General features: G+C 70.3%; 103 protein-coding genes and 2 pseudogenes (2 of these 105 running past the window's edge). 50 read left to right on the plus strand and 55 right to left on the minus strand.

The window, feature by feature from the left end; all coding sequences use genetic code 11:
- The 3 genes from FE633_RS02115 to xylB all read right to left on the minus strand — a co-directional run.
- On the minus strand, nt 1–325 hold the 5' end (the start) of the coding sequence (locus tag FE633_RS02115; protein ID WP_138043271.1) for an acetamidase/formamidase family protein. It extends 689 nt beyond the left edge of the window; only the first 325 of its 1014 coding nucleotides appear in the window; the start codon lies at nt 323–325; its stop codon lies beyond the left edge, outside the window.
- A 368-nt stretch (nt 326–693) separates the two neighbouring features.
- Nucleotides 694–1902: an ROK family transcriptional regulator gene (locus FE633_RS02120; RefSeq protein ID WP_138043272.1), complete on the minus strand. Its 1209-nt coding sequence runs from the start codon at nt 1900–1902 to the stop codon at nt 694–696.
- Between the two features lie 81 nt (nt 1903–1983).
- Nucleotides 1984–3432 carry a xylulokinase gene (gene xylB / locus FE633_RS02125; protein WP_138043273.1) on the minus strand — a complete coding sequence of 483 codons (1449 nt, stop codon included), beginning with the start codon at nt 3430–3432 and terminating at the stop codon, nt 1984–1986.
- A 176-nt stretch (nt 3433–3608) separates the two neighbouring features.
- On the opposite strand from xylB, the gene xylA reads away from it, so the two are divergent.
- Both xylA and FE633_RS47700 read left to right on the plus strand, forming a co-directional pair.
- On the plus strand, nt 3609–4775 hold the full coding sequence (gene xylA / locus FE633_RS02130; protein WP_138043275.1) for a xylose isomerase: 1167 nt from the start codon (nt 3609–3611) through the stop codon (nt 4773–4775).
- Between the two features lie 129 nt (nt 4776–4904).
- Nucleotides 4905–5720, plus strand: a complete 816-nt coding sequence (locus FE633_RS47700) for a hypothetical protein (RefSeq protein ID WP_212747147.1) — start codon at nt 4905–4907, stop codon at nt 5718–5720.
- A 109-nt stretch (nt 5721–5829) separates the two neighbouring features.
- Here the strand turns inward: FE633_RS47700 and FE633_RS02140 are convergent, their stop codons facing one another.
- Both FE633_RS02140 and FE633_RS02145 read right to left on the minus strand, forming a co-directional pair.
- On the minus strand, nt 5830–7098 hold the full coding sequence (locus FE633_RS02140; protein WP_138043276.1) for an SWIM zinc finger family protein: 1269 nt from the start codon (nt 7096–7098) through the stop codon (nt 5830–5832).
- Complete coding sequence (locus tag FE633_RS02145; RefSeq protein ID WP_425473135.1) at nt 7095–9944, minus strand: DEAD/DEAH box helicase; 2850 nt, start codon at nt 9942–9944, stop codon at nt 7095–7097. Before FE633_RS02145 ends, FE633_RS02140 begins: the two co-directional genes overlap by 4 nt.
- Nucleotides 9945–10205: 261 nt before the next feature.
- On the opposite strand from FE633_RS02145, the gene FE633_RS02150 reads away from it, so the two are divergent.
- Nucleotides 10206–11249, plus strand: a complete 1044-nt coding sequence (locus tag FE633_RS02150) for an acyl-CoA desaturase (protein WP_138043280.1) — start codon at nt 10206–10208, stop codon at nt 11247–11249.
- Nucleotides 11250–11355: 106 nt separating this feature from the next.
- The gene (locus FE633_RS02155; protein ID WP_119105388.1) at nt 11356–11538 is read left to right on the plus strand and encodes a hypothetical protein; all 183 of its coding nucleotides are present in this window, start codon (nt 11356–11358) and stop codon (nt 11536–11538) included.
- Between the two features lie 142 nt (nt 11539–11680).
- On the opposite strand, the gene FE633_RS02160 is transcribed toward FE633_RS02155, so the two are convergent.
- From FE633_RS02160 to FE633_RS02170, 3 genes are all read right to left on the minus strand, one after another.
- Complete coding sequence (locus FE633_RS02160) at nt 11681–12541, minus strand: hypothetical protein (protein WP_138043282.1); 861 nt, start codon at nt 12539–12541, stop codon at nt 11681–11683.
- A gap of 192 nt (nt 12542–12733) precedes the next feature.
- The gene (locus FE633_RS02165) at nt 12734–13036 is read right to left on the minus strand and encodes a hypothetical protein (protein ID WP_138043284.1); all 303 of its coding nucleotides are present in this window, start codon (nt 13034–13036) and stop codon (nt 12734–12736) included.
- A gap of 177 nt (nt 13037–13213) precedes the next feature.
- Nucleotides 13214–13747 carry a PadR family transcriptional regulator gene (locus tag FE633_RS02170; protein WP_138043286.1) on the minus strand — a complete coding sequence of 178 codons (534 nt, stop codon included), beginning with the start codon at nt 13745–13747 and terminating at the stop codon, nt 13214–13216.
- Between the two features lie 99 nt (nt 13748–13846).
- Between FE633_RS02170 and FE633_RS02175 the strand changes: the two genes are divergently transcribed.
- Nucleotides 13847–14602, plus strand: a complete 756-nt coding sequence (locus FE633_RS02175) for an alpha/beta fold hydrolase (protein WP_138043441.1) — start codon at nt 13847–13849, stop codon at nt 14600–14602.
- 81 nt (nt 14603–14683) lie between these two features.
- Here FE633_RS02175 and FE633_RS02180 read toward each other — a convergent pair whose 3' ends face one another.
- Nucleotides 14684–15283, minus strand: a complete 600-nt coding sequence (locus FE633_RS02180) for a class I SAM-dependent methyltransferase (RefSeq protein WP_138043288.1) — start codon at nt 15281–15283, stop codon at nt 14684–14686.
- A gap of 33 nt (nt 15284–15316) precedes the next feature.
- Between FE633_RS02180 and FE633_RS49125 the strand changes: the two genes are divergently transcribed.
- From FE633_RS49125 to FE633_RS02205, 6 genes are all read left to right on the plus strand, one after another.
- Nucleotides 15317–15448: a hypothetical protein gene (locus FE633_RS49125; RefSeq protein ID WP_281291096.1), complete on the plus strand. Its 132-nt coding sequence runs from the start codon at nt 15317–15319 to the stop codon at nt 15446–15448.
- 12 nt (nt 15449–15460) lie between these two features.
- On the plus strand, nt 15461–16234 hold the full coding sequence (locus FE633_RS02185) for an MHYT domain-containing protein (RefSeq protein ID WP_138043290.1): 774 nt from the start codon (nt 15461–15463) through the stop codon (nt 16232–16234).
- A gap of 60 nt (nt 16235–16294) precedes the next feature.
- Nucleotides 16295–18835 carry a sensor histidine kinase gene (locus tag FE633_RS02190; RefSeq protein ID WP_138043292.1) on the plus strand — a complete coding sequence of 847 codons (2541 nt, stop codon included), beginning with the start codon at nt 16295–16297 and terminating at the stop codon, nt 18833–18835.
- Entirely contained in the window at nt 18832–19269 is a 438-nt protein-coding gene (locus FE633_RS02195; RefSeq protein ID WP_138043294.1) for a roadblock/LC7 domain-containing protein, read from the plus strand. The genes FE633_RS02190 and FE633_RS02195 overlap by 4 nt, the downstream gene beginning before the upstream one ends.
- A 19-nt stretch (nt 19270–19288) precedes the next feature.
- On the plus strand, nt 19289–19702 hold the full coding sequence (locus tag FE633_RS02200) for a DUF742 domain-containing protein (RefSeq protein ID WP_138043296.1): 414 nt from the start codon (nt 19289–19291) through the stop codon (nt 19700–19702).
- A gap of 194 nt (nt 19703–19896) precedes the next feature.
- Nucleotides 19897–20502: a GTP-binding protein gene (locus FE633_RS02205; protein WP_138043298.1), complete on the plus strand. Its 606-nt coding sequence runs from the start codon at nt 19897–19899 to the stop codon at nt 20500–20502.
- A 12-nt stretch (nt 20503–20514) separates the two neighbouring features.
- Here the strand turns inward: FE633_RS02205 and FE633_RS02210 are convergent, their stop codons facing one another.
- Nucleotides 20515–20943 carry a PPOX class F420-dependent oxidoreductase gene (locus FE633_RS02210; protein ID WP_138043300.1) on the minus strand — a complete coding sequence of 143 codons (429 nt, stop codon included), beginning with the start codon at nt 20941–20943 and terminating at the stop codon, nt 20515–20517.
- A gap of 93 nt (nt 20944–21036) precedes the next feature.
- On the opposite strand from FE633_RS02210, the gene FE633_RS02215 reads away from it, so the two are divergent.
- Both FE633_RS02215 and FE633_RS02220 read left to right on the plus strand, forming a co-directional pair.
- Nucleotides 21037–21450 (plus strand): roadblock/LC7 domain-containing protein, encoded by a 414-nt coding sequence (locus FE633_RS02215; RefSeq protein WP_138043302.1) that lies wholly within the window; start codon nt 21037–21039, stop codon nt 21448–21450.
- Nucleotides 21451–21604: 154 nt separating this feature from the next.
- Nucleotides 21605–22483, plus strand: a complete 879-nt coding sequence (locus FE633_RS02220; protein WP_138043304.1) for a DUF6397 family protein — start codon at nt 21605–21607, stop codon at nt 22481–22483.
- Nucleotides 22484–22487: 4 nt separating this feature from the next.
- Here FE633_RS02220 and FE633_RS02225 read toward each other — a convergent pair whose 3' ends face one another.
- Both FE633_RS02225 and FE633_RS02230 read right to left on the minus strand, forming a co-directional pair.
- Nucleotides 22488–23360 carry an acyl-CoA thioesterase gene (locus FE633_RS02225; protein WP_138043306.1) on the minus strand — a complete coding sequence of 291 codons (873 nt, stop codon included), beginning with the start codon at nt 23358–23360 and terminating at the stop codon, nt 22488–22490.
- Nucleotides 23361–23379: 19 nt separating this feature from the next.
- Nucleotides 23380–25893, minus strand: coding sequence for a DEAD/DEAH box helicase (locus FE633_RS02230; RefSeq protein ID WP_138043308.1), 2514 nt, complete (start codon nt 25891–25893; stop codon nt 23380–23382).
- Nucleotides 25894–26038: 145 nt separating this feature from the next.
- On the opposite strand from FE633_RS02230, the gene FE633_RS02235 reads away from it, so the two are divergent.
- A complete protein-coding gene (locus FE633_RS02235; RefSeq protein ID WP_138043310.1) occupies nt 26039–26833 on the plus strand; it encodes a metal-dependent hydrolase in 795 nt (264 codons plus the stop codon).
- 281 nt (nt 26834–27114) lie between these two features.
- Here the strand turns inward: FE633_RS02235 and FE633_RS02240 are convergent, their stop codons facing one another.
- The 3 genes from FE633_RS02240 to FE633_RS02250 form a co-directional block, all read right to left on the minus strand.
- The gene (locus FE633_RS02240) at nt 27115–27585 is read right to left on the minus strand and encodes a DUF5709 domain-containing protein (protein ID WP_138043312.1); all 471 of its coding nucleotides are present in this window, start codon (nt 27583–27585) and stop codon (nt 27115–27117) included.
- 294 nt (nt 27586–27879) lie between these two features.
- Entirely contained in the window at nt 27880–29670 is a 1791-nt protein-coding gene (locus FE633_RS02245; RefSeq protein ID WP_138043314.1) for an ABC transporter ATP-binding protein, read from the minus strand.
- Nucleotides 29667–31484 (minus strand): ABC transporter transmembrane domain-containing protein, encoded by a 1818-nt coding sequence (locus FE633_RS02250; protein WP_138043316.1) that lies wholly within the window; start codon nt 31482–31484, stop codon nt 29667–29669. The genes FE633_RS02245 and FE633_RS02250 overlap by 4 nt, the downstream gene beginning before the upstream one ends.
- Nucleotides 31485–31672: 188 nt before the next feature.
- Between FE633_RS02250 and FE633_RS02255 the strand changes: the two genes are divergently transcribed.
- The 3 genes from FE633_RS02255 to FE633_RS02265 all read left to right on the plus strand — a co-directional run bounded on the left by FE633_RS02255 (nt 31673) and on the right by FE633_RS02265 (nt 35689).
- The gene (locus tag FE633_RS02255; RefSeq protein ID WP_171059771.1) at nt 31673–32416 is read left to right on the plus strand and encodes a hypothetical protein; all 744 of its coding nucleotides are present in this window, start codon (nt 31673–31675) and stop codon (nt 32414–32416) included.
- A gap of 42 nt (nt 32417–32458) precedes the next feature.
- A complete protein-coding gene (locus FE633_RS02260) occupies nt 32459–34099 on the plus strand; it encodes a peptide-N4-asparagine amidase (protein WP_138043318.1) in 1641 nt (546 codons plus the stop codon).
- Nucleotides 34100–34285: 186 nt separating this feature from the next.
- On the plus strand, nt 34286–35689 hold the full coding sequence (locus tag FE633_RS02265; protein WP_138043443.1) for a cation:dicarboxylate symporter family transporter: 1404 nt from the start codon (nt 34286–34288) through the stop codon (nt 35687–35689).
- A 46-nt stretch (nt 35690–35735) separates the two neighbouring features.
- On the opposite strand, the pseudogene FE633_RS02270 reads toward FE633_RS02265, so the two are convergent.
- Nucleotides 35736–36464: pseudogene (locus FE633_RS02270) on the minus strand (gfo/Idh/MocA family oxidoreductase); the annotation flags it as partial.
- Nucleotides 36465–36547: 83 nt separating this feature from the next.
- On the minus strand, nt 36548–37012 hold the full coding sequence (locus tag FE633_RS02275; RefSeq protein ID WP_138043320.1) for a MarR family winged helix-turn-helix transcriptional regulator: 465 nt from the start codon (nt 37010–37012) through the stop codon (nt 36548–36550).
- Nucleotides 37013–37139: 127 nt separating this feature from the next.
- Between FE633_RS02275 and FE633_RS02280 the strand changes: the two genes are divergently transcribed.
- A complete protein-coding gene (locus FE633_RS02280; protein WP_138043322.1) occupies nt 37140–38939 on the plus strand; it encodes an ABC transporter ATP-binding protein in 1800 nt (599 codons plus the stop codon).
- 43 nt (nt 38940–38982) lie between these two features.
- Nucleotides 38983–39822, plus strand: a complete 840-nt coding sequence (mltG, locus tag FE633_RS02285) for an endolytic transglycosylase MltG (protein WP_138043324.1) — start codon at nt 38983–38985, stop codon at nt 39820–39822.
- A gap of 105 nt (nt 39823–39927) precedes the next feature.
- Here the strand turns inward: mltG and FE633_RS02290 are convergent, their stop codons facing one another.
- Nucleotides 39928–41022, minus strand: a complete 1095-nt coding sequence (locus FE633_RS02290) for an NAD(P)-binding domain-containing protein (protein ID WP_171059764.1) — start codon at nt 41020–41022, stop codon at nt 39928–39930.
- 113 nt (nt 41023–41135) lie between these two features.
- Between FE633_RS02290 and FE633_RS02295 the strand changes: the two genes are divergently transcribed.
- Entirely contained in the window at nt 41136–41564 is a 429-nt protein-coding gene (locus FE633_RS02295) for a secondary thiamine-phosphate synthase enzyme YjbQ (protein WP_138043326.1), read from the plus strand.
- A 25-nt stretch (nt 41565–41589) separates the two neighbouring features.
- Here FE633_RS02295 and FE633_RS02300 read toward each other — a convergent pair whose 3' ends face one another.
- Entirely contained in the window at nt 41590–41994 is a 405-nt protein-coding gene (locus tag FE633_RS02300) for a DUF5997 family protein (RefSeq protein ID WP_138043328.1), read from the minus strand.
- 58 nt (nt 41995–42052) lie between these two features.
- Here FE633_RS02300 and FE633_RS02305 point away from each other — a divergent pair, with 58 nt between their 5' ends.
- Nucleotides 42053–42814, plus strand: a complete 762-nt coding sequence (locus FE633_RS02305; protein WP_138043330.1) for a LysR family substrate-binding domain-containing protein — start codon at nt 42053–42055, stop codon at nt 42812–42814.
- Between the two features lie 60 nt (nt 42815–42874).
- Here the strand turns inward: FE633_RS02305 and FE633_RS02310 are convergent, their stop codons facing one another.
- From FE633_RS02310 to FE633_RS02325, 4 genes are read right to left on the minus strand one after another with little or no spacing between them, the layout of a single operon-like run.
- On the minus strand, nt 42875–44032 hold the full coding sequence (locus tag FE633_RS02310; RefSeq protein WP_138043332.1) for an XdhC family protein: 1158 nt from the start codon (nt 44030–44032) through the stop codon (nt 42875–42877).
- Complete coding sequence (locus tag FE633_RS02315) at nt 44025–46169, minus strand: xanthine dehydrogenase family protein molybdopterin-binding subunit (RefSeq protein ID WP_138043334.1); 2145 nt, start codon at nt 46167–46169, stop codon at nt 44025–44027. Before FE633_RS02315 ends, FE633_RS02310 begins: the two co-directional genes overlap by 8 nt.
- Nucleotides 46166–47158 carry an FAD binding domain-containing protein gene (locus tag FE633_RS02320; protein WP_138043336.1) on the minus strand — a complete coding sequence of 331 codons (993 nt, stop codon included), beginning with the start codon at nt 47156–47158 and terminating at the stop codon, nt 46166–46168. The genes FE633_RS02315 and FE633_RS02320 overlap by 4 nt, the downstream gene beginning before the upstream one ends.
- The gene (locus tag FE633_RS02325) at nt 47155–47778 is read right to left on the minus strand and encodes a (2Fe-2S)-binding protein (protein ID WP_138043338.1); all 624 of its coding nucleotides are present in this window, start codon (nt 47776–47778) and stop codon (nt 47155–47157) included. Before FE633_RS02325 ends, FE633_RS02320 begins: the two co-directional genes overlap by 4 nt.
- A 282-nt stretch (nt 47779–48060) precedes the next feature.
- Between FE633_RS02325 and FE633_RS02330 the strand changes: the two genes are divergently transcribed.
- The gene (locus FE633_RS02330; protein WP_138043340.1) at nt 48061–48648 is read left to right on the plus strand and encodes a TetR/AcrR family transcriptional regulator; all 588 of its coding nucleotides are present in this window, start codon (nt 48061–48063) and stop codon (nt 48646–48648) included.
- Here the strand turns inward: FE633_RS02330 and FE633_RS02335 are convergent.
- The 5 genes from FE633_RS02335 to FE633_RS02355 form a co-directional block, all read right to left on the minus strand.
- Entirely contained in the window at nt 48611–50617 is a 2007-nt protein-coding gene (locus FE633_RS02335; protein WP_138043342.1) for a DUF2264 domain-containing protein, read from the minus strand. The genes FE633_RS02330 and FE633_RS02335 overlap by 38 nt on opposite strands.
- Before the next feature lie 22 nt (nt 50618–50639).
- Nucleotides 50640–51698 (minus strand): LacI family DNA-binding transcriptional regulator, encoded by a 1059-nt coding sequence (locus FE633_RS02340; protein WP_138043345.1) that lies wholly within the window; start codon nt 51696–51698, stop codon nt 50640–50642.
- Nucleotides 51699–51765: 67 nt separating this feature from the next.
- On the minus strand, nt 51766–53415 hold the full coding sequence (locus tag FE633_RS02345; protein ID WP_138043347.1) for a type 2 periplasmic-binding domain-containing protein: 1650 nt from the start codon (nt 53413–53415) through the stop codon (nt 51766–51768).
- Between the two features lie 39 nt (nt 53416–53454).
- Nucleotides 53455–54342, minus strand: coding sequence for a carbohydrate ABC transporter permease (locus FE633_RS02350; RefSeq protein ID WP_138043349.1), 888 nt, complete (start codon nt 54340–54342; stop codon nt 53455–53457).
- Nucleotides 54339–55193, minus strand: a complete 855-nt coding sequence (locus FE633_RS02355) for an ABC transporter permease (RefSeq protein ID WP_138043351.1) — start codon at nt 55191–55193, stop codon at nt 54339–54341. The genes FE633_RS02350 and FE633_RS02355 overlap by 4 nt, the downstream gene beginning before the upstream one ends.
- Before the next feature lie 388 nt (nt 55194–55581).
- On the opposite strand from FE633_RS02355, the gene FE633_RS02360 reads away from it, so the two are divergent.
- Nucleotides 55582–56508 carry a radical SAM protein gene (locus FE633_RS02360; RefSeq protein ID WP_171059765.1) on the plus strand — a complete coding sequence of 309 codons (927 nt, stop codon included), beginning with the start codon at nt 55582–55584 and terminating at the stop codon, nt 56506–56508.
- Here the strand turns inward: FE633_RS02360 and FE633_RS02365 are convergent.
- The 3 genes from FE633_RS02365 to FE633_RS02375 form a co-directional block, all read right to left on the minus strand.
- The gene (locus FE633_RS02365) at nt 56444–58165 is read right to left on the minus strand and encodes a hypothetical protein (protein WP_138043355.1); all 1722 of its coding nucleotides are present in this window, start codon (nt 58163–58165) and stop codon (nt 56444–56446) included. The two genes, FE633_RS02360 and FE633_RS02365, sit on opposite strands and share 65 nt — an antisense overlap.
- Entirely contained in the window at nt 58146–58847 is a 702-nt protein-coding gene (locus tag FE633_RS02370) for a hypothetical protein (RefSeq protein ID WP_138043357.1), read from the minus strand. The genes FE633_RS02365 and FE633_RS02370 overlap by 20 nt, the downstream gene beginning before the upstream one ends.
- Before the next feature lie 183 nt (nt 58848–59030).
- Entirely contained in the window at nt 59031–59312 is a 282-nt protein-coding gene (locus tag FE633_RS02375) for a CU044_2847 family protein (protein WP_246113369.1), read from the minus strand.
- 324 nt (nt 59313–59636) lie between these two features.
- Between FE633_RS02375 and FE633_RS02380 the strand changes: the two genes are divergently transcribed.
- The 3 genes from FE633_RS02380 to FE633_RS02395 all read left to right on the plus strand — a co-directional run bounded on the left by FE633_RS02380 (nt 59637) and on the right by FE633_RS02395 (nt 62439).
- On the plus strand, nt 59637–60185 hold the full coding sequence (locus tag FE633_RS02380) for a hypothetical protein (protein ID WP_246113370.1): 549 nt from the start codon (nt 59637–59639) through the stop codon (nt 60183–60185).
- A 317-nt stretch (nt 60186–60502) separates the two neighbouring features.
- Nucleotides 60503–61279 carry an alpha/beta fold hydrolase gene (locus tag FE633_RS02390; RefSeq protein ID WP_138043363.1) on the plus strand — a complete coding sequence of 259 codons (777 nt, stop codon included), beginning with the start codon at nt 60503–60505 and terminating at the stop codon, nt 61277–61279.
- 122 nt (nt 61280–61401) lie between these two features.
- Complete coding sequence (locus FE633_RS02395) at nt 61402–62439, plus strand: LacI family DNA-binding transcriptional regulator (RefSeq protein ID WP_246113371.1); 1038 nt, start codon at nt 61402–61404, stop codon at nt 62437–62439.
- A gap of 604 nt (nt 62440–63043) precedes the next feature.
- Here the strand turns inward: FE633_RS02395 and FE633_RS02400 are convergent.
- The 3 genes from FE633_RS02400 to FE633_RS49665 form a co-directional block, all read right to left on the minus strand.
- The gene (locus FE633_RS02400) at nt 63044–64336 is read right to left on the minus strand and encodes an MFS transporter (protein WP_138043365.1); all 1293 of its coding nucleotides are present in this window, start codon (nt 64334–64336) and stop codon (nt 63044–63046) included.
- Nucleotides 64333–65013: a YcaO-like family protein gene (locus FE633_RS02405; RefSeq protein ID WP_171059766.1), complete on the minus strand. Its 681-nt coding sequence runs from the start codon at nt 65011–65013 to the stop codon at nt 64333–64335. The genes FE633_RS02400 and FE633_RS02405 overlap by 4 nt, the downstream gene beginning before the upstream one ends.
- Before the next feature lie 486 nt (nt 65014–65499).
- Nucleotides 65500–65814, minus strand: a complete 315-nt coding sequence (locus FE633_RS49665) for a TfuA-like protein (protein ID WP_425473137.1) — start codon at nt 65812–65814, stop codon at nt 65500–65502.
- A 107-nt stretch (nt 65815–65921) separates the two neighbouring features.
- Between FE633_RS49665 and FE633_RS02415 the strand changes: the two genes are divergently transcribed.
- On the plus strand, nt 65922–66899 hold the full coding sequence (locus FE633_RS02415) for an ATP-grasp domain-containing protein (RefSeq protein ID WP_171059767.1): 978 nt from the start codon (nt 65922–65924) through the stop codon (nt 66897–66899).
- 552 nt (nt 66900–67451) lie between these two features.
- On the opposite strand, the gene FE633_RS02425 is transcribed toward FE633_RS02415, so the two are convergent.
- The gene (locus tag FE633_RS02425; protein ID WP_171059768.1) at nt 67452–68723 is read right to left on the minus strand and encodes an ROK family protein; all 1272 of its coding nucleotides are present in this window, start codon (nt 68721–68723) and stop codon (nt 67452–67454) included.
- Between the two features lie 340 nt (nt 68724–69063).
- On the opposite strand from FE633_RS02425, the gene FE633_RS02430 reads away from it, so the two are divergent.
- From FE633_RS02430 to FE633_RS02470, 9 genes are all read left to right on the plus strand, one after another.
- Entirely contained in the window at nt 69064–70422 is a 1359-nt protein-coding gene (locus FE633_RS02430) for an ABC transporter substrate-binding protein (protein ID WP_138043373.1), read from the plus strand.
- Nucleotides 70419–71477, plus strand: a complete 1059-nt coding sequence (locus FE633_RS02435; protein ID WP_138043374.1) for a carbohydrate ABC transporter permease — start codon at nt 70419–70421, stop codon at nt 71475–71477. The genes FE633_RS02430 and FE633_RS02435 overlap by 4 nt, the downstream gene beginning before the upstream one ends.
- Nucleotides 71474–72301, plus strand: a complete 828-nt coding sequence (locus FE633_RS02440) for a carbohydrate ABC transporter permease (RefSeq protein ID WP_138043375.1) — start codon at nt 71474–71476, stop codon at nt 72299–72301. Before FE633_RS02435 ends, FE633_RS02440 begins: the two co-directional genes overlap by 4 nt.
- A gap of 15 nt (nt 72302–72316) precedes the next feature.
- Nucleotides 72317–73342 (plus strand): Gfo/Idh/MocA family protein, encoded by a 1026-nt coding sequence (locus FE633_RS02445; protein ID WP_138043376.1) that lies wholly within the window; start codon nt 72317–72319, stop codon nt 73340–73342.
- Complete coding sequence (locus FE633_RS02450; RefSeq protein WP_138043377.1) at nt 73339–74373, plus strand: Gfo/Idh/MocA family protein; 1035 nt, start codon at nt 73339–73341, stop codon at nt 74371–74373. Before FE633_RS02445 ends, FE633_RS02450 begins: the two co-directional genes overlap by 4 nt.
- 486 nt (nt 74374–74859) lie before the next feature.
- Complete coding sequence (locus tag FE633_RS02455; protein ID WP_138043378.1) at nt 74860–75528, plus strand: NUDIX domain-containing protein; 669 nt, start codon at nt 74860–74862, stop codon at nt 75526–75528.
- 93 nt (nt 75529–75621) lie between these two features.
- On the plus strand, nt 75622–76425 hold the full coding sequence (locus FE633_RS02460; protein WP_138043379.1) for a DUF427 domain-containing protein: 804 nt from the start codon (nt 75622–75624) through the stop codon (nt 76423–76425).
- Between the two features lie 155 nt (nt 76426–76580).
- On the plus strand, nt 76581–77606 hold the full coding sequence (locus FE633_RS02465) for an SDR family oxidoreductase (RefSeq protein WP_138043380.1): 1026 nt from the start codon (nt 76581–76583) through the stop codon (nt 77604–77606).
- 101 nt (nt 77607–77707) lie between these two features.
- Nucleotides 77708–78898 carry a zinc-dependent alcohol dehydrogenase gene (locus FE633_RS02470; protein WP_138043381.1) on the plus strand — a complete coding sequence of 397 codons (1191 nt, stop codon included), beginning with the start codon at nt 77708–77710 and terminating at the stop codon, nt 78896–78898.
- Between the two features lie 26 nt (nt 78899–78924).
- On the opposite strand, the gene FE633_RS02475 is transcribed toward FE633_RS02470, so the two are convergent.
- The 3 genes from FE633_RS02475 to FE633_RS02485 all read right to left on the minus strand — a co-directional run bounded on the left by FE633_RS02475 (nt 78925) and on the right by FE633_RS02485 (nt 83562).
- A complete protein-coding gene (locus FE633_RS02475; protein ID WP_138043382.1) occupies nt 78925–82152 on the minus strand; it encodes a carboxyl transferase domain-containing protein in 3228 nt (1075 codons plus the stop codon).
- A gap of 163 nt (nt 82153–82315) precedes the next feature.
- Complete coding sequence (locus FE633_RS02480) at nt 82316–83011, minus strand: HAD family hydrolase (protein ID WP_138043383.1); 696 nt, start codon at nt 83009–83011, stop codon at nt 82316–82318.
- A gap of 74 nt (nt 83012–83085) precedes the next feature.
- A complete protein-coding gene (locus FE633_RS02485) occupies nt 83086–83562 on the minus strand; it encodes an Lrp/AsnC family transcriptional regulator (protein WP_138043384.1) in 477 nt (158 codons plus the stop codon).
- 277 nt (nt 83563–83839) lie between these two features.
- On the opposite strand from FE633_RS02485, the gene FE633_RS02490 reads away from it, so the two are divergent.
- The gene (locus tag FE633_RS02490) at nt 83840–85327 is read left to right on the plus strand and encodes an FUSC family protein (protein WP_138043385.1); all 1488 of its coding nucleotides are present in this window, start codon (nt 83840–83842) and stop codon (nt 85325–85327) included.
- 104 nt (nt 85328–85431) lie between these two features.
- Nucleotides 85432–86472, plus strand: a complete 1041-nt coding sequence (locus FE633_RS02495) for a lactonase family protein (protein ID WP_138043386.1) — start codon at nt 85432–85434, stop codon at nt 86470–86472.
- Between the two features lie 124 nt (nt 86473–86596).
- Here the strand turns inward: FE633_RS02495 and FE633_RS02500 are convergent, their stop codons facing one another.
- The 3 genes and pseudogenes from FE633_RS02500 to FE633_RS02510 form a co-directional block, all read right to left on the minus strand.
- Nucleotides 86597–87520 carry a sirohydrochlorin chelatase gene (locus FE633_RS02500; RefSeq protein ID WP_138043387.1) on the minus strand — a complete coding sequence of 308 codons (924 nt, stop codon included), beginning with the start codon at nt 87518–87520 and terminating at the stop codon, nt 86597–86599.
- A gap of 118 nt (nt 87521–87638) precedes the next feature.
- The gene (locus tag FE633_RS02505) at nt 87639–88628 is read right to left on the minus strand and encodes an N-acetylglucosamine kinase (protein ID WP_138043388.1); all 990 of its coding nucleotides are present in this window, start codon (nt 88626–88628) and stop codon (nt 87639–87641) included.
- Nucleotides 88625–88816: pseudogene (locus FE633_RS02510) on the minus strand (uracil-DNA glycosylase); the annotation flags it as partial. The pseudogene FE633_RS02510 and the gene FE633_RS02505, both read right to left, overlap by 4 nt.
- 209 nt (nt 88817–89025) lie before the next feature.
- On the opposite strand from FE633_RS02510, the gene FE633_RS02515 reads away from it, so the two are divergent.
- A complete protein-coding gene (locus tag FE633_RS02515; RefSeq protein WP_138043389.1) occupies nt 89026–89703 on the plus strand; it encodes a uracil-DNA glycosylase in 678 nt (225 codons plus the stop codon).
- A 24-nt stretch (nt 89704–89727) separates the two neighbouring features.
- Here FE633_RS02515 and FE633_RS02520 read toward each other — a convergent pair whose 3' ends face one another.
- Both FE633_RS02520 and FE633_RS02525 read right to left on the minus strand, forming a co-directional pair.
- Entirely contained in the window at nt 89728–90084 is a 357-nt protein-coding gene (locus tag FE633_RS02520) for an aldehyde dehydrogenase family protein (RefSeq protein ID WP_281291099.1), read from the minus strand.
- A 163-nt stretch (nt 90085–90247) separates the two neighbouring features.
- A complete protein-coding gene (locus FE633_RS02525; RefSeq protein ID WP_246113372.1) occupies nt 90248–91333 on the minus strand; it encodes a WD40/YVTN/BNR-like repeat-containing protein in 1086 nt (361 codons plus the stop codon).
- Nucleotides 91334–91552: 219 nt separating this feature from the next.
- Between FE633_RS02525 and FE633_RS02530 the strand changes: the two genes are divergently transcribed.
- Entirely contained in the window at nt 91553–92134 is a 582-nt protein-coding gene (locus tag FE633_RS02530) for an Rv1733c family protein (protein ID WP_138043391.1), read from the plus strand.
- Between the two features lie 126 nt (nt 92135–92260).
- On the opposite strand, the gene FE633_RS02535 is transcribed toward FE633_RS02530, so the two are convergent.
- The gene (locus FE633_RS02535; RefSeq protein ID WP_138043392.1) at nt 92261–93340 is read right to left on the minus strand and encodes an NADH:flavin oxidoreductase/NADH oxidase; all 1080 of its coding nucleotides are present in this window, start codon (nt 93338–93340) and stop codon (nt 92261–92263) included.
- A 174-nt stretch (nt 93341–93514) separates the two neighbouring features.
- Between FE633_RS02535 and FE633_RS02540 the strand changes: the two genes are divergently transcribed.
- Nucleotides 93515–93874, plus strand: coding sequence for an ArsR/SmtB family transcription factor (locus FE633_RS02540; protein ID WP_246113373.1), 360 nt, complete (start codon nt 93515–93517; stop codon nt 93872–93874).
- Here FE633_RS02540 and FE633_RS02545 read toward each other — a convergent pair.
- Together FE633_RS02545 and FE633_RS02550 are read right to left on the minus strand one after the other, a co-directional pair.
- Entirely contained in the window at nt 93794–95224 is a 1431-nt protein-coding gene (locus tag FE633_RS02545; RefSeq protein WP_138043394.1) for a nucleobase:cation symporter-2 family protein, read from the minus strand. The two genes, FE633_RS02540 and FE633_RS02545, sit on opposite strands and share 81 nt — an antisense overlap.
- A gap of 115 nt (nt 95225–95339) precedes the next feature.
- Nucleotides 95340–96686: an FAD-dependent oxidoreductase gene (locus FE633_RS02550; RefSeq protein WP_138043395.1), complete on the minus strand. Its 1347-nt coding sequence runs from the start codon at nt 96684–96686 to the stop codon at nt 95340–95342.
- 276 nt (nt 96687–96962) lie between these two features.
- Between FE633_RS02550 and FE633_RS02555 the strand changes: the two genes are divergently transcribed.
- On the plus strand, nt 96963–97436 hold the full coding sequence (locus tag FE633_RS02555; protein WP_138043396.1) for a DUF6214 family protein: 474 nt from the start codon (nt 96963–96965) through the stop codon (nt 97434–97436).
- Nucleotides 97437–97469: 33 nt separating this feature from the next.
- Here the strand turns inward: FE633_RS02555 and FE633_RS02560 are convergent, their stop codons facing one another.
- Complete coding sequence (locus tag FE633_RS02560; protein WP_138043397.1) at nt 97470–98120, minus strand: DUF305 domain-containing protein; 651 nt, start codon at nt 98118–98120, stop codon at nt 97470–97472.
- A 193-nt stretch (nt 98121–98313) separates the two neighbouring features.
- On the opposite strand from FE633_RS02560, the gene FE633_RS02565 reads away from it, so the two are divergent.
- Nucleotides 98314–99816, plus strand: a complete 1503-nt coding sequence (locus FE633_RS02565) for an LVIVD repeat-containing protein (RefSeq protein ID WP_138043398.1) — start codon at nt 98314–98316, stop codon at nt 99814–99816.
- On the opposite strand, the gene FE633_RS02570 is transcribed toward FE633_RS02565, so the two are convergent.
- The 5 genes from FE633_RS02570 to FE633_RS02590 all read right to left on the minus strand — a co-directional run bounded on the left by FE633_RS02570 (nt 99804) and on the right by FE633_RS02590 (nt 103777).
- Nucleotides 99804–100487 (minus strand): TetR/AcrR family transcriptional regulator, encoded by a 684-nt coding sequence (locus FE633_RS02570; protein WP_138043399.1) that lies wholly within the window; start codon nt 100485–100487, stop codon nt 99804–99806. The genes FE633_RS02565 and FE633_RS02570 overlap by 13 nt on opposite strands.
- A 157-nt stretch (nt 100488–100644) precedes the next feature.
- On the minus strand, nt 100645–101337 hold the full coding sequence (locus tag FE633_RS02575) for an HAD family hydrolase (RefSeq protein WP_138043400.1): 693 nt from the start codon (nt 101335–101337) through the stop codon (nt 100645–100647).
- A 79-nt stretch (nt 101338–101416) separates the two neighbouring features.
- Nucleotides 101417–102097 (minus strand): phosphatase PAP2 family protein, encoded by a 681-nt coding sequence (locus FE633_RS02580; RefSeq protein ID WP_138043401.1) that lies wholly within the window; start codon nt 102095–102097, stop codon nt 101417–101419.
- Nucleotides 102098–102139: 42 nt separating this feature from the next.
- Nucleotides 102140–103075 (minus strand): M56 family metallopeptidase, encoded by a 936-nt coding sequence (locus tag FE633_RS02585; RefSeq protein ID WP_138043402.1) that lies wholly within the window; start codon nt 103073–103075, stop codon nt 102140–102142.
- Between the two features lie 165 nt (nt 103076–103240).
- Nucleotides 103241–103777, minus strand: coding sequence for a DUF5134 domain-containing protein (locus tag FE633_RS02590; protein WP_138043403.1), 537 nt, complete (start codon nt 103775–103777; stop codon nt 103241–103243).
- Between the two features lie 368 nt (nt 103778–104145).
- Between FE633_RS02590 and FE633_RS02595 the strand changes: the two genes are divergently transcribed.
- From FE633_RS02595 to FE633_RS02615, 5 genes are all read left to right on the plus strand, one after another.
- Complete coding sequence (locus tag FE633_RS02595) at nt 104146–105156, plus strand: LacI family DNA-binding transcriptional regulator (protein ID WP_246113376.1); 1011 nt, start codon at nt 104146–104148, stop codon at nt 105154–105156.
- Between the two features lie 24 nt (nt 105157–105180).
- Nucleotides 105181–106425, plus strand: a complete 1245-nt coding sequence (locus tag FE633_RS02600; RefSeq protein ID WP_138043404.1) for a sugar ABC transporter substrate-binding protein — start codon at nt 105181–105183, stop codon at nt 106423–106425.
- Between the two features lie 7 nt (nt 106426–106432).
- Nucleotides 106433–107395 (plus strand): carbohydrate ABC transporter permease, encoded by a 963-nt coding sequence (locus FE633_RS02605; protein ID WP_138043405.1) that lies wholly within the window; start codon nt 106433–106435, stop codon nt 107393–107395.
- Nucleotides 107392–108219: a carbohydrate ABC transporter permease gene (locus FE633_RS02610; RefSeq protein WP_119105467.1), complete on the plus strand. Its 828-nt coding sequence runs from the start codon at nt 107392–107394 to the stop codon at nt 108217–108219. Before FE633_RS02605 ends, FE633_RS02610 begins: the two co-directional genes overlap by 4 nt.
- A gap of 92 nt (nt 108220–108311) precedes the next feature.
- Nucleotides 108312–110336: a glycoside hydrolase family 31 protein gene (locus FE633_RS02615; RefSeq protein WP_138043406.1), complete on the plus strand. Its 2025-nt coding sequence runs from the start codon at nt 108312–108314 to the stop codon at nt 110334–110336.
- Here the strand turns inward: FE633_RS02615 and FE633_RS02620 are convergent.
- Together FE633_RS02620 and FE633_RS02625 are read right to left on the minus strand one after the other, a co-directional pair.
- Entirely contained in the window at nt 110308–110922 is a 615-nt protein-coding gene (locus FE633_RS02620) for a phosphoribosylanthranilate isomerase (RefSeq protein ID WP_138043407.1), read from the minus strand. The two genes, FE633_RS02615 and FE633_RS02620, sit on opposite strands and share 29 nt — an antisense overlap.
- A gap of 58 nt (nt 110923–110980) precedes the next feature.
- Nucleotides 110981–111412: a VOC family protein gene (locus tag FE633_RS02625; protein ID WP_138043408.1), complete on the minus strand. Its 432-nt coding sequence runs from the start codon at nt 111410–111412 to the stop codon at nt 110981–110983.
- 95 nt (nt 111413–111507) lie between these two features.
- On the opposite strand from FE633_RS02625, the gene FE633_RS02630 reads away from it, so the two are divergent.
- On the plus strand, nt 111508–112209 hold the full coding sequence (locus FE633_RS02630; RefSeq protein ID WP_138043447.1) for a GntR family transcriptional regulator: 702 nt from the start codon (nt 111508–111510) through the stop codon (nt 112207–112209).
- Nucleotides 112210–112245: 36 nt separating this feature from the next.
- Here the strand turns inward: FE633_RS02630 and FE633_RS02635 are convergent, their stop codons facing one another.
- On the minus strand, nt 112246–113010 hold the full coding sequence (locus FE633_RS02635) for a VOC family protein (RefSeq protein WP_138043409.1): 765 nt from the start codon (nt 113008–113010) through the stop codon (nt 112246–112248).
- 167 nt (nt 113011–113177) lie between these two features.
- On the opposite strand from FE633_RS02635, the gene FE633_RS02640 reads away from it, so the two are divergent.
- Nucleotides 113178–113294 carry the beginning of an N-acetyltransferase gene (locus FE633_RS02640; RefSeq protein ID WP_138043410.1) on the plus strand. It continues 837 nt past the right edge of the window, so the window shows 117 of its 954 coding nt (coding positions 1–117); the start codon lies at nt 113178–113180; its stop codon lies beyond the right edge, outside the window.

A 113294-nucleotide genomic window follows, 5' to 3' on the forward strand; every position in this document is an offset into this window, starting at 1 on the left:
TGGACGTGAGCGCCCCGAACAGCGGGACCGTCGTCGACGCCGCCCAGTCGCGCGCCGGTTCGATCGACACAAAGTGCACCGCGACCGTGTCGCCCGGCTCCGCGCCCTCCACATGGAACGGGCCTGTCTGCGGATTGAGGAAGGGGAACTCACACACCTCGGAGACCAAGTCCTTCTCGGACCGCACCCGACCCGCGAAGCAGTCCTCGGTATACAGGTCGAGGACGGTGCCCGGCGTGATCCGAGCCACCGGCGGTGCGCCGCCGAACGTCCATGCGTACTCGCCCGGTTCCGGGCGCACGGTCAGGATTCGCGGGTCGCTCACGGCTACACGGCTCCGTTCTGCCCAAGGCTGACGGTCACTGCGGTGGGCGCCATCGCCCTGATGCCCTGAAGCAGGACCTGGCGCAGGCTGACGGCCCCAAGCCGCAGTCCCCGGATTGTCTTCCGCGACATATGAATCCCCCGAATTCCCCGACTCTTGAACACATTGGCCCTTGGCGCGCCGCCGTCGGTCCGATGGCGGCGTCTCGCGTGAATTACGGTACGGCGCCCGCTGGTTGGGGAGGAAGAATGCCGCCCCGCTCCGTGGACAACGCCGGAACTGTGGACAACTCAGTCACCCGTAAGGGGGAGTGAGGGGCCGCGGAACGGCTACCGCCCCCACGTGCTCCGTGGAAGAGGGCCCAGGGCCTACGCTCCGCTTGCCACCGCAGCCGGATCATCGAGCACCGCCCGCACCACGGAGTGTGCCGCGCCCAGCAGCGGTCCCTCGGGGCCGAGCCGGGATACGGTCACCGGGCAGGCGGGGCCTGCCGCGCGTCGGGCCAACTCCCGCTCCAGCGACGGCAGCAGCCAGGGCGCGAGCTCGGACAGCGCCCCGCCCAGCACCACGGCTTCAGGGTCCAGCAGATTGACCGCGCCGGTCAGTGCGATGCCCAGCGCGGTCCCGGCGCCGCGCAGGGCGCGCCGTACGTCCTTGTCGTCCTGCGTGGCACGCTCCGCCAGTAGTCCGACCCGGTCCGAGCCCGGTTCCAGACCAGCCGCACGCAGCACGGCCTCCTCGCCCGCGTACTGCTCGAGACAGCCCCGCCCGCCGCACGCACACGTCGGCCCGTCGGGACGTACCGGAACATGCCCCAACTCGCCCGCGAAGCCGTGCCGGCCGCGCAGCAGGCGACCGTCCACGACCACCGCCCCACCGATGCCGATCTCCGCGGAGACATGGAGGAAGTCGCGCGGCGCGGTTTCGTTGAGCCAGAGCTCGGCGAGCCCGCCGAAGTTCGCCTCGTTGTCCACTGTCAGCGGGAGTTCGCCGGGCAGCAGCGCACCGAGGTCCGTGTCGTGCCAGTCCAGGTTGGGGGCGCGTACCACGGTCCGGGCGTCGCGGGCCACCAGACCGGGCACGGCGACGGCAAGGCCTGCGGGCCACAGGCCTTCCCGGTCCGCTTCGGCAACGACCTGGCGCACCAGCGCGGTCAGTTCTCGCAGCACCGGTTCGGGAGCGCGGCCTCGATTGGCGCCGTTCCGCACAACTCGTGCCCGCACCTTGCCGCGCAGATCCACCGCGCACACGGCGAGGTGGTCGACGCCTACTTCCGCGCCGATGCCGGCGGGGCCGCGTCCGCTGACGGCCAGTGCCGAGCCGGGCCGCCCCACCCGGCCGGGCCGCTCGGGGCCCAGCTCTTCGAGGAGCCCGGAGCGGATCAGCTCGTCCACGAGGGTCGAGACGGCCGCCCGGGTCAGCCCGATGCGCGAGGCGACGGCGGCACGGGACAGCGGCCCCTCGGCGTTGACGGTGTGCATCACACGGGAGAGATTGCGGCGGCGCATGCCCTGCTGGGTGTCGGGCAGTTTGCGGCCGGGGCTGCTGGGGTGGGCCTCGTGCAGCGGTGCGGTCATGCCTCCGTCAGTCCTCGTCGGTCGGTCTCGTCAGGGCCTGTCCTGGTCAGTGCGGGACTTGTTCCCGCGGGGGAGGCCTCGTCAGTGCGGGTCCTCCGGCTCGCGTTCCAGCAGCGGGGCCGCGTCGGAGAGTACCCCGGCGATTCGCGCGAGTGCCGCCTCGTCCCTCTCCACGGCCTCGAGTACCGGTCCGCGCGCGGTGTCCCACCTGCGGGCCACCGCCGCCGGGTCCTCGCCGGTCAGCACCCCCGCGGCCTGTGCGGCGGCGCCGAGCGCGACCAGTTCCTTGGCCTCGGGCACCTGAACGGGGCGTCCCGACAGGCGGCGCACGGTCTGTTGCCAGGCCGTTCCGCGCGCGCCACCGCCGATGAGCAGCAGCGGAGCCGACCGGTCCGCATCCGCGTCGAGCACCAGGTCGAGGGCACCGAGCAACGAGTGGACCGCACCGTCGTAGGCGGCCTGCAGCAACTGCCCGCGCGTCGTGTCGTGACGCAGTCCGTGCAGCAGCCCGGAGGCGTGCGGCAGATTCGGGGTGCGCTCGCCGTCCAGGTAGGGGAGCAGCGTCACGCCGGTGCCCGGTTCGACGGCCTCGCGGTCGATGTCCAGCAGCGTGGCTACGCGGTCCACGGCGAGCGTGCAGTTCAGGGTGCAGGCCAGCGGCAGCCAGTCGCCGCGCGCGTCGGCGAAACCGGCCACGGTCCCGGTCGGGTCGGCGGGCCGGCGCGTCGAGACGGTGTACACCGTGCCGGATGTGCCGAGACTGAGGACAGGAGTGCCCGGACGCAGTCCGAGCCCGAGTGCCGCGGCGGCGTTGTCCCCGGTGCCCGGAGCGACCAGGGTGCCCTTGGAGAAGGGCAGGTCTCCGCTGTGGCGTACGGTCCCGACCACCTCCCCGGGCTGGACGACGCGGGGGAGCAGTGCCGGGTCGAGTCCCACGTGTCCGAGGATCTCCTCGTCGTACGTCTCGGTCCCGGACGCCCACCAGCCCGTGCCGGAGACATCGCCCCGGTCGGTCGTGCCCAGTCCCGTGAGGCGCTCGGTCAGGTAGTCGTGGGGCAGACGTACGGCCGCTGTCGCGCGGACCGCCTCGGGCTCGTGCTCCGCGAGCCAAGCCCACTTGGTGATCGTGAAGGAGGGGCCCGGCACGCTGCCGGTGCGCTCGGCCCACGCCTTCGGGCCTCCCAGTTCCTCCACCAGGCGGCGGGCCTGCGGAGCCGACCGTACGTCGTTCCACAGCAGGGCCGGGCGCACCGGGGCGCCCCGCGCGTCGAGCGTGACGAGACCGTGCTGCTGACCGCCCACGGACACCGCCGCGGCCTCCCGCGCCGCGTCGCCGCACTGATGCAGCGCCTCGCACAGCGCGTCCCACCACTGCCGCGGATCGCTCTCGCGTCCCGCCCCGGAGGAGACGGTGTGCGGTGCCTGCCCGCTCGCCACCACCTCTCCGGTGGCCGCGTCCACGACCAGCGCTTTGGTGGACTGGGTGGATGTGTCCACGCCGACGACGAGCGGACCCTCGGCTGCTGACATCGAGCTCTCCCTCTTTCCGCGGCTCCGCGGGATACGGCCTGTTTCCGGGGCGCCCCGGACCGACACGGTCCGGGTTTCGCATCTCGTCTCTTCCCAGAGATGTCTCCGCATACTAATTTGTTAAGCGCCATGACGAAATGGTCGGAGCCAACCCGGAGCGAACAAGGAGCCGCGGCATGAACTACCAGCCCACCCCCGAGGACAGGTTCACCTTCGGACTGTGGACCGTCGGCTGGCAGGGAAGGGACCCGTTCGGCGATGCCACCCGGCGAGCCCTGGACCCGGTTGAGACGGTGCAGCGCCTGGCGGAACTGGGTGCCTACGGAGTGACCTTCCATGACGACGACCTGATCCCCTTCGGGTCCTCGGACGCCGAGCGCGAGTCGCACATCAAGCGCTTCCGGCAGGCGCTCGACACCACCGGTATGGCCGTGCCGATGGCCACCACGAACCTTTTCACGCACCCCGTCTTCAAGGACGGCGCGTTCACCGCCAACGACCGGGACGTGCGCCGCTACGCACTGCGCAAGACGATCCGCAACATCGACCTCGCGGTCGAGCTGGGCGCGCGGACCTACGTTGCCTGGGGTGGCCGGGAAGGCGCCGAGTCCGGCGGCGCCAAGGACGTGCGCGCCGCGCTCGACCGTATGAAGGAGGCGTTCGATCTCCTCGGCGAGTATGTGACCTCGCAGGGATACGACCTGCGCTTCGCGATCGAACCCAAGCCGAACGAGCCCCGTGGCGACATCCTCCTGCCGACGGTCGGCCACGCCCTGGCGTTCATCGAGCGCCTGGAACGGCCGGAGCTGTACGGCGTCAACCCCGAAGTGGGACACGAGCAGATGGCCGGGTTGAACTTCCCGCACGGCATCGCCCAGGCCCTGTGGGCGGGCAAGCTCTTCCACATCGACCTCAACGGCCAGTCCGGCATCAAGTACGACCAGGATCTGCGCTTCGGCGCGGGTGATCTGCGAGCGGCCTTCTGGCTGGTGGACCTCCTGGAAAGCGCCGGTTACGCGGGGCCGAAGCACTTCGACTTCAAGCCGCCGCGCACCGAGGACCTGGACGGAGTGTGGGCGTCGGCCACGGGCTGTATGCGCAACTACCTCATCCTGCGGGAGCGTTCAGCCGCTTTCCGAGCCGACCCGGAGGTCCAGGAGGCGCTGCGGGCCTCGCGTCTGGACGAACTGGCGCAGCCCACCGCCGCTGATGGTGTCCAGGCGCTGCTCGCCGACCGTGCGGCCTTCGAGGAGTTCGATGTGGAGGCGACCGCCGCGCGCGGGATGGCGTTCGAGCGTCTGGACCAGCTGGCCATGGACCATCTGCTGGGTGCCCGAGGCTGATCCCGCCTCAGTCGGTGAGGCCCTGCGCGGAATTCCCCGGAATCATGCGACCCGCGCCATGAGTCCGTATCAAGTTCCGCGCAGGGGTCGCTTTATGACCGGTTCGAGGCAACTCTTGACGGTATGGCCATGCCGCCTTTACCGCCCCAGCCCCCTCGGCCGCCGGATGACACACCGCCTCCGGGCAACGGCGGCTTCGGCCCGCCTCCCGGGGGTTACGGACCTCCTCCTGGAGGCAGTGGCCCGCCGTGGCAGGGCGGCGGCGGTTGGCAGCCACCGCCGCCGCCCGGCGCACCCGGCGGGCCGGGAGGGCGCCGCAACGCTCTCTTCGTCCTGCTTGCCATCATCGTGGCGGTCGGGGTCGTCGCCGCTGTGGTGCTGGTGGCCACCAGCGACAACGGCTCTTCGGGCGGGAAGTCGCCGGCTGAGAGCAGCGGGACGGCGGAGCGTACGCCCACACCGTCGCTGAGCATCCCCTCGGAGGTGCCCAGCCGACTGCCTTCCTTGCCGTCCCTGCCCTCCGACGTGCCGTCCGATCTGCTGCCGAGCGGCCCGTCGAGCGACTTGGAGTCGCTGTTGCCGTCTCCCGAGGGCGATGAAGTGCCGTACTACATGCTGAAGGCCGGTGACTGCTTCAACACCGACGACAGCAGGCCCGGCCAGGCCACGAAACGGTCGTGCCGTACGGCGCATGACGCGGAAGTCGTGAAGATGGCCGAGCTGGAGGGCACTTACAAGACCGATGCCGCCCTCAAAAAGGCGGCATCGGCGCTCTGCGAGAAGCCGCTGCAGGCCAAGGCGGTCAAGCAACCGGCCGGGACCGTGCGCGGCACCCTGGTGCAGTATCCGGATCCCACCGGCTTCGGCCTCGGCATAGACAGCGTCGCGTGCAGCCTGGCCGCGGACGTCGGCGGGAACCGCAAGCTCACCAAGCCGTTGGCGTGAGCCACGCGCGCGTGTTCTGGGGCACGCGCGCGTGCTCCAGGAAAAATGCGGGCACGGCCGGTAGATACACGCCCGGCGTCAACCACTCATATGGCGGGCGGTGTCGGGGTCATTCGTTGCCTTCCGCCAGGGCGAGTGCCGTGGCCGGGTCCTGGGCCGGCGGACCCGCCGGTGCCCATCGCCCCCGTTCCTTGCGATACGGCCACCAGCGGCCGTCGAGCCCCAGCCGCAATTGTGCCGATGCGCCGACGACGGTCCATCGGTTGCGGTACGCGCGCAGCGACGGCCGCTCGTCCTCCTCCCAGGCGGACTCGAGAGCGGCACGCGCGCGTGCGAGCGTTTCCGCCTCCACCACCCACTCGGTGTCGAGTACGTCGAGCGCGGCCACACCCCCGTACTCCCAGGCACGGACAGCGAGCGAAAGCGCCCCGAGGTCGCGGCCCGATCCTTCGGCGAGCCGAGTGGTCGCCTGATTCCCGGGGGCGCCCGCGGCCAGCCGTACGGCGTCCTGCGAGAGCGTCAACTCCTCCCCCACGGGACGCTGTTCGTGCCCGGGCAAGAGCGCCTCGGCAAGCAGACGGTGTGCCTCGCGGGCGGTCTGCGTCGCCAGGAACGTGAGCGCGCCCGGATCGATCCCGGGCCCGGGCCCTGCCTCCGTGTCCAGCGAAGGCGGCTGTCCCGGTTCTCCGGGCAGGGGAGGAGTCGCGGGCAACGGCGGCAGGATGTCCGCCGCCGCGTACGCCTCGGCGGCGTCCACCCCCTGGTGCGGCTCATCCGATACGGGGACCGTTTCGGGAAGGGGGACGCTGCGCACCTGCAATTCATCGAGCAGTTCGCGCTCGCCACGACCGCGCATCAGCAGCAGTACGAACGGGTCCTGGTCCAGCAGCCGCGCCACCTGGTAGCACAGCGCCGCGGTGTGGCCGCAGTGGTCCCACGCGCCGCAGTCGCACTCGGGCTCCAGATCCCCCAGGCCCGGCAGGAGTTCGACGCCGGCCGCCTCCGCGTCCTCGACCAGATGCGGCGGCATCTCGCGGTCGAGCAGCGCCGCGATGTGCCCGGCCTGTTCGACGGCCATGTCCAGGAACCGGTCCCACTGGTCCTCGGACAGTTGTTGGAGCAGGACATCCGCGCGGTGAGGCGTGCGGTCCCGGTCCTGGACCACCGCGGTGATCCGCCCGGGGCGCACCGAGACGGCTCCCACGGTTCCCCCGCGCGCGAGACTGCGGCCCGTCTTCACCTGTTCCGAGTCCAGTGCCGCGTCCTCCAGCGCCTTCAGCCAGGCCTGCCCCCACCACGTCTGCGCGAAGCCCCGCCCGCGCGCGGGCGGCAGCGCGTCGAAGGTGCGCTCCAGGTTGTCGTTGTGCGGGTCGCTCATCGGTCGCCTCCTCGCAGCTCCACCAGGTCGGCCAGTTCGGTGTCGGTCAGCTCGGTGAGCGCCGACTCCCCGGAGCCGAGCACCGAGTCCGCCAACTCCCGCTTGCGCAGCAGCATGTCCGCGATGCGGTCCTCGATCGTTCCCTCGGCGATCAGCCGGTGAACCTGCACGGGCCGCGTCTGGCCGATGCGGTGCGCGCGGTCGGTGGCCTGAGCCTCGACGGCCGGGTTCCACCAGCGGTCGTAGTGCACGACGTGCTCGGCCCGTGTCAGGTTCAGGCCCGTGCCCGCTGCCTTCAACGACAGTAAGAAGACCGGCACTTCGCCCTCCTGGAAGCGTCGCACCATGGCCTCCCGCTCGGCGACGGGGGTGCCGCCGTGCAGGAACTGGGACGCCATGCCCCGTGCCGCCAGATGGCGCTCGATCAGCCGCGCCATCCGCACATACTGGGTGAAGACCAGAACACCCGCTCCCTCGGAGAGGATGGTGTCGAGCAGTTCGTCGAGCAGCTCCAGCTTTCCGGAGCGACCCGCGATCTTCGGACTGTCCTCCTTGAGGAACTGCGCCGGGTGATTGCAGATCTGCTTCAACCCGGTCAGCAGCTTCACGATCAGGCCGCGCCGAGCCATGTTGTCGGCGCCCGAAATCTCCGCCAGAGTCTCGCGGACCACCGCCTCGTACAGACCCGCCTGCTCCTTGGTGAGCGACACCGCACGGTCGGTCTCCGTCTTCGGCGGCAGCTCGGGTGCGATGCCAGGGTCCGACTTGCGACGGCGCAGCAGGAACGGTCGTACGAGCTGGGCGAGCCGATCCGCCGCGGCCGGATCCTGACCACCCTCGACGGCCTGCGCGTACCGGGTGCGGAACGTGCCGAGCCTGCCCAGCAGTCCCGGGGTGGTCCAGTCGAGAATCGCCCACAACTCGGAGAGGTTGTTCTCCACCGGAGTTCCGGTGAGCGCCACGCGCGCGCGTGCGCCGATCGTCCGTAGCCGGCGTGCCGTGTCCGAGTACGGATTCTTCACATGCTGTGCCTCGTCCGCCACGACCATGCCCCATGACGCTCCGGCCAGCCGCTCTGCGTCGAGCCGCATCGTGCCGTACGTCGTGAGCACGAACTCATCGCCGGCCAGATCCTCCAGGCTTCGCCTGGGGCCGTGAAAACGGCGCACAGGGGTGCCCGGAGCGAACCGCTCGATCTCGCGCTGCCAGTTGCCCATCAGCGATGTCGGGCAGACGACGAGCGTGGGACCCGCTGCCGACTCGTCGGTCTGCCGGTGCAGATGCAGGGCGATCAGCGTGATCGTCTTGCCCAGACCCATGTCGTCGGCGAGACATCCGCCCAACCCCAACGACGTCATCCGGGCCAGCCAGTTGAGGCCCCGCAACTGGTAGTCCCGCAGCGTCGCGGCGAGCGCGGCGGGCTGTCCGACCGGGTCCTGAGCCTCCGGGTCCGAGAGCCGCTCACGCAGCGTCGCCAGCCACCCCGTGGGCTGAACGTCGACACTGTGGCCGTCGAGCTCCGTGGAACCCGTCAGAGCGGCGCTCAGCGCGTCGATGGGCGTGACCTTGCGATCCTGCTGTGCACGGGCGCGGCGCACCTCCTGCGAGTCGACGAGCACCCACTGGTCACGCAGGCGAACCACGGGGCGGCTCGCCTCGGCGAGCCGGTCCAGCTCCTGTCGCGTCAGCCGCTCATCACCCAGGGCGAACGACCAGTTGAATGCCAGCAGCGCGTCGGCCGACAGGAACGACGGTGTGTCCGACGACAGACTGCCCGTGACCTGTTGGTCGTCCGGCGGACCGATCACCGCGCGGGCCGTCAGTTTGCGCGCGAGCTCCTTGGGCCAGTGCACCTCGACACCCGCGGCCGTCAGCGTCCGCGCACCTTCGCCGAGAAGCTCGGTGACCTCCTCGTCGGCGAGTTCGATCGCGTCGGGCACGGCTGCCGACAACAGGGGCGAGAGCGGAGCCCAGGCTCGTGCGGCGCGACGCAGCGCGAGCAGGGCGTCCATTCGCGCGCGCGGCCCGAAGACAGGGCCCGGCGAGTCCGATCCCGCCCACACCTCGGCGGCGTCCGCGACCAGGGCCGGATCGTTCACGCTGTGCAGCTGGAGCACCGCACGGAAGGGCAGGCGTGTCTCGTCCGACACGGCTGAGGCGAGGCCCGGCACCTCGATGCGCAACGAGATCCGTACGCCCGCGTCATGCCCCGCAGCGACGTCGGCGGCCCATGCGCGCTGCTCGGGGATGTGCTGCGGTGGGGCCGCCGCGAAGGCCGGGCCGCCCGCTGCGAGCGTCGCCGCCGCGGAGCGGGGGAGCGCGTCGGCGACCGCGTCGAGGAACGCACGCACCAGCCGCTCCGGGTCGGGCAGACGCAGGGGCTCGGTCTCGTCGGCCGGGACCGCATGCGCCTGGGGCGGCATCGCGGCGGCCAGTTCGCGGATCCGCTCCACCTCGTCCGCCCGGAGCGGTCCGGCACGCCACGCGTCGTGGTCGCCGGCGCTGAGACCGGGCAACAGCAGTCCGCGCGCGGCGAATTGCAGCGCGAGCACGGTTGCCGCACCCCAGAAGGCGGTGGCTCTGTGCGCGTGCGCGGCGGCACGCGCGCGTGTGAGGACCGGCAGCGCCGCTCGCACCGGGAGCAGTACCGCCGGGACGGTCATCAGCTCGACCCCGTCGTCGCCGGGCACGACGACGGTCAGTTCCTCGACGGAGCCGGATGCGACGACAGGAGTGCCGTCGCCGTCGGGATGCCAGAAGGCGACCCTGCCGGTGCGGGCCGGTTCGGCGGGCACGAACACGGCACAGCAGCGGGCCAGTTCGGAGATCTCGGAGAGGGTTACCACGGGACTTCTCTGCACAGCGATAACTTATTCCTCAAATTTGACTACTTGACAGAATCGCCGAGGATACACCGCATCCGCGCTCTCGCAGGCATGGCGAAGCTGTGAGACGGGTCACCTTGCTTGGGGGTGTTGTCAGGTCCCCCCTGGGTGCGGGTGGGTTCCCCAGTATGGACACGGGTGGTGGCGCCATGGTCGCCCAGGGTCACCGATTCGTACGTTTCTTCACATCAACCCGTTCCCTGAGAGACCGGAGACCCCGCCATGCCCCAGACCGCCGCAACTCTCGCGGAAAGCCCTCCCGGGGCTTCCAAGGGCAGTGAGTTCGCGCCGCTCCTGCGCACCGTCAAGGGCCAAGGTCTCCTTGACCGCAGGCACGGCTGGTACGCGGTCGGCATCGTGGGCAACGCCCTGGCCCTGGCCGCTGTCGTCGTCGGTGTCGTCCTGATCGGCCACTCCTGGTGGGTGCTGCTCTTGGCGCCGCTACTCGCCGTCCTGTCCGCACGGACGGCGTTCATAGGCCACGACGCGGGCCACTCCCAGATCACCGGAAACCGGTCCATGAGTCACGCGATCGGACTCATTCACGGCAATCTGCTGCTCGGAATGAGCAATGCCTGGTGGAACGAGAAGCACAGCCGCCACCATGCCAACCCCAACCACATCGACAAGGACCCTGACGTCGCCGCCGACATCCTGGTCTTCACCAGCGAGCAGGCCCGAGGGCGTGCCGGCTTTCGCCGCTGGCTCACCCGCAACCAGGCGTGGCTGTTCTTCCCGCTCACCCTCCTCGAAGGCATCGCCCTGAAGGTCTACGGGTTCCAGGACCTGCGTCGGCAGCCTCCTCGTGAGCGCATGGTGGAGGGCTTCCTTCTGGTGACCCATGTCGCCGCCTACGCGACGTTGCTGCTCACTTCGATGTCCCTCGGGCAGGCCCTCGCCTTCGCCGCACTCCACCAGGCGCTCTTCGGCCTGCACCTGGGCATGGCCTTCGCGCCGAACCACAAGGGCATGGACATGCCCGACCCCGAGGGGGACCGCTGGGGACATCTGCGCCGCCAGGTGCTCACCTCCCGCAACATCCGGGGCGGCATCGTCACCGACTGGTTCCTCGGCGGTCTCAACTACCAGATAGAGCACCATCTGTTCCCGAGCATGCCGCGCCCCCATCTGCGACTGGTCCAGCCCCTGGTGCGCGCACACTGCCGAGAGTTGGGTATCCCTTACGTGGAGACGGGGCTCGTGGACTCCTACCGTCAGGCCCTGCGCCACATGTACGAGGTCGGAGCGCCCCTCAGGGGCGAGTAGGGGTCGCGCCTCAGGGTCCTATCAGGGTCGCGGTCCGGAACCGCCGAGGGCACGGACCCGTTCTCAAGGCAGAGAGCGGCAGTGGCCGCGAAGGAGGCGACACAAGATGTCGAAGAACGCGAAGATCGCCGCAGGAGGTGTGGCGGCCGGGCTCATCCTGCTCATCTGGCTGCCCTGGTGGGCCGCCCTGCTGATCGTTCTGGGAGTTCCCGCGGCAGCGTATCTGACGCTGGACCCCTCACAGCGGCGCAGGCTGCGCCGCGTCACTCGCAAGGAGATCGGCCGCTGAGGCACCCGCCGACCGCGCCAGCTCCCTCCGGAGCACAAGAGTTGACCACATCGCTGCTCGTGGGCCTGCCGTCGGCACGGTCCGCGGGCGGCTGTGTGTGCCCCGGAGTGCTGCGGATTGCGGGAAGGTCGTACGGCCGGGCTCAGCTCGGGCGCACGGCCATCTTGTCGAGTGCGTCCAGCAGGCCGGGCAGCTCCGGTCCGCGGCCCACGGGAAGGATTTCGCCGGGCTTCTCATCGAGAAGGACGAAGGCGATGTCGTCGGTTCTGGCCACCATCGACCAGCCCGGACCGTCGGCCCGAAGGGTCCGCGCGTCACCTGGCGCAAAGGACGAGCGCACGCGGCCGAGGGGCGGCGGCGTGTCCACATACGCCCGAGCCTCCGCCAGCACGCGCTGTATGCCGCTGCGCGGCCCGCTCCCGCTGTCGCCGCCCTCCGCCGGCTCGTCATCGCCCTGTGAGGGCTTCTCGGTCGCCGCATCGCCGTCCGGACGCCTGAACTCCTCGTCTTTGATCTGCTCCCGCCAGGCCGCCCACTGAAGCGCGATCTCGTCGGCGCCGAGCCTTCGCTGGGCCGGGCCCCAAATGGAGGTGTCCGGCGGCGACAGCGGCTGCTGCTCGGCGATTTCGGGCGCGGGGTCGTGCGGGGCGGGCACACCGGGTGCCGCGACGGCGACGGCCAGCGGCCACCCGGGCAGCGCCGCGACCATCGAGCGCTCGTCGGGCGACAGGTCGTACTCCATGCCACAGTCCCAGGACGCGATGGCGACGGCGACCAGCGAGACGTCGTCGATGACGACCGTCCACCGTGCCCCGTCCCCGTCCTGCCCGAGTACCAGGCCGTACCCGTCGGCGAGCGGAGCCATTCCGAGGGCCGCGCAGGCCTCCGGGTAGTCGTCGCCCAGCACACTGGGGAACTGCGCGGGCGTCAAGAGCACCGCCGTCAGCACATACAGCGCGTCATCGTCCTCTGCGGTGACGGTGTCGTCGTCCGGCCCGGCCATCCCAGTCTCCCCTTCGCTACGTCCGTCGGCGCACACTAATGCGATCCCTCGGCGCTTGTCACGGGCCATGAGTGCACGCGGAGCTGCAGTTATCCGGCCGGACAGGGGCGAAACGGCCGTCCTCCACGCCCGCCGGGTGGGCCGTCCGGCATGCTTCCGGTCCTCCGTCCTGAACAAGCAGCCCCGCCGACGTCAGACGGCGGGCAGGCCGAGGAGCGTTCGCGCGACGTCCCCGGGCGACTCGTCACGTTCCCGCGCGAGGGCGATGACAGCCCGGCACGCCAGCTCATTGACCCCGAACGACAGCGCCTCGGGTGATACCCAGGTCGCTGCCTCGTCGATCCGGTCCTGGTCGTCCTCGGCACACGCCGACACGTAGGCCGCGGCCGCCTCGAACAGGTTGTGAGTGCGCTTTTCCGGACGGCTGTCCTTCTCGGACCCGGCCGTTGCCCGGCGTGAGAACAGCCTGCGGAGTCCAGCCACTATGTCGGTCATTTCGGGCCACCTTCCCCCTGTGTGTGTGCCATCGCTGAGCGCTCATCTGTCGCTATTCAACGTAGAGTTGAAGCTCCGGCATCAGAAGGGGGGCGGTGCTGTGAAGAGCCACGGCACCGCGTCCAGCCGTTACCTGCTTCGCCGCGGCGGGGCGCCCTGCGTGTAACCGCGCGGACATCAGTTGGCACTCTCGTCGAGTGAGTCGATCGTGGACCGCAGCCAGGTGAGTTCGGCACGGCTCGTGGCTCGCGCGATGGTGAGGATGCCGCTCCGGAACGGATCGTCCAACTCCTCCGCCCGCAGCGGCCGGTCGCCTTCGTAGAAGAAGCTCGCGGGCTCCTCCAGGAACGCGAGTCGCCGCCGCAACACGGCCGCCTGAGCGGCGGCGTCATCGAGGTGCCGGAGAAAGGCGAGCACCGTGAACCAGCGGTTCTCGTCGGTGATGTCGCGTTGCACGGGGTCCCTGAGCCTGCGGCGCAGTTCCTGTCTGCCGTCCTCGGTGAGCGTCAGGACATGACGCGGAGCGGCTACGGCACCGGGTTCCGTCGCCCGGGCCAGTAGCCCGGCCTTCTCCAGCCGCTTGATCGCCGGATACAGCGTGCTCTCGGCGACGGGCCGTACGTGCCCTGTCAGCGCCGTGATGCGCTTGCGCAGCTCGTAGCCGTGCAGCGGGGCGTCATACAGGAAGCCGAGGATGGCGAGTTCCAGCATGCCTCCATTCTGCCCTGCCATCGTGGTACATCGCATCAGCTATACATCGGATCCGAGGTATCATCCCGGAGAGACGCGAGGTGGTGAGGGAGCGTGGCGATGCAGCAGGCCGAGTTCGACGGCAGGGGAAGCCTCATACGCTGGACGGAGACGACGGGCGACGAGCCCGCGCGCGTGTACGTGCACGGGCTGGGCGCGGCGTCGGCCGTCTACCACGCACACATCGCGGCCCGGCCCGAACTGGCCGGCCGCCGCTCGCTGTTCGTCGATCTGCCCGGGCACGGCATCAGTGACCGGCCCGAACACTTCGGCTACACGCTGGAGGATCATGCCGACGCGCTGGCGGCGGCTCTCGACGAGGCCCGTGTCGCGAGAGCGGAGCTGATCGCGCACAGCATGGGCGGCGCGGTAGCGATCGTGCTCGCCCGACGGCGGCCCGACCTTGTCTCAAGGCTCGTCCTCACGGAAGCCAACCTCGATCCGTACCCGCCGGACACCGCCGGCAAGAGCGGCATCGCCTCCTACGAGGAGGACGCCTACGTCGACGGCGGCCACGCGCGCGTGCTGGACAGGATCGGCCCTCTGTGGGCGGCGACCATGAGGCTCGCCGGGCCACGAGCCCTGCACCGGACGGCGACCGGACTCGCCCGGGGATCGTGCCCCACGATGCGCGACATCCTGGAAGACCTGCCGATCGACCGCGTCTACCTTCAGGGTGCCCTCAGTGGCGAAATCCCGGGAAGACAAGCCCTGGAGTCCGCGGGAGTGCGGGTGGTGACCGTTCCCGGTGCGGGGCACAACATCATGTTCGACAACCCGGACGCATTCGCTGCGGTGGTTGCCGGAGCGGCGTAGGACATGCCCCGAGCCGGGGTATGCGCCTGAGCCGGGTATATGCGCTGATCCGGCGGACGTCCCCAGCTCTGGCGGACGTCCTCAGCTCTGGCGCACGGCCAGTGCGAGGAACCGGGCGTCCTCGTCGACGTAGGAAGTCATACGCCAACCGGAGCCGGCCAGGAGCGGGCCGAGGTTGTCCTCGGCGCGCAGGTCGTCCGGTGTGATCTGCCGTCCCTGGCGCGCCGCGAGGGCGGCCCGGCCGATCGGGTGGAAGAGCGCCAGCATCCCGCCGGGCCGCACGACCCGTGCCAACTCCCGTAGATTTTCTGCGGGGTTCGGCAGGTGAGCGATGAGCCCTGCCGCGAAGACGGCGTCGAGTGACTCCGAACGGAACGGCAGCGCGGCCACATCGGTGAGCAGCAGCTGTCCCGCCCGGTCCCGCCCCGCCCGTACCGCGGCCTCCAGCATGGCAGGGGTCAGATCAGCGCCGACAACCACTCCGGAAGGCCCCACGGCTTCTCTCAGCGGCGGCAGTGCTCGTCCTGTGCCGCAGCCCGCGTCGAGCACGCGATTGCCCTTCCGCAGTCCGAGTTCGGCGACCGCCGCCGCGTACGCCGGACCGTCGTCGGGGAACCGGGCGTCCCATTCGGCCGCGCGGGCCGCGAAGAACTCCTGCACGTGTGTGTGGTCGTCGCTCATGCTTCGCATGATCTCGCACCCACACGGACCGGCATGATCGGCGCCGAGGCGAAACGCGACGCGGCGCACATGTTCGAGCAAGGCGCGATCGTTCCGGTGCAGCTCTGCGTCATATTCCAGCAGCTTTCGAAACGCGCCCCCTTTGCGCGCCCCGGTCGGGACTAGCGTCCCGGAGCCATGGGACACCTGGACCACGCCACCTTCGGCTGGCTGACGCCCGTACTGTCGTACGTGATGGCCTGCATAGGGGCCGCCCTCGGGCTGCGCTGCACGGTCCGCGCTCTCGGCGCGTCGGGACGGTCGCGCCGCAACTGGCTGCTCACCGCGGCTTCCGCGATCGGCACCGGCATCTGGACGATGCACTTCGTGGCGATGCTCGGCTTCGGTGTCAGCGGCACCGACATCCGCTACAACGTGCCACTGACCGTCCTCAGCCTGCTCGTCGCCATGATCGTCGTCGGTGCCGGCGTCTTCGCCGTCGGCTATGGCCGTCACCGTGGCCGGGCGCTCGTGCTCGGTGGCCTCACCACCGGTCTGGGTGTCGCGAGCATGCACTACCTGGGCATGGCCGCGCTGAGGCTGCACGGTGACGTGAACTACGACCCGGTGCTCGTGGGTACCTCCGTCGTGATCGCCGTGGTCGCGGCGACCGCGGCCCTGTGGGCGGCGCTGAACATCAAGTCGCCGATCGCGGTCGCCGTCGCCTCCCTCGTCATGGGAGGGGCGGTGAGCAGCATGCACTACACCGGGATGATCGCTGTAAGTGTGCGTGTCTCCCCCTCCGGGGTGGCCCTGCCCGGGGCCACGGCGATGCAGTTCATCTTCCCCCTCGCCGTCGGCCTCGGGTCCTACCTCTTTCTGACATCGGCGTTCGTCGCGCTCTCCCCGACGGCTGGGGAACGCGAGGCATCCGCATCGGCCCAGCGACCCGTCGAGAGCGTCGCCCCCTGACGGCGGGCCCGGCCTGGCGACCAGGCACGCGCCCCCCGAACCACTCCGAGCGAGGAGGCCATGCGTACACCCCGTAGGACCCCCACAGACGGCTCCCAGCCATCGTCCCCGACTCCGGTTCGGGGGCGCCGCGCGCACGCCGGCCCACCGGCAGACGAAGGCTCCGCCCCGCAAGAGCCCGACGGCACGGCGCTCACCGATACACCCACGCGCGCGGGGTTTTGGAGCCCTCGTCCCCGCACCGTACGGGCGAAGATCGTCTGCCTGTTGATGGTGCCTGTCGTCTCCTTGCTCGCACTTTGGGCGTACGCCACCGTCACCACCGCTCAGGACGTCTCACAATTGCGGCAGCTGCAACGGGTGGACTCCCAGGTGCGTGCCCCGGTGGCCGCCGCCGTGGCCGCCCTCCAGGCCGAGCGCACCGCCGCGGTGCGCCATGCGACCACCCCCGCCGCCGGGCGGGAGAGCGACCTCAGGGAACTGGCGTCGCGTACGGACCGGGCCGTGGCGAAGTTGCGGCTCGGGGACCGCAACACCGTCGCGGACAGCGAAGAGCTCCCCTCCGGGGTGGCGCAGCGCCTTGCTGTCTTCGTCACCCGGGCCGAACAACTGTCTTCCCTGCGATCCGCGGTGCTCGACCGGCGGACCGAGTGGAACGAGACATACGCCCAGTACACCGAGACCATTTCGACAGCCTTCGCAGTCGGCGGCGCGCTCACCGGAATTCAGGACGCGGATCTCGGCTCGGACGCGCGCGTGGTGCTCGAGTTCTCGCGCGCGGGGGAGGCGCTGGCACAGGAGGACGCGGTGCTCTCCGGCGCCCGGCTCGCCGGGACCCTCGAAGGAGAGCGGCTGCGGCTGTTCACCGGTGCCGTCGACACACGCCGGTTGCTCACCGAGTCCGCTGTCGCGGATCTGCGAGGGCCGGAGCGGGCCGCCTGGGACGACCTCGCGGAGGGCAGCGCGTATGCCGGCATACGCGCCGTAGAGGACAAGGTGCTCGTGACCCAGCCCGGCCACAGGGCCATTGATGCCACGCGGGAAGCGGCCTGGAATGGCGCCCACGCGCGCGTGCAGGACGACATGCGGACCATCGAGGCGGGTGCGGGTCATGGTGTCGCGGACCGGGCCGACCCACTCCGTCGCGGCCTGCTCTCACCGGCGGGTGCCGCGGTCCTCCTGGGCCTGGTCGCCGTGGCGGCGTCGCTCGTCATCTCCGTCCGTATCGGACGCGGCCTTGTCGTCGAGCTGGTGAGCCTGCGCAACGGCGCCTTGGAGATCGCCCGCCGCAAACTCCCGCACGCCATGCGCAGGCTGCGGGCGGGAGAGGAGATCGACGTCCGTGCCGAAACCCCGCCCGGACCGCCCGCGGAGGACGAGATCGGACAGGTCGCGGAGGCCCTGAGCACCGTGCACCGCGCAGCCCTGCACGCCGCGGTCGAACGGGCGGAGCTCGCCAGCGGCATCTCCGGAGTGTTCGTCAATCTCGCCCGCCGCAGCCAGGTTCTCGTGCACCGCCAGCTCAACCTGCTGGACAGCATGGAGCGCCGATCCGAGGACCCGAACGAGCTGGGCGACCTGTTCCGGCTCGACCACCTGACCACGCGGATGCGCCGTCATGCGGAAAGCCTGATCATCCTCTCCGGAGCCGCTCCCGGCCGGGCCTGGCGCATGCCGGTGTCGCTCACCAACGTGGTCCGTGCGGCCGTCTCCGAAGTCGAGGACTACGCGCGCGTGGAGGTACGGCAACTCCCGGAGACGTTGGTTGTCGGAGCCGCTGTCGCCGACCTCACACACCTCCTCGCCGAGATCGTCGAGAACGCCGCCCAGTTCTCACCGCCCCACACCAAAGTGCGGATCACCGGCGAGCCGGTCGGCAACGGCTACGCGGTGGAGATCGAGGACCGGGGCCTCGGCATGGGCAAGGAGACCCTCTTCGAGGCCAACCTCCGCATCGAGCGGTCCGAGGCGCTCGACCTGTTCGACAGCGACCGGCTGGGACTCTTCGTGGTGAGCAGGCTCGCCGCCCGGCACGACATCAAGGTGCACCTGCGGACCTCGCCCTATGGCGGCACCACCGCGGTCGTGCTTCTTCCCACACCCCTGCTGCACACCGCTGCGGCGGAACGTTCCGGTGCCGACCGGGCGGAGACCGCACAGCCCTCGGAACGTGAGCACGCGCGTGTGCCCGGCGCTGCCACGGAGCAGGACTCCGTGGAGGCCTTGGCCGAGCGACCCGCCCTGGTTGCCCCGGCGCACAACCCCATGCGAGCCCCGGCGGACGGACCGCATGAAGCCCCGCCGCCCGGCGTCACCACCCTGAGGTTGCACCGCCCGACTGACGAGCCCGAGCAGTCCGACGAGCTCCCGCGACGCGTACGACAAGCAAGTCTCGCACCGCAGTTGCGTGTGGAGCGACCTGACGAGGCGACGGAATCGGCGCCCCCTCAGGACGACCACGGACGCACCCCCGAACTGGTACGGGACCGTATGGCCGCCTATCGCGCCGGCTGGGCCCGCGGCGGCGGCCGTTCACCCGGCCTCGGCGCAACCTCCGGCCCCGTAGCGGGCGGCGACAGCAGCGAAGGAGACCCCGCATGATCCAGGACCCGGGCATGGCGACCGCACAGCGGGCCGGTGAACTCGACTGGCTGCTGGACGACTTGGTGCTGCGCGTCGGTGAAGTACGGCATGCCGTGGTGCTGTCGAACGACGGGCTCGCGGTGGGCGCGTCCAACGACCTCCGACGGGAGGACGCGGAGCACCTCGCCGCGGTCGCCTCGGGCTTCAACAGCCTGGCCAAGGGCGCCGGCCGACACTTCGGTGTGGGCGGCGTACGCCAGACCATGGTGGAGATGGACGACGGTTTCCTGTTCGTGGCGGCCGCCGGCGACGGCTCCTGCCTCGCCGTACTCAGCGCCGTGACGGCCGACATCGGGCTGGTCGCCTACGAGATGGCCCGTCTGGTCAAGCGTGTGGGCGAGCATCTCGACGCAGCGCCACGTGGCGCCGCGCGACCGCCCGTGTCCGGGTGAGCGAAGGGGGTCGGCGCACATGAGCGAGGACAGAGCGGGCCCTCCTGAGCAGCCGGGGAGTCAGTGGTACGACAACGAGGCCGGGCCGCTCGTCCGCCCGTACGCGATGACGGGCGGACGCACCAAGCCCGGTCCCACGGGCGTGCGCTTCGACCTGATCGCGCTCGTCACACTCGACGCGGGAGCCCCGGACGTCGGCGACGACAGCTCTCTCGGCCCGGAACACCTCGCCCTGATCGAACTCTGTCGTGTCGAGACACAGTCCGTCGCGGAGTTGGCCGCGGGCGCCGACCTGCCCGTGGGCGTGGTCCGGGTGCTTCTCGGCGACCTCCTGGAGTTGGGATGCGTCACGGTCAGCCGCCCGGTGCCGCCCGCACAGCTGCCCGACGAGCGCATCCTGCGCGAAGTCATCGAGGGACTGCGAGCGCTGTGATGACGAACCAGAACTCCCGACGACCGTTCCCACGCACTGGTGTGCACTCAACCGGGCACCGGATGTGCGCGAGACGGTCACAACGGTCAATTAGCGGTCCAACCACACGAAGTCGAGCCGCGGTTGTCATGATGCTGACTTCGCGCGGACGCACTGACGTCGACCGTTGCCGTTACTCCCGAGAGAAGTGATCGATGGTCTCCGAACACTCCGATGCCACGAACGCCGAGACGGCCGCCCTGGCGTTGAAGATTCTGGTCGCCGGCGGGTTCGGCGTGGGCAAGACCACGCTGGTGGGCGCGGTCAGCGAGATCAGGCCCCTGCGCACCGAGGAACTGCTGAGCGAGGCGGGTCAGTCGGTGGACGACACGGACGGCGTGGACGAGAAGGTCACGACGACCGTCGCCATGGACTTCGGGCGCATCACCATCAGGTCCGGCCTGTCGCTCTACCTGTTCGGCACGCCGGGACAGGACCGGTTCTGGTTCCTGTGGGACGAACTGTCACAGGGCGCGCTCGGCGCCGTCGTCCTCGCGGACACCCGGCGCCTCGAGGACTGCTTTCCCGCGGTGGACTACTTCGAGCACCGGCGCATCCCGTTCGTGGTCGCTGTCAACTGCTTCGTCGGCGCGCGTTCGTACGGCGGCGACGAGGTGTCACGCGCCCTCGACCTCGACCAGGGAACACCCGTGGTGCTCTGCGACGCCCGTGACCGCGACTCGGGAAAGGAGGTGCTGATACGTCTCGTCGAGTACGCCGGGCGGATGCACACCGCCCGGCTGCTCGACTCCGTCGGCTGACATGCGACTCGCTCAGTCCGCGACAGCTGCCTGAGCGAGGACCTTCTCGATCCTTACGCGTACGAGGAGTTCGCCGGGCACGCCATTGCGAGCACCGAACTCCTCGGCCCGCTCCTCACCCATGTAGCGCGCTCCGATCCGCCCTGCCCAAAGCCGTATCTCGGCCAAATCCTCCGAGATGCGGGCTCGTCCCTGCAGGACCACGAAGGCGTACGGAGGGCGGTCGTCGTCCACGCACAGGGCGATTCGCCCGTCCCGTGCCAGATTCCGCCCCTTGACGCTGCTCTTCCCGGTATTGAAGACCACGTCGTCCCCGTCGAGCAGAAACCAGATCGGTGTCAGATGCGGGCTTCCGTCGGCCCTGACGGTCGACAATTTGCCAGTGCGGGTGCCCTGCGAGACGAAGGCCCGCCATTCCTCATCGGTCATCTTCTGTGCCATGCCCCCATCCTGCTTGCTCGCGCGGCGGCTGTGGGGAAGGCTGGCTGGTCAGATCCCCCGGCCAGGGGGGATCACAACACGGGGAGACGGAACATGGCGCAGAAGCAGGGACTTGGCTGGCTGTTGGACGACCTGACCGAGCGTGTGGAACATGTGCGGCACGCGCTGGTGCTGTCCAACGACGGGCTGGTGACCGGCGCGAGCACGGGACTCAGGCGCGAGGACGCCGAGCACCTCGCCGCCGTCTCGTCGGGCCTGCACAGCCTGGCCAAGGGCTCGGGTCGGCACTTCGGCGCCGGCCAGGTACGCCAGACGATGATCGAGTTCGATGACGCGGTGCTCTTCGTCACGGCGGCGGGCGCCGGCAGCTGTCTGTGCGTACTCAGCGCGGCCGAGGCAGACATCGGCCAGGTCGCGTACGAGATGACGCTGCTCGTCAACCGCGTCGGCGAACACCTCCGCGTCGATGCGCGACAGCCGGAACGCGCACCCGCTGTAGACCTCTGACCTGCATGGACGTCGACGCGTTCAGAGTTATCCACAGGCTCGGCGCGAGACGTTGCGGACCGGCTACGGTTTTTCCCGAAGCAAGCGCACGCAAGTCGGGCGCAAGCAGGGCAAGGGCACGCAAGTGCACGTCGCTGTACGGGGGAGAACCACCATGTCCGGAAACACCATCACGCAGGCCCGCCCATCGCTCGTACAGAGCCGCGCCGCGCGAGAACTGGGGCTCAAGCGGGGCGAGTTCGACCTCGCCGTCCGCCTCGGACGCATCCGGACGGTGCCGGACGAAGGGGGCGGGGGCCGGCGCGTGGCCCGTGCGGAGATCGACCGGGTGCGATCCGAGGACGGCTTCCCCGACGCACTGCGGAAAAATGTCAAGGTCGTGGGCACTTCGCAGGGCGCGGCTCTCATGGACGTGACGGCGGCCCGATTCACACGGCTCGCGCGCCTGGGCTTGCTCGCTCCCGTGAAGTTCTACCTGAACCGCTACCGGGCAGTGGTCTGGCTGTATCTGGCCGAGGAGGTACGCCAGTTCGCCGCGAGCGAGGAGAACGCCCCACTGCTCAGCGGCCGTACGCCCGAAGGGCTGCGCGACCAGTTGGACGCGGGCCTGGATCTGCGGGCCCGCAACTGGCGGGGACGGCATGTCGGATTTCTGTTGCGGCAGACCGAAGACCCCTGGGCGCGGGCCGCGGCCGTGGCCTCCCTGCTCGACCCCGTGCAGATCGGGGAGATCATCGACGATCCGTACGAACGCGCGTATCTGAACCGCTACCGGCCGGAACAGCCACCCCACGGTGCACCCGGTTCGCCCGCCGCGCACATCGCCGCGCGGATCATGACGGCCGAGGACCCGGACGAGATCGACTGGCTTCGCAGCGACTTGGCGAACGCGATCGCGGAGGCCCGGGCGGAGCGTCCCGCGCCGCGTCCGACAGCGAGGCCCGCGCCTCCGGCCCCGCCACCACCGACGACCACCGGGCAACCGGAACGCTCGCGCGGCCTTCTCGGATGGCTGCGCCGCAGAAACCCCTGACCCCTCAGGCCTCGAGCTTGCGAAAAAGTCCTTCCTGGACGACCGAGACGAGCAGACGTCCTTCCCGGTCGTAGATGCGTCCGCGCGCCAGACCGCGGCCCCCCGTGGCGATCGGTGACTCCTGGTCGTACAGGAACCACTCGTCGGTGCGGAACGGCCGGTGGAACCACATGGCGTGGTCCAGCGAGGCCATGTCGAAGCCGCGCGGACCCCAGAGCGGTTCCACGGGGATGCGCACGGCATCCAGGAGGGTCATATCGCTCGCGTAGGTGAGCGCGCATGTGTGGACGAGCGGATCGTCGCCCAGCGGCCCGACGGCGCGCATCCATACGGCGCTGCGCGGTTCGGCACCCTCGACTTCCTCACGAGTCCAGCGCAGCCGGTCCACGTAGCGGATGTCGAAGGGCTGACGTCGGGCCATGCGCTCCAACGTCTCGGGGAGCACGCCCAGATGCTCCTTGATCTCCTGACTGACGGTCGGGAGCGACTCAGGATCGGGGACCTTGCGAGCCGGCGGCAGCTGGTGCTCGAAGCTCCCTTCCTCAGGCTTGTGAAAGGAGGCGGTCAGATTGAAGATCGTGCGGCCCTGCTGCACGGCGGTGACGCGGCGCGTGGTGAACGACCGCCCGTCGCGGACCCGCTCGACCTGGTACACGATCGGCACGCCCGGCCGACCCGGGCGCAGGAAGTACGCGTGCAGTGAGTGCACGGGCCGTTCCCCGTCCGTGGTTCGGCCGGCGGCGACCAGGGCCTGGCCCGCCACTTGCCCGCCGAAGACCCGCTGCAGGGACTCCTGCGGGCTGCGGCCACGGAAGATGTTGACCTCGATCTGTTCCAGGTCGAGCAGATCGACGAGTCGTTCGGCTGGGTTCGTCATCTGTCACGTTCTCCTGTGCTCACAACTGGCCGACGTCGGTGACCTTCACGACGGCACGTCCCTCGGCGTCGGAAGCCGACAGGTCGATCTCCGCGCTGATGCCCCAGTCATGGTCGCCGTTCGGATCGGCGAAGGTCTGCCGGACGCGCCACAGGCCGTTCTGCGGCTCCTCCTCGATGAGCAGCAGCTTGGGGCCGCGAGCGTCGGGACCGGTGCCGAGGTCGTCGTACTCGTCCCAGTACTTGTCCATGGCCTCGCCCCAGGCGTCGGCGTCCCAGCCGGACTCGGCGTCCAACTCGCCGAGTTCCTCGACGTGGTCGAGTGCGGCGAGCTCGACACGGCGGAACATGGCGTTGCGGACGAGGACCCGGAAGGCACGCGCGTTCGCGGTGACCGGCCTGACCTGGTCAGCCTTCTCCTGGGCCTCCTCCGCCGTCATCTCCTCCGGGTTGGCGAGCTGCTCCCACTCGTCGAGGAGACTGGAGTCGACCTGACGCACCATCTCGCCGAGCCAGGCGATCAGGTCTTCGAGGTCGTCGGACTTGAGATCGTCCGGGACCGTGTGGTCGAGAGCCTTGTACGCGCTCGCGAGGTAACGCAGCACGATGCCCTCGGTGCGGGCGAGTTCGTAGAAGGAGACGAACTCGGTGAAGGACAGGGCCCGTTCGTACATGTCACGGATGACGGACTTCGGCGACAGCGGATGGTCACCGACCCAAGGGTGGCTCTTGCGGTAGGTGTTGTACGCGTGGAAGAGGAGCTCTTCCAACGGCTTGGGGTACGACACGTCCTGGAGCCGCTCCATCCGCTCCTCGTACTCGACGCCGTCCGCCTTCATCGCCGCCACGGCTTCGCCGCGGGCCTTGTTCTGCTGAGCGGCGAGGATCTGCCGGGGGTCGTCCAGCGTGGACTCGACGACGGACACCATGTCCAGCGCGTAGGAGGGGGACTCAGGCTCCAGCAGTTCGAACGCGGCGAGAGCGAAGGTGGACAGCGGCTGGTTCAGCGCGAAGTCCTGCTGGAGATCGACCGTCAGACGCACGATGCGGCCCTGGGCGTCCGGTTCGTCGAGTTTCTCGACGATGCCGCCGTCAAGGAGCGAGCGGTAGATGGCGATCGCCCGGCGGATGTGCCGCAACTGCTGCTTGCGCGGCTCGTGGTTGTCCTCCAGGAGATGGCGCATCTCCTCGAAGGCGTTGCCGGGCCGGGCGATCACCGACAGGAGCATCGTGTGTGTGACCCGGAAGCGGGAGGTGAGAGGCTCCGGATCGGACGCGATGAGCTTGTCGAAGGTGTTCTCCGTCCAGCCGACGAATCCCTCGGGCGCCTTCTTCCGGACCACCTTGCGGCGTTTCTTCGGATCGTCTCCCGCCTTGGCGAGGGCCTTCTCGTTCTCGACGACATGCTCGGGTGCCTGGGCGACGACGAATCCCGCCGTGTCGAAGCCCGCCCGGCCGGCGCGGCCCGCGATCTGGTGGAACTCCCGCGCGCGCAGTGTGCGCACCCGGTTGCCGTCGTACTTCGCCAGAGCCGTGAACAGCACGGTGCGGATGGGGACGTTGACGCCGACACCGAGAGTGTCCGTGCCGCAGATGACCTTCAACAGACCGGCCTGGGCCAGCTTCTCCACCAGACGCCGGTACTTGGGCAGCATGCCGGCGTGGTGCACGCCGATGCCGTGCCGTACGTAGCGGGAGAGATTGCGTCCGAACTTGGTGGTGAATCGGAAGTTGCCGATCAGTTCGGCGATCTGGTCCTTCTCCGCACGCGAGCACATGTTGATGCTCATCAGTGCCTGTGCCCGCTCCACGGCCTGGGCCTGGGTGAAGTGGACGATGTAGACCGGAGCCTGCTTGGTTTCGAGGAGTTCGGTGAGCGTCTCCGTGAGCGGCGTCAGCCTGTACTCGTAGGACAGGGGCACGGGCCGGGTGGCCGAGCGGACGACCGCGGTGGGCCGGCCGGTCCGCCGGGTGAGATCCTTCTCGAACATCGAGACGTCGCCGAGCGTGGCCGACATCAGGATGAACTGGGCCTGAGGCAGTTCGAGGATCGGGATCTGCCAGGCCCAGCCGCGGTCGCCTTCGGCGTAGAAGTGGAACTCGTCCATGACGACCTGGCCGACGTCGGCGTTCCTGCCGTCGCGCAGCGCTATGGAGGCGAGCACCTCGGCAGTGCAGCAGATGACGGGCGCGTCGGCGTTGACAGAGGCGTCGCCGGTCAGCATGCCGACGTTCTCGGTGCCGAAGATCTTGCACAGCTCGAAGAACTTCTCCGAGACGAGCGCCTTGATCGGCGCCGTGTAGAACGTGACCTCGTCACGGGCCAGCGCCGCGAAGTGCGCACCGGCGGCGATCATGCTCTTGCCCGAGCCGGTGGGTGTCGACACGATCACGTTCGCACCCGAGACCACCTCGATCAGCGCCTCCTCCTGGTGGGGATAGAGCGTGAGACCACGTTCCCCGGCCCACGACTCGAAGGCTTCGTAGAGGGCGTCGGGATCTGCGGTCTGCGGCAGCTGATCGATAAGGGTCACGCTCCCATCTTGCCTGTGATCCCCCGTAATGAGGGAATCGGTTGTCGGCCTGAAGATCACGAACGCTACGCTGTGGCGCCGACGGGGCGTCAGTGCACATATGCAACTGGACGCCGGTACACGAGGAATGGGGCGTGGCACGGCCATGATGGGACCAGCACACTCACTGTCGGGGGCCGCCGCCTGGCTGGGCGTCGGAGCCGCGGCCGCCGCCGCGGGTCACACGATGCCCTGGCCGGTCCTCCTGGTCGGCGCGCTGATCTGCGCCGGCGCCGCGCTCGCCCCGGACCTCGACCACAAGGCGGCCACCATTTCGCGCGCCTTCGGACCCCTCTCACGGGGACTGTGCGAGATCGTCGACAAGCTCTCGTACGCCATCTACAAGGGGACGAAGAAGCAGGGCGATCCACGCCGCTCGGGTGGGCACCGCACGCTTACGCACACCTGGCTGTGGGCGGCGCTGATCGGCGCGGGCACCTCCGTCCTTGCGATCACAGGGGAGCGCTGGGCGGTCCTGGCGATCCTCTTCGTGCACATGGTGCTCGCCATCGAGGGCCTGCTGTGGCGGGCGGCCCGCGGGTCCAGCAGCGATGTCCTGGTCTGGCTGCTGGCCGCGACCAGCGCCTGGATCCTCGCCGGAGTCCTGGACAAGCCGGGGAACGGCTCCGACTGGCTGTTCACGGCGCCGGGCCAGGAGTACCTGTGGCTCGGGCTCCCGGTCGTCCTCGGCGCGCTGGTGCACGACATCGGGGACGCGCTGACGGTGTCAGGCTGCCCGATCCTGTGGCCGATACCGGTCGGCCGCAAGCGCTGGTACCCGGTGGGTCCGCCCAAGGCGATGCGGTTCCGGGCGGGCAGCTGGGTCGAGCTGAAGGTGCTGATGCCGGCGTTCATGCTGCTCGGCGGAGTGGGCTGCGCGGCCGCGCTCAACGTCATCTGAGCGACTCCACCGAGTCCACCGACTTCGCGGGCAGCGCCCCGGTCAGCCGGACCGGCAGCCGCGCTCCCGCCACCGGCACCCGGGGCAGCCGCGTGCCGACCGGGCCGACCGCAGCCTGCTCACGTGTCGCTGTCTGCGGCCGACGGGGCGTAGCCGTGGCCTGGGCCGCCCGCCAGGGCGCAGGCGTCGGCGGCCGGAGAGCGGGGCGCGTCGCCGTCCCCGGCCGGATGGATTCGAGCCGTGGGGAGTCTGCGTGCGGGCAGGGTGCGGTGACGGTGGTGTCAGCCGGACAGGGTGTCCCCGTCGACAATGTGCATCGCGGCCTCCTCCGCCGATGCCGCGGCGCCGTCGATGCCCACGTCGGTGGCGATCAGCCGGCTCTCCTCGTCCTCGTGCGCACCTTCGTCGGGGGCTACGAGACGTCCGGATCGTGTGGCGCCCACCTCGTCGTCCAGGGCCTCGCCATCGGAGTCCGGGCAGTCGCCGATACCGTCTCCATCAGCTGGTGCGACTTCCGGCAGTTCTTCTGCCAGGCGTTCCTCCAGCGTCTCGCCGCGATGCCGTTCGGCCGCGGTCACATCTCTGCGCTCCACCGCCCAGGGCCGCTCCGGCGGGGACCAGCCCCGGTCCAGAGGGTCGCTCACGCCGTCGGATTCCAGGGTGTCTTCGGCGTCGAGCAGGCCGGCGTCGTCCTGAACCTCGGATCCGTCGGGCTGGTAGACGTCGTCTCCCCATCCGTCGGCGCTGTCCACGGGTACCTCCAAGTGGTGCGGGCCGACCCGCTGTCACCGCGTTCGCCGTGCGGGCGGACGGGCCCCTGGGCTCGAGCTGCGCCCCCGCGGAACCGGGTGGCATCTGGGCCTGCCCATGCCGGTGCCGACATCCAGCCTTCCACTCCTCTTCGACTCACCGCAACGCCACGGAGCCAGTACGCCGTCCCGGCCGCGCTCCCGCCGGCGGACGCGAGCCCTGGCCGGCGCCTTCGCGCAGCCCCGGGGCCGGTCCGCCCGCCCGAACGCAGGCGGACCGGACTCCGGAGCGGGGGCTCACCCGTGCCAGGACCGCCACAGTGCCGCGTACGCGCCGTCCGCGGCGACCAACTGGTCGTGGCTGCCGAGTTCGCTGATGCGGCCGCTCTCGACGACGGCGATGACGTCGGCGTCGTGGGCGGTGTGCAGCCGGTGGGCGATGGCGATCACGGTCCGGCCGTCGAGGACACGGGCCAGGGAGCGCTCCAGGTGGCGGGCCGCGCGCGGGTCGAGGAGCGAGGTGGCCTCGTCCAGGACCAGAGTGTGCGGATCGGCCAGCACCAGCCGGGCGAGCGCGATCTGCTGGGCCTGGGCCGGGGTGAGCGTCAGTCCGCCCGAGCCCACCTCGGTGTCCAGACCGTCGTCCAGCGCGCGTGCCCAGCCGTCGGCATCGACCGCGCCGAGAGCCGCCCACAGCTCGGCGTCGTCGGCACCTGTGCGGGCGAGCAGCAGGTTGTCGCGCAGGGACCCCACGAAAACATGGTGTTCCTGGTTGACCAGCGCCACATGCGCCCGGATCTCTTCGGCGGACATCTCGGACAGCTCGGTGCCGCCCAGGGTGATGCGGCCGTCGCGGGGCGCGTAGATCCCGGCGAGCAGCCTGCCCAGCGTGGACTTGCCCGCGCCGGACGGGCCGACCAGGGCCAGGCGTGTGCCCGGCGCGACCTTGAGAGAGACCTTGCGCAGGACATCGACGCCGGCGCGGTAGCCGAAGTGCACCCGGTCGGCGTGGACGTCACGCCCGTCGGGGGCCGGCGACCCGTCACTGGCATCCGGCTCGATGTCGCGGACACCGACCAGCCGGGCCAGCGAGACATGGGCCACCTGCAGCTCGTCGTACCAGCGCAGGATCAGCCCCACCGGGTCGACGAGCATCTGGGCGATCAGCGCACCTGTCGTCAGCTGGCCGATCCCGATCCACCCCCGGAGCACGAAGAGCCCGCCGATCATCAGGACCGAGCCGAGGACCGTGACATGCGTGATGTTGATGACCGGGAACAGCACCGAGCGCAGCCACAGCGTGTACCGCTCCCATGCCGTCCACTCCCTGACACGGCGGTCCGACAGACCGATGCGGCGCGCGCCCAGGCGGTGGGCTTCGACGGTGCGCCCGGCGTCCACGGTCTCGGCGAGTACGGCGGCCACGGCGGCGTAGCCGGCGGCCTCGGAGCGGTAGGCCGACGGCGCGCGCTTGAAGTACCAGCGGCAACCGGCCACGAGGAGCGGGACGGCGACCAGTACGGCGGGGGCGAGCGGCGGCGCGGTCACGGCGAGCCCGCCGAGCAGCAGCACCACCCACACCACACCGATGGCCAGCTGTGGCACGGCCTCGCGCATGGCATTGGCGAGCCGGTCGATGTCCGTGGTGATCCGGGACAGCAGGTCGCCCGTCCCGGCCCGCTCGAGGACACCGGGCGGCAGTCCCACCGACCGCACAAGGAAGTCCTCGCGCAGGTCGGCCAGCATCCGTTCGCCGAGCATGGCGCCACGCAGCCGCACCTGGCGTACGAACACCGCCTGGACGGCCAGGGCGATGACGAAGAACGCGGCGGTGCGCTCCAGATGCACCTCGCGTGCCGAGGCCGCGCCGTCGGAGACGCGTTCGACGAGGGAGCCCAGCAGATAGGGGCCCACCATCGAGGCGACGACGGCGACCGTGTTGACGGTGATGAGCAGCAGGAAGGCTCGGCGGTGCCGTTGGAACAGTTCGGCCACGTAGGCGCGTACGGTCTCCGGGGCGCCGACCGGCAGGGTGTTCGCCGTCGTCGGGGCCGCCGGGTCGTAGGCCGGTGGCGCCACGCCGATCATGCGGTCTCCTCGATGTCTTCCAGGTCGTCCAGTTCATTCAGCTGTTTCACGTGGCGCCTGTCGTGCGCTGGGGCCTCGTCGTCGGTCTCGCGGGTCACCACGGCTCGGTACCGGGGTTCGCTGTGCACCAGTTCACGGTGCACGCCGACCGCCGCGACCTCGCCCTCATGGACGAGCGCGACCCGGTCCGCGTGGTCCAGGAGGAGGGGGGACGAGGTGAACACCACCGTCGTACGCCCCTGCCGCAGGGACCGGATCCCGTCGGCGATCCGTGCCTCGGTGTGGGAGTCGACGGCGGACGTCGGTTCGTCCAGGACGAGCACCTCGGGGTCGGTGACCAGGGACCGCGCCAGCGCGAGGCGCTGGCGCTGGCCGCCCGACAGGGAGCGCCCGCGTTCGGTGATCCGGGCGTCCATCGGGTCCTCGGCGTCCAGCGACCCCTGGGCAAGGGCGTCCAGGACGTCGCCGCACTGGGCGGCGGCCAGCGCGTCCTCGGCACTCACACCGCCCGAGGACGGCACGTCGAGGAGTTCGCGAAGGCTGCCGGACAGCAGCACCGGGTCCTTGTCCTGGACGAGGACGGCGCCACGGGCGGAGTCGAGCGGCAGCTCGTCCAGCGGTACGCCGCCGAGGAGCGCGGACGGCAGGTCCGACGAGGCCGCCGCATGCCCGCCGAGCCGCTCGGCCAGCACGCCCGCCGCGTCCGGGTCGCCGCACACCACGGCGGTGAGCCGCCCGGCCGGGGCGAGCAGACCGGTCGACGGGTCGTACAGATCGCCGGTCGGCGCTTCGGCCTCGCGCGACCCCTTGCTGTCCGTTGCCCGCTCCAGTGCCAGCACCCCGGCCGCGCGCTTCGCGGACGGCCGGGAGAAGGAGTACGCCATCGCGATCTCCTCGAAGTGGTGGAGCGGATACGTGAGGATCATGACGGCGCTGTACACGGTGACCATCTCGCCGACGGTGATCCGGCCCTCCCGGGCCAGATGCACGCCGTGCCAGGCGACCGCGATCAGCAGGAGTCCGGGCAGCAGCACCTGGATCGCGGAGATCATCGACCACATACGGGCGCTGCGGACGGCGGCCCGACGGACCTCCTGGGAGGCCCGGCGGTAGCGGTCCAGGAACAGGTCCTCGCCGCCGATGCCGCGCAGCACGCGCAGACCCGCGACGGTGTCCGAGGCCAGCTCCGTGGCGCGTCCTGCCTTCTCCCGCTGGAAGTCGGCACGCCGGGTCGCACGGGGCAGCAGCGGCAGCACCGCGAGCGCCAGGACGGGCACGCCCACGGCGACGACGATCCCCAGCGCGGGCTCGTACACGACCAGGGCGACGCAGACGAAGACGATGGTCAGGGCGGCCGCGGTGAACCGCGACACAGCTTCCACGAACCAGCCGATCTTCTCCACGTCACCCGTGGAGACCGCGACGACCTCACCCGCCGCGACCCGCCGCGTCAGCGCGGAACCCAGCTGGGCGGTCCGGCGGGCCAGCAGCTGCTGGACACGCGCGGCAGCGGTGATCCAGTTGGTGATCGCGGTGCGGTGCAGCATGGTGTCGCCCACCGCGATACCGAGCCCGCACAGTGCGATCAGCCCGCCCGCGAGGGTGAGCCGCGCACCGGAGCGGTCCACGACGGCCTGGACGGCAAAGCCGACGCAGAAAGGCAGTCCGGACACGGAAAGGAAGTGGAGCAGCCCCCAGGCCAGGGACTTCAGTTGTCCGCCGAGTTGATTGAGACCGAGCCACAGCAGGAATCGAGGACCCGAGCGTGCGTCCGGCACGCCCGGGTCGGGATACGGAAGGTCTTGAATCTGCATGACGTCCCAGAGGCGCGTAGAACGGGGTGGGGGGAGGCAGCAAGCCGTGAAAGGTTCGCGTCACAGAGTGTCCGCAGGCAAACGGTTTTCCGCCGCCTGGCAAAGATTCGGCCCGGACCGTCCGTATATGGCCGGTATACCGGGGGCCCGGACGTAATCGTCCGGAGCACGGTGCGACGATGGACGGCATGCGAATAGGCGGTGCGATGCGCACGACGGCAGCGGCGGCGGCCTGCGGTGCTCTTCTGATGTCCCTGACGGCCTGCGGTGGTTCGGACGGCGAGGACGGTCGCAAGAACGACGCCCGGTCGAGTGACGAGCAAGGGCAGGCACAGGCGCGCACCGTCGACCTCAAACGCATCCCCGACGTCGGCGACCGGCTGCAGAAGGAGATCCCCGCCAACTCCCGCCAGGTGGTGGCGGTCTACGGCGAGGGCAAGGACTCGGCGGACTCCAGGATCGTCCTCTACACCAAGTCCGGTGCCACCTGGGACCAGACCCGCAGCTGGCAGGGGCACAACGGCAAGAAGGGCTGGACCACCGACCACCGCGAGGGCGACAAGCGCAGCCCCGTGGGTGTGTTCACGCTCAGCGACGCGGGCGGCGTCCTCGACGACCCGGGCGCCAAGCTCCCGTACACCCAGTCCGCGGGCTTCCAGGCCCCGCGCTACTGGGCCAAGTCGCACTGGAACGACTTCGACTACGTCATCGCCATCGACTACAACCGCGTCAAGGGCACCTCGCCGAACGACCCGACCCGCCCGCAGGGCCAGTCCAAGGGCGGCAGTATCTGGCTGCACATGGACCACGGCAGCGGTACGTCGGCCTGTGTGAGCCTGCCCAAGCGGGGCATGGAGTACCTGCTGCGCAACCTCGACCCGGCCAAGCACCCGGTCGTGTTGATGGGCGACAAGGCGGACCTCAAGTCCTGAAGCCTCATTGCGGGAAGGGCCAACTCCCCGTAGAACACGGCCATGAGAAGACGGATCGTCATGTCCATGCTCGCCGGAGTGACCTTCATGGCGAGCACACTCCTCGCCGCGGTCCCCGCCCCGGCCGCCGAACCACACCAACCGGCGGCCCCATCCCTCGCTCAGGCCGCCGAATCCGCCCAACCGCCCTCCGAGTTCGGTACCGACTGGCACGACCCCCTGACGGCGGCCCCGCCCGTCAGCAGACCCGACGCGAAGTCCTGCGAAGTGACGGTCGCCGAGGCACAGTTCCGCGACTTCACGCCCTACAAGGGCACATACACGCCCCCACAAGGCTGCGGCGACCGCTGGAGCAAGGTCGTGCTGCGCATGGACGGCAAGGTCAAGGGGCGGCAGTTCGACCGGCTCGGCCATCTGCACATCGGCGGGGTCGAGGTCTTCCGTACGTCCACTCCGCAGCCCTCACCGGACGGCATCACGTGGTCGGTGGAGAAGGACGTCACGCGCTACACCGACACGTTCCGGCACAGCCAAGACGTCGAGATGCTCATCGGGAACGTCGTGGACGACACGTACACCGGCGTCATCGACGTCAAGGTCACGCTGACCTTCTACGAAGGGAAGGCCCCAGCCGTACCCGACCGCGTCCTCACCCTCCAGGACGGCACCCTCACCACGCCCCGCAACAGTGAGCGCATCGTCGCCGAGGTCTATGCGACGGGATCGGGTGGCGGCTGCGAGGAGTACTGGTATCTGACGGTCCCCGACGCCGCTCCGTACTCCTGCACCGCGGACGACGGGCCCTACCGCGAGGTGCAGATCAAGGTCGACGGCCAACTGGCGGGCATCGCCACGCCATTCCCGACGGTGTGGACCGGAGGCTGGTCCAACCCCTTCCTCTGGTACGTGATCCCAGGGCCGCGCGCCTTCGACATCAAGCCCGTCGAGTACGACCTGACGCCGTACGCGGGGCTGCTCAACGATGGCCGTCCGCACCGGATCGAGGTCTCCGTAGTCGGCGTTCCCGAAGGGCAGACCGGCTGGAGCGCCCCGGTGAACGTCCTAGTCCGGCAGGACGCCAAGAGCAAGCAGGTCACAGGCAAGCTGACCGTTCACCGGGTGAGCGACCTCGTCAACTCCTCGAGGTACACGCCCGGTCCTGAGCACCGGCTGGACACCGAGGCCGGTCACCGGCTGACCGTCTCCGGGTACGTCGACACCTCACACGGCCGCGTGACGACAACCGTCAGCCGGAAGCTGGCCAACACCTCTGCGCACCGGTGGACCGACGGCGAGAACATGGACGCCCTGAAGGCGACCTGGCGTGACGACGAGACGGTCACCGTCGACGGACGCGGGCCGGCCAAGGCGACCCGCACGCACCGCACGTACACCATGGACGGCACCACGACGCTCGGCGCGGGGGACCGGTTGCGGACGGTCATGTCGCTGGCGGACCGAGCCGCTGTCGTGGAGACGCGGGGAGGCCGGCGCACGGCGTGGTCCCGGCTCGACGACACCTACACGGGCGACGCGACCTACACGGCGAACGTGCCGCGCGATCAGCGACACGCGGTCGGCACGACCACGGAGCACTACCGGCTGTACGGCTCGGGCGCGTGCTACGACCGGCTCCTGGCCACGGTGCAGGGCGTGGTGACCGAGGACCGCGGCGGCTGCTGAGCCGGAGTGCCCGCGACGCGGCTTCATAGAAATCTTTTACACGGACGTGACACGGGCGTTGTCAGCGGTAGCAAACACCCCCGATAGTGAGCAGCGCGGAAATTATTTTCCGCATAACAGAAGTCTCTTCGGAGGAGTACCACCGTGCCGCCGTCTGTACCGTCCCTGCCGCGACGCGTCGCACGCATGCTGCGCACCTCACTGTTCGCGCAGGTCGCCTGCGCGCTTGTCCTCGGAATCGTCGTCGGACGGCTGTGGCCCGATGTGGGCACAGCCGTCCAGCCGCTCGGCGACGGTTTCGTCCGGCTCATCAAGACGATGATCTCCCCGCTCGTGTTCCTGGTGGTCGTCGCCGGTATCACCAAGGCCGGTGACCTCAAGGCCTTCGGCCGGATCGGCCTCAAGTCGCTGATCTGGTTCGAGGTCGCGACCACAGCCGCGCTGCTCATCGGCCTGATCGCCGCCAACGTCTTCAGCCCCGGCAGCGGCATGAACGTCGACCCGTCGAAGCTCGACGCCTCGGCCGTCGACGACAAGACCGGCGGCGGCTCGCTTCCCTCGACCAGCGAGTTCATCCTGCACGCGCTGCCCGAAAGCGCGTTCGGGGCGTTCACCGAGAACGCACTGCTCCAAGTCCTCGTCCTGGCCTGCCTGGTGGGAGCCGCGCTGCTGCACCTCGGCAAGACCAAGGTGCCCGCGATCCTGCCCGCCATCGAGCAGGCCCAGGAAGTCGTCTTCGCGGTGGTCGGGTTCATCATGAAGCTCGCGCCTCTCGCGGTGTTCGGCGCGATGGCCCACCTGGTGGGGGAGTACGGGCTCGGCGTCATCACGACGTACGGCAAGCTCATAGCCCTCTGCTACGCAGTCGCGTTGGGCTTCCTCGTTCTGCTCGCCGTCGCCCTGAAGGTGGTCACCGGGCTCAGCCTCTGGCAGTTCGTCCGCTACACGCGTGAGGAGATGCTGCTCGCGCTCGGTACGGCCTCCAGCGAATCCGTCATGCCGCGCATGATGCAGAAGCTGCGTCAGGCGGGCTGCCGGGACGACGCGGTGGGCCTGGTGCTGCCCACCGGGTACTCCTTCAACCTCGACGGCGCCTCGATCTATCTCTCCATCGGCACGCTGTTCATCGCGCAGGCCGTGGGCGTCGACCTCAGCCTGGGGCAGCAGATCACCGTGATCCTGGTGCTCATGCTGACGAGCAAGGGCATGGCCGGCGTGCCCGGTTCGGCCTTCCTCGCGCTGTCGGCGACCGCCTCCGCGCTCGGGGTCATCCCGGCGGGTGCGGTGGCGCTGCTGCTGGGTGTGGACCGCATCATGGACTCGATGCGTGTGGCCACCAACCTGCTCGGCAACTGTGTGGCCGTCTTCGCGGTCTCGCGCTGGGAGGGCGCGCTGGACCTGCCGCGGGCGAAGAAGATGCTCGCGGGTGAGATCGCGTTCGTGGAGGACGGCGACGACAGTGCGCCGAAAGCACCCACTGCCGACGGCTCCGACGGCTCCGGGGTCGCCGAGGGATCCGGGGCCGCCAAGGGCTCCGACGTCTCCGAGGCCAAGGTGACGGCCAAGGAACCTGCGGGCGAGGCGAGTTGAGAGAGGGGCCCGGCGTACCGCTCACCGCCGGGCCCCGACCGGTCCGTCAGTCCTTGGGTTTCTCCGCATCGACTCCCGGCCGGGCCTTCTTCCACAAGCCGCGTGTGAAGTCCGGAATCGCCTGCGGTGCTCCGTGCGCCTTGATCGAGGCGTGGCTCAGGGGCACCGGCGAGGTCCATGTGGCGGCGTCGTACACGTCGAAGTCCGGAACGAGTCCCAGTCGCATGCACTGCATCAGCCGGAACACCATGATGTAGTCCATCCCGCCGTGCCCGCCGGGCGGGTTGGCGTGCTCCTTCCACAGCCAGTGGTCCCAGTCGGCGTACGCCGAGAAGTCGCCCCAGACGTCGTCGGTGTGATCCGGCTCCAGGTAGACGCTCCGGATAGTCCTCGAAGACCCCCTTCGTGCCACCGAGGCTGTTGATGCGCGAGTAGGGATGCGGCGTCGACACATCGTGCTCGAGTCGGATCACCCGTCCCTTGGCGGTCTGTACGAAGCTGATGGTCCGGTCGCTCTCGACGTACGCGCGACGGGACCGCATCCGTGGTTCGGGTAGAGATCGCCGCGCGGCCGGGTGCGCCACAGCCGCCGCCACGGGCCCTTGTAGTACTCCGGGTCGAACATCAGGCCGCGTAAGTCGCGGTTGTAGGCGCCCGCGCCGTGCAACAGCCTGCCGAACTTCCCGGCGTGCGCCATACGCAGCACCCGCGTCTCGTTCCTGCCGTAGCAGCAGTTCTCCAACTTCATGCAGTGTCTGCGGGCGCGCTCGGACAGGTGGCCGGGGAGTTGGACCTTCTGTGCAGGGCTCTGTGCGGGGTTTCTGTACGGGGTTTCCGGGCTGTGACGCCGCGGCCGCGTCAGCAGCGGTCCTTCGGCTCCTCGATCGCACCGACGCCGTCGACCAGGGTGTTCAACAACCCGCCGAGCACCTTGCGCTGGTCGTCCGTCAGGGGGGCCAGGATGTCCTCGGCCGCTGCCCGGCGCGCGCCGCGCAGCTCCCGCAGCGCCTGGCGTCCGTCGTCCGTCAGCTCGATCCGGATCACCCGGCGATTGGTCGGGTCGGGCACGCGGCGAACCCTGCCGCTCGCCTCCAGACCGTCGACCAGCGTCGTCACGGCCCGGGGAACCACCTCCAGGCGCTCCGCCAGATCGGCCATGCGCGGCGGCGAACTGTAGTGCGCGAGGGTGCGCAGCAGCCGGGACTGGGCCGGAGTGATGGCGAGCCCGCACAGTTCCAGCTGACGCTTCTGGATGCGGTGCACGCGGCGGGTCAGCCGCAGCAGCTGCTCGGCGAGCAGGCCGTCGGCATCGGGGGTGTTCATAGCAGGAACAATATCAGGACTTCGTTCATTGTGAGTATAGGTAACAATGAGCTATGCTCCACCAGTGATCGTCGTCCCACAATCCAGCCTTATGTCCCATCGCCGCCCCCACCTCCCGTAGGAGCCCATGCGTCCCGACGAACCCACCTGGACACCACCGCCCTTCGATACCGAACAGCCGCGGCAGGTGCGCCGCATCCTGAAGCTCTTCCGCCCGTACCGCGGCCGGCTCGCCGTCGTCGGTCTGCTCGTCGGCGCCGCGTCGCTGGTCTCGGTCGCCACGCCCTTCCTGCTGAAGGAGATACTCGACACCGCGATCCCGCAGGCGCGCACCGGTCTGCTGAGCCTGCTCGCGCTCGGCATGATCCTCAGCGCCGTGCTCACCAGTGTCTTCGGCGTGCTGCAGACCCTCATCTCCACGACGGTCGGCCAGCGCGTCATGCACGACCTGCGCACCGCCGTCTACGGCCGGCTGCAGCGCATGTCGCTCGCCTTCTTCACCAGAACCCGCACCGGCGAGGTCCAGTCGCGGATCGCGAACGACATCGGCGGCATGCAGGCCACGGTCACCTCGACCGCCACCTCACTGGTCTCCAACCTCACCAGCGTGGTCGCCACGATCGTCGCGATGATCGCGCTGGACTGGCGGCTGACCGTGGTCTCGCTGCTCCTGCTGCCGGTGTTCGTGTGGATCAGCCGCAGGGTCGGCAAGGAACGCAAGAGGATCACCACCCAGCGGCAGAAGCAGATGGCCATGATGGCCGCCACCGTCACCGAGTCCCTCTCCGTCGGCGGCATCCTGCTCGGCCGCACCATGGGCCGCGCCGACTCCCTCACACGGTCCTTCGCGGGAGAGTCCGAAGGCCTCGTCGACCTGGAAGTGCGGTCGAACATGGCGGGCCGCTGGCGCATGGCCGTCATCTCGATCGTCATGGCCGCGATGCCGGCCGTCATCTACTGGACCGCGGGCCTGGCCCTCCAGTTCGGCGGGCCCGCCGTCTCCATCGGTACGCTCGTCGCCTTCGTCTCGCTGCAGCAGGGCCTGTTCCGGCCGACCGTCAGCCTGCTGTCCACAGGCGTGCAGATCCAGACCTCGCTCGCCCTGTTCCAGCGCATCTTCGAGTACCTCGACCTGCCCATCGACATCACCGAGCCCGAGCGCCCGGTCCACCTCGACCAGGTCAAGGGCGAAGTCCGTTTCGAGGACGTGGAGTTCCGCTACGACGACAAGAGCGGCCCGATACTCGACGGCATCGACATCACCGTCCCCGCGGGTGGCAGCCTCGCCGTCGTCGGCCCGACCGGCGCCGGCAAGTCCACGCTCAGCTACCTCGTACCGCGGCTGTACGACGTCACGGGCGGCCGCGTCACGATCGACGGGGTCGACGTACGCGACCTGGACTTCGACACACTCGCGCGCGCGGTCGGCGTCGTCTCCCAGGAGACGTATCTCTTCCATGCCTCCGTCGCCGACAACCTGCGGTTCGCCAAGCCGGACGCCACCGACGAGGAACTGCACGCGGCCGCCAAGGCAGCCCAGATCCACGACCACATCGCGTCCCTGCCCGACGGATACGACACGATCGTGGGCGAGCGCGGCCACCGGTTCTCGGGTGGCGAGAAGCAGCGCCTCGCCATCGCCCGCACCGTTTTGCGCGACCCACCGGTGCTGATCCTCGACGAGGCGACCAGTGCTCTGGACACCCGCACCGAACGTGCCGTGCAGGAAGCCATCGACGCACTGTCGGCCAACCGCACCACGCTGACCATCGCGCACCGGCTGTCCACCATTCGAGGCGCCGACCAGATCGTGGTCCTCGACTCCGGGCGCGCAGCCGAACGCGGCACGCACGAGGAGCTGTTGGGGCGCGGAGGGCGTTACGCCGCTCTGGTCCGTCGAGACGCCCAACTGGAGCCAACCACATGAAGATATGCCGGATTTGTCCGTTTGTGCGGGTTACCGTGCCCGCATGCAGACCCACACTCCGCCACGGAGCAAGATTCGACTGACGCGCCGGGGCCGGATCGCCCTCATCGCGACCGGAGCCGTCGTAGCGGCCACCGCCGTGGCGGTGCCGCTGCTGAGTACGGAAGAGGACGCCGGGCCCGCGACCCTGGTGATCCCGGAGGGCTGGCGTGCCCGCCAGGTGTACAAGGCCGTCGACCAGGCCCTCGCCCTTCCCGCGGGCACCACCAAGCAGTCCCTGAGCAAGGCCAACCTCAAGCTCCCCAATGACGCGAACGGCAACCCCGAGGGCTATCTGTACCCGGCCACTTATCCGATCGACAGACAGTCGACCCCGGAGTCTCTGCTGTCGTTCATGGTCAATACGGCGAACCAGAAGTTCACCGGCGGCGCGGTCACGGCAGGGGCCCAGCGGAACGCCATGAACGTGTATCAGACCGTGACCGTCGCCAGCATGGTCCAGGCCGAGGCGGCCACCAAGGCGGACATGGGCAAGGTGGCCCGCGTCATCTACAACCGCCTCGACCGGGGCATGCCACTGCAGATGGACTCCAGCATCAACTACGCGCTGAACCGCAGCACACTCCGCACCAGCCAGAGCGACACGAAGGTCAACAGTCCGTACAACACGTACCAGCGGATGGGGCTGCCGCCGACGCCGATCGCCAATCCAGGCGAGGAAGCGATGCGCGCGGCGGTCAGTCCCGCGCGGGGCGACTGGCTGTACTTCGTCACCGTCAAGCCGGGGGACACCCGCTTCACGGCCAACTACGAGGAGCACGAAAGGAACGTCGCGGAGTTCAACCAGGCTCGCCGGAGCGCATCCGCATCAGCATCCCGCTGAACCGAATCCCCGCGGGACACCGGCGGCCCGACCCGCCAGGCCGCGGACGGCGCGACGCCGCATCGCCCCGAGGGGCCTCAAGGGGCCTCAAGGGACCTGACGGACTCAAGCGGCGGCCGGAACCTCCGACAGCAGCTGCCTGATGTCCCGTACCGCCGCGCGTCCGGCGCGGTTGGCACCGATCGTGCTGGCCGACGGCCCGTACCCGACCAGATGGATCCGTGGATCGGCGACCGCGCGGGTTCCCTCGACACGAATGCCACCGCCCGGCTCACGCAGCCGCAGTGGTGCCAGATGGTCGATGGCCGCGCGGAATCCGGTCGCCCACAGGATGACGTCGGCGTCCGCATGACGCCCGTCGTTCCACTCCACGCCGTCCGGGGTGATCCGGTCGAACATCGGCAGGCGGTCCAGGACACCGTCCTCGATCCCTTGCCGCACCACGTCATTGAGCGGCAACCCCGTCACCGACACGACACTTGTGGGCGCAAGTCCCTGACGAACCCGCTCCTCCACGAGCGCGACGGCCGCCCGCCCGGCGCCCTCGTCGAAGGGGCCCTCGCGGAAGACCGGCGGCCGCCGGGTCACCCAGGTGGTCTCGGCCGCGTACGGCGCGATCTCCAGCAGATGCTGCGTACCGGAGGCGCCACCGCCCACGACAACCACCCTCCGACCGGCGAACTCCTCCGGGCCGGGGTACTGCGCCGTGTGCAACTGCCGCCCCCGGAAGGTCTCCTGGCCGGGATAGCGGGGCCAGAACGGACGGTCCCAGGTGCCCGTCGCGTTGATCAGTGCCCGCGTCGACCATGTCCCCGCCGAGGTCTCGACGAGCAGCCGCCCCCCGTCCCCCTCGCGCACCGTCCGCACGTCCACGGGCCGCCGCACGCCCAGGCCGAAAGTGCGCTCGTAGGCGTCGAAGTACTCCGCGATGACCTCGGACGACGGCCGGGCCGGATCCGCGTCCGTGAGCTCCATGCCCGGCAGCGAGTGCATCCCGTGCACCTTGCCGTACGTGAGCGACGGCCACCTGAACTGCCAGGCGCCGCCGGGCCGCGGCGCGTGATCCAGGATCACGAAGTCCCGCTCCGGCTCGAAGCCGGTGCGCCGCAGGTGATAGGCGCTGGACAGTCCGGCCTGTCCAGCGCCTGCGACGATCACGTCGACTTCTTGTGCCGCGTCCTGCACTCCGGTTTCGTTCACGCTTCTACTAACTGGACCGGAAGCCCGGATCTTCCCGTCGGCGCCGTCCGCGTCCACGCGCGACGAAGTGGGTGTCTGCCGGGCGCGCAACCTCGATGCGGGAGGATTGACTCATGTCCGATGCCTTCACCACCCGCGTCCTGAACGTCGCCACCGGATCCTCGGAAACGGTCGTCGACCTCACCCATGAATGCGAGGCCTTCCTCAGGGAGGTGGCGGGCGACCGCGACGGCCTGCTGAACATCTTCGTGCCCCACGCCACCGCCGGAGTCGCGATCATCGAAACCGGCGCCGGCAGCGACGACGATCTCCTCGCCGCTCTGCACTCCCTGCTCCCCGCAGACGATCGCTGGCAGCATCGCCACGGCAGTCCCGGCCACGGCCGTGACCACGTACTTCCGGCGATCGTGCCTCCGCATGCCACTCTGCCGGTCCTGGGCGGCCGCCTGGAGTTGGGGACATGGCAGTCGGTGTGTCTGGTCGACACGAACAAGGACAATCCGAGCCGTCAGGTGCGGTTGAGCTTCCTTGCCGGTTCGTGATCAGTGTTCGCCGCCGAAGGCGGGGTCAGGAGCGCGGCCGGTCGGGCTGATCGGCGCGTTCGGCGTTCTTCTTCTTGATGCGAGCCGCTTCCTTGCGGACTTCCGCCTGGGTGGCGCGCTCCTTCTCCAGCCACTCGGGCCGGTCTTCCTTCAACGCCTCGATCTGCTCGGTGGTGAGAGGCTCGGTGACCCCGCCGCGTGCGAGACCCGCGATGGAGACGCCCAGCTTCGCCGCGACCACCGGGCGGGGGTGCGGTCCGTCGCGTCGCAGCTCGCGCAGCCACTCCGGCGGATCGGCCTGGAGCGCGTTCAGCTCGGAGCGTGAGACGACACCCTCCCGGAACTCGTCGGGGGTGGCCTCGAGATACACACCCAGCTTCTTGGCCGCGGTGGCGGGCTTCATCGTCTGGGTGTTCTGGTGCGACTTCATGGTGTCCAGACTATCGACCGTGTACGGGACGTCCGACCACGCCCGGTAACCTGGCGGAGTGACAGGCTCGGAGGAATCCCCATCGTTCCGGCTCGCGTATGTCCCGGGGGTGACGCCGGGCAAGTGGGTGCGGACCTGGAACGAGCGCCTGCCCGATGTCCCGCTGCACCTCGTCGCGGTGGCGGCGGCCGAGGCATCCGATGTGCTGCGTGGCAGCGGCGCCGACGCGGGGTTGGTACGGCTGCCGGTCGACCGTACGGTGTTCAGCGCGATCCCCCTCTACACCGAGACCTCGGTGGTCGTGGCGCCCAAAGATCACGTCGTGACGGCCGCGGAGGAGGTGTCCGCGGAGGATCTCGCCGACGACATCGTGCTGCACCCCCTCGACGACGTTCTCGACTGGGAGCAGCGGCCGGGACGGCCCGCCATCGAGCGACCCGCCACGACGGCGGACGCCATCGAACTCGTGGCGGCGGGCGTGGGCCTCCTCGTCGTTCCCCAGTCGCTGGCCCGCCTGCACCACCGCAGGGATCTCACGTACCGGCCGGTCGTGGACGCACCACAGTCGAGCGTCGCGCTGTCGTGGCCCGAGGACGCGACCACCGACCTGGTCGAGGACTTCATCGGGATCGTCCGGGGGCGGACGGTCAACAGCACACGCGGGCGCACACCGCCCCCGGAGCAGCCGAAGCGCAAGCGCCCCGATGCTGTCGGCGCACGGCGGAAGTCCACGGCGGGGCAGCCGGCACGCAAGAACCCGCGGAGTGGTTCCGCCGCCCCCAAGAGCGGCAAGCGCGGGAAACCCCGCCGCCGATCGTAGGTAGCCGCGGGTGCCGCTTCCCCGGAGCCCCGCCCCGGGGCTCCGAGGCCGGGGCCCGCGTCATGCGGCCGCGTGCTCCCCGGGCGCACTGGTCTCCCGCTCGCCCGTGTCATGGTGAATCGGCGTCGCCGAGCCGGTCAGCGGAACGCCCGAGCCGCCGTGTCGCGCCGCGACGATCTCCGCGGCGATGGACAGGGCGGTCTCCTCGGGCGTACGGGCGCCGAGGTCGAGGCCGATCGGGGAGCGCAGTCGGGCCAACTCCCGCTCGGTGAGGCCGGCTTCACGCAGCCTCCGGTCGCGGTCCTCATGGGTGCGGCGCGAGCCCATCGCGCCGACGAAGGCGACCGGCAACCGGAGGGCCACCTCCAGCAGGGGGATGTCGAACTTGACGTCGTGGGTGAGCACGCACACGACCGTGCGGCCGTCGGTCGGGGTCTGCTGGAGGTAACGGTGCGGCCAGTCGACGACGATGTCATCGGCTTCCGGGAAGCGGACGCGCGTGGCGAAGACCGGCCGCGCGTCGCACACCGTCACGTGGTAGCCGAGGAACCCGCCGGCCCGCACCAGCGCCGCCGCGAAATCGACGGCACCGAAGACGATCATGCGAGGCGGCGGCAGGCGTGACTCGACGAACAACGTCAGGGGGGCTCCGCAGCGCGATCCACTCTCCGAGACGACGAACTCCCCGCTGCGCCCCGCCTCCAAAAGGGCACGGGTCTCCGCCACCGCCGTGCGGTCCAGCCGCGGATGCCCGCCGAGACCGCCCTCGTACGGTCCGCCGGAGTGGACGAGCAGTGCCCTGCCCAGCAGTTCGACCGGCCCCCGCGTCACGCGGGCGAGCCCCACCGCCCGGCCCTCGGCGGCAGCCGACAGCGCCGCCTCGAACACCGTCCTGCCCGGTGCGTCGGCACCGACGGGGGTGACCAGCACCTCGATGACCCCGCCGCAGGTCAGCCCCACCGCGAAGGCGTCCTCGTCGCTGTAGCCGAACCGCTCACGCACCGTCTCGCCGTCGTGGAGCGCCTGGACGCACAGGTCGTACACCGCCCCTTCCACACAGCCGCCGGAGACCGAACCGATGGCCGTGCCCTCGCTGTCGACGGCGAGAGCGGCGCCGGGACCGCGCGGCGCGCTGCCGCTCACGGCCACGACGGTGGCGACGGCGAAGTCCCGGCCCTGCTCGATCCACCGGTTCAGCTCGTCGGCGATGTCAAGCATCCCGCTCGCCCTCTGCCGCGGCTCCGGCCGACAGGACGCGGTCGGGCCGGATGGGGAGGTGCCGGTGGCGCACGCCGGTCGCGTGCCAGACCGCGTTGGCGATCGCCGCCGCGGCGCCCACGATGCCGACCTCGCCGATGCCCTTGATGCCGACCGGGTCGTCGGGGTCGGGGTCGTCCACCCAGTCCGCCTCGATCTGCGGAACGTCGGCGTGCGCGGCGACGTGGTAGCCCGCGAGATCGGCGCCGTAGTGACCGCCCGAGGCCTGGTCCCTGACCGCCTCCTCGTGCAGGGCCATGGAGATGCCCCAGGTCATCCCGCCGACGAACTGGCTGCGGGCCGTGAGCGGGTTGACGATCCGGCCCGCCGCGAAGATGCCGAGCATGCGCCGCACGCGCACCTCGCCGGTGGTGACGTCCACGGCGACCTCGGCGAACTGCGCCCCGAAGGAGTGCCGTTCCTTCTGGGCGAGGGCGCCGATGGCCGCGGAGGTGTCCGACCGTACCGTGATCCCCTCCGGCGGAATGCTGGTGCCCAGGGTGAGCCGCTCCCTCAGCTCGGCGGCAGCGGCCGTGACCGCCCACGCCCAGGACCGGGTCCCCATCGAGCCTCCGGCGATCATCGCCGGGCCGAAGTCGCTGTCCCCGATACGCACATGGACGCGGTCCGGTGTCACCTCCAGCGCGTCGGCGGCGACCAGGGTGAGCGCGGTCCGCGCCCCGGTTCCGATGTCCGCCGCGGCGATCCGCACGGTGAAGGTGCCGTCCGCCTCCGCCGTCGCGACCGCCGTGGACGGCATCGCTCCCGCGCCGAAGGAGGCCGCCGCTGTGCCGGTGCCGAGCAGCCAGCGCCCGTCCCGCCGCAGGCCGGGACGCGGGTCCCGGTCCGTCCAGCCGAACCTGCGGGCACCCTCCTGGAAGCAGGCGAGCAGGTTGTGGCTGCTGAACGGCAGCCCGGAAACGGGTCCCCGCTCGGGCTTGTTGCGTGTGCGCAGTTCGATCGGGTCGATGCCGCACTTCTCGGCGAGCTCGTCGAGCGCCGCCTCCAGCGCGAACGACCCAGGTGCCTCACCCGGTGCGCGCATCCACGTCGGGGTCGGCACGTCGAGTCGTACGAGCCGGTTGGCCGTGTGGTGGGCGTCGGCGTCGTACATCACCCGTGCCACCCCGGCGCTCGGCTCGACGAACTCGTGCACGGTCGAGGTGAGGCTCAGGGAGCGGTGCTCCAGCGCGCGCAGCCGCCCGTCGGCGTCGGCGCCGAGCCTGATCCGCTGTGTCGTAGGGCTGCGGTAGCCGGTGAGCGAGAACATCTGACGGCGGGTCAGGACGACGCGCACCGGGCGCTGGAGGGCGGTCGCAGCCATCACGGCGGCGACCTGGTGCGCCCGCAGGCCCTTGCTGCCGAAGCCGCCGCCCACGTGTTCGGACCGTACCCGCACCGAACCCGGGTCGAGTGAGAACATTTTCGCGAGCTCGCCCTGGACCCAGGTCGTGCCCTGGTTGGAGTCGAGGACTTCGAGCCGGCCGCCGTCCCAGCGGGCTGTCGCCGCATGGGGCTCCATCGGGCTGTGGTGCTCTTCCGGCGTGGTGTACTCCGCGTCCACGACGACGGCGGACGCGGCGAGTTCGGAGTCCAGGTCCCCCTTTTCCGTCACCGCCGGCATGTGGCCTTCCGCCGCGTACGCGTCCGGGCGTTCGCCGGAGAACGCGACGTCGTGCGGCTCGTCCTCGTACCGCACCACGAGCGCTTCGGCGGCCTCCCTGGCCTGCTCGGGTGTCTCGGCTACGACCAGCGCCACCGGCCAGCCCATGTGCGGCACGCGGTCGTGCTGGAAGACGGCCGCGGTCGGGTCCGGGGTGCCCAGCATCCCGATGTAGTCGGCGTCGACGCGCGAGGCGTTCTGGTGGTGCAGGACGGTGAGCACGCCCGGCATCTCGAGGACGGGGGCGGTCTCCAGCGAGCGGATGCGGCCCCGGGTGATGGTGGACACCACCAGCCAGCCATGGGCGAGCTCGTCGAAGGGGATTTCCGCCGCGTAGCGGGCCGCGCCGGTGACCTTGTCGCGGCCCTCCACACGGGTGTGCGCGGTGCCGACGGAGCCGTTCACCGCCCTGGTCCCGGTCGTTGTGGTGGTCATCGGGCGGCCTCCTCGGCGAGTTCGGTGAGCACGGCCACCACGAGGTTGCGTATCAGCGTCACCTTGTAGCCGTTGTGCGGCAGTGGCTCGGCGGCCGCCAGTTCGGCGTCCGCGGCGGCGGCGAAGCTCTCGGCGTCGGCCGGTGCGCCGGTCAGCGCGCGTTCGGCGGCCGTGGCCCGCCACGGCCGGGACGCCACCGCGCCGAAGGCGAGGCGCACATCACGAACGATCCCGTCCCGGACGTCGAGGGCGGCGGCGATCGAGCCGATCGCGAAGGCGTAGGACGCGCGCTCGCGCACCTTCCGGTAGCGGGAGAGGGCGGCGACCGGGGCCGGGGGCAGTGTGATGCCGGTGATCAGGGCGCCGGACGGCAGGGCGGTCTCCAGGTGCGGGGTGTCACCCACGGGGAGATAGAAGTCCGTGAGGGGCAACTCGCCCGGACCGTCGGCGGTTTCGTACGAGACGACGGCGTCGAAGGCGGCCAGCGCCACCGCCATGTCCGAGGGGTGGGTCGCCACGCAGTGCTCGGAGGCGCCGAGGATCGCGTGGTTGTGGTGCTCGCCCTCGATGGCGGGGCAACCACTGCCGGGGAGACGCTTGTTGCACGGCTTGGTCACGTCCGCGAAATAGCCGCAGCGGGTGCGCTGGAGCAGATTCCCGCCGACCGTGGCCATGTTGCGCAGCTGCCCCGACGCGCCGGCCAGGACCGCCTGTGCCAACGCCGGGTAACGGCGCCGCACTTCGGGATGGGCGGCGAGATCGCTGTTGGTGACGGTCGCGCCGATGAGGAGACCGCCGCCCGGCGCCGACTCGATCCGGTCGAGGGGGAGTTCACGTACGTCGACGAGCCGCGCGGGACGTTCCACGCCGGTCTTCATCAGGTCGACGAGATTGGTGCCGCCGCCGAGGAAGCGCGCGTCGGGGTCGGTGTCGAGCAGCGTGACCGCGCCGGATACGTCGACGGCACGCTCATAGCCGAACTCCCTCATGCCGCCGCCTCCTTGGCCTCGTCCGAGCGGCCTTCGGCCGTCCCGGTCTCCGCCGTCCCGGTCTCCGTCGTGTGCGACTGGGCCGTGTGGGTCTCGGCCGCCTGAGCGACTGCCTGGACGATGGAAACGTACGCGCCGCAGCGGCAGAGGTTGCCGCTCATGCGCTCCCGGATCTCCTCGGCGCTGAGGGACGGCGTACCCGCCTCGGGCCGTACGTCGGCGGTGACGGCGCTCGGCCAGCCCGCCGCGTGCTCCTCGATCACCCCGAGGGCCGAACATATCTGCCCCGGTGTGCAGTAGCCGCACTGGTAGCCGTCGAGGTCGAGGAACGCCTGTTGTACGGGATGCAGTTGCTCACCGTCCGCGACACCCTCGATGGTGGTGATCGCGCGCCCCTCGGCGGCCACCGCGAGCTGGAGACAGGAGACGGCCCGGCGTCCGTCGAGCAGCACTGTGCAAGCGCCGCACTGGCCCTGGTCGCAGCCCTTCTTGGATCCGGTGAGATCGAGATGCTCGCGCAGCGCGTCGAGCAGGGTGGTGCGGTGGTCGACGGGCAGTGTGTACTTCTCGCCGTTGACGTTCAAGGTGATGACGCTGTACGTCGATGGCGCTGGGGCCATGATCAGCCTTCTTTCGCGTGGGTCGTGCGCGTCGAAGTCGAACGGGACGAACCCGGCCGGGATCGTGAGGAGATGGTGCTGTACGTGGCGGTGGCGGGCTCGGGATCCTTGAGCTGTCCGGTGCCCGCCCCCGCAGGTCGGCGATCGGTTCCGACTGCCCGTACCGACGGGTCTGCCGCTAGGGTGGACCTAATCGGACAGCTGTCCGCTCACCGAGAACCTATCGGACAGTTGTCCGCTTAGCAAGGTCGATCGCTGCCGTGATTCCCGGAAGGAGGACGAGTGCAGGCCAACGAGGACAGACGGGACGCGCCGCTGCGCTCGGACGCGCAGCGGAATCGCGAGCGCATCCTGGAAGTGGCGCTGTCGGAGCTGACCCGCTCGGCAGACGTCCCGCTGAGCTCGATCGCGAAGAAGGCCGGCGTCGGGCAGGGGACGTTCTATCGCAACTTCCCCAGCCGCGAAGCCCTCGTGCTGGAGGTCTACCGCTACGAGATGCAGCAGGTCGCCGATGCCGCGGCCCAGTTGCTGCGGACCCGCGCACCGGACCAGGCGCTGCGTGAATGGATGGACCGCCTGGCCCAGTACGCCATGGCCAAGGCCGGCCTGGCCGACGCGATGCGGCAGGCGACCAGCGCGCCCGGCAGCCCGGCCAAACCGGGGCACGGCCCGGTGAGCGAGGCCATCGCGCTTCTGCTGAAGGCGAACGACGAAGTCGGCACCATCCGCCCCGGCGTGACCCCCGACGACTTCCTCCTCGCCATCGGCGGCCTCTGGCAGATCGACCCTCACGGGGACTGGCAGACCCGCGCGGGGCGGCTCCTGGACCTCGTCATGGACGGCCTGCGCGCCGGCGCTCCGGGGCGCTGAGACCAGAGGGTCCCGTCGGCGGGACGAGGGCCTCGGCCGCCATCTGTTCGATCGCCCCGTCCGGGAAACGGATTCGCACGGTCCCGTCCGCTGCCGCACGGGCCCGTGTGCCGGATCGCAGGGCTTGAAGGTCGCGGTACACGGCCGGATCGGCGGTGAGGACCACCAGGGTCACCAGCAGGCGCGTACCGCCGACATGCTGAGGCAACGTGAGGACAGGTGTCGTCGAATAGCGGCCGTAGGCGTTGCGGTCGCGCGCGTGCACAACACTGCCGCGGACCGGCACGTCGCGGTCGTCCCACCCGAGCAGGCCCACGAGCACGCTGGTCAATCCGTCATCCCGGCGGGCCAGAGCCCAGCCCGCACCGGTTTCCTCGGTGGGCGGAGCGCTGTCGCAGGCCACCGCCCAGCCGCCTTCGCGGATGCCGACGCCCGCCGGGGCCTGCACACGGTGCACCCGCACTTCCCAGGGGCCGTGCACCGCGCTGGCTGTTGTCATGCGGATGCCCGGTTCGTGCTCAGGCACTTCGAGAGGGGCGTGCCACGACGCCGCCTGACGCCCGTGGACGTACAGCCGATGGATGCGGCCCCGGCGGGAGGTCCCGGAGAGGCCCACCAGGGCGATGTGGTTGTCGGGGCCGGGCGGCTCGTCGGCGGACGGGGTCTCGGGCGCGACGGCATTCGAGTACGCGAGCCTTGTGTAGTGGGGGCTGTCCTGGGATGCGGCGGGCGGGGGCGGCAGTCGGTCGCTGCTGTGGTTGACCAGTCGTACGATCCCGTCGGCGGCGGTGGAATGCAGCAGCCATCCCGGTGCGGGCAGGGCCAGACATCGGTCCGCGGTGTCGACAGGGCCGGGCTCCTCGGCCGCCGTCCACACCGGGTGGTCGGCGGGCAGCAGCAGTCCCAGGAACGCCTTGCTCGCCCAGTACGGGGAGGCGGGGCCCGAGTAGCGCTGAGTGACCGGGAGAAAGGGCCGGTACCAGCCCAGGCTCAACAGTCCCTGCTCGTCGGGCACTCCGTGGTCGGCGAAGTGCTTCAGAGCGCCGGAGGCCAGCCGGCGGGTGCGGCCGGGCGGCAGAGGCGTGGCGTCGGCGAGGGCACCTGCCCACAGGGGAGCGGTGGTGGCGAACCGGTAGGTCAGGGACCGGCCCTGGTGCACGGGCGCGCCGTCGGAGCCGAAGAAGTACTGGTGCGTGCCGAGGAACTCACGCAGGCGGGCGCGGTGCGTCGCGACCAGTCCGCTGTCGGCCCGGGATCCCGCGATACGCGCCCACAGCACCGGATACAGGTGCAGCGCCCAGGCGTTGTAATAGTCGAATTTCTGCCCGTCGCCGTCCGTGTACCAGCCGCCGCCCCGGTACCAGTCCTCCAGGCGGGCGAGCCCCGCGTCGATCTCGGCGCGGTCGTGCGGGGCGCCGACGGAGGCCAGGAACTCCTCCGTGATGACCTGGAAGAGCCGCCAGTTGGAGTCGTTCACGCGCGCGCCGACGAATCCGCCGAGCCAGTCGGCGACCCGCTGGCGTACGCCGTCGTCCAGCCGGTCCCAGATCCACGGGCGGGTCTCGTGCAGGGCGATCGCGACGGACGCGGCCTCCACCATGGGCTGGGCGCGGTCGGTGACGGGCGGCCAGCGCTCGTCACCATACGGATCGGTGCCCGCGGCGAGCCCGGACGCGTACCGCTCGATCAGGCCGGGGCCGGCCTGCCCGTCGGAGCCGGCGATACGGAACGCGGCGAGCAGGAAGGAGCGGGCGTACCCCTCCAGCCCGTCGGACCAGGGGCCGGAGTGGCTGGCCGGGCCGGGAAGACGGTACTGGGCCAACCCGGGTGAGGCGTAAGGGAGCAGGCCGGCCAGCAGGCGGTCGGCCGCTGCTTCCCAGTGGGCGCGGGTGTAGCCGGTGAGAGGGGAGAGCGAGGGGTCGGGGAGCGGCAGTTGGCTGGAGTCGGCCGAGAGATGCGGCGCGGTCATGCGGGGGTGGGCCCTCCGTCTGTCAGAAGGTGTCGCGCCCTGGTGGGGGCGCGGCGACACTGTCGCGTACGACGATGTGGGTGCCTAGCAAGTGGTGGGCGCCCGCGGCCTGTTCGGGGTCACGCAGGGCGATGCGCACGGCGGCCCGTCCCAGTTCCTCGGACGGGGTGCGGACCGTGGTCAGCGGTGGGTTGAAGTCCTCGGCGAGCGGGATGTCGTTGTAGCCGACGACCGAGATGTCGTCCGGGACGCTCCGTCCGGCGTCGGCGAGGGCGCGGATCGCCCCGGCGGCGACCATGTCGTCACCGGCGAAGACCGCGGTGAAGTCGTGGTCGCCCTTGAGCAGTTCGGTCATCGCCCGGAGTCCGGCGCCGCGGCCGAGACCGCAGTCGACGACGTGGGCGGCCTCGGGCGGCAGGCCGTGTTCGGCGAGCGCGGCCCGGTATCCGGAGACGCGCGCGTCGAGGGCCGTGTTGCCCGGCAGCCCTCCGAGGAAGACGATTCTGCGGTGTCCCGCGGAGAGGAGATGGCTGGTGAGGGCGTGGGCCCCGGCCTCGTTGTCGAACTCGACGACCAGCGCCGGGATGTCGGGGTCGGGGGCGGGGCGTCCGCAGAGCACGAGCCGGGCGCCGGCGGCATCGAGTGCCTGCGCGTAGTGGGTGACGCGCTCGCGGTAGGCGTCGTCCTCGACGACCCCGCCGACGAGGATCACCACACGGGCACCTTCCTCGCGCATGAGCTGGACGAAGTCCATCTCCCGCTGCGGGTCCCCGCCTGTGGTGCCTACCAGGCACAGCCAACCGCGCTCGGCCGCCTCCGCCTCGACGCCCTCGGCGACATGGGCGTAGAAGGGGCTGGTGACCTGGCGCAGGACGACGGCGACCATCTTGCGGCCGCCGCCGACCAGGGCGCGGGCGTGGGCGTTGGCCACGTAGTCGAGGGCCCGAGCCGCGCGCAGCACCCTGGTGCGGGTGGCCGGCGGCACCGGATAGTTGCCGCTGAGCACGCGCGAGACCGTGGCCACGGACACGCCCGCTCGCTCCGCCACCTCGCGGATCGTGACCCGCCCCTTTGCCGCCATGTCGTTCCCCGTCTCTCTTTCGCCTGTGCCGTGGCTACCTGTGCCGTGGCCGCCCGTGCCCGCCGCCTCACGCGTTGGCGGCGTAGTCCTTGGCGTATTCCTCGGCCATTCTGTCGCCGCCGCGGGAGCGCCATGTCTTCACGGCGGCGTCGAACTCGGACATGGGGGAACGGCCGGCGATCACGGCGGTGACCGCGTCCTCCACCAAGGCTCTGAGGGTGGTGCCCTGGGCGGTGTAGGTGCTGGACTGCAGCCCGTACGACGCGTCGCGGAGGGCTAGGGGCACCACCTTCTGCTGCCAGGCGTGCAGGGCGCGTACGGCCTCGGGCCTCCCCGGCACGAAGAGCACCTGGGGTCCTTCGGCCAGGTACTTGAAGGGCAGATTGGTGATGTTCTCGACCTCACCGAGCTTGGTCGGCTGCGGCGAGCCGTCCTTGCCCCGGCTGAAGTGGGGGCCTTCCAGTCCGTAGTGCAGCAGTTCCCATTCCTTCGTGCCGAACGGGGCGGCCAGGTAGTCGAGGATGCGGAGCAGGAGCTGGATGCGCTCCTTCTTGGCCTTCTTGAGGATGGTGTAGCCGAAGGAGCGGCGAGCGGCGACGACTCCGCCGGGGGTGCCGTCCACGCTGTAGGGGAGCGACGGCGCCGGCGTCAGCAGGCCTTCGGAGTCGGGGTACAGGGCCTGGTAGGCGCCGAAGCCGTTCTGCATGGAGCCGGCTGTTCCGTTGAGGAACAGCGTGCTCAGGTCCGCCGACGACAGCGAGGTGGCATCGGGGTGGTAGGAGCCGTTCTTGCGCAGCTGGGCCTGGAAGGCGATGGCCGCCTTGTAGCGGTCGTCCGTGTAGTTGGCGTGGAAGGCGCCTTTCTTGTCCACCGCCCAGCCCGTCGGCGCCCTGTGGGCCGCCGAGTGCACGGCGTTTCCGAACAGGGAGCCCGTCGCGGCGCCCAGTGCGTAGGTCTTGCCGTGGGTGGCCCGCTTGGCGACGGCGGCGAAATCCTGGGAGGTCCAGCCCTCCTTCATCCCGGCGTCGGTGAAGGAGCCTTGGTTGAGCCACAACGTGGAGCCGGGCAGCGGGCGTTCGAGGGGAATGCCGTAGACGCGTCCTCCGATGCGCCCCATGTCGCGCCACGCGTGGGTGGGGATGCCGGCCAGGTTGGGGTAGTCCTTGACGGCTTCGCCGGACAGGAACGGTGTCAGGTCCTCGGCGCGCCTCCGCACGAACTGTGCTTCGCGGGGCAGGGCGAATCCGGAGAAGATGTTGATGATGTCGGGCAGTGACTCGGGGTCGCCGGCCGTCACCGTGGCCATCTTCTTCTGGTAGTCGGCCTGCGAGATGACGGTGAACTCGATCTTGACGCCCAGAGCCTTCTCGACCGCCCTCCAGTACTGGTTCTGAGCCGCTCCCTTCGGGGGAACGCCGAAGCTGACGGACATGACCTTGACGGTGGAGCCGTCACCCGGGGTACGTGCTACCGAGGTGACCAGGTCGGAGGGGTAGGAGGTGTAGCCGGCCTGGACCCCGGCGTCGGTGGGGGCGAGGTCCGGCTTCGGTCCGGCGGCTGCCGTGTAGGCAGGCCACGGGGCGAGCTTCTTGCCCGCGTTGGAGACATCGCCGTCACCGGATCCGGTTGAGCAGGCGGTCAGCAGGCCTGGGACGGAGACCGCGGCACCACCGGCGGCCATGGAACGCAGGAGGACGCGTCGGGACATGCTGGACATGAGCGAACGACCTTTCGTTTTACGGCTCGTGATGGTGAGTCAGCTCTTGATGGCGCCGGTGAGCACGCCCTTGGTGAAGTACTTCTGCAGGAAGGGGTAGACGAGCAGGATCGGTACGGTGGCGATCACCAGGACCGCCATCTGGATCGTCTGCGGCGCGTTGACGGCGGCCTCTCCGGTCGTCGTGTCGGTGAGCCCGGAACCTGCCACGACATAGGTGCGCAGCACCTGTTGCAGCGGCCAGTGGTCGCTCTCCAGATAGAGCGAGGCGTAGAACCAGGAGTTCCAGTACGCCACCGCGTAGAAAAGGCCCACGACCGCGAGCGCCGCCTTCGACAGCGGAAGCACGATCGACCACAGCACCCGCCAGTCTCCCGCGCCGTCGAGCCGTGCGGCCTCGTACAGCTCCTCGGGTACGCCCTGGAAGAAGCCGCGCAGGACGACCAGGTTGAAGACGTTGACGAGCACGGGCAGGACCAGTGAGGCGTAGGAGTCGAGCAGGCCGAGTTCCTTGACCACCAGGAAGCCGGGGATCATGCCCGGCGGGAAGAGGAACGTGAACAGCACCAGCAGCAGAACCGGCTTGCCGCCGAAGACGCCGGGGCGGGACAGGGCGTAGGCGAGGGTCACCGTGCAGGCGAGGCTCAGCAGCGTGCCGATGACGGTCACTCCCGCACTCACGCCGAGGGCGTGGGTGACGACGCCGCCGGCGAGGATGTCCTCGTACGCCTTGAAGGTCGGGTCCTGTGGCCAGAGCACCCAGCCGCCGCCCGCGACCACCTCACGCTGCGAGGCGAGCGAGGTCGACAGGATGACCAGGAACGGGACACAGACCAGCAGGACGACCGCGACGAGAGCCACCGCCTTGGCAACCTGGGTGACGGGCCTCGGCTTCTCCATCCAGCCGGGCCGTACCTGGGCGCTCACTTGTAGACCCCCTGTTCGCCGAGGCGGTGGGCGACCTTGTTGGCCGCGTAGACGAGGAGGGCGCCGATGACGCCCTTGAACAGGCCCGCCGCGGCCGCGAATCCGTAGTCGCCGCCGACGATGCCCTGGTAGTAGACGAAGGTGTCGATGATCTCGGCGGCCTCGGGTCCCACCGCGTCGCGCTGGAGCAGCATCTGCTCGAAGCCGACGGAGAGGATCTCGCCCAGGCGCATGATGAGCAGCAGGACGACCACCGGGCGGATCGCGGGCAGCGTGACGTGCCAGAAGCGCCGCCAGGGTCCCGCGCCGTCGATCGCGGCGGCCTCGTACTGCTGCTCGTCGACCTGCGCCAGCGCGGCGAGGAAGATGATCGTGCCCCAGCCGGCGTCCTTCCAGATCACCTGGGCGACGACCAGCGGTTTGAAGGCGTCGGGGTTGCCGATGATGTCGACGGTGCTCAGCCCCGCGTCGCCGAGATAACTGTTCACCATGCCGGTGTCGCCGAGGACTTGCTGGAACAGGGCGACGACGATCACCCACGAGATGAAGTGCGGCAGATACGCCACCGACTGCACGAAGCGGCGGACGGTGCTCCACGTGAGGCTGTGCAGCAGCAGGGCCAGGGCGAGCGGGACGGGGAAGTAGAAGACGAGCTGGAGGACCGCGATCCAGAGGGTGTTGAGGACCGCTTCCCAGAACGCGCCGTCCTCGAACATCCGTTGGAAGTTGCCGGTGCCGACCCAGGGGCTGCCCCAGATGCCGTCGAAGGGCACGTAGTCCTTGAAGGCGATGAGGTTGCCGACCAGCGCTCCGTAGTGGAACACCAGGAAGTACACGAGCCCGGGCACCATCAGCAGGAACAGCGTCCGGCTCCGGCGTCGGTGAAAACCTTTTCGCTTCGCTGGAGCGCCTAACGGGCGACGGGAAGAGCGGCTCACCGTCGATTTCCCAGGGCGCTCGCGCAGCAGAGCTGCCACGGAGCCTCCTCGGCTGCGGGTATGGAGTGAAGGGAAGTTAAAACGTTTTCAGAACCTGGGTCAACACCTCTGGCACACATTCGTGGGGCCGGGTCCGGGGCAGTGCCCAGCGCGGCGACGGGAGTTGCCGGCCGGGAAGGGAAGTCCGGGAAGGGAAGGCGGATACCACGGACGTGGGGCTGTCGCTCACATGTGGAGCCCCCGCCTTCAACTATCGTCACGTCCGCAACTGTTCGCCCCATGCTTGGAGCTGGCTCCCCCAATGATCCAACGCCAGAGGTGCCTGCCCGACTATGTGGATTTCCGTCCGCTGGGGCGCTGCAATCTCGCCTGCCTCTTCTGTTACGGCCCTCGCCACGACCTTCCGACCATGGGGGAGGACGACGCCTTCCGTGTGGTCGAGATCCTGCGGGCCGAACGCGTCAAGGGCGTGGTGATCTCCGGGGGAGAGCCGACGCTGTTGCCCTACCTGGCACGACTGGCGGCCGCACTCGGAGCGCCGTACGCGCCGGGCGAACCGGGTCCGAAGATCGTGCTGTCCACGAATGGACTGGCGCCGATTCCCACCATGGAGAAGATCCTCCCGCACCTCTCCTGGATCGCTCTGCCCCTGGAGTCGGCCGATCCCGGCGAGCACGCCGCGATGCGCATCGGGCACGCACGCCACCGTGAGCGAGTGATCGCCCTGCTCGGACAGGCCCGCAGGTCACATCCGTCGGTGAGGATCAAACTCGGCACGGTGGTGACCAGACTGAACGCACGGGGCGCCGACCGAGTCCTCGACCTGATCGAGGACGACCCCTTTCTGCCGGACATCTGGAAGGTCTACGAGATGTCGGAGACCAACTACGGAGCCGACAACCGCGACGTACTGGCGCTCGGACCTGGGGAGTTCGAGGAGGTCGTGCGGCGATGCTCCAAGGCGGCCGCCGACCGTGGTGTGGAGCTTCGCGTCTACCGCAACTCCACAAGGAGCGGGAACTACTTCTTCGTCGACCCGGACGGTGGCGCCGTGGTCATCGACGACGGCGAGGAGCGGCGCCTCGGATCCTTCTTCGAGCTCTACGAGCGCGGGGAGGGGCGGTTGCGGGCCTGTGTCGAGGGCGACGGAAACGCCGCCAACTTCACGTCGACCTACCCGACATGGTCGCCCACAGGATCTCAAGACGCCGTCGCAGCAGCCACTTGAAGTCCTCCTCCGCCGCCTCGTACTCGTCGACCGTGTACGAGATGGTCCAGTACTCGTCGAATGCCCGGTCGTCGACGCCGTAGAAGTGGCTGATCTGGCCGAACTCGATCTCGAACGTCTTCAGACCCCGGCGTGTCCGGTGCCGTGGGTCGGCGGTCATGTAGGGCTCGAAGAAGCCTACTTCGGAGGTGAGCAGGCTCGTGCCCGGGATGTCCATGGGGGCGATGCGCAGCTCGATGAGCTCCCCGTACGTCTCGCGCAGGCGCCGGTAACTGGTGATGACGGGTCGGAATGTCTGCATGTAGTCGCCGTCCTGGATATGGCGCATGGCGACGTCCGGGCTGTTCACCGTAGTGGCCTCGCCGGGCTCTTCCGTCTCGCCGACCAGGAAGTACGACGCGATGCTGTTCCAGGGATTGCTGATGATCACCTTGACCTTCGTGCCCCGGGTCAGTCTCTCCTCTATGTCGGGTTTGTAGCGGTCCAGTGGCCCCATGAAGTAGGAGGCGCCGCCGAACGCGATGATGCGGATCAGGTCCTTCTCCCGCCTGATGGCCTCGGACTTGGCGAAGTTGCGGCGCTCGTTGTCGCGGGGGCGGTAGAAGTGGGCGATGTTCTCCCGCAGGCCCACCACGGCCTTCGCGTCGTCCCGGGCCGTTGCCAGGTTGTCCGCCGCGGCGATGCTCTGCGGGTGATGCTCTCCCAGCGCCGTGAACGTCGACTGGACGACGGAGTCGAGGGATTCCACGGCGCTCTTGATGTGAGCGTTGGCGTCTTTCGACCGAGAGAACCGCGCGAGCTCGAATCTGGCCCGTGCCAGGTTCGCCTGGGTGGACAGGGCGAGCGGACTCTCCGCGCCGAACAACACCATGGTCTTCTGGGCGACCCGTTCCAGGACGCCGAGTGCCGTGTGAATGTCGTTCATGGACCCGGCGGTGCGCGCGAGGGTCAGTTTCGCGTCGGCGAGGGTGGCGAGGGCGCTCAGTACTTCGGGCTGCCCCTCGCCGCCCTCTGCGAGGAGCCGCAGCGCGGACGCCCCGAGTTCCCGTGCCGCGTCTTCGAGCCGGTCCGGGTCACCCCACTCTTTCGCGATGTCCACGACCACCGACGCCAGGGTGACGTCGAGCCTCCCGGCCTGTGGGTGATCGGGGTGGGCGCGCAGCGCGGCCCGTGCGCGCTCGGCCCAGCTCTGCGCGTACTCGGTGTTGTCGGAGCGCAGGCTGATGACGCTCAGGTTGGTGAGGATGATGACGTCTTGCGACGCGTCCTGAGGCGACGAGGAGGGGTCACGGGCCCTGCTGAGCGCGTAGTTCAGGACGAGCCTGGCTTCGTCCAGCTCGCCGTGCAGCGCCAGTTGGACGGCTATCTGGTTCCAGGCGGAGGGCGGAAAGATGGTCTGGTCCGCCTCGACCAGCTCCATGTGCCGCAGCGCCCGCTGAATGACGGCCCGGGCGTTCTCACGCATGTCGAGGCGGCTGAGCAGCCGGGAGAGGCGAGTGATGCTCTCGGCGAGTTGCCCGGGGGGCTCGGAGGCGGGATCGAGGAGCCTGAGGCGCCGGGAGAACGCGTCCGCTTCCTCTCTGGGAAGGACGTGTTCGTCCTCGTCGGACAGCATCCTCTCCGCGTACGCGACGGCGTCAGAGATGGTTTTGATCATCGTCGGTTTCCCGATGCTCGTCCATCCAGGTTCGGATGCTCTGGATCTGGTGCGCGTCCAGGAGGTCGGCCTTTCCCCACATGTCGAGGAGGAGGTCGGCGTGCTCCATGGGCACGGAGGAATTCCCGCGCTTTTTCTGGTCCTTGCCCTCCTTGCCCTCCTTGCCGTCCTTGCTTTCCGCGGCGCCGGCAATGGGCTGCTGTTGCCATGACTCCGCGATCAGACATTCCAGTAGATGACGATCGCTCAGGCTCTCGAATCTGGTGACGGCTTCCTGGACGGGAACCGCGTACAAAGTGTCCGAGCTCTCCTGGGGCTTCGCCCGGTTCGGCTGCTGCTGCAAGAGGATTCCCAGGACGGCACCACGCGGAAGTGCGCTGCTCGGTTCCAGTTCGACTGGACTGCCGGAATAGCCTCGGTGGCTGCCAAGATTTCCGGGACAGAGCAGTTGAATGACCTCGATGACTTCGCCGTCCCTCGCCTTTTTGGGGAGGGACGGGACGGAGACCGTTCCGGTGAGTGCCCCCAGCTCCAGCGTCGGCCGGTACGTGGCACGCCAGGGATCGTCGCGCGTGGCCCTGGCGGTGGTCGGGGGAACGTGCCCGCCCGGACCGCGCGGGAGATGCATCTCGATCAGCGCGATGTCGCCACGGGGGAGTTCCACCACGGTCCCGTCGAACATCTCCTCGTCGGTTCCGTCGACCACCGCCTTCGCGGTATGCAGCCGTAAGGTGTCACCTCGCCGGGGGTTGCGTCCCAGACAGTGCGCCGCCGTGATGACGAGATCGTGCGTGAACCGGAGGCCTCCGCCGAGCAGGCGATCGTTCCGGTACATGGCCACCCAGCATGTGTCGCACATTCGAGGTCACCCCGCCCGCTCTATGGAGAGAGTCACCTCGAACGAAGCCTCTCCCGATGCCTTGGAGAGGATGACCCCGGCCTCCACGGCCAAAGTCAGCCCGAATGTGATCTGAAGGCCGGAAACTTTCCACCCTGAGCGGTCCGGAAGGCTCTCCAGGGAGTCCTGTGCGATCCCCGACGCCTCTCTGATCGCCGCCTGTACTTCCGTGCTTCGCTCCGCCAGTTGAGCGGTGAGCCGGGATCCCTCGCTGATTTCTCGATTCCCGAGATCGTCCAGCTCGACCACTTCTACTCGAACACCTGCATCATTCATGCCGCCCCCCGGCCCCCCCTGCGAATCGATCTCCGGCTCGCAGTGCACAAGTAGGGGGAATTATAGGGAGGTTGACTTCTCGGCGGCAGATACTCCGGGTTTCTCTCACGGGCTGCTTCTTCACTGGAGCCGCAGCGTCAACTCACGTGTGACTCAGAGCCGTTGGCGTGCTGTGGGCGCGTTCGCGGACCTGGTCGCGGACCCGGTCGCGGGTGGTGTCGTGAACCTGGGAATGTGTCCGTCATGGATTCTGAGCCGGGCACCGGTCCTGCCCGCCACTACGACCCAGGACACTCGTTGGCCGAGTTCGCCGGCCGCATGCTGGTGGTCTGTCCGCGATGCGGCGGCTGTGCGCTCGTGATTCCCCGGCCCGGTCTTCCCGCACCCAGGTACTTCAGTGAGCTCTTGTTCCAGCCACGCCGTCTGGCTTGCCAAGGGTGCGGTGCCGTCGCGGACTGGGAGCCCGAGGTGCGGGGTGCCGGGCTGGTCGGTGCGGTGCTGGGCGGTAGTGAGGATCCGTTTTTCCGGCGGCCGCTCTGGCTTCAGACCCGGTGCGTCGGCCAGATTCTGTGGGCCTACAACGAGGAGCACGTCGACGCGTTGTCGGCCTACGTGGGCGCCCAGTTGCGCGAACGTGGCGGGATGCGGCCGACGAGGGCCATGCTGGCCCGGCTGCCACCGTGGATGAAGAGATCGGACCATCGCTCCGAGGTCCTGTCCGGTCTGCAGACGCTGCGAGCACTGGCCGAACGACCGTCGCCTGCCGACCGCTCCAACGCCGCGCATGAACGCGGCGACCGCCCCCGGCCGCACGGGAGCATCTACTTTCCGGGGCCGTCGGTCTGAGGCCCGGCCTTGCCCTGAGAGCTCTGTGCACCGCCATTCATCGACGGACGTGCCCTGCCGGAGGGAGGTACTCGCCAATCGACCGGCAGCCGCACCTGGACGTGGCGTACACCGGGATTCCCGGCTACGGTCACCTCGACAAGTTCCTCGGCCCGGGCGGCGCCCTCGACGTGTTCGGGCACATCCTCGACTTCCTCGGCAAGCGGCGATGACGGCTACCGGGACGCTCGGCGACCGTGCCCGGCCCGTTCGCGCACCGTACTTCCCGTACCCGCACCGCTCCCGTACCCGGACCGCACTCCAGGAGGGCACGACTGATGCCGCAGCTCGCTGTCGACGGCGCAGGACTGACGTACGACGACGAGGGCCCCCGCGACGGCGACGGCGCGCCCCTGGTGTTCATCCACGGCTGGACGGCCAACCGGCACCGCTGGGACCACCAGATGACGTACTTCGCCCAGCAGCGGCGGGTGATCCGGCTCGACCTGCGAGGACACGGCGAGAGCGACGGGGCGCCGGGCACGATCGAGGAGCTGGGCGGGGACGTGCTCGCCCTCCTCGACCATCTGGAGGTCGACCGGTTCATCCCCATCGGCCACTCCATGGGCGGGATGATCGCGCAGACCCTCGCGCTCGGTCATCCCGAGCGGATCGAGCGCCTGGTGCTCGTGAACTCGATCAGCCGGATGACGTACAGCCGGGGGAGGGGCCTGCTGATGGCGGCGTCGACCCTCGTGCCGTTCAAGCTGTTCGTCGCCGCCAATATCCAGCGGGCCTTCGCCCCCGGCTACCCCCGCGAAGAGATCCGGGAGTACATCCGGGCCTCCGCGGCCACGCCGCGGGACGTGGTCATGACCTACTACGCGGCCATGCGGGCCTTCGACGTCCTCGACCGGGTCGGTGAGATCCAGGTCCCCACGCTCCTGGTGCACGGCTACCACGACATCCAGTTGCCGGTCTCGCAGATGCTGCGGATGGCCAAGGACTACCCGGACGCGGTGGTCCGGATCGTGGACGCCGGCCATGAACTGCCCGTGGAGAAACCCGCGGAGCTCACCTCGGCACTCGACCGGTTCGTGAGCGGCAAAGTATGACGGTGGACGGGGCGAGGCGGCCCGCTCACTCTTTTTAACCGTTTTAAGAAGCTGGTACCATCGGTCCGGCTTATCGGGCGTGATCAGGGGTGTTGCGCCGGGAGACCCGGACAGGAGGATCGGTGGACGAAGCAGCCTCCGCCGCCCCTCGTACCGGCCAGGGCGCGAATTCCCGCCCCCGGCTTGAGGACGTGGCCGCGCGGGTGGGCCTGTCCACGGCCTCGGTGTCCCTGGTACTCCGTGGCGTGCCCGGCCCCAGCGAGCGCACCCGGCAGCGCGTGCTCCAGGCGGCCGCCGAGCTCGGCTACAAGGCGGACCGCAACGCCAGCCTCCTGGCCAGCCGACGCAGCCGGCTGCTCGGCGTCATGGTCGACATCCACAGCCCCTTCCACGCCGAACTGGTCGAGCACCTGCACACGGCCGCCGAGGAGGTCGGCTACGACCTCGTCCTCAGTCCCCTGACCCGCACCCGCGACGAGCAGACCGCCGTGGAGACCCTGCTCGCCTTCCGCAGTGAGGCGCTCATCCTCCTCGGCCCGGTCGCCCCCGCCGACACACTCACGGCCCTGCACCACAAGGTCCCCGTGGTCGCGGTGGGCCGCCGGATCACGGGCGCCGAACTGGACGTAGTCCGCACGGCGGACGAAGACGGAGTCGGCCAGATCGTCGACCACCTGGCAGGGCTCGGCCATCGGTCGATCGCCTACGTCGACGGCGGCAAGGGCGTCATCGCCACCGACCGGCGCCGCGGCTACCGAACCGCCATGCGCCGCCACGCCCTCGACGAGCACATCAGGATCCTGCACGGCGACAACACCGAGGCGGCGGGTGAGCGGGCCGCCCGCCATCTCCTCGACGGCGCCGAACTGCCCACCGCCGTCGTGGCGTTCAACGACCAGTGCGCCATCGGTGTCCTCACCGCGCTCACCCGGGCAGATGTCACGGTCCCCGGCGAGGTCTCCGTCGCCGGCTACGACGACGACGCACTGTCCCGGCTGAGCTGCTTCAACCTGACGACGGTCAGCCAGAGCGCCGAGGAACAGGCCCGGCGGGCGGTGGCCGCCGGCGTCGAACGCCTCGACGCGGGCCGCACCGAACCCCAGGAAGTCGTGCTCCCCCCGCGTCTCGTGGTGCGCGGCTCCACGGCGGCGCCCTCATAACGAGCCGGTGGCGCACGGGCGGCCGACCGTGACGAAGGGACAGCCGCACCTTCACACGAGGCGGTTCTCCGGGTTCCGCGCCACCATGATGCCGATCTTTCGGGCGGCGTCCTGTGCGGTCCGCCGGCACTGGTGGCGGGTCCTGCCGGATGCGAGCACGTGGCACAACCGGTCGGTGTTCGTGCCCGTGGCGGTGACGGTTTCCCGTCCAGACGGGCGCGCACGGCGGCCTTGTCGTTCCAGCCGCCGCTCGGCCAGTCCGGGTTGGCCGTGTCGAGACCGAGTCGGGTCGCCACCTCCTGGGCGATACCGGCATACGGATCGGCATACGGATCGACCCAGCTGATGAGCGCGTAGAACCGTTGCCCCGCCACCGCATCGGTCACGAGGTCCGCGCTTGTGGTGTCGCAGCCGATCCAGGTCGTGCGAGAGCTCGCCGACCGCCGGTTCCAGGCGATGCCGGTACGCGGTCACGACGACCGTCTCGCAGCCGAGCCTTCGCGCGGCACGCATTCTGGCGACGCCGTTGCTGTGCGGGGCCGGCCTGGCGCCGGGCGGCAGGAGTTCGACGAACCCGATGCGTCCGCCAGGGCGGGGGAGACGGTCAGCCATCAGAGGTCTCCGCCGTGGAAGGCAGTCGGCGCATGTTCCGGATCTCCCTGCGCAGCAGGAACGGCAGCCCGCTGATGCTGATCAGACCCGCGATGGCCAGGGCGGCGGCCAGTCCGGTGCGTTCGCCCCACAGCGCGGAGGCCCAGCCGGCCAGCAGGCCGCCGAGCACCGCTCCCAGTGGGATGGTGCACAGATTGATCGTGCGGGCGGTGGCGTGCACCCGGCCCAGCAGGTGTGGCGGGGTGATCAGCTGACGCAGTGTGGTGACGGTGACGTTCCAGACCGGCAGCCACACCGCGGAGACGAAGGCGATGACGATGACGACCGCACTCGAACCGGTCGCCAGGGCCAGCGGCGCCCCGGCCCAGACGACCCCCTCGGTCACGGTGGCGAGTAGTGCGGGGCCGACTCCCACCCGGTTCACGAGGGCTCGGCTGACGACGGCGCCGAGTACGGCCGCCAGCGCTCCGGCTGTCAGGACGAGGGCGGCCGCCGCCGGTGAGAGGCCCATGGCCCGGTAGAGGAACAGCAGCAGGACGGTCTCGACCATGGCCATGCTCAGGTTGCGCAGTGCGGCAGCGGCCGACAGCCAGCGCAGAACGGGGGTGCGCCACATGTGCCGCGCACCGTCCAGAATCTGTTTCCGCCACGGCGTGTCCGCCGGGACCGGCACGGCGTGCTCGGGGGTGCGGATGGTGAGCAGGCCGGTCGCGGAGGCCAGGAAACTGGCCGCGTTGGCCGCGACCGCGAGCGCGGGTCCCATCACCTGGGTGACCGCGCCGGCGACGACCGGTCCTCCCGCGCGCGCCACACTGCTGGACATTTCCAGGCGTGCGTTGCCCACGGGCAGGAAGTCTCGGCTGACCAGGCGGGGCAGATGTGTCTGGTATCCGACGTCGAACACGACGGTGCACACACTCGCGAGCGCGGCCGCGACGTACAGGTGCCACAGGCCGAGGGCGTCCGCCAGTGCCAGGACCGCGACCGACAGGAACAGCAACAGCCGCAGCACATCGGCGGCGATCATGAAGGGGCGGCACCGTACGCGGTCCATGAAGGCGCCGACGAACAGTCCCAGTGCGGGGAAGGCGATCGTCGCCATCGCCTGCAGTACCCCGACCTGGGGCCCGCTGGCTTCCAGCACCAGAATGGCCAGACTGGGCAGGGCGAACAGGGAGACCTGATCGCCGATCAGGCTGATGCTCTGACCCAGCCACATCCGGCCGAAGTCCCGGCGGCTCGCATCCGCCGGCTCGAGGTCGGGACCGGCGGCGGCCGGCCTCACAGCGGTCCCGGGCCGGGCTCGGCCGGCTCGCACATACCGAACGGGCCCTCCAAACGGGTGACGATCACCTTGGCCACCGACACACCGAGCTCCTGGCGGGTCAGACCGACCGCAACCACGGCATGCCGTGTGCCGGAGGTGACCGCCCGCACCACCGCCCGGAGGTCGTCGGCCCAGAGGACTCCGTCGCACTGCGGCGGGGCCAGCACGACGCAGCCGTAACACGGCACCGTCGTGTGCGAGGCGACGTCCCAGACCGCCAGATGGAGACCTGCCGAGCGCACCATCCCGATCATCCGTCGGCAGAATGGGTCCTCCACCGTGTCCAGACGCACCCGGTGCGACTCCGAGGCCGCACGCCAGCGGGATTCGGCGTCCCGTTCGACGACTTCGCACGGGGCGTGCAGCATCGCCTGCTCGAGCGAGTTGCCGGAGGCGAGGCCGTTGGAGCTCCTGGCAAGTCCGGGCTCGCCGAGCTGGTCGGCCACGGAGTTCATCGACACGGACTCTTCGGGGACCCAGGCGACGGCCTGGGGGGTGAGGTCGACTCCTCGTACCCAGGACCGCTCCTGGTGAGGATCGAGCAGCCCGCCGACGGCCCGGAACGGATCGCGAGACAAACCGGCAGTGCCGACACGGTCGAGGCCGGTCACGTCGGCCAGCCGGGTTATCCCCACTCGCTTTCCCACGGGGCCGAAACGCCGCAGTGTGGCTTCCGGCGGTATTCCGGGAGATGTGTGGCCGTGCTGTCTCCGGGGAGATTCGGCCCTGCGGTAATCGGGCAACGGTTAACAGGCAGCGTTCGCCGCGCCTGCGCTGGACACTGGCGACTTCACGGCGTTGGCGGCGTCGGCGGAACTCACGCGACGCTTCACCGAGTTTGCCGCACCGGCACTTTGGACTGAAGTCTTGACAGCATTGGCGGCACCCGCACTGGCGACCTGTTGCCGAACTACCTGCCACATGCATGCTCCATAGTTGGACGACGATCAGCCACGCTGATGCTAGTCATGATCACAATTGGCGTCAATGCGTCCGGCGAGTGTGGCTAATTCATTCCCTTGACTGTCCTCAGTAATTGGAAACTATGGGTCTCTTCAAACGTGAAGTTCTCGGCCACACCACTATGTTCGATTTTCTAGTTTGCAGTTCGCTATAGCGTATCAACCGCATCGGCGCGCTTGAGGTCGGTGTCCGAATGCCTGGGCGCGCTGGATGGGTTGTCCCTGGAGTTCTGCCGTGCGGTAGCCGGACTTCTCGTCGCTTTCGTAAATTCCATCGCGGTACGCCGCGAAGATCCGGCCACATCCCGCCATTCCATACGGCCATAATTCCGCCGCACGCGGCGCCCCCATGCTTGAGCAGCCGACAACGGTGACATGGCGGGACAATGCGTACATGATTTCCTTGTGCAAAATCGGCCATCGACAGTATCTTTTTGGCCTCTGTCGCAGGGATGGTCGGACCCACGCACACACACGTCCTCATATCACGCACCCCGCTGGACGGATCTGGGCAGAATCACAGTCTGCAGAAGGCAGCACAGAAACAGAGAAAAGCCTGGCAAGGTAGCATCGAACGCTCAATGTCGAAACGTCTCGACGCGGAGGTGGCAATGGGTGAGTCCGTGTGGCTGCTGGACAGGATCCAGAGCGACTGGGAGGTCGACACGCTCTGCACCGCATTGACCGATCAGGGGATTCCGTCGGAGCGCGTCGACTGGGGAGAAATCCTGCCGCACGGTTCCCCGCCCGGATTCTCCGGCCCTCAAGGCATACGCGATGCGCCTGAACTCGCCGTCGTCACAGCGCGCGTACTCACCCGGCACGTCGAGGGCGACATGGCACTGCTCTACGACTGGCTCAGCATGCTTGAGCGGCGCGGTACCCGGCTGGTCAACGCGGTCGATGCCCTTCGCGTCTGCCAGAACAAGATCTGGCAGGCGGCCACGCTCGCCGAAGCCGGAGTTCCGGTACCGCCGACGCGTGCCGTGCGAAGCGCCGACGACGTCGAGCAATGCCTCGCGGACTGGCGCGACGTCATCGTCAAACCCATCGCGGGACACGCCTCGGTGGATGTGATCCGGCTCCTGGCCGCGGGCAAGGGAGGACAGCCCGGCAGTCTTCTCGGGCTCCGCGAGGACATCGTGCTCTGGCACTGGCTGAGGCGCCATGCCGTGCTCTGTGCCCAGAAGTTCGTGGACAATCCGGGGCGCGATCTGCGTGCGGTCGTCATCGGTGATCAGGTCGCCTCCTGCCAGTACCACATCAGCACCGCGCCGGACGGAAGTGTGCGGAGTCTGCTCCATCCGCTGCGCTGGGAGCCCGCTGCGCTCACCGGGGATCTCGAAGACCTGCTGGTGCGAAGCGTCCGAGCCCTCGGGCTCGACATGGCGACCATCGATGTCGTCGAAGGCCCCGACGGCCCGGTGGTCATCGAGGTGAACCCCACCGTCAGCCGCTGGGAACCCGTCGAGGGAACCGAGTTGGACCTCACACCACGCGGCATCACCGCGGCCCAGGTCGAGTTGATCGCCCGGCTGCTCCAGCCCTCCCCGGGATGAACTGGCCGGCGGGCCGCTCCCAGGGGCGGCCGCCCAAGTCGTCCGAGACCGGTTCGAGTTGGGACCACCAGATGGCTCGTGGATCGAACCGGGCGAGAAAGGCCGTCCCACCCACGACGGGTGGCGCGCCTGCGAGGAGCTCCGCCACACTGAGCCGGTCCTCGCGGGGCAGCATGTCGGGCTGCGGAAAGGTCAGTCGGAACATCGGGTCGTCCGGAACGGCTGACCTGTCGATGAGTTGGTCGACCACGTACGAGTTCGTGCGGAACGGAAGTACTTCGGCGACCGCCCGCGCCTCGCGCCGATACCACTCGCTCAGCGACGACCGGCGTAACAACCTGCCGAGTTCCCGGCTTCCGTACGGCCGGGAGACGTCGGCCGGTGCGTCCTGGACAGGCAAGCTGAGCCCCCTCGTCGCATGCCACACCCCCTACCGTCGGTTCTGCTCCACTCACTACTAGCAAACACCGCACGTCACAGCCAGTACGCCTCCGAAGGAAGCGGAAGGCAGCGGGAGGAAGCGGGAGGAAGCGGAGCCCAGGGTCGTTCCGCTCAGCGGTCCTTGCCCGCGGTGAGGCTCGTGGGGCGGGTGCGGAGGATGACCTCGACCGATGAGAGCGCGAAGCGGACCGCGCCGGAGACCACCGCCTCGTCCCCGAGGGCGGACAGCTGCCATCGCGGCGGGTCGACGAGGAGGGCCTCGGCGTGCCGCTGGGCGGCGTCGAGGAGATGGGCGGCGGCCGGCTGGAGATCCGGGGACGGGAAGAGGCTGGTGCCGAGGACGACCAGCGCGGGGTCGAGGGCGAGCAGGACCGGGGTGATCCCTTCGGCCAGCCGCTGCCCGTACGCCTCGACCACTTGCGCCGCGCCCTGATCGCCGGCCGCCGCCTGCCGCACGACTTCGGAGGCAGGCGGTACCAGACCGGGGCGCGGCGGCTTGTGGCCGGGGAAGCGGATGAAGCCGATCTCACCCGCCGCGCCGCGGTGCCCCCGCAGCAGCCGCCCCCCGGTGATGACCCCGGCGCCCAGGCGTTCGCCCAGCAGGACGAAGACCATCTCGTCCGCGTCCTTGCCCACCCCGTGCCACTGCTCGCCCAGGGCGGCGAGGTTGGCGTCGTTCTCCACGGCCACCGGGCAGCCGAGTTCGTCGCGCAGGACGCCGACGATGTCCACCTGGGCCCAGTCCTTGAGGTTGTCGGCCTGCCGGATACGGGTGTTGTCCCGGTCCACCAGACCGGGCGTGCCCACCGTGGCGGCCCATACCCGCCGGGTGTCGACACCGGCACCGTCAACAGCGGTGCGCGCCACGGCGGTTACGGCTCTGGCGCGGGCCTGCCCGGTGAGGTCGGCGCGCACCGTCCTGCGTTCCACCGCGACGGTCCGGCCGTCGAGATCGGCCAGGCAGGCGGTCACCGAGCGGGGCCGTACGTCGATGCCGATGACGAAACCTGCGTGCGGACGGAAGCGGAAGCGGCGGGCGGGCCGGCCGGGGGAGCGCTGGCCGCGAGCGGAGGGGGAGGGGGCGACTTCGATGAGGCCGCAGTCGGCGAGTTCCTCGACGATCGCCTCCACCGTGGGGCGGGACAGCCGGGTGGCCTGGACCAGCTCGGACAGCCGCTGGTGACGGTCCGCCGAGCGGACGGCGGCGAGGATGGCGGCGGCGTTCGCGGTGCGCAGGTCGGCGACACCGACCACCGGCAGACCCTGGCCCGGAGGGATGGTCTCCGTGACCCCGCTGAGGGGCCAGAGCGTCTCCGGGGCGGTGGCCGCGGCCGGCTCCGGGAGCTGGTCTCCGGGGGTCCCGGGGGCCCTGGACGTGGCCAAGATCAACCTCCTGTGGGGGCGTCGCCGAGCGTCCCACACGGCCGCGGGCAACAACTCGGGACCATAACAATCAAGCCATCGACTCTTGACGCTGCCCAGACCCATCGTGATTATGAAACGCAACTGCTTTATTAAACCACTCCGCGGCAACCGGCTCCACACCTCGTGTGTCGCCACTGCCGAGCTGCTCGCCGACGCGCTCCCCACCACGCGGCCGCCGCTCGCCGCCGCGGCCTCACGCACCACGTCTCCGCACCGCCCCGTACTCCGGTAACCCGTGTACCCCCGTACGACACACCTCCGGCATTCCCTATCCCTCCCCGCCGCCCCAGGAGACCCCATGAGCCCGACCCCGTCCTCGGCCCTTCCGTCCGCTCTGTCCAGACGCGCCTTTCTCGCCGTCACCGGCGCGGCCGGCGCCTCCGTACTCACGGCGTGCACGAATCTGACTCCCGGGGCCTCGCCGACCGAGAAGAGCAGCAGCGGCGGCCCGGTCTCCACGGCGGTGCCGACCGACAAGAAGATCACCCTGATGCTCGCCGACGCGGACGACACCACGATGACCCCCGGGCTCGTCGCGGCCTTCCGCGAGAAGTACCCCAACATCACCGTCAAACGGCAGTACACGGGCTGGGACGACTACCTCAAGAGCATCAACACCACCATGTCGGCCGACACCGCCCCCGACATCGCCCAGTTCGTCTCCGGTATGCAGAACCTGATCCGTGGCCGTCTGCTGCTCGACGTCGGCAGCTACGGCAAGGCGTACGGCTGGGCGGACAAGTTCCCCGGCCTGGACCAGATCACCCTCACCGCGGACGGCAAGACGGTCGGCGAGGGGGCCCTGTACGGCGTGCCCGGCGGGCTGTCCTTCGAGGCCGTCTACTACAACAAGTCCAAGGCGAAGAAGCTCGGTCTGACCGTCCCGCCGACCACCGTGGAGGAGCTGGAGGCCCTGTTCGCCAAGGCCAAGGCGGCCGGTGAGACGGCTCTCGTCGAGGGCAATCTGGACGGCGGCCTGAACCATGTCTTCAACGTCCTGCTCTCCGTCTACATGAAGCCCGAGGACCGCGAGGCATGGGCCTTCGGTCACAAGGGCGCCACCCTCACGGGACCCGAGGCCGTGACCGCGGCCACCACCCTCAAGCGGTGGGTCGACAAGGGGTACGTCTCCCCGAAGGTCAACGGCATCTCCGACAACGACGCAACCGCCGCGTTCGCCAAGGGCGAGGGCGTCTTCCGGATCAGCGGCAACTGGGCCGCGGCGGCGGTCGCCAAGGGGCTGGGGGACCGCGCGGGCCTCTTCAACGTTCCCCCCGCCGCCGCGGACGGGAAGCTGCGCACCACCGGCGCCGGGGTGTACTACTGCGTGTCCAGCAAGTGCAAGAACCCGGCCGCCGCGGCCGCTTTCCTCGACTTCGTCGCGAGTGAGCAGGCCGCCGGCATCACCGCCAAGGCGGGCTTCATGGCCCCCGACGCGAGCGCGATGCCCCAGCAGAGCGGGCTGCTGGGCGACGTGAGTACGAGCTGGCAGGGGATCGTCAAGGACACGGGCCTGCAGGCGTTCATCCAGAACGCCTCCACCCCGACGATGCCGGACACCCTCACCACCCAGCTGCAGCTGCTGGCCGGGGGCAAGGCCACCGTGGAGAAGTTCCTGGCGGGCTTCCAGGCCGACTACGACAACTACCACAAGTGACGGCCACCGACCGGCTCCCCGGCCCCGGGCAGGGCTCCGGCTCCGAGTCCACCGGGGCCGCGACCAGCGCCGGGGGCGACCCCGGTTCCGGTCCCGGCCTCGGCCTCGGAGCCGGCTCGCGCCCCGGCCGTCGCACGGCGACCCGCGCGCCGGCGCCCATGGGTACCGTACGGGCCGCGCGGGCGAGCAGACGGCGACGGCGGACCATGGCGCTGCTGTACGTCCTGCCGGCCCTGCTGCCGTACACGCTGTTCGCCGTACTTCCGGCGCTGCACACCGCGTACCTGTCGCTCTTCGACTGGGACGGCGTGACCCTGCCGTCCTTCGTCGGACTGGACAACTACCGCCGTGTCGGCGCCGATCCGCAACTGCGCGCCGCGGCCTGGCACGCGGGTGCGCTCATCATCTTCTTCTCCCTCCTGCCCATCTGCGTCGGCCTGGTCGCGGCGGCGATCGTCTCCCGCCGCTCCGGGCGCCGGGGCACGGTGCTGGTCCGTACGGTGCTGTTCCTCCCGCAGGTCATTCCCCTGGTCGCCGTCGCCATCATCTGGCGCTGGGTGTACGCCGAAGACGGCACCCTCAACCAGGGGCTGCGGGCGGTGGGCCTCGGCCGGCTGGCGGACTCCTGGCTGGGCAGCTTCACCTGGGCCCTGCCCGCCGTCGGGCTGATCGGCAGCTGGGTCGTGTCGGGCCTGTGCATGGTGCTCTTCCTGTCCGGGACGCAGCGCATCGACCAGGAGATCTACGAGGCCGCCCGGATGGACGGCGCGGGCCCGGTGCGCGAGTTCCGGTCCATCACCGTGCCGCTGCTACGGCCGGAGATCGCCGTGGCCCTGTCGATCACGGTGATCGCCGCTCTGTCCAGTTTCGACCTGATCTACATGACCACGGGCGGCGGCCCCGGCACGAGCACCGTCGTCCCCGGGATCCTCGTCTACCGCCTGGCCTTCGGGGGCGGCGCGGTCGGGCTGGCGAGCGCACTGGCGGTCGTGCTGACCGCGGTCATCGCCATGGTCGTCCTCGTCATCAATCGCCTGGCGAGGGAGAGGTCATGACGAGCCGTCAACTCTCGTCGCGGATCGCGGCGCCTGCCGTCATCATTCTGTTCCTGGCGATCGTCCTCGTGCCGTTCCTCTCCCTGCTCCTGGCGGCTCTCCAGCCCGCCGGCACCCCGCTGACCGGCCTCGCTCTGCCCCGCGGCATCCACCTGGAGAACTTCGCCCACGCCTGGTCCGCGGCCGGCTTCGGCGTACTGCTGCGCTCCAGCGCGGTGATCGCGGTGAGCGTCGTGCCCGCCGCCGTGCTGTGCGCGACGCTGGCCGGTTACGCCCTGGCGACCATGGACGTCCCCGGCCGGGGCAAGGTCTACGGTTATCTGCTCCTCGGTCTGTCCATTCCCACCGAGGGCACCGTCATCGCGCTCTACTACGACATGCGGGCGGCAGGGCTGACGAACACGGTGCCGGGCCTGGCCCTCGCCGAGATCGGCGCGTTCATGCCGTTCGGCGTCTTCTGGATGAGGGCACACTTCGCGACGATGCCACGCAGCCTCATCGAGGCCGCACGACTGGACGGGGCCTCTTCGTGGACGACCCTCTGGCGCGTTCTGATGCCGAGCTCCCGCCCGGCGGTCGTCACGCTCGGCGTCCTGTACTTCGTCTGGAGCTGGAACCAGTTCCTGCTCCCGCTCATCCTGATCCAGGACCCCGACCGGCGTACCGCACCCGCCGGACTCGGCTTCTTCACGGGGCAGTACGGCGTCGACGTGCCGCTGCTCGCCGCCGCGACGCTCATCGTGATCGCCCCGGTCGTCCTCGTTTATCTGTTCTTCCAGCGGCACTTCATCAACGGCGTGCTCAGTGGCGCCCTCAAGGGCTAGGAGACCGTGCGTCCCATGGCAGAACTCGACATAGCGGTGATCGGCGCGGGCGGCATCGCGCGCGTCCATCTGCCGGCGTGGACCGCGCTCGGCGCGCGGGTACGTCTCTACGCGCCCGACGAGCGCGCACCCGAACTGGCCGGCGCCCACGGCGCGACGCTGCACGGCTCGCTGGACGAGGCCATCAGCGGGGCCACCGTGGTGGACGTGTGCACCCCCACGGACACCCACCGCGGGATCACGCTGGCGGCCATCGCCGCCGGGGCCCACGTCCTGTGCGAGAAACCGCTGGCCCTGCGGGCCGCCGACGCCCAGGAGATGGCCGATGCCGCGGACGCCGCCGGAGTGCGGCTCTATCCAGGCCACGTCGTGCGCTGGTTCCCCGCCTACGCCCGGCTGCGCGCGGTCGTCGCCGGGGGCGGGCTGGGCAGGATCGCGGTCGCCCGGTTCACCCGCACCGGCTGCTACCCCGCCTGGAGCCCGTGGTTCGCCGATCCGGCGCGCTCCGGCGGGATTCTGACGGACCAGATGATCCACGACATGGACATCGCCCACTGGCTGTTCGGCGAGGTCGTACGCGTCCACGCGCACCAGCGCGGCCATCTCGCCGCCCCGGTGCCACCGGCCCCGGTCGCGACCGGGACCGCCGTGCTCACCCACGCAAGCGGTGTCATCACCCAGGTCGTGGGTGTGTGGGGACCTCCGGCGACGCCGTTCCGTACGACCTTCCATGTCTCCGGCACCGACGGGACCGTACGGCACGACTCGCTGGCCTCGCCCGCGCTGCGCGTCACGGGCACCTCGGGGGAGCCCGAGGGCATCCCGTCCGGGGACTTCGGCCAGTCGCCCTACCTGGCCCAGATACGGGAGTTCGCCGACGCGTTCGCGGGCGGCGGGCGGGAACCCCGGGTGACCGCCGGAGACGGAGTGGCGGCCGTCCGTATCGCCGAAGCCGCTGTGGAGTCAGCCCGTACGGGCCGGGCCGTCGAACTGTCCACTTCGGTCGAACTGTCCACCTCGATGGAGGGAATCGTCACGTGAGGGTCGCCGTCCTGTCCTTCGCCCATGTCCACGCCACGGCGTATATCGAGCTGCTGCGCGACCGGGACGACGTCGACCTGATCACCGCCGATCCCGACGCCCCGCCCGGCGACCCCGAACGGGGCCACGCCCTCGCCGAACGGCTGGGCGTGCCGTATGCCGACAGCTGGGACGCGGTGTTCGCGTTGCGACCCGACGCGGTCGTGGTCACCAGCGAGAACGCCCGGCATCGGCCGCTGGTCGAGCGGGCCGCCGCGGCGGGGGCCCATGTCCTGTGCGAGAAGCCCCTCGCCACGACGGAGGCGGACGCCCAGGCCATGATCGAGGCCTGTGCCCGAGCCGGTGTCGGCCTGATGACCGCCTACCCCGTACGGTTCAGCCCCGCCTTCGCCGCCCTCGACCGCTCCCTCGCCGACGGCTCGCTCGGCGCGCTGGTGAGTGTCCACGGGACCAACAACGGGGCGAATCCCGCCCGTTCCCGGTCGTGGTTCGGCGACCCCGAACTGGCGGGCGGCGGCGCGGTGATGGACCACACCGTGCACCTCGCGGACCTGATGGACGTCCTCCTCGGCGGTGAAGAGGCGGCGGAGGTGTACGCCCAGGCCAACACCGTCCTTGACGCGGATCTGGCGGGCCCGGGGGTCGAGACCGCGGGGCTGGTCACCGTCCGGTACCCGGGTGGAGTCGTCGCCGCCATCGACTGCAGCTGGAGCCACCCCGCGGACCATCCGACCTGGGGTGGACTGACCCTGACCTGTGTGGGGGAGCGGGCCATAGTCGAGTTCGACGCCTTCCCCCGGCTGCTCGGCGGCTTCGACTCCACGACCGGCCGCGGCCGCTGGGAGCCGGGCGGCACCGATATGGACGCGGCCATGCTCGACGAGTTCCTCGACGCCGCACGCACCGGCCGCCGCCCCCGTCCGGACGGGGAGGCGGGCCTGCGCACCCTGCGGATCGTCCTCGCCGCCTACGCGTCCCTCCGCACCGGCCGGCCATGCGTCCTGGCCGATGCACAACGAGTCGCTTCATGATGCCTACGGGCGCAGGGCGTCGGAGAGGGACTCGCCGGCGCGGCCACGGTCGCCGGGTCCATCGCCTTCACCAAGCTGTCCGGGAGACCGCAGAGCACGCTGCCCGCGGCCTTCGCCCTGTGCGCCGCCGGGTTCGTGGTGATGGGCCTGGCCGGCAGCCCCGCGCTGTTGATCGCCGGCGCGGTTCTCAACTGCCTCGGCACCGGCGTCCTGTTGCCCTCGCTGCTCACCGTGACGATGTCGAAGCCGCACTACGCCGACCGGGGCCGGGGGCAGCCTGGCCACCGCCGTCGGCATCCTCGGCCTCGCCTCCGGAGCGGTGGCAGCCGGACTGCTGCTCGCCCGACCCCGGGTGATGGTCGCGGAGGACGGCCCGGGAGCGTAGGTCCTGTCAGGGCCTCCGCCCCAGCAGGACACCGGTGCGGCCGGAATGGTAGAAGCGGGCATGACCAACTCTCCTGCCTTCTCCCGTACGGTCGCTGTCCGATGACCGCGGGCATCGACACCCCGGACCGTCGCGGCCGCACCGGACTCGACCGTGTCGGCCGGGACCTGACCGGCAACCCCCGCGTCAGGGTGCGCGACGTGAAACTGCTGTCCAGCCACTGGTACGTCGAGCGCACCACGACCTTCGACTTCCAGCACGCCGACGGCAACTGGAGCACCCAGGAGCGCGAGACGCACGACCGTGGCAATGGCGCCACCATGCTGCTCTACGACACCGAGCGTGAAACCGTGCTGCTCACCCGGCAGTTCCGCTTCCCGGTGTACGTCAACGGACACCGCGACGGGATGCTGATCGAGACGCCGGGCGGGCTGCTCGACGATGATGACGAGCACCCGGAGATCGCCGTGCGCCGTGAGGTGGTGGAGGAGACCGGGCACACCATCGGCACCGTTCACCATGTCTTCGACGTCTACATGAGCCCGGGCTCGGTCACCGAGCGTGTCAGCTTCTACGCCGCCGCCTACGGCCCGTCGACCCGCACCCACACAGGCGGCGGCCTGGACGAGGAGGGCGAGGACATCGAGATCGTCGAACTGTCCTTCCACAGAGCCCTGGAGATGATCCGCACCGGCGAGATCGCCGACGCGAAGACGATCATGCTGCTCCAGTGGGCGGCCTTGGAGGGACCGTTCGCTCCCGCTCGGTGACGGCTTCGGTGCGCCTGTCGTCGGCATCCGGGCGTGGGACCGTGGAGGAATACCCGAAGCGTCACCTCCTGGAACAGCCGAAGGAGAGCGGTCATGAGTGCAATCCCCACCGCGCGAGGCGTCCGGACCACCCCGGAAGGCCTGCTGTGGGAGCCCAGCGAACGCTGGGTACGCGGCCGTAAGGGAGACGTCACAGTCGTCGACAGCCGGCACCCCGTCCTCGTCTGGGAGCCCGACCTGCCCGTTCCGCAGTACGCCTTCCCCCGCGCGGAGGTCCGCGAGGATCTGCTCCGCCCGGCGAAGAACCCTCCGACGGGCAGGCACGCCGGATCACGGATCTTCTACGACCTCGCCATCGGCGACGAACTGCTGGAGAGCGTGGCCTGGACGTTCCCCGCCGACGACCTGGCAGGCCACATCGCGTTCGAGTGGTTCTGGTACCGCGGCAAGGGACTCGACCACTGGTACGAAGAGGAGGAAGAGATCTTCGTCCACCCCCGTGACCCGCACAAACGGGTGGACGCCTTGCCGAGCAGCCGCCACGTCCGGGTCGAGATAGACGGCACGGTGGTCGCGGACACCCACCGTCCGGTCCTGCTCTTCGAGACAGGACTTCCGGTGCGGTACTACGTCCCGCGCGAGGACGTCCGCCTCGACCTGCTCGTCGCCACCGACCACAGCAGCCAGTGCCCCTACAAGGGCACCGCCGCGTACTGGTCGTGGCGGGGCGAAGCCGACGTCCCGCCGAACCTCGTCTGGACCTACCCCAACCCGCTGCCCGCGGTGGCCGCCGTCGAAGGACTCGTCGCTTTCTACAACGAAGCGGTCGACATCATCGTGGACGGTGAACGCGTGGAGCGCCCCGTCACTCCGTTCACCAAGATGCTCTCGATCTGACGAGGGCCGAGCCCTGTCCGACGGGGGCTGGGCTGGGCCTCGGAGGCCTCGGGGTGCTGATCCGGAACGTTTGCCTCCTGTTCAGGGGGAACCCCTCACGGTAACGGGCCAGGAACGTGACCCCGGCGGGGCGAACCTCCTGAGAGGAGCCGATCATGAGCAACGCAGCCGGAATGCGGGTCGTCGTCACCGGTGCGACCGGAAACGTGGGCACCAGCCTGGTGCGCCTCCTGAGTGAGGACCCGAAGGTGGACTCCCTGGTCGGCATGGCACGAAGGCTGCCCGACGAGCCTCCGGCGCAGGCCGAATGGGTCGCGGTGGACCTGACGGCCGGGTCCGACCTGACCAAGCACTTCGAGGGAGCCGACGCGGTCGTGCACCTCGCCTGGAAGCTCCAGCCCGCCCGGGACCCGGCGCTGACCTGGCGCACCAACGTGCTCGGCAGCGTCCGCGTCTTCGAGTCGGTGGCCGCCGCCAAGGTGCCGACACTGGTGTACGCCTCCTCGGTCGGCGCCTATTCGCCGGGCCCCGACGACCGTGCCGTGGACGAGTCCTGGCCGACGCACGGCTGGCCGGAGGCCGCGTACTGCCGTGAAAAGGCCTATCTGGAACGCGTGTTGGACACCTTCGAGTACGAGCAACCAGACATCCGGGTCGTCCGTCTGAGGCCCGCCTTCCTCTTCAAGGAGGAGTCGGCAAGCCAGCAACGCCGTCTGTTCGCCGGGCGCTTCAAGCCCGGCCCTCTGGCCAGGCCCGAACTCCTGCCCTTCGTCCCGGACGTCCCCGGACTGCGCGTACAGGCGCTGCACACCGATGACGCGGCGGAGGCGTACCGGCTCGCCCTGCTGAGCGAGGCGCGCGGCGCGTTCAACCTGGCGGCCGAACCGCCGCTGGACGCCGAGGTACTGGGCGAGCTGTTCCACTCCCGGCCGGTGCGGATGCCCCGCCGGGCGGCGCGCTCCGCCGTCGCCGCGGCCTGGGGCCTGCACCTGGCACCCGCCTCGCCGCAACTGTTCGACGCGGTGCTGCGGCTTCCCCTCATGGACTGCACCCGGGCCCGCCACGAACTGGGCTGGTGGCCGCGCTACACCGCCGTCGAGGCGGTCGAGGAGGTCCTGCGGGGTATGCGTGAGGGCGCCGGCGAGGAGACCGCTCCACTGGCGGGACACAAGGTCGGCTGACCAGCCCCCTCCGGTGGGTGAGCGACGCGGACCCGGGTACTCGGCAAGCGCCTCCGGCAGCGACGACAGGAGCGAGCGAGCAGCGGCGAAGGGAGCGTGCGATGAGGGCCGTGACCTGGCAGGGCAAGCGCGACGTGCGGGTGGAGACCGTGCCCGACCCGGAGATCGAGGAACCGACGGACGCGGTCATACGCGTCACCTCCAGCGGGCTGTGCGGTTCCGACCTGCATGTCTACGAAGTGCTCACCCCTTTCATGACGCCCGGGGACATCATCGGGCACGAGCCCATCGGCGTGGTCGAGGAGACGGGCTCCGAGGTGACCGGGCTGAAAACCGGCGACCGTGTCGTGGTGCCCTTCCAGATCGCCTGCGGACACTGCTGGATGTGCGCGGCCGGGCTGACGACGCAGTGTGAGACCACCCAGGTGGCCGACGCGGGCATGGGCGCGGCACTGTTCGGCTACACCAGGCTCTACGGCGGCGTTCCGGGGGCACAGGCCGAGTACCTGCGGGTCCCGCAGGCCCAGTTCGGGCCCATCAAGGTGCCGGAAGGGCCGCCGGATGACCGCTACATCTACCTCTCGGACGTGCTGCCGACGGCCTGGCAGGCGGTCCAGTACGCCGACATCCCGCCCGGAGGCTCCGTCGCCGTCCTCGGCCTGGGGCCGATCGGCGACATGTGCTGCCGGGTGGCCCGGCTTCAGCAGGCCGAGGTCGTCATCGGGGTCGACCTGGTGACGGACCGGCTGCGCCGGGCGCGTGAGCAGGGCGTGGAGACGTACGACCTGCGGCGGTTCGACGGGCGGAAGGACCTCGTCGAGGCGATCCGCGACCGCACAGGCGGCCGTGGCCCGGACGCCGTGATCGACGCCGTGGGCACCGAGGCCCACGGCAGCCCCGTCGGGCGGACCGCTCAGCAGGTGTCCTCGGTCCTGCCCCGCGCCTGGGCCTCCCGGCTCGCCGAGAAGGCCGGCGCCGACCGGCTGGCCGCACTCCTCACCGCCATCGAGCTGGTGCGGCGCGGCGGTACCGTCTCGCTGAGCGGTGTCTACGGCGGTATGGCCTCGCCGCTGCCCCTGATGACGATGTTCGACAAGCAGATCCAGCTGCGGATGGGCCAGGCGAACGTACGGCCCTGGGTCGACGACATCCTGCCGCTGCTCACGGACGAGGACCCGCTCGGCGTCGACGGTTTCGCCAGCCATCGGCTCTCGCTGGACGAGGCACCGCACGCCTACGAGATCTTCCAGCGCAAAGAGGAGGAAGCGGTGAAGATCCTCTTCCAGCCCTGAGTCGCCGGACTCCGGCATCAGGCAGCTCACCAGGTGTCGATGAACGAGCGCCCGCACTCCTCCCGCGTCACCTCCCCGCGGCCGTCCAGCGCCGACAGGATCCACTGCCTGGAGTCCGCCGGATCGATCACCGCGTCGATCTCCAGGGCGGCCGCGGCGTTCACCGCCTTGCCGTGCTCGTACAGCTCGGCGACGCGCTGCTCGAAGGCGCGGGCGCGTGCGTCCGGGTCGGCGATCGCCTCGAGTTCCTTGCGGTGGCCGAGCCGGACCGCGCCCTCCAGGCCCATGCCGCCGAACTCGCCGCTGGGCCAGGCGGCCGTGGCCAGCGGCGTGCGCGTGGAGCCGCCCATCATGGCCATCGCGCCGAGGCCGTACGCCTTCCGGAGCACCAGACTCACCAGGGGCACGCGGAGGTTCGCGCCCGTCACGAACAGCCGGGCGAAGTGCCGTACCGTGGCGGTCCGTTCGGCGTCCGGGCCGACCATGAAACCCGGGGTGTCGCACAGCGAGACGACCGGGAGCCCGAAGGCGTCGCAGAGTTGCAGGAAGCGCGCGGCCTTGTCGGCCGCGTCACGGTCGATCGCGCCGCCCAGGTGCGCCGGATTGCTGGCGACAAGGCCCAACGGCCGGCCCTCGACACGGATCAGCGCCGTCAGGATGCCGACGCCGAACTCCCGCCGGAGTTCCAGGACCGAACCGGTGTCCGCCAGGCCCTCGACGGCCTTACGCATGTCGTAGGCCCGCCGCCGGTTCTCCGGGACGGCGTGCCGCAGCAGCCGCCGGTCCGGTTCCGTCCAACCGCCTTGCGCGCCTTGGAAGTACGAGAGGTACCGGCGCGCCACTCGGACGGCCCCCGTCTCGTCCGGGGCCGCGATGTCCACGACTCCGTTCGGCACCTGGACGGACAGCGGGCCGACCTCCTCGGGGCGGTACACCCCGAGACCGCCGCCCTCGATCATCGCGGGGCCGCCCATGCCGATGGTGGCCTCCGGCGTGGCGATCACGACGTCGCAGCAGCCGAGCAGCGCCGCGTTGCCCGCGAAGCACCGCCCGGAGGCGATGCCGATCAGCGGTACCAGGCCGCTGAGCCGGCCCATCCGGTGGAACGTGGTCACGTCCAGTCCGGCGATCGAGGGGGTGTCCGTGTCTCCGGGGCGGCCCCCGCCACCCTCCGCGAACAGCACCACCGGCAGCCGCCGTTCCTCCGCGATATGCAGCATCCGGTCGGTCTTGCGGTGATTCTGCAGACCCTGGGTGCCGGCGAGAACCGTGTAGTCGTACGACATCGCCACGCACGGCCGGCCGTTCACGCGCCCGGTGCCGGTGACCATCCCATCGGCCGGCGTCGAGCGGATCAGGTCCTCCCGTGACCGGCGCTGCCGCTGGGCGGCGATCGCCAGCGCGCCGAACTCGGTGAACGTGCCCTCGTCGCACAGGTCCTGGATGTTCTCCCGGGCGGTACGCCGGCCGCTGCCATGCCGTCGCGCGACCGCCTCGGGGCGGTGCTCGTCGAGCCCGTACGCGTGTCGGCGCAGGGCTTCGGCCAGGTCGGACCGGATCGCGTCGAGGTCCACCGACTCGGCGTGGTCGAGGACCGGAGCATCCGTCGTCCCGTCCTCCAACGCCACCAGAAGCTGCCCTTCGCCGACCGTCTCGCCCACGCCTGTCCGCACGGCGTGTACGACTCCGGAGCCTGGCGCGCGTACGACGTGCTCCATCTTCATCGCCTCCAGAACCAGCAACTGCTGCCCGGTGCGCACCGGTTCGCCGGGGGAGACGGCGACGGAGACGACCGTGCCACTCAGGGGCGCGGTCACTGTGCCGTCGAAGGGCTTCGGGACCGCGTCGTGGAGGGGCTTGGGGCCCGCGTGGTCGGGGGACTTGGGGACCGTGTCGTGGAGAGGCCGCGCGACCTCGTCGCCCCGGGAACGCGCCAAGTGCTCCTCGACCACACCCGAACAGGCCCAGAACCCCTGCTGCGCGAGAAGCTCCCGCAGCAGGGGAATCCCGGTCCGCACGCCCTCGATCGTAAATTCGCCGAGTGCCCGCCGGGCCCGCTCGCAGGCCGCGGTCACGCTGTCGCGCGGCACGTGGGCGATCACCTTCGCGAGCAACGAGTCATAGCGCACACCGACTTCGGCACCGGCTCGGAGGGCTGTGTCGACACGGATGCCCGGCCCCGTGGGCACGTCGAAGCGGGTGAGCCGGCCGGCCGAGGGCCGTACCGTTCCGTCGGCCGCCGCGACCTCGGCGTTGACGCGTGCCTGCACGGCGTACCCGCGCGGCGGCGCAGGCGGCTGCGCCAGCCCCAGAGACTCCAGCGAGTCGCCCGCGGCCAGCCGCAGTTGTACGGCCACCAGGTCGACCCCCGTCACCTCCTCGGTGACCGTGTGCTCCACCTGAAGCCGGGGATTGACCTCGATGAAGTGGAACTCCTCGCCGCGGACGAGGAATTCGAAGGTGCCGAGCCCCGAGTAGCGCGTGGCCCGCGCCAGACCCTGGGCACAGTCCAGGAGCCTCTCCCGTACAGCGGCCGGCAGTTCGGGAGCCGGAGCGACCTCGATCAGCTTCTGATGGCGGCGCTGGGCGGTGCAGTCCCGTTCCCACAGGTGCGTGACGGCCCCCGTCCCGTCCCCGAGGACCTGCACCTCGATGTGCCGGGCGCCCTCCAGCAGCCGCTCGATGTACAACTCGCCACGCCCGAAAGCCCGCTGTGCTTCCGACCGGCACCGTTCCCAGGCCTCGCCGAGCTCTTCGGGCGAGCGCGCGACGCGCATCCCCCGGCCGCCGCCTCCGCCGATGGCCTTGATCATCACGGGGCCGCCCGTCAGGAACTCCCGAGCCTCCTCCAGGCTCGTGGCACCCGGCGTTCCCGCGAGAACAGGCACGCCCAGCTGGAGCGCCAGTTCCCGCGCGCGTGCCTTGTCCCCGAAGAGAGCGAGGACTTCGGGGGACGGCCCGACGAAGATGATCCCGGCCTCGCCGCACTGCCGTGCGAAGGCGGCGGACTCGCTCAGGAACCCGTAGCCGGGGTGGAGGTACGCGCAGCCCGTCTCCCGCGCGGCGGCCAGCAGTGCGCCCGCGTCCAGATAGTCAGAACCCTTCAACGGCACGGCATGGTCGGCGAATTGAACGTGCGGGTCGTCACCCTCCGCATACACGGCGACGGTCCGCATACCGGCCTCGGCGGCGGCCCGCAGGACCCGTACGGCGATCTCCCCGCGGTTGGCGACGAGCACGGCGGCAGAACCCATGAGCCCCTCCGGGACGCGGCGGTCGGCCTCGCCATGCTCATGGGCACCGAGGTCAACGTCAATAAGCCGCCCCCGTGCCAGGCTCGCGGCGCCTGCGGCCGCCGGTCAGCGAGTGGAGGACGGTGGACAGTCGGCAGTGTTTCGCTCGGCAGCGTTTCGCTCGTCAGGAGGACGGAGCCGAGCGCACGAGCCAGTCGTACGCGGCCCGAGCCGTGAACTCGGTCTGGCCGCCCCGCAGCAGCAGCCCCGCCGTGGCGAACGCCGGGTCGTCGGCCTGCGCGGCGACGTACGGGATCGCGATGCAGCGCATCCCGGCCGCGTGCGCCGCCGCCGCACCCGGAGCGGCGTCTTCCAGGACCACGCAGTCGGCCGGGGCCGCTCCCAGCCGGCGTGCCGCCTCCAGGAAGACGTCGGGGGCAGGCTTGCCCCGGGCCACCTCGTCGGCCGAGACGACGGTCCTCAGACTGCTGTCCAGACCCGTGCCCGCCAGAATCGACTCGATGGCCTGGAGCGAGGAACCCGAGGCCACGGCCATGGGTACGCCTTCGGCGGCCAGCAGTTCGACGAACTTCCGCATCTCCGGGTAGACATGCGTGGCGGTACGGGCCAGCGCCAGATAGCGGCGGTTCTTCTCCGCGAGCAGTACGTCGGCCGGGGCCTGGATGGCGTGCCGCTCCTTGAGGAGCGCGATCGTCTCGGCGGCGCTGATGCCGACGTACCCCTCGTGGTCCGCCCAGGTGTAGTCGGTGACGCCGTGCTCGGCGAGCGCCTGCCGTCCCGCCTCGTAGTAATTCGGCTCGCTGTCCACGAGCGTTCCGTCGAGATCGAAGATGACCGATGTGCTGCCGAGAGCGCTCATGCGGTCCAGGGTGCCAGGGAGCGGTTCTCCCCTTCGGGGTGGGCCTGCAGGCCCTCCGCCTCTGATCAGGCCGATCAGTTGCCGGCCGCGCGGCCGATCGACTCCACGAGCGGCAGCATCCGGTGCGGCACGCGCTCGCGCAGGGCCACCTCGGTACGGGTGCGGACGACGCCCGGCAGGCTGATCAGCGCCTGGATCACGTCCTCCAGATGGGCGTTGTCGCGCGCGACGACCCGCGTCAGCAGGTCGCCGCCGCCGGTGATCGAGAACGCCTCGACGATCTCCGGCACGGCGGCGAGTGCGTCGCCCACGTCATCGAGGTGCCCCTGGGTGACTTCGATGTGCACGAAGGCGAGTACGGGGTGGCCGAGCGCGGCGGGCGAGAGCGAGGGGCCCGTGCCCGTGATCACGCCGTCGCGCTCCATGCGGTCGAGCCGGGCCTGGAGCGTGCCGCGGGCCACGCCGAGCGCACGGGCGTACTCGCGCACGCTGGTGCGCGGCTGTTCCAGGAGGATGCGCAGGATGCGGGAGTCGAGTGCGTCCACGGCCATGGTCCGTTGGCCTCCTCGCGGTCTGGATTGATCGCTCCCGACTGTACCAATGGCTCAGTGAAAAACGTGCCTGTTGAGCCACTGCCTCATTGTTGCTTACCTTGTTCTCATCGATGGCGCCGCGCAGCGCCGGACGGCGAAGACGCCGGATCCGTGCCGCGGCGCCATTCCCATGTCTTGAAGACGCCTTTGTCCTGAAGGCCTCTCTGTCCTGAAGATCCCTTGTCCGAAGATGCTCTCGACGCGAAGTGGAGGCGGGCTGCCCACAGTGAAGAAGATGTTCATGGCTCCGGATCCGGGTCTGGCCCGGCTGCGGGTCTCGTTGCGCGCGGTGCTCGGCATCGGCCTCGCGGTGACGGTGTCGGAGCTCGCCGGGCTCTCCCTGACCGCCTCGATCACGGGCGGGCTCGCCGCGCTCCTCGCGCTGTTCACGGTCGGCGACCCGACCGTGCGCCGCCAGGCGGTCACCACCGCTCTGCTGCCCGTCGTCGGCTTCCCCGTGCTCGCCCTCGCGACCGCGCTGCACTCGGTGCCGACCGTGCGCGACGCGACATGGCTCGCCGTGATCTTCTGTGGGGTGTACGCCCGCCGTTGGGGACCGCGTGGTCACGCGCTCGGCATCTTCGCGTTCATGACCTTCTTCATCACGCAGTTCCTGCACGCCGTGCCCGGTCAACTCCCGCAGCTGTACGCCGCGATGGCGCTGTCGCTGGCCGCGTCCTCGGCCGTCCGCTTCGGCGCGTGGTGCATCGAGCGGCGCACTCCGCCGCCCGCGGTGCCCGCCCCGCCGGCCGGCCGTGGTCTCTCCCGCCCGACCACCCGACAGGCCTTCCAGGCGACGGCCGCCTGCGCCTTCGCGATCGCCGCGGGCCAGTTCCTGTCGCACGAGCGCTGGTACTGGGCCGTCGGCACCGCCTGGTGGATCTTCGTCAACACGGCCTCGCGCGGCGAGACACTGGTACGCGGCTTCCGGCGCGTCGTCGGCACGGTCACCGGCATCGCGGCCGGCCTGCTCGTCGCCGTACCGCTGCACGGCGCGCCGGCGCCCACCGCGGCCCTCGTCGGGGCGTGCGTCTTCGGGATCTTCTACACGGCCGCGCTGTCCTATTCGTGGATGATGTTCTTCGTCACCGTCATGGCGGGCCTGCTGTACGGGCTCCTCGGCGTGCTGCATCCGGGGCTGCTGGGGCTGCGACTGGCGGAGACGGGCGCCGGAGCCCTCGGCGCCGCGCTGGCCGTCGCGCTGATCCTGCCGGTCACCACGCACGCGGTGACCGATCGCTGGGTGGGCCAGGCCGTGCGCGCGGTGCACGGCTGCACCTCGGCGGCGGCCCGGCGACTGGCCGGTGACTCCGACGCCGATCCCGCACCGCGGGCCGCGGAGCTGGAGGCACTGCTCGGCCGGGTCCGGTTTGCGCTCGCGCCGCTGGTCCACCCGCTGAACCCGTTGCGGGCGCGCAAGGCGCGGGCCCGCCAGGTGCTCGCCCTCCTCGACGACTGCGCCCGCGAGGTCCGCGGCCTCGCGGGCGTCGCCGCGGACCCGTACGCCTCGCACGACGCGCGCCTCACCGCTGCCTGCCTGCGGGTCGAGGCGGCGGTCGAGGTCCTGGTCGGCGCGCTGCCGGAGCACGAAGTAGCGGCAGCCGCGGGGGTGCCGGGCCACCATCCGGGAGCGGAGCAGGCCCTCGCCCACCTCCATGGTCTGGAGCGGGCCCTCGCCGCGCTGGCCACGCCCCTGCGCGGCTCCTCGGCCATGGGGGCGTGAACCCCGCCGCTGACACAGTCACCTGAGCCCGCGGTTTGGTCTAGGCCTTTAGCGTTTGACTGCTAACGTCGCCCCGAACAGCGCGGCACCGGAAGGGGACGGCAGTGACAGACGGCGGCAGACGGCGGCAGAGGGCGTTCATCGGATCGTTCACGGCCGCGGGGGGCCTGGGCATCCTCACCGCGGCCGTGGACGACGAAAGCGGCGCACTGACGGTCCTCAGTTCCGTGGACGGTGTCCCCGACCCGTCGTACCTCGCGCTGTCGCCCGCCGGGGACATGCTCTACACGGTCAGCGAGACGGCCGACGGCGCGGTGGCCGCGTACCGGGTGAAGGGCGACAAGCCGGAGCTCGTGGGTCCGCCGGTCCCGGTCGACGGCAGCGGGCCCACGCACCTGAGTGTGCACGCCGGACACGTCCTGACCGCCAACTACGGTTCCGGCAGCGTCACCGCCGTACCCGTCGCCGCCGACGGCAGCCTCGAGGGCACAGCGTCCGGCGTGCTCCAGCACTCCGGATCGGGCCCGCACACGCCGCGCCAGCAGGGCCCGCACGCCCACCAGGTACAGCCGGACCCGAGCGGGCGGTGGGTCGTGAGCGTCGACCTAGGCACGGACTCCGTGCGCGTGTGCGCGCTGCGGGACGGGGCGCTCACGGTGCACCGCGAGATCGCGCTGCGCCCCGGATCCGGGCCGCGCCACCTCGCGTTCCACCCGGACGGCGAACACGCGTACGTGCTCAACGAACTCGCGCCCACCGTCACCGTCTGCCGCTGGGACTCCGTCGACGGCACGCTACGGCCCGTCGACGAGACGCCGGTGCTGCCGATCGCCCCGGACGGCGACGCGTATCCGTCGGGCATCGTCGTGTCGCCCGACGGCCGCTTCGTGTGGACCGCCACACGCGGCCAGAACGTCCTCTCCGTGCTCGCGGTCGACGCGGAGGCGCTGCGCCTGGTCGTCACGGTGCCGTGTGGCGGCGCTTGGCCACGCGAGCTCGCCCTCGCCCCCTCGGGACGCTTCCTGTACGTGGCGAACGAGCGCTCCGGGGACGTGACCTGGTTCGCGGTCGACCCGGACACCGGCATCCCGCGCCGCGGCGGCTCCGTCGAAGCACCGGCGGCGTCCTGCGTGGTGTTCGGCTAGGAGACAGACCGAAGGGCCCGCTCCTGCGTGAGAGCGGGCCCTTTGCGTACCGGGTGGTACGGGCCGTCCGGCGTGGTGCCGGGCCGCGTACACGGGGTACCGGGCGTACGGGGTGGTGCGTGCGTCAGCGGGCCGGCGCGCCCTGCGGCTGCTGCGGGGCAATGCCCAGCGCCGTCGTGTACTTGGCGAGCGCGAGCTTGCCGATCGCCGGGTACGCGCCGAGCGCCTCCGCGGTGGAGCAGCCGGCTTCCTTGGCGGCCGCGTCGAGCAGACCCGGTTCGAGCTCGGGGCCGATCAGATACGGGGCGAGCGCGAGCTGCTGGGAGCCCGAGGAACGCAGCTGCTCGGCGGTGGCCGCGATCGCGCCCTCCTCGTCGAGTGCCGCGGCCATCACCGGCACGGCGAGACGGGCGGCGAGCAGCATGCCGGTGATCCCGGCCGCCTGCACGGCCTCGTCGCCGCCCACGGACGCCAGGATGATCCCGTCCGCCGCGGTCGCCACGGTGAACAGGCGGGCGCGGTCTGCGCGCGCCAGACCCGCCTCCGAGAGGCGCACGTGCAGCGCCTCGGCGAGCAGCGGGTGCGGGCCGAGTACATCGGTCAGCTCGGCCGCGACGCGGCTCTCCATGACGGCCTGGCGGACCCGGCGCAGCAGCGCGCTGTCCGGACCGGCGAGCAGCGGCACCACGACCGCCACGGGGCCGTCGGGCTCCCTCACGTCCATACCGGCGGCGCGGGCCTGCTCGAAGCGGGCGGTGCGCTCCTCGGCGGCACGCGTGAGCACCAGCTGGAGCGTGGGGAATTCCGCGTCGTCCCCGTCGAGGTACCCGATCCGGGCGTCCATGCCGGGCAGCTCGGAGCGGGCGATGCTCACGACCTCTTCGGCGAGGCTGCGGACGACGGCGCTGGGCGTGCCGGGCACCGCGAGGACGAACGCGGGCGCGCCCTCGGGAGCCGCCAGCGGTTCCGGACGGCGGTGCCGCCCGGGCTGGCGGGGTCGCGGCATTCGTACTGGCAGGCCGGACACGGGCCCAGTGGGGGAGCTCATGGCGCCGCATGTTACTGGTTTCTTGGGCTCCCCTGTTCGGGGAGGGTGCAGGTGAGCGGTATACGTCCGGTTTTGTCTGACGAGTTACGTACCGATTGATCTTACTGGTCACGTTCTGCTACGAGTAGACGCACAGCATGTCCTCCTCGCGGGGGAGCGTCAGACGGCCGTCGGCCAGGTCGACGGCGATGCGTACGGCACCGGCGAGCGGGTCGCCCGCGGCCGGGACGTGCCGCGCGTACGGCAGCCGGTCCGTCAGGGCGGCCCGCAGCGGCATGAGGAGAGCATCGCCCATCTTGAACAGTCCACCCGTGAAAGCGACTCGGATCTCTCCGGACGAGGCCTCCTCCTCGGTGGGGCAGACCGCGGCGGCCGAATCGACGATGTGCCGGGCGGCCTCGGCCAGGATGCCCGCCGCCACCGGGTCGGCATCGGCGCAGGCGGCCACCTCGGGTGCGAAGGACGCGAGTACGGCGGGGCGGTCGCTGCGCGGGTAGAGCTGCCCCGGCCATGTCGAGGGCGTGCCGAACCTCTCCTCGGCTCGCGCCAGGAGGCGGGCCGACCCGTCGGCCCGGCCGTCGTGCGAGCGCAGGGCCGCATCGAGTCCGGCCCTGCCGATCCACGCCCCGCTTCCGCTGTCGCCGAGCAGATGGCCCCAGCCGTCCGCTCTGTGCCAGCTCGTCAGATCCGTACCGATCGCGATCAAACCGGTGCCGGCCGCGACCACCGCCCCCGACCGCTGCCCGAGCGCGCCCACGTACGCGGAGACGCCGTCGGCGACCAACGCGAGCCGGTGGACGCCGAGTTCGCGGGCCAGCGCCGACGGCAGCTCGGCGCGCAGCGCCGCACCCAATGTGGTGAAGCCCGCGGCCCCGATGGTGACGGCCCGGAGCGAGGCGACCCCCGCGTCCGCCATCAACTGCCGGGCCATCGGTACCAGTTGCTCCACCAGATGCCCGGCGTCGATACCGCGCGGACCGGTGCGCACCGGCTCCTCGGAGCTCAGCGGAGCCGTGCCCGGGCTGCCGCCGTCCGCCAGCACGGCACGCAGCCCCGAACCCCCGGAGTCCACACCCAGCACGCCCGACCGCGCGCCGGGACCGGTCACGGCAGCCGCCAGTCCACGGGTTGGCCGCCCTGACGGGTGAGCGGTTCATCGGCGCGGCTGAACGGACGCGAACCGAAGAAGCCCCGGTCCGCCGGCATGGGCGACGGGTGTGCGGACTCCACCGAAGGCAGATCGCCGAGCAGCGGCCGGAGGTTGCGGGCGTCGCGTCCCCCCAGGATGCGGGGGAGAGAGGCTGACGGCGTGTGATGACCTTGGCGGAGTGGCTTGATCACTGGACGGAACAAGCTCCCCTCCTTCCCGGTGACCGGCTGCGTGATCTGCTCGACCGGCTCGAAGATCTCGGTAAGGAGGAAGAGTAGCGCCGGGCGCTGGGTCCGTGCGTGAGAGCCACTGTGTTTGTGCCGGGGCACGGCATGTGCCACTAGAGTGACGCGCTGTGGCACCACGACCCTTGCATGAACTTGTTGAAGCAGGCTGGGCGAAGGCTCTTGAACCTGTGGCCGAACGCATTGCGGCCATGGGGGACTTCCTCCGGGCCGAGATCGGGGCCGGCCGGACGTACCTGCCGGCTGGGGCGAATGTCCTGCGGGCTTTCCAGCAGCCCTTCGATGACGTCCGTGTCCTGATCGTCGGTCAGGATCCCTATCCCACGCCGGGGATGGCCATCGGGTTGAGTTTCGCGGTGTCGCCCGAGGTGCGTTCGTTGCCGGGGAGTTTGGAGAACATCTTCCGGGAGATGCACTCCGACTTGGGGCTGCCGAGACCGTCGAACGGGGATCTGACGCCGTGGGCCGAGCAGGGTGTGCTGTTGCTCAACAGGGCGTTGACGACGGCCCCGCGCAAGCCCGCGGCGCACCGGGGCAAGGGCTGGGAGGAGGTCACCGAGCAGGCGATCCGGGCGTTGGCCACGCGCGGCAAACCACTGGTGTCGGTCCTTTGGGGGCGTGACGCGCGTAATCTGCGGCCGCTGCTGGGGGATCTTCCGGCTATTGAGTCGGCGCATCCGTCCCCGATGTCGGCGGACCGTGGCTTCTTCGGCTCGCGTCCGTTCAGCCGGGCCAACGATCTGCTGCTGCGGCAGGGTGCGCAGCCGGTGGACTGGCGCCTGCCGTAACGCCACCCATGGGACCTGCCCGGCTCAGGCGAGGTTGATCCACACCCCCTTCGTCTCGGTGAACTCGTCGATCGCGGAGCCGCTCATCTCGCGGCCCCAGCCGCTGGCGCCGAAGCCGCCCCAGGGTGCGGCCGGGTCCAGGAACGGCAGCATGTTGCCGTAGACGCTGCCTGCCCGGATGGTGGCGGCCAGGTTGTGTGCGGTGGTCAGGTCCTCGGTCCACACGCAGGCGGCCAGACCGTACTCGGTGTCGTTCGCCCGGGGTGCCAGCTCCTCGGGGTCCTCGCAGGAGAGGATCGACAGCACCGGGCCGAAGATCTCCTCCCGTGCGATCGCCATGTCATCGGTGACCCCGCTCTCCGCCCACCCCTCGGCCCTCACCGTGGATGGTGCGCAGCCCTGAGGGATACGACGGAACCTGCGGCGGCCCGTTCATAGGCGCGATCCGGTGCGCTGAGCCCACCCCTTCCGCGAGAAGGGGTGGGCTCAGGGTGAATTGCCGCGTTGCTCGAGTCAGGAACCCATCGCCAAGTGCTGCCGGGGTTCAGTCGACGACCGCCGCACGCACGCACAGCACGTCCGGCAGATGGGACGCCAACTGCTGCCAGCTGTCTCCGTCGTCGGCCGATGCGTACACCTCCCCGTTGCGATTGCCGAAGTACACGCCCGCCGGGTCCGCGCCGTCCGTGCACAACGCGTCGCGCAGCACCGTGCCGTAGTGGTCCTCCTGCGGAAGTCCCGCGGAGAGCGGCTCCCAGGTCTTGCCCGCGTCAGCCGTGCGGAAGACGCGACATCTGTGGTCGGCGGGGACTCGGTCCGCGTCGGCGGTGATCGGGAACACGTACGCCGTGTCCCCGCGGTGCGGATGGGCGGCCGCGGCGAAGCCGAACGTGGACGGCAGGCCCTCTCCGATGTCCTTCCAGTGCGCGCCCGCGTCGTCGCTCCGGTAGACACCCCAGTGGTTCTGCAGGTACAGCCGGTCCGGCGTCGCCGCGTCCTGTGCGATCTTGTGCACGCACTGGCCGAACTCCGGGTTCGGATCGGGAAGAAACACCGCGGAGACACCGGAGTTGGAGGGCTGCCAGCTCTTCCCGCGGTCCTTGGTGCGGAAGACGCCGGCCGTGGAGACGGCGACCGTCACCGCGCTCGCGTCGCGCTCGTCGGTGAGGACGGTGTGCAGGCCCTCGCCGCCGCCGCCCGGCATCCACTGCGAGCGCGTCGGGTGCTCCCACAGGGGGCGGACGAGGTCGAAGGTCTCGCCGCGGTCCTCGGAGCGGTACAACGCGGCCGGCTCCGTGCCCGCGTACACCACGTCCGGCTCGGCCGCCGCCGGGTGCAGCTGCCACACCCGCTCCAGCGAAGCCCCCGTGTCCTGGGGGAACTTGACCGCGGGCTTGGCCGGTTCGGTCCAGGTGCGGCCCAGGTCGTCGGAGTGGAACACGGACGGGCCCCAGTGCGCACTGTCCCCGCCGACGAGGAGCCGCGGGATCTCGCGGCGGGTGTCGATGGCGACCGAGTAGACGGCCTGTGCGTTGAAGTACGGACTGTCGTCGAACTGCCAGCGGCCGCCGCGCCGCCGGCCGATGAACAGCCCTTTGCGCGTGCCTACCGTGAGCAGAACCTCGGTCATGCCAACCACCTCCGGACGCGTTGTCTCAGCCATGTGTCTCAGCCATGGCTCAGTCTGCACCCAGGCACTGACAATCTCCCCTGGACGCGCTCTCCGGGCAGGTCGGAGCGTTTCCGGCGGTCGATGGCGGTGTGGGAAACGTCTCCCTCTGAGCACCCGGGCGACCTCTGCCGTATGGGAGGGCGGAGTGGTGTGTCGGGTGAGTAGGAGGGGCGTTCGATGGCGGCATTCCGTGGTCCGAGGGTGTGGCTGTGGCGATGGCGGCGCAACCCGCTGCGGCGCCGCAGCGACGAACTGGAGTCCTGGATCGTGCTCGCCACCTGGACCCTGGCCCTGATCGCAGGGTTGCTCGCCGGTCTGGTGAGCGCGCGATCCGTCGAGCACAGCCTCGCCCGGCAGCGCGCCGAGTGGCACCCCGTCCCCGCGTTGCTCAGCGAGAAGGCGCCCGGCTCTCCCGCGGCGTCCGCCTCGAGTACCGAACAGGTGTGGGCGGAGGTGCGCTGGACGGCGGCGGACGGATCGCCCCACAGCGGCCAGGCGCGGGTCGAGCCCGGCAGCAGGGCGGGCACGCCGGTCAAGGTCTGGACGGACCGCGAAGGCCGCCTCGTGACCAAGCCCGCCGGCGCGTCCCAGGCCGGCCTGCGGGCCGGACTGGCCGGAGCTCTCGTGGGCGCGAGCGCCGCCGTCGTGCCCCTCGGCGGCGGCCGGCTCCTCCGCAGGCGCCTGGACCGACGGCGCATGGAGCAGTGGGACGCGGACTGGGCGCGAGTCGGCCCTCAGTGGGGGTGGAAGACAGGCTGAGGGGCGGCGTGACGTCCTGCCCACAAGTGGCCAGGTGGCCAGGTGGCCAGGTGGTCATGTGGCCGGACGGACCGGTGCCAGAAGGACCGGTGGCCAGACCGGACCGGTGGCCAGACAGACCGTTGGTCAGACAGACCGTTGGTACTGGTCCGGCACATGGACCTCGCTCCCGAGTTCGCGGGCCGCGTGCCGGGCCCACGAAGGGTTGCGCAATAGCTCCCGGCCCAAGAGCACCGCGTCCGCCTCCCCGTTGGCGAGGATCTTCTCCGCCTGCTCGGTCTCGGTGATCAGGCCGACGGCGGCGACGGCCATCGGCGTCTCGTTCTTCACGCGTGCGGCGAAGGGGACCTGGTAGCCCGGGCCGACAGGGATGCGGACGCCGGACGCGTTGCCTCCGCTGGAGACATCGAGGAGATCGACGCCGTGGGCCGTCAGCTCATGGGCGAAGCGCACCGTTTCGTCGGCCGTCCAGCCGTTCTCCTCCAGCCAGTCGGTGGCCGAGATACGGAAGAAGAGCGGCTTGTCGTCCGGCCACACGGCCCGTACGGCCTCGACGACTTCGAGGGCGAGGCGCGTGCGGTTCTCGTACGAGCCGCCGTACACGTCCGTGCGCCGGTTGGAGTGCGGGGAGAGGAACTCGCCGATCAAGTAGCCGTGCGCGCCGTGGATTTCGGCGATCTCGAAGCCGGCGGCGAGAGCACGACGTGCGGCGTCCGCGAACTGGCCGACGATCTCCCGGATCCCCTCCACGGTGAGTTCGGTCGGGACCGGGTGGTCCGCGTCGAAGGCGAGCGGGCTGGGTCCGAGGGGCTGCCAGCCGTGGGCGTCGGGACCGACGGGGGCGCCGCCCTTCCAGGGGCGGTCGGTGGAGGCCTTGCGCCCGGCGTGTGCGAGTTGCAGCGCGGGAACGGTGCCCTGCCCCTTGAGGAAGCGGGTGATCCGGCGGAACGCCTCGGCCTGCGTGTCGTTCCAGATGCCCAGGTCGTACGGCGAGATCCGGCCCTCAGGGCTGACCGCGGTGGCCTCGACGATGATCAGCCCGGTGCCGCCGGCGGCGCGCGCCGCGTAGTGGGCGAAGTGCCAGTCGTTCGGGGCGCCGGTCTCCGGGCCCTCCGGCGCTGCCGAGTACTGGCACATCGGGGGCATCCAGACGCGGTTCGGGATGGTCAGATCGCGCAGGGCGAGAGATTCGAAGAGCGCGCTCACGGCGGACTCCCTTCGTCACGGGGACGGCGGACGACTCGTACGATAGGCATCGTAGTACGGAGGATGTCAAACTACGAGAGATCTCGTACTATGGAGTCATCCGGAGCCCAGCACCAGGGAGCTCTCCGGACACGTCCTGGCCAGAAGGCCGGTGTCGAAGGACTGGAGCCCGCCGTGACCACCGCAGCCCCGACCAGCAGCAGCCGCGATCTTCCGCACCCCGCCCGGGAGGAGATCCGCCTGGAATCCGTGCTGCACGCGCTCTCCGACCCGATGCGGCTCCAGGTCGTGCGAGAGCTCGCCGCCGTCGGCGGCGAGCTCTCGTGTTCGCACTTCGACCTGCCCGTCACCAAATCCACGACCACGCACCACTTCCGGGTGCTGCGTGAGAGCGGAGTGATCCGGCAGGTCTACCGGGGCACCGCCAAGATGAACGGGCTGCGCCGAAGCGACCTAGACGGCCTCTTCCCGGGGCTTCTCGACAGCGTCCTGGCCGCTGCCGCCGGTCAGGCCGCCCGTCCCGGCGACGGGTGACGCCTCGGCCGAGGCGTCCTTCGGAGACTCCTTCGACGGAAGGTGGTTGAACAGCAGGTTCAGCGCGATCGCCGTCAGGCACCCCGCGCTGATGCCGCTGTGCATGACGGTCTGGAACCAGTCCGGGAACTTGTCGTAGACCGTCGGCACGCCGACCGGCAGTGTGCCCATGGCCACCGAGACGGCCACCACCGTCAGGTTGTTGTTGCCCTTGAAGTCCACCTGCGCCAGCGTCCTGAGTCCGCTCGCGGCGACCGTCCCGAACATCACCAGGCCCGCTCCGCCGAGCACGGGCGCCGGAATCGCCGCGACCACCGCGCCCAGCTTGGGCAGCAGTCCGAGAAGGACCAGCATGCCGCCCGCGGCGGCGACCACCCAGCGGCTGCGCACCCGGGTCATGCCGACGAGACCCACGTTCTGGGCGTAGGCCGTGTACGGGAAGGTGTTGAGCACACCGCCGAGGACCGTGGACAGACCGTCCGCGCGCAGACCGTCCGCGAGCGCGCGCGGCTCCACCTTCCGGTCGGTCATCTCGCCGACCGCGATGAAGTCACCGGTCGTCTCGGTCATCGCCACCAGCGCCACCACCAGCATCGACACGATCGCCGACACCTCGAACGTGGGCGCGCCGAAGTGGAAGGGCGTACTGATGCCGAGCCAGTCGGCGTCCCCCACGCCGCCGAAGTCCGTGAATCCGAACGGCACCGCGACCACCAGCCCCACCACGATGCCGATCAGCACCGCGATCCGGCTCAGGAAGGCGGGCGCGAACCGCTGCACGCCCAGTACGACCAGCAGGACGAAGCCCGCGAGAGCCAGGTTCTTCGGCTCACCGAAGTCCTTCGCGCCCACGCCGCCGGCCGCCCAGTTGCCCGCCACCGGCAGCAGCGAGATTCCGATGATCAGAATGACCGTGCCCGTGACCAGCGGAGGGAAGAAGCGGAGCAGCTTTCCGAAGACCGGGGCCAGGAGCACGATCGCCAGGCCCGCGACGATCACCGAACCGTAGATCGCGGGCAGTCCGCCGCCGGTCGTGCCGATGAGCACCATCGGCGACACGGCGGCGAAGGTACACCCCTGCATGATCGGCAGCCGTACCCCGAACCGCCAGAAGCCCACGCACTGGATCAGCGTGGCTATCCCGCACACCAGCAGATCCGCGGTGATCAGATACGCGAGGTCCGCGGCCGACAGCTTCATCGCACTGCCCACGATCAGCGGCACCGCCACCGCGCCGGCGTACATCGCGAGCACGTGCTGCAGCCCGAAGGCGGCCAGTTGGCGGACGGGTGGGACTTCGTCCACCGGATGCACGGGGTGCGCGGGATGCACGGGTTCGGTCGTTGTCATGGGTACTCCTGGAGGGGGACGAGCGGGGGAGTGGCGCAACAGCGGGCCGCGCGCTGACGAGCAGCACGCGGCAGAGACCGTACGTGAATTGAACAGTTTGTTGATTTCGGTCGCGTTACCGAGAGACCCTTGCCGCCGCCAGCAGCGAGTCCCAGTCCGGCAGCTTCACCACACCACGCCCCAGCGAGGCGCCCAGCTCCAACTCGGCCTGCTCGATCGCCCGCCAGCCGGCCCACTCGACCGGTCGCAGCCCTTCCGCGCGCAGTGCGGCGAGCGGATCCTCCTGCACCTCACGCCGTGCGAGCACGGGCGCGTCCTCCAGCAGGGAGGTCACCGTCTCCTTCGCGCACGGCCGGTTGGTGCCGATGACACCCGTCGGCCCCCGCTTGATCCACCCCGCCACGTACTCGCCCGGCGCCACCGAGCCGTCGCGCAGGACCCGCCCCGCCAGATGCGGCACCGTGCCGTGCTCCGCGTCGAACGGCAGTCCGTCGATCGGCACTCCGCGGTACCCGACCGAGCGCAGCACCAGCTGTGCGTCGATGTCCTCGTACCGCCCCGTGCCCGTCACGCCGCCGTGTCCGTCCGGAGCCGTCCGCTCGAAGCGCACGGCGCGCACGCTCCCTCCGTCGGCGAGGAACTCGACCGGGCGCAGGAAGAAGCGCAGCCGGATCCGCCGGGAGCCGCCCCGCGGTGGCTGCGTGGCCCAGCCGCGCAGCACCTCGACGTTGCGGCGCTGGGCGGCGGGCAGGCCCGACGGATCGATGTACGCCGGATCGAGCGCCAACTCCTCGGGATCCACCACCACTTCGGTGTCGGGCAGGGCGCCCAGTTCCCGCAGCTCCTTGGTGGTGAAGCGGGCCTGCGAGGGGCCGCGTCGGCCCACCATCTGGATGTCCCGCACCTGGCTGTGACTCAGCGCGGCGAGCGCCGCCTGTGGCATGTCCGTCGGGCTCAGCTCCGCGGCACCACGGGCCAGCATCCGGGTCACGTCCACCGCGACGTTCCCCACTCCTATGACGACCGCCGCCCGCGCGCCGAGCACGAAGCCGTCGGGGGCGGCGTCCGGGTGCGCGCTGTACCAGGAGACGAACTCGGTCGCCGACCAACTGCCCGGCAGCTGCTCGCCCGGCACCCCGAGACGCCGGTCGGTGGCGGCGCCCACGCAGTACACGACCGCGTGGTACAGCTCCCGCAGCCGGGAGGTGGGCACCCCGTCCGGGCCGACCTGGACGCCGCCCAGGAACCGCACCCGCTCATGCTCCAGCACCGCACGCAGGTTGTTCTGCAGGGACTTGATCTTCTCGTGGTCGGGTGCCACGCCGTAACGCACCAGACCGTACGGGCACGGCAGCCGGTCGAGGACGTCCACCCGGACCCCGGGCACCTGGCTCTGCTGGACGAGACCCTGCGCGGCATAGACCCCGCTCGGCCCCGAGCCGACCACGGCGACGTGCAGCACGGCGGGACTCCTTCCCCGAGAAGAACGAGGGGATCGCTGATGGTTTCCAGGATCGCACCGCGCCGCACACCATGGGAGGGGACGCGCCGCACACGACGGGAGGGGACGGCGGCGCACAGCGCGCCAGGGGGGCGCGCGGAGCTGCGCCGACGGAGTGCCGTGGAGTCGGCCCGCATGCGTGCCTGAGCGCAGTGAATGTGATGATGCGGTTACGTTGCGTGTGTGCTGGAAGCATCGTTTCTTGATCTTTCCGATCGCCATCGGCTGGATGGCGCGGTGTCCGTGTGGCCCGCATGGGAGGTGCGGGACCACCACACCGCCACGACGTGGTGCAACGTCCGGCTGGCCTTCGACGACGGCGCCCAGGTCGACGTACTGGCCGTGCTGTGCGAGGGAGCGGTCTCCATCGAGGACGTACGCGCCAGGCCGCCCCTCTCGCTCGATGACCTGGCGGTACTTTCCGACTGGATCGAGGGCCCGCTCCAGGAGGCCTACGGAGTCGCGATCGAGCCGGCGGGCGCCGCCGTCGGTGACGACGCCCCGGAGAAGCGGCACGCGCGCCCCACGTGGCCGCGAGGGGTCGAGGGCCGGCGTGCGGTCGCCGAGGTGTACCTCACGGCCCAGGAGGCCGGCCACGATGCGGTGCTGGCGGTGATGTGCGCGACCGGCCGCAGCCGCCGCGGGGCGCTCAGGCTGATCGCCGCGGCGCGGGACGCGGGGTTCCTGACGCCGCGCCACGCCCGCCGGTGAAGAGCCGCGTGACGGTCCGGGTGCGTGTCCGCGTCAGGACATGTCGCGCATCTTGCTGATCTCGGTCGTCTGCTGCGCGATCACGTCGTCGGCCATCTCGCCGATCTGGATGTTGTTGCCCTGCGCGAGTACATCCGTGGCCATGGTGATCGCCCCTTCGTGATGGGTGATCATCAGCGTCAGGAACAGCTCGTCGAAGGCCTCGCCCTTCGCCGCGCGCAACTTCTTCAGCTGCGCCTCGGTCGCCATGCCCGGCATCGCCTCGTGGTCGTGCGTCCCGGCCTTCTCGTCGCGGCCATGGGCCTTCTGCCAGCGCTTCATGGCGTCGATCTCGGGTCCCTGCGCCGCCGCGATGCGCTCGGCGAGCCGCTTCACCTGGGTCGACTCCGCGTGCTTCGGGGCGAGTTCGGTCATGTCCAGGGCCTGGGAGTGATGCTGGATCATCTTGCGTGCGTAGTCGAAGTCCGCCGAGTTGGGGGAGTCGTCGTCGGTGCGCTGCTTTGAGGCGTCCTCCGCGGAGAGTGTCTGCGCCGCCTCGCCCGGTTTGCCCGGAGCGATCACCGAAGGACCCGTACCCGATGCGGAATCCGGCTTGTCGTCCGAACCGGTGCAGCCCGCGAGTGCGAGGACGGCGACCGTCACGGAGGCGGTGACCAGGTGGCGGGACGAACGGGGTAAGAGCACTGCGACCTCCTGTGGCGCACGGGATGACAACCACCTTGTGGGTGTTGAGAACCGTCCTAGCACGCTTCCGCTCGCCGGCGATCGGAAAGATTCATTACGAATCTGTTGCCCTCTGTTGATCTGTGCATGATGCAGACGATACTGCGGTGGTGCCTGAACCGTTCACCCGTGAACGGCACTAAGGGAGGATGCAGTGACCCTGTTAAACAACCACCGAACCCGGCGCAGACGCCTGGGAGTTGTCGCCACCGCGGCCGGACTTCTGGCCGCGCTGCTCACGGCCGGTCCGGCCGTCGCGACCCCGGACCCCGGCGACACGCCGGCCACGCCGGAGAAGGTCTCCAAGAGCGACGCGGCCGAGGCCAGGGCCGCGATAGCGAACGGCGAGATACCCGGCAAGGACGAGATCGTCCACTCGGACAACATCAAGCACCTCGGCAACATCCCCAAGGATGCGCTGCCCGGCACCAACTCGGACCTGGCCTTCCAGGGGAAGTACGCGTACGCCGGCAACTACGACGGCTTCCGCATCTTCGACATCAGCAACCCGAAGGCCCCCAAGACGGTCTCCCAGGTGCTGTGCCCCGGCTCGCAGAACGACATCTCCGTGTCCGGGAACCTGCTCTTCCTCTCCACCGACTCCTCGCGCAGCGACAGTTCCTGCAACAGCACCACGCAGCCGGCGACGGAGAAGTCCTCGTGGGAGGGCATGAAGGTCTTCGACATCAGCGACAAGGCCAACCCGAAGTACGTGGCCGCCGTCGAGACCGCGTGCGGCTCGCACACGCACACGCTGGTGCCGGAGCGCAAGGACGTCTACGTCTACGTCTCCTCGTACTCGCCGAGTGCCACCTTCCCCGACTGCCAGCCGCCGCACGACGGCATCTCGGTCATCAAGGTGCCGCGAAAGGCCCCCCAGAAGGCGGCGGTTGTCGGCTTCCCGGTGCTCTTCCCCGGTGAGGGTCCCGACGGCGGCGGCAACCCCGGCTCGCCGACGAACCCGGGTGTCTCCAAGACCACCGGCTGCCACGACATCACCGTGCTGCCCTCCAAGGACCTCGCGGCGGGCGCCTGCATGGGCGACGGCATCCTGTTCTCCATCAAGGACCCGGAGAACCCGAAGGTCATCGACCAGGTCGAGGACAACGTGAACTTCGCGTTCTGGCACTCGGCGACCTTCAACCAGAAGGCCAACAAGGTCGTCTTCACCGACGAGCTCGGCGGCGGCGGTGCCGCCACCTGCAACGCGGAGATCGGCCCGAACCGGGGCGCCGACGGCATCTACGAGATCGTCGGCAAGGGCGACAAGCGCAAGCTCGTCTTCAAGAGCTACTACAAGATCCCGCGCCACCAGGCGGACACCGAGAACTGCGTGGCCCACAACGGCTCGCTGATCCCCGTCAAGGGCAAGGACATCATGGTCCAGGCCTGGTATCAGGGCGGCGTCTCCGTCTGGGACTTCACCAACTCCTCGAAGCCCAAGGAGATCGGCTACTTCGAGCGTGGCCCGCTGTCCACGGACACCCTCACGGGTGGCGGCTCCTGGTCGGCGTACTACTACAACGGCTACATCTACTCGAACGACATGGTGAAGGGCTTCGACGTCCTGAAGATCAGCGACAAGCGCACGGACCCGGCGAAGCGGGTCCGGGTGCCCGAGCTGAACGTGCAGACGCAGCCGGACTACTTCGACTGACCGGCCCCGTCCGCCGCACGATCCTCCGGCGAGAAGAACCGTGAGAGGTTCTTGTCGCACGTCCCGTCGGGCGCCTCGGCGTCCGGCGGGACACCCTGCTCCCAGTCGAGTCCGTAGCGCCGGAACAGCTCGGCCCGCAGGACCGGCAGGGGCATCGGGACACCCGGCACCAGAGCCGCGTAGACCGCGCCCATCAGCAGCGCGCGCAGCATCGGATAGTCGACCGCGGCGTCCCGCGAACCGTACCGGGCCATGGTGTCGTTGAGCAGGTCCGCCAGACGCTGCTGCTCCGCGCACCGCACGAAACCTTCGCCCTGCAGGATGCTCGCCATGTGCTGGCGCATCAGCACCGGATGGTCACGGGCCAGACCCAGGATCGCGTCGATGGCCCGCGCCATGAGCTCCCGGCCGTCCTCGGTGCGCGGCTCGCGCTCCAGCGCCTCCTGGAGCGTGCAGTGCATCAGCCGGTGGACAGCCGACTGCACGAGCTGCCGCTTGCCCGGGAAGTAGTACGAGACGAGACCGCGCGCCGAGCCCGCCCGGTCCGCGATGTCACCAAGCGTTGTCGCCTCGTAACCATGCTCGCTGACCAGCTCGAGCGCCGCCTGCAGAAGCTTCTCCCGGGAACGCCGCCGCAACTCTTCATTGACCGAGCGGCTGCGCGGGGACATCCTGTAACTCCTGCGTTGACTGGCTGCCAGCCAACTATACTCAGCGCGTCCCGAGGCGAACCCTTCCAGGGTCCCCTCGGGCTGCCGTCCGCCTGGGCGACGCGGGGGATCGTCCAGGCGGACGATCACGTCTGGCCGGGAGTCCTGGCCACGGCCCTCAGCCGATCAGGTCCAGGACCGGGCGGAGGCTGTCCGGCCGCCTGCTGACCGGCAGGTGGTCGACGAAGTGCACCCCGCAGCCCAGGGCCGCCGCGCCGCCGTCCGCGCGGCGGCTGTCGCCGACCATCAGCGCGTCCCTCGGGTCGGTGCCGAGCGCGTCGCACGCGGTCGCGAACAGGCGCGGGTCCGGCTTCTGGATGCCGTGCTCGTACGACAGTACGTAGGCGCCGACGTACGGGTCGAGGCCGTGGTCACGGAAGATCGGCCGCAGATCCCAGCCGATGTTGCTGACGACGCCGACGGCGACACCACGCTCGCGCAGCGCGCCGAGCACCTCGGCCGTATCGGGGTAGGGCTGCCACGCGGCCGGGGTCATGTGGCGGTCGTACAGCGCGTCGTGCAGCGCGGGATCGGGGAGCGGTACCTGGCGGGAGAGGCCGGTGTACGCGGCGCGGTGCAGCTCGGCGCTCGTGTCGCGGATGTCCCACACGGCGGCGACGTCGTCAGGCAACCGCCCGGAGGGGAGGGCGCCGCCCGGCAGCGCGCCCACCGTCTCCAGGTCCCGCGCCGCCCGGATCAGCTCCGGTTCGGGCAGGAGGACGTCGGCCTCGGCCAGCACCGCGCGCAGCCAGGACTCGGTGGATTCGATACGGAAAAGGGTTCCGGAGAAGTCGAACAGAACGGCAGCCATGCGCGGGACCCTACCGATACCGCAGGCCGTACCGATGCCGTACCGATGCGGTCCAGCCGGCGCGCGGCCCATGGGAAGGTCAGGTCGCAGGGGCTCTCCACCGCTCGTACGACGCCACCGCCAGCGCCACGATCAGCGCTCCGAGGAACCAGCCGCCGAGCACGTCCGTCGGCCAGTGCACGCCCAGCCAGATGCGGGTGAGGCCCACGCCGATGACGGAGACCGCCGCGAGGGTCAGCGCGACACGCCACAGCACGCGTCCGGCGCCGTACAGGCGCAGGAGCCAGAGCAGCAGGCCGCAGACGACCGTCGCCGTCAGGGCGTGGCCGGACGGGAAGGCCGAGTAGTGGGCCGAGTCCACGGGGTCGGGCCAGACGGGGCGGTCCCGGCCGATCGCGCCCTTCAGCCCCTGCTGCAGCAGGGTGCCGAGCGCGCACGTGGCCGTCAGCCACAGGGCGAGCCACCACGCCGAGTGCTTCAGGACCAGCCAGATCACGGTCGCGGCGCACAGGGCGCGCATCGTCCAGGGGTCCCACACCCAGTCCGTCAGAATGCGGAAGGTCTGCGTCGTGTCGGGGTCGTCGACCGCCCAGCGATGCGTCGTGCGCGCGATGTCGCCGTCGAGGTCCATGAGCGGGTCCCAGGACACGGCGACCAGTACGAGCAGCAGCACGGAGGGGATGGCGAGGGCCACCGCGGCGCGGACGGCGGCCCCGGGGGCCCGCGTGTGGGGTGGCGAGTCGACGGGTGGGGAGTGCATGCAACGATCCTCGCCGACCGGTGGGGTGGGAAGCCAACCGGGCTATCCCAGCGCCCGCAGTCCCGGCACGAACGCCACCAGAACGGGGATCACCGGCACCAGCGCCGCGGCCGCCGTGAGCCGCAGCCGACGGGCGGCCGTGAGACGGTCCGGGGGAGTGAGCAGGCGGTGGACGCGCTGCGGGACATGGGCCTGCGGGGTGGGGCAGGGACCGAACACGCCTCGGTCCTCGTTGAGTTCCACCAGCGCGAGGGCGATCGTCAGCCGGCCGAAGCGGCGGGACGCCATGTCGTCGGCGGCGAGTTCGACCAGGCGGTGCATCTCGTCGCGGAACGCCGCGAACACGGGAACCTGCGGAAAGCCGTTGGCCAGCGCGGCCGAGCTGTGCAGCAGCCAGTCGTGCCGGGCTTGCGCGTGTCCCTGCTCATGGGCGAGCACGGCGTCCAGCTGGCTCCCCTCGAGACGGCGCAACGCGGCGGTGGTGATGACGAGTTGGGGCGCCGCCCCGGGCAGCCACCAGGCGTCCGGACGCTCGCCCTCCAGCACGACCAGGCGGTCGGTGCCGGGCTCCTCGCCGGGCAACAGCGGGGCGCGTACGAGGAGTTCGGCTCGGCGGCGGCGCCGCCGCGCGCGAGCCCGTACGATCTCGCGGACCAGCATCGCCGCACTCCACACTCCGCCGCATGCGAGAGCGACCGCGGTCGCCGCGGCCCAGGGGCTCGCTTCGGAGAGGGCGTAGGACTCCACGACGGAGTGCGGGGCGGGGGCGAAGACCCGGCCGCGCACCGCCTGCCAGGCGGCGGCCGCGCTGAGCGTCATCGACAGCACGCAGCACAGCAGAACAGCCACCACCACGCACTGCCACACCCACAGGGCGACCACCGGTTCGCGGTCCGGCCAGTCCGTTCGGGCGAGCAGCCGCGGAGCGAGGACGGCGGCCAGGGCGCCGAGCAGCAGCAGTGCCGCGGGGACCATCATGGGTGCAGCCTATGAGCGGGGCGGTGCCGGAAGGTACGGCCCGGCCCGGCAAGTGACGTAGACCACGGTTTTGTACAGCCGTGGCACACGCGAGGGAGGGGGCGCCGAGCCCGGTCGAGAGCGTGACTCGGAGCGTGACTCGGGGCGGGATGCGGAGCGTGATGGTCAGAGCGTGAGGAGCATCGCGAGCATCCCGATGCCCATCGAGAGTCGGCACGCCCGCGACAGCTCCGGACGATCGCCCCAGCGGGCCGGACGGGCGCCGCCTCGTTCGTGTCCGGCGACAGCGACCGGGACCAGCCGTGTTCCGGTCCACAGCACGTACGCGGTGAAGTACACGAGGAGCACCCCCGTCAGCACGGGCACCCCGGAGTGCGCCCCGCGGGCCATCGCCGCCGCCATGTAGACCATCGCGGACGCGCCCACCAGATGGTGCAGATGGTGCGGGCCGGTCCGCGCCGCCCACAGGGCGCGCAGCGCGGCCGCGCCGAACACGGCCGTGTAGCCCAGCCACGCCCACCGCGGCGGCGTCAGCGCCGCGGCGGGCACCGCCATCGCGGCCATGCCGAATCCCATGAGCGCCTCGCCGCCCGCCGTGCGGCGCTGCTCTTCCACGGGGCTGCGCATCCGCAGCAGACAGTAGGTCCCGGTCGCCGCGCACAGCGCGACGAGCAGCCAGCCCTGTGACGTCGCTCCGTGCACCGCGCACCTCCCCGCTCGACGGTGCCGAACAGCCCGGTCGAAGAGATGCCCGTGCCGATCGGTGCGCACGCGAGCGCAAGGGTGTACTCGGGGAGCGTGCGGGGGTGCACCGAGGGGCCCTTCCGCGACACCGGGTCAGAAACTTTGCGGTTACCGACCGTTGACATGAGACACAGGTCACTCCTACCTTCAGGCACGCGGTTCGGGAATCCGGCTGACGTACGAAATATCGAACGACCGTGGGTGGCGGAGGTGTGTACGGGGTGTCGAACCGGTTCGACGAGGTCGCCGCGGGCGACCGTGGCCCCGCGGGCAACGGCAGCCGCACTCGCGCGAGCAGCGGCAGTCCCACTGCCGCTGCCGTCAACATCGGTGAGATCGCGCGCCTCGCCGGTGTCTCGCGCAGCACGGTCTCGTACGCGCTGAGCGGCAAGCGGCCGATCTCGGAGCGGACCCGGCTGCGCATCCAGCAGGTCATCGACGAGCACGGCTTCCAGCCCAACGCCAGTGCCCGCGCGCTGGCCCACGGTCGCACCCGGACGCTCGGCGTGGTCTTCCCGCCGGCCGGCCGCCGCTACACCGACATGCAACTCGACTTCCTCAACGCGGTGATCGACGCCGCCGCCGCGCACGACCACGACGTGCTGCTGTCGCGCAGTGGCGAGGGCACGGACGAGGCGTTCGACCGGCTGGTGGGGCAGCGACGCGTGGACGGAGCGATCCTGATGGAGATCCGCGTCCGGGACTCACGTGTGGACCGGCTCCTCGGCACCGGATTCCCCTTCGTCACCATGGGGCGGACCGCGGACCCCGACGCCAACTCGTGGGTCGACATGGACTGGACGGAGCTCACCGCACGCTGCGTCCGGCATCTCGCCGAGCTCGGGCACCGGCGGCTCGCCCTGGTGAACCGGCCGCGGGAGCTGTTCGCCGTCGGATACGAGGCCGCGCACCGCGCCGTCGAAGGCTTCCGGGCGACCGTCGCCGAGCAGGGGCTGACCGGCGAGATCCACCACTGCGGGGACGACGCGGCCTCCGGTGAGGCCGTCGTCCGGGAGATCCTCGCCCACGACCCGCTGACGACCGGCCTCGTCGTCCTCAACGAGGCGGCACTCGTGGGTGTGTACCGGGGACTGGCCCAAGCGGGCCGGACCGTGCCCGAAGACGTCTCGGTGACGGGTATCGCGGGCGCCCGCTGGGCCGAGACGGTCACCCCGATGATGACCGGTGCCGACAACCCGTCGGACCTCATGGGCCGGCTCGCCGTGGAGCTGCTGCTGGAACGGCTGGCGGATTCTCCGGCGCGGTCCCGGCACCACCTGCTCGCCCCCGAACTCACCTTGCGGGCGAGCACCGGCCGTGCACCGAACCGCAGTTGAACCACGCACCCCTGGGAGAAACACATGTCGAACCGGTTCGATCGACGCTCGTTCCTGCGGATATCGGGCTCGGGGCTCCTCGCCGCGGGTCTGGCGGGGCCGCTCACCGCCTGCGGCGGCTCGGACAGCGGCTCGTCCGGCGGGAAGGAGCTCGTCTGGTGGGACTACCTCGTCGAGGACGCCCGCCAGCCCGGCATGAAGGCGCTCATCGCCGACATCGAGAAGCAGGTCGGCGTCAAGATCACCCGCCGTACGTTCTCGTACGCCGAGCTGGAGCCCGCCATCATCAAGGGCGCCGCCTCCGGGGACCTGCCCGACATCGCGATCGTCGACAACACCTCGATGAACTCCTTCGTCCCGCAGGGGCTGCTCACCGATCTGACCGACCGTGTGAAGGAGTGGGGCCAGTCGGACGCGTACTTCGAGGGTCCGTGGAACAGCGGCGTCATCGACGGCAAGACCTACTCCGTCCCGAACAACTCCAACTGCCTCTGCCTCTACTACAACACCGAGATGCTCAAGGAGGCGGGCGTCGAGCCCCCGAAGACCTGGGACGAGCTCGCCAAGGCCGCGAAGAAACTCACCAAGGGCGACACCTTCGGCTTCGCCATGAGCGCGATCAAGACCGAGGAGGGCGTCTTCCAGTTCGAGCCCTTCCTGTGGTCGACGGGCGGCGACCTGGACACCTTCGCCACCGACGGCGCCACCGCGCTGGCGTACCTGAAGGACCTGGTCGACGCGGGCGCGCTGTCGAAGCAGTGCGTCGGCTGGACCCAGCAGGACACCAACAACCAGTTCGTCTCCGGCCGTGCGGCCATGCAGATCAACGGCCCCTGGCAACTGCCCGCCCTGCAGGCCCAGAAGAAGGTCAAGTGGGGCGTCGTCCCGATCCCGGTGGACAAGAAGGCGGCGAGCTGCCTCGGCGGCGAGAACTGGGTGATCCTCAAGACGAGCGGCAAGGCCGACCAGTGCTGGCAGGCCATCAAACGCAGCCAGGAGAAGTCGGTCCTCGCCAAGTACCTCGACGGGCTCGGGCTGCTGCCCGCCCGCTCCGACATGGCCGACGCCGGAAAGTGGGCCACCGATCCCACGCTGAAGGTCTTCGTGCAGGAGTTCGCCAACGCGCGCCCGCGGTCCTACGGCCCGAACTACCCGCAGCTGTCGCAGGCGATGGCCGAGGCCCTCCAGGCGTCCCTCACCGGCAGCTCCAGCCCGCAGGCCGCCGCGAAGAAGGCCGCGTCCGCCATCACACCCAAGCTGAAGAAATAGGACCGGGATGAGCCTCCAGGTGAAAGCCCGCGAGCCGGCGAAGGCGGTGACGAAGACGGCAGCGGTGCGGCGCGGACACTCCCTCGTGGCACGCCGCAACCGGGCCGGCTACCTCATGTCGGCGCCCGCCCTGCTGTTCCTCGGCGCGACCATGCTCTTCCCGCTCGTGTACAACTTCTGGACCTCCGTCCACGACGTCGCCATCGGTGATCTGATCACCGGCGACTGGACGTTCAGCGGCGTCGACAACTACGACAGCGTCGTCTCCGAGAGCGCCTTCTGGCACTCGGTGCGTGTCTCACTGGCCTTCACGGCCGGGTCGCTGGCCTTCCAGTTCACGATCGGCTTCGCGCTGGCGCTGCTGTTCGTACGGAAGTTCCCGCTGGCGGGCCTGTTCCGGTCCCTGATGCTGGTGGCGTGGCTGCTGCCGCCCATCGTCTCCGGCACCCTCTTCCGCTGGATGCTGGACGCCGACGCAGGCGCCTACAACGAACTCCTGCGGGCCGTGGGACTCGACTCCCTCGCCCACAACTGGCTGACCGACCCGAGCACCGCCCTGCCCGGCGTGATCGCCGCGAACATCTGGGTGGGCGTGCCGTTCAACATGCTGCTGCTCCTGGTGGGGCTGCAGTCCATCGACCCCACGCTGTACGAGGCGGGTGCCATCGACGGCGCCGGGCCCTGGCAGCGGCTGCGGCACATCACGATCCCGCTGATGCGGCCGGTGTCGGCGGCCGTTCTGCTGCTCGGCCTGATCTACACCTTCAAGGTCTTCGACCTCGTCTTCGTGCTCACCGGTGGCGGTCCCGTCGACACCACGACCGTGCTGCCGCTGTACGTGTACCAGGTGGCGTTCAAGCTGTTCCAGCTCGGCCGGGGCGCGGCAGCGGGCACCCTCCTGCTGGTCATCCCGCTGCTGGTCGCGATCGTCTACGTACGGCGCCTGCGCAAGGAAGGAGCCGCCGCATGACCGGTACGAAGCGGCCCTGGCTGCTCACACTCGTCGCGGGCGTCATCACCGCGTTCTTCCTGCTGCCGCTGTACTGGATGATCGCCACGTCGCTGAAGAAGCCCGACCAGGTACTCACCTCGCCGCCCCAGTGGATCCCGTCCCCGCCGACCGGCGAGAGCTACACACGGGCGCTGGACAAGCCGATGCTCGGACAGGCGCTGCTCAACAGCGTCGCCATCTCGCTCGGTGTCGTCGTGCTGACCCTGTTGTTCGCGGTGCCGCTCACCTACGCCATCGCCCGCATCGGCATGCGCGGCTCCGGCGCCATGGTGCTGTCGCTGCTCGTGGCGCAGCTGCTGCCCAGCATCGTGCTCGCCGCGCCCTTGTTCATCGTGCTGCGGCAGGTGGAGCTGACCAACACCCTCATCGGGCTGATCATCGCCGACACCACGCTCACCCTGCCGTTCGCGGTGATCGTGCTGCGTCCGCTGGTGCGGGCCATGCCCGTCGAGGTCGAGGAGGCGGGGCTGGTGGACGGCTGCGGTCTGCCGGGAGTGCTGTGGCGGATCGTGCTGCCCGTGATGCGGCCGGGTCTGATCGCGGTGGGTGGTTTCTCGTTCCTGCTCGGCTGGGGTGAGTTCGTCTTCGGGATCACCCTCAACAGCGATCCGAAGGTGCAGCCGGTGACCGTCCTGCTGAACACCTTCGTCGGCCAGACAGGTACCGATTGGGGCCCGCTCATGGCGGTCGCCACGCTCGTCAGCATCCCCGTGGTATGCGTCTTCGCGATGCTCCAGCGGTTCATCGTGGGCGGGCTGACCGCCGGAAGCGTCAAGTCCTAACCCGCTGTTCCGAACCCCGCTGTCCGTATCCGCCGTCCCGAACCTGCGTCCTGAACCGTTTTCCCGAACGGCCTTTTCCCGCAAGGAGATCCATGCCTGTCTTCCGCGTGCTCGACGACGCCCTGGAAGTGCGGCACCGGCACCAGGTGCTGCGTGTCGAGGCCTGGGGCACGGACAGCGCCCGCGTCAGGGTCGCCCAGTACCGCATTCCGACGGACGATGTCGGGGCGCTCGACGCGGCACCGGAGCACAGCGGCACCGTGACCGTCGGCGCGGAGAAGACCACGGCTCAACTCGTGAACGGTGAGCTGACCGTCACGGTCGTCTTCGACGGCAACGCGGCCGACCCCGAGCCGCGCCTGACGTTCACCCGCACCAGCACCGACGAGGAACTGCTCGCCGAGCAGCCGGAGCACCCCTGGTCCCCGGGTGCCCGCGCCTTCCAGGGCAACCGGTCCGGCGCGTACGAGATCCATCAGAGATTCGCCGCCCACCCGGGCGAGCGGCTCTACGGACTCGGCCAGCACACCCACGGCCGCCTCGACCACAAGGGCCTGCGCCTCGATCTGGTCCAGCGCAACGGCGAAGTGAGCATCCCCTTCGTACTCTCCAGCCGGGGCTACGGCTTCCTGTGGAACCAACCCGCCCTCGGCCGGGTCGAGTTCGCCGAGAACGCCACGCGCTGGACGGCCGGCCAGGCGCGCGGGATCGACTACTGGATCACGGCCGCGCCCACCCCGCGCGACATCCTCGCCCGGTACGCCGACGCCACTGGCCACGCGCCCGAACTCCCGGACTGGGCCAGTGGTTTCTGGCAGTGCAAGCTCCGCTACCGCACACAGGACGAACTCCTCGCCGTCGCCCGCGAGCACAAGCGGCGCGGGCTGCCCATGTCCGTCATCGTCTCCGACTACTTCCACTGGTCGGCGATGGGCGACTACCGCTTCGATCCCGAAGAATGGCCGGACCCACAGGCCATGGTCGACGAACTCGCCGAGATGGGCGTCGAGTTGATGGTCTCGGTCTGGCCCACCGTCTCCCAGCTCTCCGAGCACTACGAGGACTTCCGCGACCGTGGCCTGCTCCTCGGCTCCGACCAGGGCGCCGAGGTGCACCATCTGGTCCAGGACAAGGGCATGACGACCCGGATGCCCGTCTCCGTGTACGACCCGACCAACCCCGACACCCGCGCGTACGTCTGGGACCTGATCCGCCGCAACTATCTTGACCTCGGCATCCGGGTCTTCTGGCTCGATGCCTGCGAGCCCGAGCTCGACCCCGCCCACCCCGCCAACACCACGCTGTACGCGGGTCCCGGCGCCCAGACCCTCAACGTCTACCCCCGCGACAACGCCCGCCTCTTCGCCGAGGGCATGGCCGCCGCCGGACAGCCCGGCACCGTCCTGCTGTCCCGCTCGGCCTGGGCCGGCTCCCAGAAGTACGGGGCGGCCGTCTGGTCCGGCGACATCCCCGCGACCTGGGACTCGCTGCGCTCACAGGTGCGGGCGGGGCTCTCCATCGCCGTGTCCGGCATCCCCTGGTGGACCACCGACATCGGCGGCTTCCACGGTGGCGACCCGGACGACCCGGCGTACCGGGAACTGATGATCCGCTGGTTCCAGTACGGCGTCTTCTGCCCCCTCTTCCGGCTGCACGGCGACCGCGAGCCGCGTATGCCGTGGGGGTACGCGCAGACCGGCGGCCCCAACGAGGTCTGGTCGTACGGCGAGGAGGCGTACGAGATCCTGTCCGCCCAGCTCTTCCTGCGCGAGCGGCTGCGGCCCTACCTGCACGAGCAGATGCGTGTCGCGGCGGTCGACGGTGTGCCGCCCATGCGGCCCCTTTTCGTCGACTTCCCGCGGGACGAGGCGAGTTGGACCGTCGAGGACCAGTTCCTCTTCGGCCCGGACATCCTCGTCGCCCCGGTCACGGAACCGGGCGCCCGCCACCGCGAGGTGTACCTCCCCGCGGGCCGCACCTGGACCGACGCCTGGACCGGGCGCACCCACGAAGGCGGCCGGACACTCATCGCCGAGGCACCGATCGAGCGCATCCCCGTCTTCACTGCTCAGGGATCCGACCTGCCCCTCAAGGACACCGGTCGCGGGCGGATGTGATGAAAGCGGTGATCAGCGCGGGATCCTTGACTCCTCGGCTCCGCTCAACGCCGCTGGACACGTCGACGCCCCATGGGCAGGTGGCGTCGACGGCATCGCGCACGTTGTCCGGGGTGAGGCCGCCGGCGAGCAGCCACTTCTCTCCGGGGGCGGCCGGCGGTTTCCCGGTCCAGTCCCAGGGGACGCCGGAACCTGGTACAGGGGCGTCGAGGAGGAGGATGTCCTCGCCCATGTCCCCGCAGCGCGGCACCTGGTTGCCGAACGCCGCGGCTCGGATCAGTGTCCACCCGCCCGTGGCCAGGTCGTCGTAATACGCGCGGTCGTCCGGCCCGTGCAGTTGGACGGCACGGATTCCCGCGCGGTCGGCCAGGGATCGCACCTCGCGAAGGGGCTCGTCGCGGAAGACACCGACCGTGAGGACGTGCTCCGGTACGCGACGGCACAGCCCTGCGGCTGTGGTGGCGTCGATGCGGCGCGGACTGTCCGAGAAGACGAACCCGATGGCGTCGGCCCCTGCTTCGACGGCCGTGTCGACGTCCCTCTCGGTTTTCAGACCACAGATCTTGATGAACAGGGAGTCACTCATGCACGCCTCCGGCGGCTCCGACCTGGAACACCCTCATTGTCGTGATCCTTCCTTCGTGTCAGGCGGCGAAGACCTGTGAGTCGTCGGCGAACGCCTTGAACTCCAGGGCGTTGCCGGCCGGGTCGAGCAGGAACATCGTCCACTGCTCGCCGGTCTGCCCCTCGAACCGCACATAGGGCTCGATGACGAACTCCGTGCCCGCCGTGCGCAGCCGGGCGGCGAGCTTGTGGAACTCCGGGACGGTCAGGATCAGCCCGAAGTGCGGCACGGGGACGTCGTGGCCGTCGACGGGGTTGTGTATGCCCCGCGGGCGGGCGGGCGCCAGGTGAGTGACGAACTGATGGCCGTGCAGGTTCCAGTCCACCCAGCTGTCCGCGCTGCGGCCCTGCTCCAGGCCCAGCACCTCGCCGTAGAAGTGGCGCGCGGCGGTCAGGTCGTCGACCGGCATGGCCAGATGGAACCGGGGGATGGGGGAGTCGAGAACGGTCATGTGAGGGTGCTGCCTTCCTGAACGCGAGCCCGGCGACGCGCCGGGTCAGCTGTGAATGTCGTAATGTAAACATTACGACATGGAGGGTGGGCGTGATGGGTGAACAGGGCAGGGTGGTGCCGGCCCGCCGCAGAGGGCTGGCCGACGAGGTCGCGGACCGCGTCCGGGAGGCGATCTTCAGCGGGGTCTACGCTCCCGGGGCACAACTGCGCGAGGTGGAGCTGTCAGGCGCGCTGGACGTCAGTCGTGGCCCGGTGCGCGAGGCGCTGCTCCGGCTGGAGCGCGAGGGCCTGGTCCGCAGCGCATGGCACCGCGGCGCCACGGTGACGACGCTGACCTCCACGGACATCGCCGAACTGGACAGCCTGCGCGGGACCCTGGAGCACCTCGCCGTCCAGCAGGTGATCGCCCACGCCTCCGACGAGGACATCGCGGCCATCGACAAGGCGGCCGACCGCATGGAGCGCGCCGGGGACGAGCACGAGATGGTGCGCTGCGACATCGCCTTCCACGACGCCGTCTACGCCGCCGCACGACACCGGCGCCTGCAAGTGGCGTGGCAGGCGATCCGCTCCCAGGTCCACCTGTTCCTGCTGACCCGGATCGGCGCCGACTCCCAGGGCTACCTCGCCCACATCCCGGACGAGCACCGCGCCCTCGTCGCCGCCCTTCGCGCCCGCGACGCCGCGACCGCCCTCGACCTCTTCGCCACCCACCGCCGCCACGCCTTCGACGTACTCGCCGGCACTGACGCCGCGGACCCGGGCGAAGAGCCCGACCCGCCGGACAGTCCCTAGCCCTCCTCGGCCCTCCTCGGCCCTCCTCGGCCCTCCTCAGCTCTCCTCGGCCTCCTTGTAGATGCCGAACGCCGCCCCCTGCGGGTCCCGTGGCACGGCGATGCGCGGGCCGTCCGGGACAGAGGTGGGTTCCATGAGGAGGTGGCCGCCGGCGTCGGTACAGGCCCGGGCGGTCGTGTCGACGTCCTCGACGGCGAAGTACGGCAGCCAGTGCGAGGGCACCTCGTGCGGGAACCTGGCGCCCATCTCCACCATGCCGCCGAAGTCGGCGCCTTCGATGCCCCATTGCGTGTATGACTCCGAGGGGTGGACGGTCCAGTCGAACACCGTCGTATAGAAGGCGATGACCGCGTCCGGGTCGCGTGTCATCAGCTCGACCCAGCCGAGCGAGCCCGGTGCGTTGAACAGCGCGGCGCCGTGGAAGGACCACGGCTGCCACAGCTGGAAGACCGCGCCGCCCGGATCGGCCACCACCGCGAAGCGGCCATGGTCGAACACGTCCATCGGCTCCAGGAGAACCGCGCCGCCCGCGGCCCGCACCGCAGCCGCTGCCGCGTCCGCGTAGGGCACCGCGAACGACACGTTCCAGGCGACGGGCTGCCCCTCCCGATACAGCGGGCTCAGCGCCGCGACCGGCGCGTCGCCGAGGTGCGCGATGGTGTAGCCGCCCGCCTCCTCACGCGGGTCCGTCTCCGGCCGCCAGCCGAAGAGATCGGCGTAGAACCACTTGGCCGCCTCCAGATCACTGGTCCCGAGCTCGGCCCAGCAGGGCCCGCCGGGCACCGGCTTGTCGAACTTCATGACCATCCCTCCGCCGGAAGCGCTCCCTTCCAGCACGCTAAACCGGCCCACGGGTCCCGGCCATCCGGCGAAAACCGCATGGCGGGACCGGGCCGTGGGGCGTAACCTCTGCCGCGTACCGCACCTCATGGCGGCCTCCCTCAACGATCATCGCCCGGAGGTCCCGCATGTCCGCGCTCAAGGTGCGCCCCTTCCATCGTGACGACCGAGATCAGCTCACCGAGCTCGTCAACGCCCATGTCGCCGCCGTCGTCCCCGGTGTCTCCGTCTCCGTGAACACGGTG

Source organism: Streptomyces montanus, assembly GCF_005786655.1.
GTDB lineage: Bacteria > Actinomycetota > Actinomycetes > Streptomycetales > Streptomycetaceae > Streptomyces > Streptomyces sporangiiformans.

Excerpts from the sequence above, each read along its gene's own strand:
- FE633_RS02160 (WP_138043282.1), bottom strand. The coding sequence starts at position 12,541 with ATGGCCGGGCCGGACGACGACACCGTCACCGCAGAGGACGATGACGCG.
- FE633_RS02620 (WP_138043407.1), bottom strand. The coding sequence starts at position 110,922 with ATGAGTGACTCCCTGTTCATCAAGATCTGTGGTCTGAAAACCGAGAGG.
- FE633_RS02580 (WP_138043401.1), bottom strand. The coding sequence starts at position 102,097 with ATGCACTCCCCACCCGTCGACTCGCCACCCCACACGCGGGCCCCCGGG.
- FE633_RS02430 (WP_138043373.1), top strand. The coding sequence starts at position 69,064 with ATGAGCCCGACCCCGTCCTCGGCCCTTCCGTCCGCTCTGTCCAGACGC.
- FE633_RS02195 (WP_138043294.1), top strand. The coding sequence starts at position 18,832 with ATGATCCAGGACCCGGGCATGGCGACCGCACAGCGGGCCGGTGAACTC.
- FE633_RS02180 (WP_138043288.1), bottom strand. The coding sequence starts at position 15,283 with ATGAGCGACGACCACACACACGTGCAGGAGTTCTTCGCGGCCCGCGCG.
- FE633_RS47700 (WP_212747147.1), top strand. The coding sequence starts at position 4,905 with ATGCCGCCTTTACCGCCCCAGCCCCCTCGGCCGCCGGATGACACACCG.
- FE633_RS02390 (WP_138043363.1), top strand. The coding sequence starts at position 60,503 with ATGCCGCAGCTCGCTGTCGACGGCGCAGGACTGACGTACGACGACGAG.
- FE633_RS02255 (WP_171059771.1), top strand. The coding sequence starts at position 31,673 with ATGCGAATAGGCGGTGCGATGCGCACGACGGCAGCGGCGGCGGCCTGC.
- FE633_RS02355 (WP_138043351.1), bottom strand. The coding sequence starts at position 55,193 with ATGGTGCCCGGGCTCGTGTACTTCCTGGTGTTCCACTACGGAGCGCTG.
- FE633_RS02335 (WP_138043342.1), bottom strand. The coding sequence starts at position 50,617 with ATGACCGCGCCGCATCTCTCGGCCGACTCCAGCCAACTGCCGCTCCCC.
- FE633_RS02250 (WP_138043316.1), bottom strand. The coding sequence starts at position 31,484 with ATGCAGATTCAAGACCTTCCGTATCCCGACCCGGGCGTGCCGGACGCA.
- FE633_RS02465 (WP_138043380.1), top strand. The coding sequence starts at position 76,581 with ATGAGCAACGCAGCCGGAATGCGGGTCGTCGTCACCGGTGCGACCGGA.
- FE633_RS02500 (WP_138043387.1), bottom strand. The coding sequence starts at position 87,520 with ATGAGCTCCCCCACTGGGCCCGTGTCCGGCCTGCCAGTACGAATGCCG.
- FE633_RS02585 (WP_138043402.1), bottom strand. The coding sequence starts at position 103,075 with ATGATGGTCCCCGCGGCACTGCTGCTGCTCGGCGCCCTGGCCGCCGTC.
- FE633_RS02310 (WP_138043332.1), bottom strand. The coding sequence starts at position 44,032 with ATGCTTGACATCGCCGACGAGCTGAACCGGTGGATCGAGCAGGGCCGG.
- FE633_RS02625 (WP_138043408.1), bottom strand. The coding sequence starts at position 111,412 with ATGACCGTTCTCGACTCCCCCATCCCCCGGTTCCATCTGGCCATGCCG.
- FE633_RS02210 (WP_138043300.1), bottom strand. The coding sequence starts at position 20,943 with ATGGCACAGAAGATGACCGATGAGGAATGGCGGGCCTTCGTCTCGCAG.
- FE633_RS02490 (WP_138043385.1), top strand. The coding sequence starts at position 83,840 with ATGTTCATGGCTCCGGATCCGGGTCTGGCCCGGCTGCGGGTCTCGTTG.
- FE633_RS02475 (WP_138043382.1), bottom strand. The coding sequence starts at position 82,152 with ATGGGTTCTGCCGCCGTGCTCGTCGCCAACCGCGGGGAGATCGCCGTA.
- FE633_RS02525 (WP_246113372.1), bottom strand. The coding sequence starts at position 91,333 with ATGACCGAGGTTCTGCTCACGGTAGGCACGCGCAAAGGGCTGTTCATC.
- FE633_RS02635 (WP_138043409.1), bottom strand. The coding sequence starts at position 113,010 with ATGAAGTTCGACAAGCCGGTGCCCGGCGGGCCCTGCTGGGCCGAGCTC.
- xylA (WP_138043275.1), top strand. The coding sequence starts at position 3,609 with ATGAACTACCAGCCCACCCCCGAGGACAGGTTCACCTTCGGACTGTGG.
- FE633_RS02445 (WP_138043376.1), top strand. The coding sequence starts at position 72,317 with ATGGCAGAACTCGACATAGCGGTGATCGGCGCGGGCGGCATCGCGCGC.
- FE633_RS02360 (WP_171059765.1), top strand. The coding sequence starts at position 55,582 with ATGATCCAACGCCAGAGGTGCCTGCCCGACTATGTGGATTTCCGTCCG.
- FE633_RS02315 (WP_138043334.1), bottom strand. The coding sequence starts at position 46,169 with ATGACCACCACAACGACCGGGACCAGGGCGGTGAACGGCTCCGTCGGC.
- FE633_RS02600 (WP_138043404.1), top strand. The coding sequence starts at position 105,181 with ATGTCGAACCGGTTCGATCGACGCTCGTTCCTGCGGATATCGGGCTCG.
- FE633_RS02485 (WP_138043384.1), bottom strand. The coding sequence starts at position 83,562 with ATGGCCGTGGACGCACTCGACTCCCGCATCCTGCGCATCCTCCTGGAA.
- FE633_RS02615 (WP_138043406.1), top strand. The coding sequence starts at position 108,312 with ATGCCTGTCTTCCGCGTGCTCGACGACGCCCTGGAAGTGCGGCACCGG.
- FE633_RS02120 (WP_138043272.1), bottom strand. The coding sequence starts at position 1,902 with ATGACCGCACCGCTGCACGAGGCCCACCCCAGCAGCCCCGGCCGCAAA.
- FE633_RS02225 (WP_138043306.1), bottom strand. The coding sequence starts at position 23,360 with ATGACGAACCCAGCCGAACGACTCGTCGATCTGCTCGACCTGGAACAG.
- FE633_RS02570 (WP_138043399.1), bottom strand. The coding sequence starts at position 100,487 with ATGTCCCCGCGCAGCCGCTCGGTCAATGAAGAGTTGCGGCGGCGTTCC.
- FE633_RS02150 (WP_138043280.1), top strand. The coding sequence starts at position 10,206 with ATGCCCCAGACCGCCGCAACTCTCGCGGAAAGCCCTCCCGGGGCTTCC.
- FE633_RS02190 (WP_138043292.1), top strand. The coding sequence starts at position 16,295 with ATGCGTACACCCCGTAGGACCCCCACAGACGGCTCCCAGCCATCGTCC.
- FE633_RS02155 (WP_119105388.1), top strand. The coding sequence starts at position 11,356 with ATGTCGAAGAACGCGAAGATCGCCGCAGGAGGTGTGGCGGCCGGGCTC.
- FE633_RS02345 (WP_138043347.1), bottom strand. The coding sequence starts at position 53,415 with ATGTCCAGCATGTCCCGACGCGTCCTCCTGCGTTCCATGGCCGCCGGT.
- FE633_RS02245 (WP_138043314.1), bottom strand. The coding sequence starts at position 29,670 with ATGATCGGCGTGGCGCCACCGGCCTACGACCCGGCGGCCCCGACGACG.
- FE633_RS02455 (WP_138043378.1), top strand. The coding sequence starts at position 74,860 with ATGACCGCGGGCATCGACACCCCGGACCGTCGCGGCCGCACCGGACTC.
- FE633_RS02205 (WP_138043298.1), top strand. The coding sequence starts at position 19,897 with ATGGTCTCCGAACACTCCGATGCCACGAACGCCGAGACGGCCGCCCTG.
- FE633_RS02165 (WP_138043284.1), bottom strand. The coding sequence starts at position 13,036 with ATGACCGACATAGTGGCTGGACTCCGCAGGCTGTTCTCACGCCGGGCA.
- FE633_RS02185 (WP_138043290.1), top strand. The coding sequence starts at position 15,461 with ATGGGACACCTGGACCACGCCACCTTCGGCTGGCTGACGCCCGTACTG.
- FE633_RS02220 (WP_138043304.1), top strand. The coding sequence starts at position 21,605 with ATGTCCGGAAACACCATCACGCAGGCCCGCCCATCGCTCGTACAGAGC.
- FE633_RS02175 (WP_138043441.1), top strand. The coding sequence starts at position 13,847 with ATGCAGCAGGCCGAGTTCGACGGCAGGGGAAGCCTCATACGCTGGACG.
- FE633_RS02260 (WP_138043318.1), top strand. The coding sequence starts at position 32,459 with ATGAGAAGACGGATCGTCATGTCCATGCTCGCCGGAGTGACCTTCATG.
- FE633_RS02480 (WP_138043383.1), bottom strand. The coding sequence starts at position 83,011 with ATGAGCGCTCTCGGCAGCACATCGGTCATCTTCGATCTCGACGGAACG.
- FE633_RS02340 (WP_138043345.1), bottom strand. The coding sequence starts at position 51,698 with ATGGCGGCAAAGGGGCGGGTCACGATCCGCGAGGTGGCGGAGCGAGCG.
- FE633_RS02170 (WP_138043286.1), bottom strand. The coding sequence starts at position 13,747 with ATGCTGGAACTCGCCATCCTCGGCTTCCTGTATGACGCCCCGCTGCAC.
- FE633_RS02280 (WP_138043322.1), top strand. The coding sequence starts at position 37,140 with ATGCGTCCCGACGAACCCACCTGGACACCACCGCCCTTCGATACCGAA.
- FE633_RS02215 (WP_138043302.1), top strand. The coding sequence starts at position 21,037 with ATGGCGCAGAAGCAGGGACTTGGCTGGCTGTTGGACGACCTGACCGAG.
- FE633_RS02610 (WP_119105467.1), top strand. The coding sequence starts at position 107,392 with ATGACCGGTACGAAGCGGCCCTGGCTGCTCACACTCGTCGCGGGCGTC.
- FE633_RS02200 (WP_138043296.1), top strand. The coding sequence starts at position 19,289 with ATGAGCGAGGACAGAGCGGGCCCTCCTGAGCAGCCGGGGAGTCAGTGG.
- FE633_RS02440 (WP_138043375.1), top strand. The coding sequence starts at position 71,474 with ATGACGAGCCGTCAACTCTCGTCGCGGATCGCGGCGCCTGCCGTCATC.
- FE633_RS49125 (WP_281291096.1), top strand. The coding sequence starts at position 15,317 with ATGATCGGCGCCGAGGCGAAACGCGACGCGGCGCACATGTTCGAGCAA.
- FE633_RS02370 (WP_138043357.1), bottom strand. The coding sequence starts at position 58,847 with ATGTTCGACGGGACCGTGGTGGAACTCCCCCGTGGCGACATCGCGCTG.
- FE633_RS02325 (WP_138043338.1), bottom strand. The coding sequence starts at position 47,778 with ATGGCCCCAGCGCCATCGACGTACAGCGTCATCACCTTGAACGTCAAC.
- FE633_RS02265 (WP_138043443.1), top strand. The coding sequence starts at position 34,286 with ATGCTGCGCACCTCACTGTTCGCGCAGGTCGCCTGCGCGCTTGTCCTC.
- FE633_RS02605 (WP_138043405.1), top strand. The coding sequence starts at position 106,433 with ATGAGCCTCCAGGTGAAAGCCCGCGAGCCGGCGAAGGCGGTGACGAAG.
- FE633_RS02320 (WP_138043336.1), bottom strand. The coding sequence starts at position 47,158 with ATGAGGGAGTTCGGCTATGAGCGTGCCGTCGACGTATCCGGCGCGGTC.
- FE633_RS02575 (WP_138043400.1), bottom strand. The coding sequence starts at position 101,337 with ATGGCTGCCGTTCTGTTCGACTTCTCCGGAACCCTTTTCCGTATCGAA.
- FE633_RS02545 (WP_138043394.1), bottom strand. The coding sequence starts at position 95,224 with ATGACAACGACCGAACCCGTGCATCCCGCGCACCCCGTGCATCCGGTG.
- FE633_RS02275 (WP_138043320.1), bottom strand. The coding sequence starts at position 37,012 with ATGAACACCCCCGATGCCGACGGCCTGCTCGCCGAGCAGCTGCTGCGG.
- FE633_RS02140 (WP_138043276.1), bottom strand. The coding sequence starts at position 7,098 with ATGAGCGACCCGCACAACGACAACCTGGAGCGCACCTTCGACGCGCTG.
- FE633_RS02235 (WP_138043310.1), top strand. The coding sequence starts at position 26,039 with ATGATGGGACCAGCACACTCACTGTCGGGGGCCGCCGCCTGGCTGGGC.
- FE633_RS02365 (WP_138043355.1), bottom strand. The coding sequence starts at position 58,165 with ATGATCAAAACCATCTCTGACGCCGTCGCGTACGCGGAGAGGATGCTG.
- FE633_RS02630 (WP_138043447.1), top strand. The coding sequence starts at position 111,508 with ATGGGTGAACAGGGCAGGGTGGTGCCGGCCCGCCGCAGAGGGCTGGCC.
- FE633_RS02530 (WP_138043391.1), top strand. The coding sequence starts at position 91,553 with ATGGCGGCATTCCGTGGTCCGAGGGTGTGGCTGTGGCGATGGCGGCGC.
- FE633_RS02300 (WP_138043328.1), bottom strand. The coding sequence starts at position 41,994 with ATGAAGTCGCACCAGAACACCCAGACGATGAAGCCCGCCACCGCGGCC.
- xylB (WP_138043273.1), bottom strand. The coding sequence starts at position 3,432 with ATGTCAGCAGCCGAGGGTCCGCTCGTCGTCGGCGTGGACACATCCACC.
- mltG (WP_138043324.1), top strand. The coding sequence starts at position 38,983 with ATGCAGACCCACACTCCGCCACGGAGCAAGATTCGACTGACGCGCCGG.
- FE633_RS02460 (WP_138043379.1), top strand. The coding sequence starts at position 75,622 with ATGAGTGCAATCCCCACCGCGCGAGGCGTCCGGACCACCCCGGAAGGC.
- FE633_RS02470 (WP_138043381.1), top strand. The coding sequence starts at position 77,708 with ATGAGGGCCGTGACCTGGCAGGGCAAGCGCGACGTGCGGGTGGAGACC.
- FE633_RS02415 (WP_171059767.1), top strand. The coding sequence starts at position 65,922 with ATGTCGAAACGTCTCGACGCGGAGGTGGCAATGGGTGAGTCCGTGTGG.
- FE633_RS02295 (WP_138043326.1), top strand. The coding sequence starts at position 41,136 with ATGTCCGATGCCTTCACCACCCGCGTCCTGAACGTCGCCACCGGATCC.